The organism is Fundidesulfovibrio soli (genome assembly GCF_022808695.1).
GTDB classification, from domain to species: domain Bacteria; phylum Desulfobacterota; class Desulfovibrionia; order Desulfovibrionales; family Desulfovibrionaceae; genus Fundidesulfovibrio; species Fundidesulfovibrio soli.
Genome location: NZ_JAKZKW010000002.1, coordinates 54,197 through 166,703, shown reverse-complemented (window position 1 = coordinate 166,703; position 112,507 = coordinate 54,197). Strand labels below are relative to the sequence as shown.

The window sequence follows — 112,507 nt, the reverse complement described above, 5'->3', positions numbered from 1 at the left end:
CCGGCTGCGCTGGCTGGGCGGACGGCGCGGGGGCGTCCATGGGGACGGCCTTCTCCATGTTCAGGGAGACGCGCACTTCCTTAGGCGCCACAGATGCGGGCTTGGCCTCTGACGGCGCGGGCTGGGCCTGCTCGGCAGGAGCCTGGACCTGGATCGGAGCCTTGAACGCGGCCGGGACCTGCGGCTGCTGCGGCGCGGGCTGGTCGGGCTCGGCCGGGGCCTGCGCCTGGATCGGGGCCTTGATCGCATTTTGACTCTGGGGCGGGACCGGGGCGGCGGGAGCCGCCTCGGGCTGCGACGGCGCTACGGGCTGGATCAGGCTCTGGCGCACCACCCCGCCGGTTGCCGGCTTGGGCGCGGTCTGCGGAGCCTGCTCAGTCTGGTTCAGGACTGGCTGGCTCTGGACGGGCTGCGGCTTGACCGCATCCTGGATCCGCTGGATCTCCTGACTGGCGGGCGCGGCTTGAGAGGAGCCCCCTTCGGGCAGTATGACCCCACGCACTTGGTTGGAGGGCTGCTTCGGGGGCGCTGGCTGGGCCGCAGGCTCCGCCGGTTTGGCCGGCTCAAGGTTCTGCGGCTGCGGTTTGGGACTTTCTGACGCCTGGGCGGCCGGCTTGGGCTGCGCGGCTTCCTGCGAGCCCTCGGCGGGTTTCCAACGGGCTCCGGCCGGGTCCGGGAAGACCTGCAGCTGGATCGCCTTGTCGCCCTTGGGCGAACTCACGAACCCGAAGGCCTCGGTGTTGGTGAGCACCACCAGCACGTTGTCCGCCGCCTCTATAGAGGCCACCTGCCTGCCCCCGACGCTCCCCGCGCCGGCGCCCTTGAACGACGTCCCCGCCGGGAAGAGCAACTCCACGCGCTTGGGGCCCGTGCGCAGCACCATGGGCTGAGGGGCCTTCTTCGGAAAATTGACGGTGAGCACATCAGCGGAGGGGCCAACGGCGAGGGAATAGCTTTGCCCCCTGGCCTGGGCCGGAAGCATGGCGAGGATGCACACGCAGAGGAGCCAGGATGCCCTGGCGAGGGATTGCGCCGTCACGGCGCTCAACATAGCAAGAAACGTGCTATGTTTCACAGTGCGGGCCTTGTCAGTTCAGCATGTTCTTTTTCTTGAGCTTTTCGATGAGCGTCGTGCGCTTGATACCCAAAATCTCGGCAGCCTGGTTCTTCACGTTCCCGGCCTGGGCCAGGGCCTCCGCGAGCAGCCTGTCCTCGATCTCGTCCAGGAACTCCTTGAGCCCCAGGTTCTTGTCCGCCAGATCCTTGAGCACCGGCCAGACGAAGCCTTGCGGGCCGGGGGCCGGGACCGCCTCCTTGGCGGGAACGGCCTTGCCCACGGCGTCCCATATCTTGCGGGGCAGATCCTCCGGGAGGATCTGGTCGTGCTCGCAGAGGATGGAGAGCCGCTCCATGAAGTTCTCCAGTTCGCGCACGTTGCCGGGCCAGGGGTAGCGCAGGAACATGTCCTTTGTTTCAGAGGGGATGCCCAGGGTCTTGCGGCCCTTGTGCTCACAAAAGCGCTTCAGGAAGGCTTCAGCCAACAGCAGGATGTCGTCCCCGCGCTCGCGCAGGGGCGGCAGGTGCATGGGGATGACGTTGAGCCGGTAGAACAAATCCTCCCGGAAGCGCCCCGCAGCCACCTCGGCCTCGAGGTCGCGGTTGGTGGCGGCCACGATGCGCACGTCCACCTTCATGGTCTTGGTGGCGCCCACGCGCTCGAACTCCTTCTCCTGGAGCACGCGCAGAATCTTGACCTGCAGGGAGAGGTCCATCTCGCCTATCTCGTCGAGGAAGATGGTCCCGCCGTCGGCCAGCTCGAAGCGCCCGGCCCGATTGCGGATGGCGTGGGTGAAGGCCCCCTTCTCGTGCCCGAAGAGTTCGGATTCCAGCAGTTCCTTGGGGATGGCCCCGCAGTTGACGGGGACGAAGGGTTTGCCCGTGCGGCGGCTGTTGGCGTGCAGGGCGCGCACCAGCAGTTCCTTGCCGGTGCCGGACTCGCCGGTGACGAGCACGGTGGAGTCCGTGGGCGCGACCTTGGCGAGCATGGCGAACACGCCCCCAAGTACCTGGCTTTTGCCTATGATGCCGCAGGTATCCAAATCCATGACTCCCTCCGCGTCGAACCCGATGTCACAGCTCGAAGCTGTCAATCAAATGACGCAAAGTCAAGCCCGGATATGGAGGAAAAGCCGCGGATTGCGCGGTATTTCAGGCAATGAGCCGCAGGATGGCCCCGGTGGTCTGCTCGATGGATCGCCAGGCCTCCACCCGCGCGCGCAGCGCAAGCTCCATCCGCGCCGTGGCGGCCATGCCGCGCTCCACGGAGACGTCACCGGCGTGGGCGGCCGTGCGCCAGGCCTGGTCGATGAGCTTGTGGTCGTAGGCGGCCTCGGCGGGGATGATGCCGGTGGTTTCGCCGTAGGCGGTGGTGTCGGGCCGGGCCGATTCGACGAAGGCTCCCGTGCCGGGAGGGTCGAGGCTCAAGGGGATGTGGTTGGCGGCCGATGAGGGCGCTACGTTTCGCGCGGAGGTGTCCACCGCGTAGGTCAGGGCCCCGAGGGCCTGCATGTTCACGTCCACCCTGCCGATCATGGCCGTGCGCTCCTTCGATACAGGTGGGCCTTCATGGCCGCCATGTCAAGCTCAGCCGCGAGCCGCAAAGCGAATTGCTCAAAAAAATTGACAATTTACAACTCGATGTTAGGGTCGCCAAACACGGAAATCAGCTCGGAGGGCCGATGCGTATCGGTTACCGCCTACATGGCGTCACAGTGGACGTATACCCCCGCATACCCCCCTCCCGCTTCGCATCGGCCGCGCGCCAGACGCTCCGGGCCGCCCTGACCCTCCTGCTTCTGCTGGGCGTGCTGTCGGGCCAGGCGCGGGCTTTCATCCTCCCCGAAGCCAACGGCGTGGTCTTCGCCTTCCGCGACAACGGCGACGGCACCGTCACCGACCTCAACACCGGCCTCACCTGGCAGCAAACCGACGACGGCAATACGCGCGGCTGGGCGGCTGCCTGCACCTACTGCACGCAGCTGCGGCTGAACGGCCACGCGGACTGGCGCGCGCCCTCACCGCTGGAGATGGCCACCATCCGCAGCTATAGCGGCTCGCTCATCCCCATGCATTACTTCCCCACATCCAGGATCGGCGGCTATTGGACCAACGCCGCATCCTACGTGTCCGGGCGCGAGAACTTCTCCTATTACCTCAATACCTCCACCAACGCCATCGACGACGCGGTCTACAACGACGCCCCCTTCTACATCCGCTGCGTCCGAGGCCCGGCGCTCACCCCCCAGTTCTCGGGCTACGCCGACTCCGCCACGGGGCTCACCTGGAACTTTGTGGGTGTGGCGTATTCCTATAACAGCGCCGTCAACGCATGGATCAACTACTATGCGAGCCAGTGGCGCATGCCCACGCCGCATGAACTGTTGACGCTGCGCGCGCTGCACCTCTCCAGCTACCTGGGCGGCGGATATTGGGCGGGAGCCTTACGCAACGGCCAGCCCTGGTCCTACGTTCCCACCAAGGGGCACCTGCTGTACCAGAACTCCAACACCAGCATCTATACCGACAGCGTGTACGCCTACCTGGCCCTGGTGCAGGGCGGGCCGTCATGCGACTATGCGATCTCGAAGACCAGCCAGGACGCCGACGCGGCGAGCGGGGATTACAGCGTCTTCGTCATCAGCGGCGGGACCGGCACCTGCAACTGGTCCGCCTTCAGCGACAGCCCCTGGGCCAGGGTGGACGCAGGCGCGACGGGAACCGGCTCCGGCCAGGTGCTGGTCCACGTGGACGCCAACGCCTCGGCAAATCCGCGCACCGCCACGTTCAACATAGCCGGGGAGACCTATACGCTCACCCAGTCCGGCTATGTCCCGGCCACGCTCACCGTGGCCATCACCCCTGCAGCGGCCGCCACTGCCGGGGCGCGCTGGCGCATGGACGGCGGAGCCTGGCAAACGGGCGGGACGCAGTTCGCCAGCGTGGCCGACGGGCAGCACACCATCGAGTTCAACCAGGTGGGCGGCTGGACCACGCCCCAAAGCCAGACCTTCACGGCCTCCTCGGGCCTGGCGCTCCAGTTGACGGGCGACTACGCCGCACAATTGACGGTGAACATTGCGCCACAGGCAGCGGTGACGGCCGGAGCGCAGTGGAGGGTGGACGGGGGGAGCTGGCAGCTGCCCGGCGCGCACGTCTCAGGGCTGGGCGCGGGGCAGCACACGCTGGAATTCTCGGCCGTGCCCGGCTGGAAGGCGCCCGCGGCGCAGGCCTTCACCTTCCAGGCAGGCCAGCCGCAGACGCTTGCCGGAACATACAGAAAGAACGTCCCGAACCTGGGGCTGTTGCAGCTGCTGCTGAACAACTAGCGGGCCAGGGGAGGCGGGGATCAGGCGTTGTAGACCACCCCGCCCTGCTCCTTGTAGCGCTTGAGCACGGCCTCGGCCTCCTCGCAGAGCACGCCCTCAACCACCTCGATGCCCGCCCGGCGCAGATAGGCCCAGGATTCGGGGAACACCGGCCCTTCGTCGAAGCCGATGGCCCGGGCCGCGTCGCAGCAGGCCCCGCAGACCACCCGCTTCACGCCAGACCAGAGCACCGCCCCCAGACACATGGCGCAGGGTTCGCTGGAGGTGACCAGCTCGTGCCCGCCGTCCGCGCTCAGGTCGTAGCGGCCCAGGCGGGTCTGGGCGGCGCTCAGGGTCGTGATTTCGGCATGGAAGGAGCTCAGTCCCGACTGGAGCACCAGGTTCACCCCGCCGGAGACCAGCCTGCCGCTGGGCCGGTGGAACACCACCGCCCCGAAGGGTCCGCCGCCCCGGCTCATGTTCTCGCGGGCGAGGGCCACGGCGATGGCCATTTTTTCCTCATCGGTGGCGCAAACGGTTCCGGGGCGGGCCACGGCGTCCACCCAGTCCGGGAGGGTCACGCAAATGTTCATCGAATCTCTCCTGCTTGTTGCCTGCCGGAACGCGGCGGGCTAGAAAATCCCATGCGACGCACCCTACTTTCCGGAGTACAGGCCGGACACTTGGCCGGGTTCCTGGCCGCGCTCCTGGCGCCCCTTCTGGTCTTGGGTGCCTGCTCGCCGGAGCCGCCCCCGGCTTTCAAGGGCTATGAGAGCAAGGCCGAGGGGCTGCGCTTCCAGCCCGCGCCCGGCTGGAGCGTCTCCGAAAAGGAGATCGAGGGCTGCCGCTTCGCCGTGGAGGCCAGCTCGGGACAGAACGTGCGCTTCCAGATCTGCGTGAGCCCGCCCCGCCAGGAGATGCTCCTGACTCAGAACGCCTTCGTGGCCTGCGAGAACGTGAAGCAGTACATCCAGGAGGCCTTGAAGGGCCTAGGCCCCACGTGCGGCCCGGGCAAGGTGGGCAACAACCGCGCCTATGACACGCTCTACTACAGGCTGGTGGCCGACGGCGGGGGCAAGGTGCGCGTGCAGTTCGTGAACCAGCTCTTCGCGCCCTTGCCGGGCAGGCTGGTGCAGGTGCTGGCCTACACCCTGGGCGACGACGAAAAGGCCGCCCGCGAACTCTTCGAGGCCAACCGCGACGCGCTCTTCTTCATGATGGCCAGCGTCTGGCTGCGGTAGCAGCCTGTCCAACAATCCTCGCTGGCTGCGTTGCTTCAAAAAAGCCAAACCCTCACGTAGGGGAACTACGCATCGGGCTTGGCTTTCTCTTCTGCCTTGCCCGCGACTTTCTTGAACAGGCTGCAAGAATCGCCTGTATCGCCAGCCTGCTAGCCCTTGGTCCGTTCGATCCCGGCCACGGCGCAGTGGTTGTGGATGGACTCGAAGCTCTCCACGTCCACGCTGTACCAGGTCACCTGGGGGTGCTCCTCCAGGGCCTTGGCCACACCTCGCACCACGTCCTCCACGAAGCAGGGGTTGGCGAAGGCCGACTCGGTGACGTGCTTCTCGTCCTCGCGCTTGAGCAGCGAGTACACTGGGGATGACCCGGCCCCCTCGGCCATGGCGATGAGCTCCTCCAGCCACATGAAACCCTTGAAGCGGCAGCGGGCGCGCACCACGGTGCGCTGGCTGTGCGCGCCCTGGTCGCTGATTGCCAGGGAGCACGGGCACACGGTCATCACCGGCACCTCGACGCAGAGGGTCATGCTGAAGCGCTGGCCCACCAGATCGCCCTGCACGGTGCAGGCGTAATCCATGTTGGCCTGGGCCCCGCTCTTGGGCGAGGTCTGGCGCACGAAATAGGGGAAGCGAACGGCCACGTGGGCGTTCTGGGCTTCCAGGCGGGTGCGCACGTCGGCCACCAGCTCCTTGAAGCCGTGGTAGTCCAGTTCGGCCTTCCAGCTCTCAAGGGCCTCCACGAAGCGGGACATGTGCGTGCCCTTGAAGCTGGCGGGCAGGTCCACGGCCATGTCCACCTCGCCCACGGTGTGCTGGCTGCCCCGGGAGCGGTCCTTCACGGTGAGGGGCAGGCGCAGGGACTTGATGCCCACGCGGTCGATGGCGATGGAGACGTCTGCGGGGGATGATTGGATGTCTTTCATGATCTCTTTTCTTGCCGGACGTCGCTCCGGGCCGTGCCGGGACGTCCTATTTTTCGGTGCCGGGCCGGATGAAGCCCAGCTTCAGGGCTCCGTTCGGGCAGGCATCGGCGCATTCGCCGCAGAGCACACACTCGGCGTGGTCCGTGCGGCCACTGGCGGCCATATCCCGGACGGCCAGACTCATCAAGCACCGCGAAGAGCAGGTCCCGCACCCGTCGCAGCGCTCGGGCCTGGACACCAGGCGCAGCCTCCTCAGGCCCAGGGCGTCGCCGGCCTTGGCGCCGAGGATGAGGAAGGGCGCCATCCAGCAGGCCGCGTGGCAGAAGCCCCGCCTGCCCAGCGCCAGGGCCAGCCAGATGATGAGCGCCAGCACCGTGAAATACGGGATGAACATCATGGGCTGCCAGACGGATATCCCGGCGGGCATTCTGTACAGCGGCGCGAAGCGCAGCGCGAGCCCCGTCAGGCCGTAGCAGGTGAGGATGACCGCAACCCAGGGCACCCAGATGAACCACTTGATCTTGTCGGGGGTGTCGCTTTGCAGGGGGTTCGGGTTCACGCCCATGAGCGGCTCCTGGAGCCCGGCCCCCGGGCAGGCCCAGGCGCAGAATCCGCGCCCGAAAAAGAGCCCCGAAAGAAACAGCGCCCCGAAGGTGAGGGCGCTGGCCGTCACCACGCCAGAGATTGCTCCCTGGACGATGAGCACCGGGGAGAAATAGTTGAGCGTCACCGGGAAAAGCAGGAACGACGCGAACACAAGGGCGCGGCGCAGCCGCTGGCGGGGGGACATGCCGAGGCGCAGGTGCTTCATCGCTGACACCTTACGCCGTGGCCGGGCCGGAGCCGCAGGCGGGCGCTGCCTGCCATACGGGCCGGAATGCGGTTCGAGTATCCATGACTACGTACATGACAGGCCGTGCCCCGGCTACGCCAGCCCCTGCCCGGTGGTGGTCAGGGTGAGTTTGCCGTGCTTGACTCCCTTGGTGGAGATGAGCTTGTCGGAGAGCCTGCGGATGGCCTCGCCCCCGCCCTTGAGGATGAGCACCTCCAGGCAGTTGTGGTGGTCCAGGTGCACGTGCATGGTGGTCAGGATCACGTCGTGCTCGTCGTGCTGGATCTCCACCAGGCGCTGGGCCAGATCGGAGAAGTGATGGTCGTAGACGAGGCTCAGCACCCCCGCGATATCGCGGTCCCCTTCCTGCTGCTCCTTCTCCACCAGGACGCTGCGGATCAGGTCGCGGATGGCCTCGGAGCGGTTGGGGTAGCTGCGTTCCTCGCAGAGGGAGTCGAACTGCTCCAGCAGGTCGGAGTTGAGCGACACGCCGAAGCGGATGGTCTTGCCCATGATGCCTCCTCTAGTCCGGCAGGGTCATTTCCCAGAGGTTGACCGTGACGTGATAGCCTTCCACGGGCACAGGCTCCGTGAAGAGCTTGCGCACGTTGAAGCCGTCCCCGGCCAGCCGGTCCCACACGGGGGCGGAGACGCTGCGTTTGGGTTCGGCCAGCCAGATGCGGCCCCCGGGGGCCAGGTATTCCCTGAACAGCCTGGTCAGGGGGTGGTAGAAGCGGGTCTCGTAGACGATGTCCCCGCCCCACATGAAGTCGAAGCAGCGGGGCTTGAAGGCCGGGGCGCACCAGTCCATCTGGACCCACATGGGCTGCTCCACAGCGTTGAGCGCCGCGTTCTCGCGGCTGAAATACACCGCGGGCCACTGGTGGTCCATGCCCACGACATTGGCCCCGAGCCAGGTGCCCACGATGCCCGTGAGCCCCAGGCCGCAGCCCACGTCCAGGCACATGCGCCCGGAGATGGCCCGCTTGTTGCGCGAGAGCCAGCGGCACAGCAGCGTGCTGGCGGGCCAGAGCTCCGCCCAGTAGGGCATGCGCTCGTCCTCGCCGAACTCCTCGCGGCTCATGTTCTCCCAGATGGCCTCCAGGTCGCCGGTGCGGTTGAGCTGCCAGGCGCGGCCCAGCTCCTCCACCACGAGGCGCTGGCGCGGCCCCACGGTGTAGTCCGGCAGGGATTTCGAGGCCTGTTCCGAGGTTGTTTCGGTATGCATGAACGTCTCCTCCGAAGGGCAGCAGATACCCGCATACAGGGCCGCGCGCAAGTGCGCCGGAGCAAGGAAACCCTTGCCCCGTGGGACGCTGGCGGATACTATCCCCCCGCCTCGCGCCGAGGACGAAAACGCACGGACCGCACAGGCGCCACCCGCGCCCCGGCGGCCGATCCCCACAAGGAGCCACGCATGTTCCCAACCGACCTTCTGTACACCCCCTCCCATGAATGGGCCAAGATCGAGGGCGACACCGCCACCGTCGGCATCACCTCCTTCGCCCAGGAGCAGCTCGGAGACATCACCTTCGTGGACCTGCCCGCCGTCGGCGCCACCGTCACCCAGGGCAAGGAGTTCGGCTCCATCGAATCAGTGAAGGCCGCCAGCGAGCTGTACTCCCCGGTCAGCGGCGAGGTGGTGGAGGTCAACGCCGACCTGGACGGCGCTCCCGAGCTCGTCAACCAGGAGCCCTTCGCGGGCGGCTGGATGATCAAGGTGAAGCTCTCCGCCAAGCCCGAGGGCCTGCTGGACGCCGCCGCTTACGAAGAAACCGCCAAGTCCTGCCACTAGGCGAGGAGCCCACATGCCCTACGTTCCCCACACCCCGGAGGACACCCGGGCCATGCTGGGGGCAATCGGCGCGGGCTCCGTGGAGGAGCTGTTCGCCGAGATCCCCCTGGCCCTGCGTCCCAAGAGCTTCGACCTGCCAGGCGGCCTCTCCGAGATGGCCACCCGCCAGCGCATCGAAGACCTGGCCGCTCGCAACTCCAACGGCATGGTCAGCTTCCTCGGAGCCGGCTTCTACGACCACTACGTGCCCTCGGCCGTGGACGCGCTCATCAGCCGGGGCGAGTTCTACACGGCCTACACGCCCTACCAGCCCGAGGCCAGCCAGGGCACGCTGCAGGCCATCTTCGAATACCAGACCGCCGTGGCCCGGCTCATGGGCATGGAGTGCGCCAACGCCAGCGTCTACGACGGCGGCACCGCGCTCTATGAGGCCATGATGATGGCCGTGCGCCAGACCAAGCGGGTCAAGGTGATCGTCTCCGAGACGGTGAGCCCCATCTACCGCATCCTGTTGGACACCTACACCCGCAACCTGAAGCTCACGCTGGTCACGGTGCCCCACGCCAAGGGCGGCACGGACTTCGCCGCCATGCAGGCCGCGCTGGACGACGCCACCGCCTGCGTGGTGGTGCAGAACCCCAACTTCTTCGGCTGCGTGGAGGACGCCTCGGCCCTGTTCGCGGCGGCCAAGGCCAAGGGCGCGCTGGCCATCGTCAGCGCTTACCCGGTGCTGCAGAGCGTGCTCAAGACCCCCGCGGCCATGGGCGCGGACATCGCCGTGGCCGAGGGCCAGAGCCTGGGCCTGCCCCTCTTCTTCGGCGGGCCGTACCTGGGCGTGATGACCAGCACCAAGCCGCTGGTGCGCCAGATGCCCGGGCGCATCGTGGGCCGCACCCAGGACGGCCAGGGCCGCACCGGCTACGTGCTCACCCTGCAGGCCCGCGAGCAGCACATCCGCCGCCAGAAGGCCACCTCCAACATCTGCTCCAACCAGGCGCTGTGCGCGCTGCGCTCGCTGATCCACCTCTCCCTGCTGGGCGAGGAGGGCCTTGCCCGCACCGCCCGCGTGAGCATGGAGAACGCCCGCTACGCCGCAAAGAAGCTCACGGCCATCAAGGGCGTGGAGCTGCTCTCGGACAAGCCCTTCGGCAACGAGTTCGCCATCACCCTGCCCCGCTCCGCGCAGGACGTGTGCCTGACGCTCATCGAAAAGGGCTTCGTGCCGGGCTTCCCCCTGGGCCGCTACTACCAGGGCATGGACAACGCCCTGCTGGTCTGCTGCACCGAGAAGAACTCCCGCCGCGACATCGACATCCTGGCAGCCTGGATGGAGGACGCCATATGAGCACGCTGTTCAAGAAATCCTCCCCCGGCCGCGAGGGCGTCTGGCCCGAGGCTCCGTCCCAGGAACTAGGCGAGCTGCTGCCCGAAGGCCTGCTGCGCGAAAAGCCGGCCGGCATGCCCTCGCTCTCCGAGCTGGACGTGGTGCGCCACTTCAGCCTGCTCTCCCGCAAGAACTTCGGGGTGGACTCCAACTTCTACCCCCTGGGCTCCTGCACCATGAAGTACAACCCCAAGTTCTGCGAGGACATCGCCGGACTGCCGGGGTTCGCCCGCCTGCACCCCCTGCTGCCCCAACTGCCGCGCGGCGACGAGCTGACCCAGGGCGCGCTGGAGGTGATGTACGAGACGGAGCGCTGGCTCTGCGAGATCACCGGCATGGCGGAGTACACGCTGCACCCCATGGCGGGCGCGCACGGCGAGCTCACGGGCGTGCTGACCATCGCCGCCTACCACGCGGACAAGGGCAACAAGAAGACCAAGATCATCTGCCCCGACTCCGCCCACGGCACCAACCCCGCCTCGGCGGCCATCGCCGGGTACGAGGTGGTCTCCATCGCCTCCAAGGACGGCATCGTGGACCCCGACGCCCTGGCCGAGGTGCTCGACGATGAAGTGGCGGCCATGATGATGACCTGCCCCAACACCCTGGGCCTGTTCGAGAAGAACCTGCCCAGGATCGTTGAGATGCTGCGCTCCGTGGACGCGCTGCTCTACTATGACGGGGCCAACCTGAACGCCATCATGGGCAAGATGCGCGTGGGCGACGCGGGCTTCGACGTGGTGCACGTGAACCTGCACAAGACCTTCGGCACCCCCCACGGCGGCGGCGGCCCCGGCTCCGGCCCGGTGGGCGTGTGCGAGAAGCTCGTGCCCTACCTGCCCATCTCCCGCGTGGTGAAGGATCCGTCCGGGCGCTTCCACCTGCGCTACGACTACCCCAAGTCCATCGGCTACGTGGCGCCCTTCTACGGCAACTTCGGCGTGGTGCTCAAAGCCTACGCCTACATGCTGCGCCTGGGCCGCGAGGGCCTGATCAAGGTCAGCGAGAACGCCGTGCTGGCCGCCAACTACCTGCGCAAGCTGCTCGACGACGTGCTGGAGGTGCCCTACGACAGGGTCTGCATGCACGAGTTCGTGGCCTCGGCGGACAAGCAGTCCCAGAAGGGCGTGCGCGCCTTGGACATCGCCAAGGCGCTCCTGGACAAGGGCTACCACGCCCCCACGATCTACTTCCCGCTGATCGTCAAGGAATGCCTGATGTTCGAGCCCACGGAGACCGAATCCAAGGAGACCTTGGACCAGTTCGTGACCGACCTGCGGGAGATCCTGGCCCTGGCCGAGAGCGACCCGGCGGCGGTGCAGGCCGCGCCCGTGACCACCCCGGTTGGGAGGTTGGACGAGACGCGGGCCGCGAGGAACATGGAGATTACGGACGACATGTAAGTTCGGGCGACATCAAACAAAAACCGGCGGGCCTCATCGCCCGCCGGTTTTCAATATTGGGCCTGCCAGCCCCTCGAAAAGCCGCCGCGCCAGGATGAGTTCCGGGCGCGGCGGTTTCAGTTGATAAACTTCACCGCACACCCGAGGGCAAGCCAGCGGGGGAGCTTGACATCCCATTTTCATTTTTCATCTTGTCTATCAATGTATTGAGCACCTGCGCCTGGCGAGTAAGTTCATCCACGGCCCGGGCTGACTGCCTCATCGCCTCGGAGGTCTCGACAGAGATCCTGCTGACATCCTCGATGCTCCTGTTGATCTCCTCGCTGGCGGCGGATTGCTGTTCAGAAGCGGTGGCGATTGCGCGAACCTGATCGGAAGTGCTTTCCACGAAGTGAACAATGGACCGGAGCGATTCACCCGACCTGCCAGCCAACTGGGTAGCCTCGGTAATGGCCCCCACAGCCTGCTCGACGTGGGTGTAATTTTGTTTCGTCCCCTGTTGGATACCGCGTATTGCCTCGCCGACTTCCTTGGTTGCGGTCATTGTCTTTTCGGCAAGTTTACGCACCTCGTCCGCCACTACCGCAAAGCCTCGACCGGCATCGCCCGCACGGGCCGCCTCGATCGCCGCGTTCAGCGCCAAAAGGTTTGTCTGGTCGGCAATGTCGGAAATCACATTGAGTATGCTGCCGATGCCGTCAGCCTGCTTTCCCAGAATGCCCATGTCGTCGAGGGATTGCTTTGCATTGCCCAGTACTTGATTGATGAACATGACGAGTTGCTGAACGATCGCCGCGCCATCTTCGGCGTTCCGCTTGGCCTGGGATGCCGTATCCGCCGCCTGGGATGCATTCTTGGCAACCTCCAGGACTGTCGCGTTCATCTCTTCCATGGCGGTTGCGGTTTCTTCAGCGCGACGGCTCTGGATCTCGGCGCCTCGGCTGGCTCCCCCTACCTTGGAGAACAATTCCTGGCTCGTTCCTGACAATTCGACTGAGATATCCTCCACAACGCGCATCGCGTTCAGGATACTCTCCCCCTGGCGAGCGACCTGTTCCTCCTTGAAGTGAAGGTCCGTGTAGTCGAGGTACATGCACAGTCCACCGCTCAAGTTGCCGTCCAAATCATGCAGGGGGGAAAGTGCAATCTTGACGTGGCGATCATTCCCCTTGAAGTTCTTGAACGCGACGTCACGCACCTCGCCCTTGTCCTTTTCCATCACCTCAACAATTGCAGCCTTTCTGTTGCGGTCTGAATAAAAGAATTCCGAAAAGTACATGCCCGCATAATCCGCTGGCTTACCGTCGCGTTCCAACATTTGAAGCGCCATCTGGTTGCAGATGGTGAGGTGCCCTCTGGTGTCAACGAAGGCGTAAGGAATGAGCACCGCCTCGGTAAACCCATTCCAATTGCCAAGCGTCAATTTAAGCTGGGTAATGAGCGCTTTCAGGGCGTCTTCGAGGGGTTCAACCTCTTTCACCGGGCACTTCGGCAACTCACCCCGGAAATTACCGCCGACAACTTTCTGAATTGAAGCGCTTAACTCGCCCAGGATGCCGGACACGTTTTTGAAGGCTAAGAAACCGGCAGCAGTACCAACGGCAATGCTCAAAACCAGAACAACCAGGAAGGTCATTGTCCCGGTCATTCCGAACACGTGCTCGGCAAGGCTTAAGGCGCACAAGGACAAAACAGGCAGCAGGCCACCAAGAAGCACCGATCTGGCGCGGATAGACAAACCTGAGAACATAGCTTTACCTCAACTGCGTATCAAAACCATTTTAGCCGACGGGATGGCATCAAATTCCTCTACAGTGGTCACGTTGCCTGCCAAACTGAACGGTGCCGCAAACCGGAACTTCATCATAACATACCATAATGATGAGAATCCAGAGGGGATGCAGCACGTCATCAAGACGAGTTCATTTCAGTAAGATCTTGTAACAATCGCCCCTGGAATGCCTTGTCGACACAGCACAGCAAGCCACAACGTCACATCATGCGCCAAATGACATGCGGCTGCCATATAGCGCAGAGGCCATCCCCCTGCGATGTGACCAGAAGCACCCCTGCCGCCCGCCCAAGGCGTGTTGGCGCTTCACACACACTGAACCTTCTCCGTTTGTGATTTTTATGTCAAGGCTGCTGCGTATGGTTCCTGATAGTATCGCAACACAAAATTGCCCAAGGATATCCAGGAGCTCAGGGGTGGGTTCATGGAGCGGATGCCCTGCAGGCGTCGGATGGGCGGCGAATCGGAGGGTCGGAAGCGGTATTGGGTCAGGTTCTCCACAAGACCTTGGATCGCGGCACACCCGGGTTGTGGATGCAAGACACAGAAGCTGTGCTGTTCATCCAAAGAAGCTGTGCCCATGCTTCGGTGAAATAATCAGACCGTATTCAATGGCGATGTATAGGCGTACATGCTCAGACAAGACCGTTTCCTGCAGGATGGGCCACGGTTGTCATCAAGGTGTTGAAAATTGATCGCCGCGCCAGGATAATATCCGGGCGCGGCGGTTTTGTTTCTATGGCTCGCTCAGACTACTTCTTGAACAGCTTCAAATACTGCCCGTAGCCTTCCTTCTCCAAGTCCTCCACGGGGATGAACTTCAGCGCCGCCGAGTTCATGCAGTATCTCAACCCTGTGGGCTTGGGGCCGTCGTCGAACACATGCCCCAGGTGGGAATCCGCGTGCTTGGAGCGCACTTCCACCCGGGTGGTGAAGAGCCTCCGGTCCTCCCTGGTCACGATGTTCCCGGGCTCCAGCGGCTTGGTGAAGCTGGGCCAGCCCGTCCCGGAATCGTACTTGTCCAGCGAGGAGAACAGCGGCTCGCCCGAGACGATATCCACGTAGATGCCCGGCTTGTGGTTGTCGGCGTAGATGTTGTTGAAGGGCGGCTCCGTGCCCTCCTGCTGCGTGACCTTGAACTGCAGGGGCGTGAGCATCTTGCGCAGCTCGGCCTCGCTCGGCTTCACATAGGTGCCGTCCACGGCCTTTGGGCCTGCGGGGGCCTTGGCCTGTTCCTTCACGGGCGCGGCGGGCTGCACCACCGACTGGGTCGAAGGCCCGGCCTGCTTGTCGCCCCAGACCTTCTTCAGGAACTGGTCGCGCCCGGAGCCGTAGCGGTAGTAGTTGTACCGCAGCGGGTTGTTGGTGTGGTAATCCTGATGGTAGTCCTCCGCCGGGTAGAAGGCGGTGAACGGCTCGATGAGCGTGACGATGGGCTTGCCCTCGAACACGCCGGATGCGGCCAGCTTGTCGCGGGCGGCCTCGGCGATCTGGCGCTCCTCGTCGGTGCGGTAGTAAATGGCCGAGCGGTACTGCTTGCCCCTGTCCACGAACTGGCCGCCCGCATCGGTGGGGTCGATGTGGTGGAAGAGGTAGTCCACCAGGGCGGCGTAGTTCACCGCGCGCGGGTCGTAATAGACCTGGATGGCCTCCAGGTGCCCGGTGAGCCCGGCCGAGACCTGCTTGTACGTGGGGTCGGGCTCCTTGCCGCCGGAGTAGCCCGAGATGACCCGGATCACGCCAGGAACCATCTCGAAATCGGACTCCGTGCACCAGAAACAGCCGCCCGCGAAGGTGGCCACCGCCTCGCCGGGCTTGAGCGCCAGCTCCTCGGGTGTCACTGCCCCGGCGGTGTGATCCAAGGGCCAGATGCAGCCCACGGCCATCAATGCGAAAAACCATCCGAAAGTGCGGGAAGTGTGCTTCATTGTCGCCTCGCTTGCGTCAGCGGATTTCTCCCAGAGTGCCGGGGCTCTCGCCCCAGGGAGGCCGCGCCTCAAGGCGGCCTTCCAGACGACGCCAGGATTCCCATACGTATAGCATGAATTCCAATAGAGGAAAGCGGTTTCGCCGATGCGTAGGTCGGATGCCCTACGCGTGGAAAAAGCCATGCTGATCGGGCCGGTCGCGGCTTAGGGCTTGCCCCGTCCACCGCCATGCCGGCCACCGCGCCTGCCGCCTGGCTGGCCTGCCCCCGCCTTGCGGGGAGCCGCGGAGGAGCCTTTCCCCTTGCCCTCCGGCTGTCTGTCGCCGCCTCTGCCAGGCTCGGAGGATCGTGCGCCAGCATTCGCGACACGCACGGAGCGCTCACCGGAGCGTTCACCGGAGCGTCCGCCGGGCCGCCCCGCGCCCCTGCCGCCCGCTCTCCTGTCGACTGGCCGCGACTCGCCCTCCCGGCCCAGGATAGCGTGCTGGCGCAGACGCTCGGCGTCGCTGTCGGCAACGTGCAGGGGGTTGCCGTCCAGGTCCGTCCCGGCGAAGTACATGGCGGCCGCGGCCGTGCCGGGCAGCGGGATGAAGCACTGCACCTGGCTGGGCCGCCAGCCCCGGTCCGCGAACCAGTCGGCCATGTCGTGCATGTCCTGCTCGGTGCAGCCGGGGAAGGCGCTCATCAGGTAGGGCACCACGTATTGCTCCTTGCCCGCCTTGCCGGATTCGCGCCCGAAGAAATCCACGAACTCCTCGAACACGGAAAACGCGGGCTTGCGCATGAGCCGCAGCACCTTGGGGTTCATGTGCTCGGGGGCCACCTTGGCCTGCCCGCCGGTGAACTCGCGCACCATGCGCGACAGGGCGGGCTTGTCGGCCAGGCCCAGGTCCATGCGCCAGCCGCTGGCCACGCGCACGTGGCGCACCCCGGGCACGCGGGCGACCTGGCGCAAGAGGTCCACGAACGCGCCCTGGTCCACCTTGAAATGCTTGCAAATCTTCGGCGTCAGGCAGCTGGCGCGCTGGCAGGAGGCCATGTCGCCCTCGCAGCGCGCGCCCCACATGTTGGCGCTGGGGCCGCCCACGTCGCTGACGCTGCCGGTGAAGCCCTTCACGCCCGCCAGGCCCTTGGCCTCCTCCAGGGCGGATTTCGCGCTGCGGGAGCGTATCCTGCGGCCCTGGTGCAGGGCCAGGGTGCAAAAGGAGCATCCCCCCGCGCAGCCTCTGTGGATGTTCAGGCTGCCCCGGATCATCTCCTCGGCGGGGATGGGCTCCTTGTAGGAGGGATGCGCCGCCCGGCTGAAGGGCAGTGCGTAGAGCGCGTCCAGGGCCTCGCCCTCCAGGCCGGGGCCGGGCGGGTTCAGCACGGCCATGCGGTCGCCGCTGGGCTGGATGGCGATTTGCCTATCCTGATGCACATGCCGTTCGAGCAGCCGCGTGGCATTGAGCAGCAGCTTGGGGTCCGCCGCGATGGCCTCGTGGGATGGCAGCTCCAGCACGTCAGCGGCGTTCACCCCCTCGGGCAAGTCCCCTATCTTGCGTGCATACACAGCCCCTGGGATGCGCTCCCAGACGGACGCGACATCCCCGCCCTCCTCGTCCAGGCGGTCCAGCTCCTCGGCCACGGCCAGCAGGGAGTGCTCGGCCATGCCGTAGAGTACGGCGCTGGCCTTGGAATCGAAGAGGATGGAGCGGCGCAGGCCCTGGGACCAGAAATCGTAGTGGCTCGCCCGGCGCAGGGATGCCTCGACGCCGCCCAGGACAACGGGCAGGCCGGGGAAGGCCCGGCGCACCAGGTTTGTATAGACGATGGATGCGCGGTTGGGGCGGCTGCCCGCGCGCCCGCCGGGTGTGTAGGCGTCGTCGGAGCGCTTCTTGCGGAAGGCGGTGTAGTGGGCCAGCATGGAATCGAGGGCGCCGGCCGTGACGCCCGCGAACAGGCGCGGGCGGCCCATGGCCTCCACGTCGCCGTGCTCGCTCGCGGCCAGCTCCCAGCGCGGTTGGGCTACGATGCCGGTGCGGTAGCCGTTGGCCACGAGCCAGCGGCCGAGCAGCGGCGCGCCGAAAGAGGGGTGGTCCACGTAGGCGTCGCCGGTGACGAGCAGGATGTCAAGCTCGGCCCAGCCGAGAAGGTCCATCTCGGCCCGGGTCATGGGGAGGAAGGAGGGTTGCTCCAGGGGAGTGCGGGGCATTTGGGGAGTATGGCCATTGGGGCGGGGTTCGTCCAGTGGCCTTTTGATTAGCTTATTTTGTATAATAAAGCTTTATCAGCACACATCACTCTCCGTGTATTATCAAAGACGCTTGCCATACAGGCTGCATTGTTTTATTGATTAACAAATTTTTTTGAACACCGAGGGAAAACCGAAATGCCCTACGACCTTGAGAATCGCCTAGTAGTTGGTTTAGCCTCAAGTGCACTATTCGACCTCACTGAATCCGACAAAATATTCACGGAACAAGGGACACATGCCTACCGTGAACACCAACGGGCAAATGAAAACGAGCCCCTTAAACCGGGGACAGCTTTTCCATTTATCAAACGCCTACTTTCTATCAATGAAATTTCTCCAGACAACCCTCCCGTTGAAGTAGTATTACTATCAAGAAACGACCCAGACACTGGGCTTAGAGTTATGAACTCAATTCAGCACCACAACCTACAAATTACACGCGCTGCGTTCCTTCAAGGCAAGTTTCCATATCAATACATTCCGGCACTATCAATTAGCCTCTTTCTTTCTGCAAACGAAACTGACGTAAAAAACGCCATTACCGCAGGGCATCCAGCAGGACAGGTGTTAGACTCTAAGCACACCGACGAAACAGATGACAACGAGCTAAGAGTTGCATTTGACTTCGATGGAGTACTCGCAGATGATGAAGCAGAAAGTATATACCAAAACACTAACGACATAACAAAATTCCATGAACATGAATCCAACAAAGTTGGCATTCCACACAATCCTGGACCATTAAAAAAGTTCCTGGAGAAACTGTCTAAAATTCAGTCCGATGAAGAAGAAAAAGCCGCAGCAGACGACACATATAAACCTAAACTTCGAATTTCTATTGTAACTGCTCGAAACGCGCCATCACACGAACGAGTGATCAGCACAATGCGAAGCTGGGGTATCACGGTGAATGAAGCATTTTTTCTTGGAGGAATTGAAAAAAGCCGAGTACTTGAAGTTCTTAAGCCACATATTTTCTTTGACGACCAGAGAACCCATCTTGAACCAGCATCAAAGATACTCCCATCCGTACACATACCATTCGGCATTAAAAACATATGAACACATAATCAGGGTAAAGCAAAAAGGCGGCCCTAGGGCCGCCTTTTTGCTATTTGGGATTCCAAAGGGAGGAACTCCCTTTGGCCGCCGGAGGCATCTTCCCGCCTCCCGCCTTTCTCTTCTTACCAGGTCTTCTTCCGCTGCTCTTCCATGGCCACGGCCTGCTCTTCCCAGTCGCTGAATCCAGCGTGATACAGGGCGTCGCCCACGGTCTTCTCCCAGTCCCAGGCGGCGTAGATCACCTGCTTGTGGAAGGTGTTGCGGAACTTCTCCAGCTCGCCGCGGTAGAAGGCCTCCTTGGGGGTGTCCAGGTGGTCGCGCAGCTGGGTGGCCAGGCGGGTCAGCTCGCCCTCGTACCACTCGTTCAGGTCCTTGGCGGACTGGTTCTTCCTCAGGATGTGCTCGTACTTGTTGTCCACGAGCATCTCGTGCAGGCGCTCAAGGTGCTGCTCGCAGAGCCAGGCGCCCAGGCCGGAGACGGGGATGTTCTCCTCTTCCACGGCGGCCACGTCGAACTTGGTCTGGTAGTAGGTGTCGGGCACCACCGAGGCGGAGACGATGCCCGCGATGGAGACCAGGCCGCGCAGGATCAGGCTGTTGGACACGCCCTGCCCGCAGAAGCCCACCTTCTTGCCCATTTTCTGGCCGGTGAAGATGGTCACCAGGATGGCCCAGACCACGGCGGGGTCTTCCTCGTCGTAGATGTGCTGGAGGCTCGGGTTGTCGCGGTCCGTGGCGAGCACCATCTGGGTCATGTCGTTGGAGCCGATGGAGAAGCCGTCGAACTCCGCGATGAACTCCTTGGCCAGGATGGCGTTGGAGGGAATCTCGCTCATCATGTGGATCTTCAGGCCGTCGTCGCCGGAGCGCATCTTGTGCACCTTGGCCAGGTAGCGCTTCATGGAGCGGGCCTCCTCCAGGGTGCGCACGAAGGGCAGCATCATCTGGAGGTTCTTGCCGCCGAAGATGCCGCGCGCCAGCTTGAAGGACTCGATCTCCCAGTCGTGGATGTTGCGGGAGACGCCGCGGTAGCCCAGCATGGGGTTGTCTTCGAAGTGCTCGAAGAGCATGCCGCCCACGAGGTTGCGGTACTCGTTCGACTTGAAGTCGGTGGTGCGGTAGATGATGGGCTTGCCGTAGAAGGCCATGGCGAACAGGGCCAGGTTCTGGGCCAGGGTCTGGACGTAGAGCTCCTTGCCGGTGCGGTAGCCGCGCGAGCGCAGCTGCTTGGCGATGCGGTCCGGCAGGGTGCGCACTTCCTCCATGTCGCGCTGGATGCCCACCTGGCGGGCGATCTCGGCGCGCATTTCCTTGATCTTGGCCAGGGTCTCCTTGATGAGGGGCTCGTGGGCAACGGCCTGGGCGCGTTCGGCCACGTGGGCCTTCACCTCCATGCGGCGCTTCACGGCGTCGGCATGGTTGGAGGTGTCCTGCAGCTCGGTCCAGTAGCCCATGATCACGGCCACGTGGTCTTCCAGGCTGATGGAGGTCTTGAGCACGTCCAGGCGGCGGGTGGCGTTGCCCAGGTACTCGTCGAGCTTCTTGTCCAGCTCGCGCAGGCGGCGGTGGATGGCCAGCACCTCGTCGGTGCCCTTGGCGCCCTCGCGCTCGGTGAGGCTCTCAAGCTCCTTGGTGAGGCCGGTGATCAGGCCCACGTACTGGCGCAGCTTCAGGTCCATGGGGATGTAGCCCGCGGCCATCTGCTCCTTGATGACCTTGGTCAGGCGCTGCTCGTACTCCTGGAGCTGCCTCTCGACCAGCTGGCCCAGGGTGCCCTGGTCGTAGGCTTCGAGGGCCATGGGGTGCACGCCGATGTTGCCCAGCATGAACTCCGCGCGCAGGAGGCCCACCTCGAAGTCGCTCACCATGCGCAGGCGCGAGAGGAACAGGGCCTGGCCCACGTCGGCCAGGATCAGGCCGACCTTGGTCTTGGTGGGGGGCAGCTTGGAGAGGTCCATCTCGCCGCCCACGGCCACCAGAGGCAGGAGGCCCCGGTAGACCACGCCGCGCGAGCCGTCCACGGTGACTTCCTGGCCGTCCAGGGAGCGCAGCAGCTCGGCGCGCTGGATGCCGATGACCGCCGGGATGCCCAGCTCGCGGGAGGTGATGGCCGCGTGGGAGGTGTCGCCGCCCGCGTCGGCCATGATGGCCGAGGCCACGCGCATGCCGGGCACCATGTCGGGGTCGGTGCGCTCGGCGGCCAGCACGTCGCCCTTGTTGATCTTGTTGAGCTCCAGGGCCGAGCGCAGGAACTTGACCGTGCCCTGCCCCGCGCCGCGCGAGGCGCCGTTGCCCTCGAGGATGACCTCGGCCCGGGCCAGCGCCTTCTTGTCCACTTCCATGCGGCGCATGAAGATGGTGTCGGGGTGCTGCTCGAACTCCTCGTTCCAGCGGGTCTCGGGGCGGGCCTGCACGAACCAGAGCCGCTCGGACTGGTCGATGCAGAACTCGGTGTCCATGATCATGGCGTCGTAAGCCTGCGAGATGGCGCGCACGCCCTTGGCCACTTCCTCGGCCTGGGCCAGGGAGAGGGCCCAGCGGTAGGCCTCCAGCTCGTCCACGGGGACCAGCTTGGTGCCGCCGCGCTCGTCGTAGATGATCTTCTTGTCCTTGAAGCCCATGAAGCGCACGACGACCTCGCGGTTGTCCTCGCGCTGGAACACGTAGAGCTTGTCCGGGGTGACCATGCCGCCCACCACCGCCTCGCCCAGGCCGTAGGAGCAGTCAATGGAGACCAGGTCCTTGCGGTCGGTGCCGCGGCAGCCGGTGGCTGTGTCGGCGGAGAAGGCGGTGCCGGAGATCACCGGGTTGATCATGCGCATGACGCACACGGACAGCGAGGTGTTCTCGATGGCCCACTCCTGCTTGGCCTTCTCGGCGATGGTGTCGTCGCCGGTGCGCTCGGCCAGCTGGACGGCGTCCAGGATGGCTTCGCGGCGGTAGGTCATGGAGCGCAGGTTGTAGGCGGAGGCGCAGTCCCACTGGTAGGCTTCCACCACCTGGTCGTCGCCGACGATGTTCAGGTAGGTGTCCTGCAGGCCCGCGAAGGCCTTCTTGCGGGAGTCCTCGCCGGCGGCGGAGGAGCGCACGGCCACGGGCACGTCTTCCAGGCCGGCCTCGCGGCAGATCTCCTGGTAGCCGCTGCGCACGGCCTCGGCCACGTCCAGGGGCATGTCCACGGAGAGGATGGCCACCTGCACCAGCACGGAGCGCTTGCGCAGCTGGTCGATGCCCTCGGGGGAGGTGGCGAAGCCTTCGACCACGTTGTTCACGAAGGTGCGCAGCTTGATCAGCGTGGCCTTCTCGGCGGCCTGGGCGCGCACCTCCTGGGCGACGGTGCGGGTGAAGTGCTTGAGGAACTCGGGGTCCTTGTTGACCTCCTCGCTCGTCCAGTCGATGCGGTTATATTCATGGTCCACGGTGGCCCGGATCAGGGCCGCGTTGACTTTCGTCTCGTCGAGCAGCTTATGGAAAGCGATGGAGGATACCGCGCGGAATTGAGGAGCACGGATGCCGGATACCTGGCTGATGATGGCGGTGTTGTAGTTCTTGCCCCCCACCAGGAGTTCGGCCTCCTCTCCGATGGCCTCGATGTCGGCACCGGTGAGGATGAGCTTCTTCGCCAGTTCTTTTTTGTCTTTGGCGGGCGCTTTGCAAGCGGCTTTAGCCATTCGATTCCTCCTTAGGAATATCCACAAGGCATCTTGAGATTTATGTCTTAGGGCTCCGCCCTCATGGGGCGGAGCGCTATCAGATTCGGTGCCGGGCGGGCAAGTCAAACCCGCCTAATCGGCGATCTCCATGCCGTGACCGCACCAGGGACAATAGTGGTAGTCCTCCGCTGCCAGGGGGGCCTTGCAGCCGGGGCAGGCCTTGCTGACGGGCATGATCTCCACCAGCAGCTCGCCCTCCTTCACGGGGACCATCTTCTTGTCCTCGAAGTAGTCGGCGTTGCGCAGCACGCGCTTGACCACGCCCTCCACCTGGGAGAGCACCGACTTCTCCTGCTTCATCACGGAGATGTTGAACACTTCCTGGCCGGGCTTGAGGAAGTCGCCCGGGCTCACGTGCATGACCCAGAGGTCGCCGTTGCAGGGCGCGGCCACATGGTAGGGGTTGGCCGGGTCGGCCATCTCCACCGTAGCGGTGGATGCGCCGCCGATGGCCTCGGCCACCTTGACCTGGTGGGAGAGAATCTCGGAGTCCAGCACATAGCGCACCACGCTGAAGCCCTGGGGATCGGGCTGGCCGATATCGAGCAGGGTCAGGGTGTGGGGCTTGCCGCGCGAGTCCTCGAAGAACATCTCCTGCCCGGGCTCCAGGCCCTCGAACCAGACATCCAGGGGCAGGAGGTTGGGGTCGCCGTACTTGCCCTTGAACTCGATGGTCTTCAGGGCGTCGCCGGGGTGGTTCAGGTACATCACGAACTCTTCGCCCGAGGGGTCGCGCTGCAGGCGCTTGGCCAGGGACTCGAACTCGCCGGAGAGGTCCGCGTCCTTGAGGGAGGCCAGGGGGGATTCCGTGGTGCGCTGCTTGATGGCGTCGGCCCACTCGGCCCCGAAGGCGGACTCGTAGACCCAGTCGGCGGGCCAGCCCAGGGGCAGCTTGCCGTACTTGCCCAGCAGCAGCTGGCGGAAGGCGTCGTTGGAGTCGGAGTAGAGCATGAGCCGGTCGGCCAAGCAGGCCTGGGTCAGGCACTCGTCCGGGTGGGTCGAGGTGGCCTCCAGCACTTCCAGCATGTCGCGCACCGCGCGCTCGCCGCCGCGCTTGTAGGCGCCGGTGACCGCCAGGAACGCCGTGTTCCAGGTGATCTGGGAGCCGGGCGTCACGTCGTGGTAGCGCACGATCTTGCGGGTGCCCGCCAGGAACTTGAGCATGTAGGGCAGCAGGTGGATGTAGCCCTGCTTGAGCGCGCCCTCCTGCGAGGAGGAGGTTGCGCCGCCGGGCATGCCGTGCTCCACCACGTCGTAGTCGATGCCCTGGAAGAAGGGCGCGGTGTAGCGGTCGTAGTAGGGCATGATCTGCTTGAGCACGAAGCCGCAGGAGCGGATCATCTCCTTGTTGAGCTGGGTTTTGAGGCCAAGCTCGTCCTCGATGTAGGCCGCCTGGGAGAGCACCTCGCCCTGGCCGTACCAGCGCACGGCCGCGCCGATGGCGGTGTCCACGATGTGGGCTCCTGCCTTGGCCGCCGCGCCCACGGCCGGGACGAACAGGCCGTCGGTGTAGTGGCGGTGGTAGTCGATGACCAGGTCGGGGTACTTCTGGCGGATGGCGGTGATCAGCGCGGAGATGAAACGCGGCGGGCACACGCCGGCCATGTCCTTGAGGCAGAGGATGATGAGCTTGGTGGCCTTCTTCTTGGAGACGCCGGCCACCTTGGCGCACATGTCGAGGATGTCCTCAAGCACGCCCATGTAGTGCGGCACGTCGAAGCCCTTGGCCCAGGAGACCGAGAGGCAGGGCTGGAAGATGTTGGCCTTGGAGTTGAGCGCCACCTCGGCGAAGGGCAGCATGTTCTCCACATGGTTCAGGAAGTCGAAGCAGCGGATGATGTCGTAGTGCTCGCAGATCATCTCGCCGGTGAGGCGCATGAGGTTGCGCGGCTGCGGCTTGTACCCCAGCACGTTGGTGGAGCGGATGAGCAGCTGCTTGCACGTCTTGGGCGCGAAGCAGTTCCACTGCTCCGCCTCGGTGAAGGGGTAGGTCATGTTGGCCATCATGGCCACATGGAAGTGCGCGCCGCCGCCGTTCTCCAGGGAGAGGAAGCCGCAGTTGTCCAGGTAGGGGCCGACCAGCTTGTCCTCGGCGAGGCGGAAGCGGTTGCCGGAGTTGGACTGCGTGATGTCGCGGGTGGTGGTGTCCACGAAGTGGACGACGCCCGAATCGCGGATGTGGTCCAGCAGGGCCTGCCGGTCGCCGCGCGGATAGGGGCTCTGCCAGGCCTTCTGGTCCAGCACGGGCATGACGGGGGTGAAGCGGCCCACGCGCTTGTCCGCCCTGCCCCGGTATTCGCCCAACTGCACGTAGGAGTTGTAGCCCTTGGCCGAGATGTCGGCCACCAGGCGCGACAGGCGGAAGGCCTCGGGCTCCACGTCGCGGTATTCCAGCAGGTCGGGCGAGGTGGCCACGAAGTTGGTGTCGTAGTCGCCGGAGCGGAACTTGGCGTTGCGGATGACCTGCAGGTGGAAGGGGATGGTGGTCTTGAGCCCGCCCACGATGTACTCGCGAAGCGCCCGGTCCATGATGCCGAGCACCTTCTCCCAGCTGCGGCCGTAGGACACCAGCAGCGCGCCCGCCGAGTCGTACTGCGAGGGGAACTCGTATCCGGCGGAGATGCAGGAGTCCAGGCGGACGCCCGGGCCGCCGGGGGAGATGTAGCGGTTGATGAGCCCGGCGTTGGGCGTGAAGCCCTGGCGCGGGTCCTCGCAGTTGATGCGGACCTGCAGGGCGGTGTTGAAGGCCTTGGTGTTGTTGCGCGTGTAGCGCAGCTTGGCCCCGAAGGCCACGGCGATCTGCTCCTCCACGAGGTCGATGCCGTAGCGGCACTCGGTGATGCCGTGCTCCACCTGGAGGCGGGTGTTGACCTCGATGAGGTAGGGGGTGCCGTCGGGCTCCACCAGGAACTCCACCGTGGCCAGCGAGTAGTAGCCCACGCTCTTGATGAGCATCTCGGACCAATTCTTGAGCTTCTCGCGCAGCTCGGCGGTCATGCCCTTCCAGGGGGAGGGGGTGATCTCCACGAGCTTTTGGTGGTTGCGCTGCACGGTGCAGTCGCGCTCGTCGAGGGCCAGGACGTTGCCGTGCTTGTCCGCGATGACCTGGATCTCGATGTGGCGCACGCTGCGCAGGTACTTTTCGACGTAGAGCCGGGGGTTGCCGAAGCTGGCCTGGGCCAGGGCCGAGGCCTTGGAGAAGGCCTCCTCCAGCTGCTTGGGCTCGTGCACCACGTAGATGCCGCGCCCGCCGCCGCCGCCTTCGGCCTTGAGCATAATGGGGAAGGTGATCTGGCTGGCGATCTCGCGGGCCTCGGGCACGCTCACCGCCGCCGTGGAGCCGGGCACAACCGGGATGCCCAGCTTCTGGGCCAGGTTGCGCACCTCCACCTTGTTGCCCAGCAGGTTCATGGCCGTGGCCGTGGGGCCGATGAACACGATGCCCGCCTGGGCGCACTTCTCGGGGAAGGTGTGGTCTTCGGAGGCGAAGCCCCAGCCGGGATGGATGGCCGCGATGCGTTTGGCCTTGGCCTCGCGGATGATGAGGTCGAGGTCGAGGTAGGCACGGGGGTCTTCGCCGAGCAGGATGAGCTCGTGCGCGCCGGCCACCGCGGGGGAGGTCATGTCCACCTTGGTGGCGGTCAGCACCGGCACGGCCTGGAAGCGCTCGCGAATGGAGCGCAGCACGCGCCGCGCGGTGATGCCCCTGTTGGCTACGAGAATCTTTTTGCCCTGGATTTCCTGGAGAACGTCCTGAAAGGTCTTCACGCCCATTGTGAGATGTCCCTAACCTGGATGCTTGAGGGGGTGTTCGCGGACCCGCCAAATGCCGCCAGAAGTGAGAAGTCTTTCGCCCGCTCCGCCTGCGGGCATGACTCGGAGCGCTCCGTCATGGGCGAGCCCCGCCAACCGGGCCGTCCACGGAGTCTCATCCCCGTCCCGGATCGCGACCGTTTCGCCTAGCCAGCACAGAAGAGGCTCGATCATGGCGGCGACGTTACCGGGTGAACCTTGTTGAAGAGTGGTTTCGTAGCAAATTTTCACAAAATCCACAAGTTCCGCCCACAGCGTGAGCGGACCGGATTTCAGGCCGTGCGCCCGCAGGTATCCTGCGGGAACCGCGTGGGCCTCCCGCAGCATGTCCGGATGGGGCGCGCTGACAAGGTTGAGGCCGATGCCGGCCACGGTCACGCCCCTGCGCTCCTCCACCAGGATGCCGCCCACCTTCTGCTCGGCCACCAGCAGGTCGTTGGGCCATTTGATGTGCGCGTCCAGTTTTTTGTAACGCAGGAATCCCGCGATGCAGTAGCCCAGGATGAGCGGCAGCAGCGAATCGTACTCCTTGGGCACTGAAGGAAGCACCAGCGCCGAGTATACGTTGCCCGGCGGCGAAAGCCATTGCCGCCTCAGCTGGCCGCGCCCCGCCCACTGGGACACCGCCAGCACCGAATCCCAAGCTTCGAACATGGTGTTTTCGGCCAGGGGCCTGGCCACATCAAGGGCCGAGGAACACTTGCCGCACACCAGAATCCTTCCCTGCCGCCGCACCGGGGAGACCCACCATCTCTCCTGCGCGCAGGCGGAACACCACGTCACCGAAACCTCTTGCCAAGGAGCGAAGCGGCGCGCATCCTCCTCCCAGGCCGGGTGGCTCCCGGCCAGCGAGTCAGGACACAGCGGGTCAGCCAGCTCCTCCCGCCCCAAAGCCCAGAGGAGCGCCCCGGGCCCCGGCAGCGTAGGACCATCAATCTCCGCCACGGATCGGAAACCTCCATGCAGATACATCTGGTTGGCGGTGCGGTTCGGGACATGCTTCTGGGCAGGCCCGTCACCGACCGCGACTACCTCGTCATCCACGCCGACCACGAAACATTCCAGGGGCGGTATCCCACCGCTCGCCTGGTCGGCAAGTCCTTTCCCGTCTTTATCCTGGATGGAAGCGAATACGCCTGGCCCCGGGGCGGCTCGCTGGAGGGCGACCTGCTCCTGCGCGACCTGACCATCAACGCCGTGGCCCTGGCCGAGGACGGCGCCATCCACGCCCATCCACTGGCCCTGATGGACCTCCAGGCCCGCGTGCTGCGGCCCTGCTCCCCCGCCTCCATGCGCGACGACCCGGTGCGCGTGTTCCGCGCGGCCCGCTTCGCCGCCCAGTTCCCCGACTTCTCCCCCAGCCCCGAGTTGCTAGGCCAGATGCGCGAAACCGCCCGCCTTGGCCTGCTGGAGGGCCACGCCGCCGAGCGGGTGGGCCGCGAGGTCGCCAAGGCCATGGCCGCGCCCAAGCCCTCGCGCTTCGTGCGCCTGCTGGCCGCCACGGACTGCCTGCGCCCCTGGCTGGCCGAGCTGGAAGCCTGCCGGAACGTTCCGGCCGGGCCAGCCCAATACCATGATTCAGACGTATTGGACCACATTTGCAGCGTCATGGACTGCGCCGCCGGGGACCCTCTGCTGGTCTGGATGGCCCTGGCGCACGACCTGGGCAAGGCCCTGACACAGCCTGAGCGCCTGCCCAGGCACCACGGCCACGACGAGGCCGGGGTGGCCGCCGCCGACACCCTGGGGCGCAGGCTGCGCATGCCCATGGCCTTCATCGAGGCGGGCATGGCCGCCGCCGGGGAGCACATGCGCGCGCACCGCTACCGGGAGCTGCGCCCCGGCACCAAGGTGGACCTGCTCATGCGCCTGGAGGCGCGCAGGCTCACCTCGCGCTTGTTCAAGCTGGTCGCCTGCGACGGCGGGGAGGACATGCTGCCCCAGGTCCGCCGGGAGCTGCGCGCCGTGCGGGCCGTGCGCCTGCCGGAGGACAAGCAGGATCAGGGCGAGGCCTCCGGGGCGCTGCTGCACCAGTTGCGCTGCGAGGCCATCTCGCGCGTCGCCGGGTAGCCCGGCTCGGACGCCCTCAGCTATTGCTTAGGCGCTTCCGCCTGCTTGCCGGGGCGGGCGCCGCCCCACTCCGCCTTCTCCACCGCGTAGAACTCCCCGTGCCCCGGGAAGACCATGGCCCTGCGCCCGTTCTTGGCTACATTCGCCGCCACGCCGCGCATGAGCTCCTTGAGCATCCCCATCTCCCGCATGAACAGGGCGGAATCCGTGTTGGTGCTCGTCAGCAGGGACTTGTGCACCGAGAGGGCGTCGCGGTCCTTGGGGGAGAGGCTGCGCGGGTCCAGCAGGTAGTCCCCCGAGAACAGGTAGCCCCGCTGCTCCTCCAGAAAAAACACCTGCGCCGCCGCGTGCCCGCCCAGGCTCTCGAGCACGGTGAAGTCCAGGTCGGCCACGGCGATGCGCCCGATGACGCGGAAGCCCCCCATCTCCCCCTGCGCCGGGGCGAAGCCGGAGATGCGCTCCGGGGGCACCAGGTCGGTGAGCCTGCTCACCAGGCGGGTGAAGGGCCGGTTGATGCCGCAGAGGTCCCCGTGGCCCAGGGTGCGGTCCTCGCAGCGGAACACCTCGGCGCTGTCGGGGTGCATGAAGACCTCGGCCCCGAAGCGCTGCTGCAGCTTGCCCGCCCAGCCCGCGTGGTCGGCGTCGGGGTGTGTGGCCAGCACGGTGCGCACGCAGGAGGGGTCCAGCCCGTGGAGGGCGAGCCAGTCCATCACGTCGTCGAAGTAGATGCCGAAGTTGGTGTCCAGGAAGGTGGCGGCGTCCCCGTGCCTGAGCAGGTAGCTGTTGGCCCCCTCCGGGCAGGAGAGCATGTACATGCTCACCACAGGCGTGAGGCGCACAGGCCCGGTCAGGCGCAGGGTGAAGCGCTCATGGGTGGTGCCCACGGCCATGGCAGCCAGGCGCAGGATGTTGGCGTAGATCTGGGAGGCGGCCAGGGCCTCGCCCGATTCGCCCGACGCGCCACGGAACTCGTTCAGGGCCTGGCGCATGGCCCGCGAGGTGCTGAAAAGGTCCTCCAGGGCGCTCATGCGCTCCGGCGGCAGGGAGGAGCGCAGCTTGAACAGGAAGGCCTCCACTTCGGAAAGGCCCATGACCTCGTCCACGCTGCTGTCCGGCCCGCCCTGCCAGAGCACGTGATAGTGGTAGCCCGCCCCCGTCAACTCGCGCAGCAGCTTGGAGACCTCCTCCGCCCCGCTGGTGACCACCGAGATCTCGGCCATGCCGGGCTCGGCGTCGCCGTCGTAGCGCAGGTGGATGACGCTGGCGTGCATCACCTTGAAGCGCTCGGTCAGCGCGGCCAGTGCTCCGGGCCTGTCGTCCAGGGCCACCTTGAAGCTGAGCACCCCGGAGACGTCCGTGATGGCCAGGGGCGTCTCCTCCGGCTCGGGAGCTTGGCTCAGCATCCCCTTGGCGTTGAGGGCGTCCAGCACGGCCCCGATGCGCCGCGACTCCGGGCACTCCAGGGTCAGCTCCACCCGGCTCGGGTGTCGGCCGCGCTCGTAGAGCAGGCGGTGGATGTTCACGCCGTGGCCCGCCGCCAGCCGGGCCAGCTCGGCCAGGGCCCCGCTGCGGTCCGGCACGTCCGCCACGAACCCGGCCAGCCAGCGGGGGCCGTCCAGGCTCAGCACGAATTGACGGTCCTTGGATTCCACAGGCTCCATGCGCGCTCCTTGTTCATGCGGCCCGGGCCCCCGGCGGGTTGCATCCGGCCCGGCCCTGGGCTAGGGTTCTGGTATGGACGAGCAGAGACGACAAGGCAAGCCCGCAGCGGGCAGCAGGACCGAACTTTCCATCGCCATGCTGCCCCAGGACGCCAACCCCTACGGCTCCATCCACGGCGGAGTGATCCTCAAGCACATCGACGCGGCGGCGGCCATGGCCGCCATGCGCCACTGCCGCTGCAACGCGGTGACCGTCTCCATCGACCAGGTGAGCTTCCTGGCGCCCTCGCGCGTGGGCGAGCTGGTGACCTTCAAGGCCATCGTGAACCACGTGGGCACCACCTCCATGGAGGTGGGCGTGCGGGTGGAGTCTGAGAACATGTTCTCGGGCGACGTGCGCCACACCGCCTCGGCCTACCTGACCTTCGTTGCCCTGGACACCAACGGCAAGCCCACCCCGGCCCCGCTGCTCATCCTGGAGACCGACGACGAGCGCCGCCGCAGCGAGGAAGCCCAGAACCGCAGGCGCAGGCGCATCGGGGATTGCGCCTAGCCGGCCCGCTCCGGCCGGGGCGATCCTGGCCGCCGCCCCATTGCGGACGCCGCTGGGCGACGCCTTGTCGATAAGGCGCGCGGGTAGCGCTCGCTCCAGGCCCCGCCCCAATCCCGACCGTCACGCTCCGCCAGCGCTTGCCAAGCGCCCCGCTCCCGGCTATGGCCGCAGCCGTCCCCGCGTTCTCCAAGCGGGGCTCCCCAGAGGTTTCCCATGTCATTCAAACGCGTCAAGGCCGAGAAGGCCACCTATGCCCAGAAGGTCTGCGTGGGCCAGGCGGGCAAGCTCATGCGCCAGCTGGAGATGCTCACCCCGGGCTCGCGCGTGGGCGTGGCCGTCTCCGGCGGCGTGGACAGCTTCGTGATGCTCAACGTCCTGCGCCTGCGCCAGCGCATCGTGCCCTTCAAGTTCGACGTGCTGGCCCTGCACGTGAACCCCGGGTTCGACGTGGCCTCCCACGCCCCGCTCATCGAGTGGTGCGCCGAAAAGGGCGTGGCCCTGCACGCGGAAGTCACCGACCACGGCCCACGCGCCCACTCCCCCGAGAACCGCAAGGCCTCGGCCTGCTTCTACTGCGCCATGCTGCGCCGCACGCGGCTGTTCCAGCTCTGCGAGCAGTACGGGCTGACCCACCTGGCCATCGGCCACAACGCCGACGACCTGGCGACCACCTTCTTCATGAACGTGTTCCAGACCGGCAAGGTCCAGGGCCTCTCGGCCTCGGAACCCTTTTTCGGCGGCAGGCTCCAGATGATCCGCCCCCTGCTCACCGTGGAGAAGGACCACATCAAGCGCGCCGCCCGGCAATGGGGGCTGCCCATCTGGTCCAACCCGTGCCCGTCGGCCGGCAACACCCGCCGCTCCGACTTCGAGGGCTGGCTCAAGGAGATGTACGCCCGTGACAGGCGCTTCCGCGCCAACGCCTTCGGCGCGCTGACCCGCTGGCAGATTGACAGCGGCCTGCCGAAGCCATAACCGCGACCGCATCATGCCCCACTCTTCCGGCCTCGAACTCTTCAAGGACACAGCCAACCGCTACAGGCGGCTGAGCGTGCGCTGGCCCCTGGTGGCCGCGGCCGCGATCCTCTGTCTGCTGGTGCTGGCGGGCAACGCCTGGTGGCTCGCGGCCATGCTCTCCCGCCCGGCCCTGGAGGAGGAGCTGGAGGAGATCGCCAAGACCTCGGCCCAGCGCAAACAGGTGGCCCAGCGCATCATCGAGATATCCGGCGGCCTGGACGAAGGCACTGCCCGCCTGCGCGAGGGCGACGCGGCCCTGCGCAAGATGATCAGCCTGGACAAGGAGGCCCGGCAGGCCGCCGCGGGCGTGGACGCGGGCAACAGCGCCGCGGCCGACCCCAAGGCCCTGCTGGACCGCATGGAGCTCTCAGACAACTTCCTGCGCGCCCTTTCCAAGCGTGTGGAGCCGCGCAAGATCGACGCGGCGGCTCTTGGCAGGCTGCTCTCAGTGGGCCCGGCCCTTCCCGGCTCCGTGCCGGACGCCTGGCCGGTTCGCGGTGTTGTCTCCTCGGAATTCGGCGTGCGCCTCTCCCCCTTCGCCGGGCAGGAGGAATTCCACAAGGGCGTGGACATCATGGCCCCGGCCGGCACCCCGGTGCGCGCCCCGGCCCCTGGGCTGGTGAGTTTCGCCGGGGAGGACTCCGAGGGCAACATGACCGTGGTCCTGGACCACGGCGGTGGCTACGTCACCGCATTCTCCCACATGCAGCGCCTGGACGTCCGGGCCGGGGCGCGCGTGGAGCGAGGGGACTCCCTGGGCGGCGTCGGCCAGGACGGCCGCTCCACCGGGCCGCACCTGCACTACGAGGTGCGCTTCGCGGGCGTGCCCGTGAACCCGGCCGCCTACCTGGGCGGCGCGGCGCCCGCTCCCGGGAAATCGTAGCAGCCTGTTGAAAAACTCCCGCTGGCTGCGTTGCCCCGAAAAAGTCAAACCCTCACATATGCCTGATATGCTTCGGCCTTGACTTTTTCGTGCGCCTTGCCAGCAGGCTTTTTGAACAGGCTGCCAGAAGCGGCTAGTGCTACAGGCAGTTTGGCCCCATCGGGCCGCTTCCCTGAGTGGCCCACCATTTGCTAAGCTCCCCGCATGGAACTCTTCAACCTCCAGGCCGTCCAGTTCTTCAGCCTGTTCCTCACCATCATCCGGGTGAGCCTGGTGGTGTTTCTGCTGCCCTTCTTCGGGGCCGGGGCCATCCCCAACCCGGTCAAGGGCGCGCTGTGCATCGTGCTCAGCCTCGCCATCTGGCCCAGGCTCTCCTTCCCGGGCGAACTGCTGCCCCTGGACGCCCTGGGCCTGATCTTGATGATCGCGGGTGAGCTGGTGCTTGGCCTCGTTCTGGACATCATCGTCAACTTCCTGTTCTCGGCGGTGATGACGGGCGGGCATATGGTGGGCTTCTCCATGGGCTTCTCCATGATGAGCGTGCTCGACCCCATGACCGGCTCCTCGGACTCCGTCACCGCCCAGTTGCTCAACCAGTGCACCATCATGATGTTCCTGGCCATGAACGGGCATCTGTTCCTGCTCACCAGCCTGGCCCAGAGCTTCCAGCTGGTGCCGCCCGGGGCCTTGTTCATCACCCCCGCCCTGGCCGACTCCGTGCTCCGGTTCTCGTCGGAGCTGTTCGTGCTGGCCGTGAAGATCAGCGCGCCCGTGATCGCCGCGCTCTTTCTGGTGGACCTGGCCCTGGCGCTGGTCTCCCGCGCGGCGCCGCAGATGAACGTGATCCAGATCGGCTTCCCCGTGAAGATCAGCGTGGGTTTCCTGTTCATGACGCTTACAATGGCCGCTCTGGCGCACTACGTGGCCGACTTCATCGGGGAGCTTGGCCCCATGTACACGGCGGTGATGCACCGCATCCCCGGCAGGTAGCCCCATGGCGGAGAAAGACCCCAGCAGAACAGAACCGGCGACACAAAAACGCATAACCGACGCCCGCAAGAAGGGCTCCGTCGCCAAGAGCGCCGAGCTGCCCAAGCTGGCCGTGCTGCTCATGGGCGCGCTGGCCGTGCGCATGACCATAGGCACCTACGAATCGGAGATGACCGCCATCTTCCGCTGGTTCCTGAGCGACGGGATGCGCACCGAGATCACCATGAGCAGCGTCAACGCCATGCTGCTCGACGTCTGCATGCGCCTGGCCAAGATGCTTTTGCCCCTGCTGCTCATCATCGCGGCCACGGCCTACACGGTGATGCGCATCCAGGTGGGCAGCCTGTGGATCAACCACCTGGCCAACTTCAATTGGGGCAAGCTTTTCAACCCCATGAACGGCCTCAAAGCCCTGTTCGCCGACCCCAAGGCCCTGGTGCGCCTGGCCCGTCAGGTGGCCCAGGCCGCGGCCATCGCCATCGCCCCCTACATCGTGCTCAAGAAGGAGTTCGCCAGCTTCATCCCGCTGTTCTACAACAACGCCCACGGCCTGGCCGTCTACATCCTGCAAAGCTCCATGACCATGCTCTGGTACACCCTGGTGCCCATGGCCCTCATCGCCGCCTTCGACGTCTGGTACACCCGCTGGGACTACGCCGAGAGCATGAAGATGACCAAGGGCGAGGTGAAGGACGAGCACCGCAACGTGGAGGGCGACCCGCAGGTCAAGTCCAAGCAGCGGCAGAAGATGTTCGAGGTCATGGGCAAGCGCATGCTCAAGAACGTGCCCAAGGCCGACGTGGTCATCACCAACCCCACCCACATCGCGGTGGCCCTGCAGTACAACCCCCTCATCGCCCCGGCCCCCATCGTGGTGGCCAAGGGCGCCGACTACCTGGCCCAGAAGATCAAGGACATCGCCTACGACAACGGCGTGCCCGTGCGCGAGAACAAGCCTCTGGCACGGGCATTGTATAAGGATTCGGACGTAGGGGAGGTGATCCCCGAGGAACTCTTCCAGGCAGTGGCCGCAGTGCTCGCCACCCTGAACAAGTACCGCAACCGCATCCCCCGTTAGCTCTTAGGAAGGTGTCAAAAACATGGCCAAGACCGACATCCTGGACATAAACTACGCGCGGTTCTCCACCCAGGGCGACATCATGCTCGCGGGCGGCGTGGTGCTGATCCTCTTCGTGATGCTCGTGCCGGTGCCCACCCTGGTCATCGACCTGATGCTCACATTGTCGATCTCCATCAGCCTCGTGGTGCTGGTCACCTCCATGTTCATGACCTCGCCCCTTGAGTTCTCCATCTACCCCACGCTGCTCTTGGTCACCACGTTGATGCGCTTGTCGCTCAACGTGGCCTCCACGCGCCTGATCCTGCTGCACGGCGACGAAGGCACGGGCGCGGCGGGCCAAGTCATCCGGGCCTTCGGCGAGTTCGTGGTGGGCGGCAACTACGTCATCGGCGTGGTGGTGTTCCTGATCCTGTTCTCGCTCAACAAGACCGTCATCGTGGCGGGCACCACGCGTATCGCGGAGGTGGCCGCCCGCTTCACCCTGGACGCCATGCCCGGCAAGCAGATGGCCATCGAGGCGGACCTCAACGCGGGCATCATCACCGAGCAGCAGGCCAACAAGCGCCGCGAGATGATCCGCAAGGAGGCCGACTTCTACGGCGCCATGGACGGCGCGGGCAAGTTCGTTTCGGGTGACGTGAAGGCGACGATCCTCATCGCGGTCATCAACATTGTGGGCGGCATCCTCATCGGCATGCTCCAGAAGGGCATGGACTGGAAGACCGCGGCCTCCACCTACACCATCCTGACCATCGGCGACGGTCTGGTCTCCATCATCCCCTCGATCATCATCTCCACGTCCGCGGGCCTCATCGTCTCCCGCGCGGCCGCCGAGGCGCGCATGGGCGAGGAGTTCATCGCCCAGCTGACCTACCACCCCAAGGCTCTGCGCCTGGTCAGCGGCATCCTTCTGCTCTTCGGCCTGGTGCCGGGGATGCCCTTCATCCCCTTCACCGCGCTGGCCGGGCTCATGTTCCTGCTCGCCGGTGTGAGCCAGAAGCAGAAGAACATCCTTGCCGAAGGCCAGGCGGAGGACGAAAAGCCCAAGCCCCAGGAGCTTGAGACCCCAGAGGAGGTCCAGCAGCTGCTTCCCCTCGACGCCCTGGAGCTGGAAGTGGGCTACGGCCTGATCCCCCTGGTGGACGAGGACCAGAACGGCAACCTCCTGGCGCGCATCCGCTCCATCCGCCGCCAGTTCGCCCTGGACATGGGCGTCATCATCCCGTCGCTCCACCTGCGCGACAACCTGCAGCTCAAGCCGGGCCAGTACGCCGTGCTCATCAAGGGCAACGAGGTGGCCTCGGCCGAGATTCTCATCGACCACTACCTGGCCATGGACCCGGGCGACGTGAAGCACCGCATCCAGGGCGTGGACACCCGCGAGCCCGCCTTCAACCTGCCCGCGCTGTGGATTCCCGACGCCTCCAAGGAGGAGGCCATGCTGGCGGGCTACACCGTGGTGGACCCGGCCACCGTGATCTCCACGCACCTCACCGAGGTCTTCAAGCGCAACCTGCACGAGTTCCTGGGCCGCCAGGAGGTGCAGTCCCTGCTGGACAACCTGCACAAGCGCGCCCCCAAGGCCGTGGAGGAGCTGGTGCCCGGCGTGCTCAACCTGGGCGCGGTGCAGAAGGTGCTGCAGAACCTGGTGCGCGAGGGCGTCTCCGTGCGCGACATGCTGACCATCGTCGAAACTTTGGCGGACTACGGCCACGCCACCAAGGACCCCGACCAGCTCACCGAATACGTCCGCTCCCGCATGGGCCGCTCCATCGTGAAGCCCTTCCTCACCTCGGAGTCGGCGCTGCCCATCTTCACCCTGGCCCCAAACGTGGAGACCATCATCCGCGACTCCATCCGCCGCACGGACACCGGCACATACATGGCCATGGACCCGGGCTCGGCGCAGTCGCTCATCACCAACCTCAACCAGCACCTGGAGCGGGCCATGCTGAGCGAAGGCCAGCCCGTCCTGCTCGTGACGCCCACCTCCAGGCCCCACTTGGCCCAGCTTTTGAATAGGTTCATCCCGACGCTGCCGGTGATCTCACAGGCCGAAATACCGGCGGACATAAAGCTGCAATCCATCGCCATCATAGGACTGAGCCATGCGGGTTAAAACATTCAGGGGTACGAGCGCGGCGCTGGTAATGGCCCAGATCAAGAAGGAACTGGGCCCCGAGGCGGTCATCCTCTCCAACCAGACCCGTCGTGAGAACGGCATGTCCTACTGCGAGATCATGGCCGCCGTGGACCAGGACCTGGAGGTCCCCAAGCCGGCCAGCGAGGACGACCAGCTGCCCCAGGCCGCCCGCTCCCCGCGCGGAGGCTGGGAGAAGGAGTGGTGCGAGATCAAGGGCCACCTGAGCGCCCTGCTCAAGCCCCACCTGGACCTGGACGCCCTGCCCCCCAGGCTCAAGATGGCCATGCAGCACCTGGAGCGCGAAGAGGTGGAGGAGCCGGTGCTCACCGGGCTGTTCCTCAAGCTCAAGGGCGCGCAGAACCCCTCCCTGCTGGCGGAACTGGGCCGGGTCGCCACGGTGAAGCCCTACGGAGAGTTCAGGCAGAAATTCCAGCTCATGACCGGGCCTTCGGGCGCGGGCAAGACCAGCGCCCTGCTGCGCATGGCCCTGGCCGCCAAACAGGCGCACCCCAGCTGGCGCATCGGCATCGTCAACTGCGACGAGCGCACGGCGGGCGGAAAATCCCCGCTGAAGCGCTCAGCCGACCTTTCCGGCATCCAGTTCGCCGACGCCGCCGATCCCGAGGATTTCGACCGCATCCTCATCGCCTGCCGCAATTTCGACGCCATCTTCGTCGACCTGCCCGCCCTGCCCCAGGGCCAGACCCTGGAAACCTGGCTGCGCGCACGCAGCCTGACCGGCCGCGACGACGTGGCTGCCCACCTGGCCCTGCCGCCCCACTTCACCCCCGCGCACTACGCCCGGGTGTGGGAACAATATCGTTGCCAAGCATTGCAAAGCGTGGTCTGGACGAAACTGGACGAAGCCGGTACTTTCGGAAGCCTGATCAACGTGGGCCGCATGACGGAACTGCCCGCCTCGGCCTTCTGCTTCGGACCGGGCCTTACGGGAACCATGGCCGAAGCCGCCTCCCAGGCGATGTGGAAGATCGTCTTCTCCCACCAGATGCCCGGTGTTCAAGCTCCGGCGTCGCAAACCGTGGAACAGGCCGCGTAAACGGAATCCAGCCCATGCACTCGAAAAATCCGCCCCTTGTCTTCTCCGTCACCTCCGGCAAGGGGGGCGTCGGCAAAACCAACATTTCCGTGAACCTGGCCCTCTGCCTGGCCAAGCTGGACAAGCGCGTGGTCCTTCTCGACGCGGACCTGGGCCTGGCCAACGTGGACGTGGTGCTGGGCCTTGCCCCGGAGCTCAACCTGTTCCACCTGTTCCACCAGGGAGTCAGCCTCAAGAAGGTGCTCTACAAGACGCCCTACGGCTTTCACATCCTGCCCGCCTCGTCAGGCGTGGCGGAGATGCTCTCGCTCTCCACCGGGCAGAAGCTGGAACTGCTGGAGGCCATGGACTACCTCGAGGACAAGATCGACTACCTCATCGTGGACACGGGTGCGGGCATCAACGACAATGTTCTGTATTTCAACCTCGCCGCCCGGGAGCGCCTGCTGGTGCTCACCACGGAGCCGACCTCCCTCACGGACGCCTACGCCCTGATCAAGGTCATGCACATGAACCACGCCGTGAACCGCTTCCGCGTGGTGGTGAACATGGCGCAGAGCGAGAAGGCGGCCAAGCAGGTTTTCAGCAAGCTCTACGCGGCCTGCGACCACTTCCTCGATGGAATTTCTCTGGATTTTGTAGACTTTATACCGCATGATACCACGGTAAGGCAGGCGGTCATCCGCCAAACGCCATTTTGTCACATGGCTCCGGAAGCGCCTGCTAGCCTGAAGGTGGGGGCGATTGCCCGCAAAATTACAAGCTGGGACGTCGACGCGCAACTCGATGGAAACATCAAGTTCTTCTGGAAAAAGCTCCTCTTCCAAGAGCAGCCCGTGGCTTAGCTTCGAAGCCGGAGCCAAGTCTTGGCAGGACTTTGCCCAGGCGGACCGACAGGACATCGTCAGGCACTATTCCCCCAAGATCAAGCTTCTGGCGTTGCGGCTCAAGGCCAAGCTTCCCCCCAGCGTTGAACTGGGGGAACTGCTCAGCGCCGGAGCCCTCGGGCTCATGGAGGCCCTGGGGCGCTTCAAGCCCGAGATGGGCATCAAGTTCGAGACGTTCGCCGAGTCGCGCATCAAGGGCGCCATGCTCGACGAACTGCGCAAGCTCGACTGGTTCAGCCGGGGCCAGCGGCACCGGGTCCGCGTCATCGACGAGGCCATCCGTAAGTTGGAAGCGGTGTCCGACGCCACGCCCACCCCGGAACAGCTTTCCGGCGTCACGGGCCTCTCCGTCAAAGAGGTGACCCAGGCCATGGAGGCCATGCAGAGCCAGCTCTGCCTCAGCCTGGACGCCATCACCGAGAATTTGACCTCGTTCAAGCAACAGCAGATCGACAACGAGCCGTACAAATCTGCCGCGCTCAAAGAAATCGTTGACAAACTGGCGCTGCTTATTGATGAACTGACGCCACGGGAACAGCTTGTGCTCTCACTGTACTACGTGGAAGAACTCAACATGCGCGAGACCAGCGAGGTCATGGGCATCACTGAGGGCCGCGTTTCCCAGCTACATTCCCAGGCCCTTTCCAAGCTGCGCAGCAAGTTCCACGCGCAGTTCGGCATCGTGGAAGCGTAGCGGAAAGCGGCAGCCAGGCCCGGCGACACGTTTCGTAGCCTCCCCGCCGCCGGCGGGATACGCCAAAAGGAGACCATCATGGCCGTGAACAAAGACATGCGCGTACTCGTAGTGGACGATTTCTCCACCATGCGCCGCATCATCAAGAACATCCTGCGCCAGTTGGGCTTCACCAACATCATCGAAGCAGACGACGGCACGACCGCTTGGGAGATACTCAACAAGGACCGCATCGATTTCGTCATCTCGGACTGGAACATGCCCAAGATGCCCGGCATCGAACTGCTCCGCAAGGTGCGCGCCAGCGAGGAATTCGCCGCCATGCCCTTCCTGATGGTCACGGCCGAAGCCCAGCAGGAGAACATCATCGAGGCCGTGCAGGCCAAGGTCTCCAACTACATCGTCAAGCCGTTCACGGCCGAGACCCTCGGCCAGAAGATCGAAAAGATCTTCGACAAGTAATGACCGGCGGGGCCCTGCGCCCCGCCGATCCGCCCACCGCACGGATCACCCATGGCCGCGCCTCCGCCCCCAGACGACACCGCCCCCCCGGGCGGCTCCCGCGACGGAGTGCTTGACCCTGCCGCCCCCGACCAGGTCAAGGCCAGGCTCGACGACACGGAACTTTCCGCGGGTTCGCCCCGCGCCCAGCAGAAGGTCGAGCTGGACCTTGACGACGCCCCCTTCCTCGAGGACGAACCGGAGGAGGCCGCCCCCCTCCCCGAGATTCCCACCGCCCCCCCGCCCCAGGAGCTCGACGAGCCTCTGAAGCTGCCCTTCTGGAAGAAGAAGCTCGTGCTCATCGGCGGGGCGGCCTTGCTGCTTGTCACCGGGGCCGCGGTGTGGTGGTTCTTGCTGCGCACTCCGCCCGAGCCCCCGCCGCCTCCGCCGCCCCCTCCTGCGGAGGAACCCGCGCCGCCCGCGCCGCCTCCTCCGCCGCCTCAGCCGCCGGACGTCTTCGTGGAGCTCGCGCCCTTCGTGGTGGAAAAAGTGGACGCCAAGGGCGTGAGCAGGGTAGTCAACATCAAGCTCAAGCTCGTATACAAGCAGGACAGCCCCATTGTGCCCGAGCTGCAGCTCAAGGCTTTCCCCATCAGGGACGGCCTGTACTACAACCTGAAGAATAAGACTTTCAACAATCTGACCGACAAGGACGAGGTGGAAAAAATCCGGGAAGAACTGCGCGGGGTGGTGAACAACTACCTCAACTCCGGGCAGATCGACCAGGTGCTGTTCGACGAACTGCTGGTGAAATAATGGCGGACATCAACATCACGGCTCCCATCGCGCAGATGCCCAACCTCCAGGGTATGGCCGCCGCCCAGCTGGCCCACCCCGAGGTGCAGCAGGTGTTCGCCCAGCAGATGGCCCTGCAGATTCAGAAAGACCAGCAGCATCAGGTCCAGAAGGTCGAAAAGCAGGAAGCAGCCGTGATGGTGAAGGACGAGGACGCCTCCCGCCAGTCCGCCCAGCACCACCAGCAGCCCCGCCGCCAGCACCACCCCGCCGAAGGGGAGGACGCGCCTCCGTCCTCGTCGCCCTGGATCGGGCATCTGCTCGACAAGAAGGTGTGAACGTGTCTTTGCAGGAATGGATTCTTCTCGCCCTCACCGGCAGCGAACTCGTGCTGCTCATCCTGGTGGTGGGCTTCTTCGCCAGGCTCCGCCGTTCGGAGGATTCGCTCTCCGCGCTGCAGGCCAACCACGGCGAGCTGATGGGCAAGCTGGAGCGCAGCGCCAGGCTGGAGCAGGAGCTGCTTGAATCCTTCGAGGCGCGCCAGAAGGAGCTCATCCGCCTGGAGGACAAGCTCGACGCCCGCGCCCGCGAACTCTCCGGCCTGGTCAAGGTCGCGGAGGACATGACCCGCTCCCCGGACTTCCTGCGCCAGGTGGTGCTCTCCGGGCACAAGAAGGGCCAGACGCCCAAGGCCCTGGCCAAGGCCACGGGCCTGAGCCCGGACGAGGTGGCGCTGATCATCTCCCAGGCCAAATAGCGGGAGCCCCCGCGAGCGGAACCGACCATGCGCATCCAGGGCCAGGGAACATCCTTCGGGTCAGGCGGCAATCGCCAGGACTCCCAGCGATCCCGCCGTTTCCGCATGGCGCACCGGGCCGGGCAGAAGGTGCGCGGCACCGTTGTGGCCTGGCAGGAGCCGGGCCTGGCCTGGGTTGAGATCGACGGGCATCGCCTGTTGGCCACCATCAGCCAGGACGCGGCCCTGGGCCTGGAGCGGGCGTTCTTGATCGTGCGCCTGGAGCCCGACATCGTTCTGCGCGAACTCACCGGCGGCGCGAAAGGCCTGGACGTGCTGGTTTGAGCCGTGGAGTCGTTACGCGCGGCTCCATAATTTTTCTTGCCCTGTGCGGGGCCTTCAATCTACCACGAACAGACGGCCACATCCAAAATTCGTACACCCTTACCCTGTGAACACCATGCCATCAGATCTCTTCATCGTCGGGGGCGGACCCGCAGGCTACGACGCGGCCATGGCCGCCGCCAAACGCGGCATCAAGACCACGCTGGTCGAAAAGGAACATCTGGGCGGTTCCTGCCTGAACTGGGGTTGCATCCCGACCAAGTTCCTGCTGGGTGCGGTTGCATCCCTGGCCGAACTGGAAGGCCAGGTCAAAATGAAGACCGCCTCAGGGCAAATCCAGCTTGACCTGCCCGCCCTGGTGGACCGCAAGAAACGCCACCTGGAGGCCACGCGCAAAGCCATGGCCGCCGCCCTGGACAAGGCGGGCGTGCAACTGGTGCGCGGCGAGCTGAAGATGATCGGCGCGGTGAAGTCCGTGGTCACCGTGGGCGACGAGCCCCAGGTCTTCGAATACAAGCGCTGCATCCTGGCCACGGGCAGCCGCCCGGCCGCCCACCCCGGTCTCAAGGCCGATCATGACGCCATCCTCAACTCCGGCGACATCCTGAGCCTGCGCGAGGTGCCCAAGTCCCTGCTGGTGGTCGGCGCGGGCTTCATCGGGCTGGAGTTGGCCCAGTTCTTCTCCCGGGCCGGATCGGCCATCACCCTGGTCGAGGCCGCGCCCCGCATCGCCCCCTCCGAGGACGAAGAGGTCTCCAAGGCGCTGCACCAGTCCTTCAAGCGCATGGGCTGGGATATCCACACCGGCGTGCGCATCGCCGCCCTGGAGAACGCCGCAGGCCGCGCCCGCCTGGTGCTGGAGGACGGCCGCGAGTTCGGCGCGGACAAGTGCCTGCTGGCCGTGGGGCGCCTTCCCAACTCCCGCAACCTGATGCTGGAGATGCTCGGGGCCGAGGTCAAAGGCGCGGGCTGGGTGCACACCGATGAACACCTGATGGCCTCGCCCACGGTCTACTGCGTGGGCGACGTCAACGGCCGCACCCTGCTGGCGCACGCCGCCTCCAGCCAGGGCGAGTGGGCCGTGCGCCACTTCGCCGGCGAGCTTTCCGACCCGTACGAGCCCGGCCCCATCCCCGGCTGCATGTACGGCGCGCCCGAGACCATGCGCGTGGGAATCATGGAGGCCCAGGCCCGCGAGGAAGGCATGGATGTGAAGATCTCCCGTTCGCAGATGGTGGCCAACCCCATCGCCCAGGCCCACGGAGCCACGGGGGGGCTGGTCAAGTGCGTGTGGGGCGAGGGCAGGCTCGTGGGCGTGACGGCCGTGGGGCACGGCGTGGCCTCCCTGGCCACCCTGGGCACCGTGCTCGTCTCCCAGGGCTGGACCCACAAGCAGTGCGAGGAGTTCATCTTCCCGCACCCGACCCTGGACGAGGCCCTCAAGGCCGCCCTGCTCGGCCCCGCCGCCTAACGACCCAGGCGACTCGAAGCAATTCAGCCCGGCGCGTGCTTACCGCACGCGCCGGGCTTTCTTTTTTCGGAGAAGAGAAGAGCCTCCGGCGGCCAGAGAGGGCGCTGCCCTCTCTGGACTCTCCCGCCAAAGGAACTTCGTTCCTTTGGAATCCTGTATAGCTTCGCGTTGTCAGAGGTTGCCGCTGCTCATGCCCGGCAGCCTTCCTTTTTGGGAAAAAGCCGTCCAGGGATCTGCGGAGTCAAACCCGGACATATTGGCTGGAAACAATGCGAAGCTACATGGGAGTCCAGAGGGAGGAACTCCCTTTGGCGGGGTCCAGGGGCAGCGCCCCTGGCCGCCGGAGGCTCCTCCCCTTCCCTCCCCAGCTCTACCCCAGGCTGAACCTGTCCCAGCCCATGGTGCCCAGGTCCACGGCCACCATGCGCCCGTGCGGCCCGCCCAGCTGCGGGGGCCGTCCCAGGGCCAGGCGCACGGCTTCGGCCAGCACCAGCCCCACGGCAACGTTGATGGCCGGGGCCAGGCAGCCCAGATGATCCTCGGCGCAGAGTCCGCCCGTCTCACCGCCGGGGCAGAACAGGTCCGCCGGGCCGGGGCCGCCGGGCAGCACGGTGGCCGCCATGGCCGTCCATCCGGCCACGCTGGCCGTCACCATCGGGACGCCCGCCAGTGCCGCGCCGCGCAGGGCCGCAGGGCGGCTGGCCATGCCGCCCAGAGCGTCCAAGGCAATGTCGGCGTCCTGAAAAAATTCAACGAAACCGGCCTCGTCAACGAACAGCTGGCGCACGCTGAGCTCCACGGCGGGGTTCACGTCCTCCACGCGCTGGGCCGCTGCCCGCGCCTTGGGCAGGCCCAGGCTGGCCCCGGTGGCCAGCAGCTGCCGGTTGAGGTTGGAGGGTTCAAACACGTCGTGGTCGGCCGCACGCACGATGCCGAACCCCAGGCGGGCCAGCCCTTCCAGCAGGGGGCCGCCAAGGCCGCCAAGGCCCACCAGGGCCACGCGCGTGCGCAGCAGCGCGGCCTGGGCCGTGCAGTCCAATGTGTTGAAATTGCGGAGGTAGCGGACGGGGATGATCCCCCGTTCAAGGGCCAGGATCTCAGCCTCACGCAGGGTGAGGCCCAGCAGGTGGGCGGCGCTGCGCACGGCGCGGGGGCTAAGTGTGCGGATGGGCCTGCCGTCCGGTATGGAGGCGGATTCGGCCAGATCGTCGAGGGTCCGGCCCGGGTCGGCGTTCATCCCCCGGCCACGGCCGGGAACATGCCCACCCGGTCGCCGTCCTTGAGGGGTGTGTCCAGATCGACGCGCAGGCCGTTGACGAAGAGGATCTTCACGCCGTCGCGGGGGATGCCCAGCAGGTCGACGAGCTTCCCTGCGGTCATGCCGGGGGCGATATCCATCTGCCCGCCCGGCGGGGAATACGGGGCCAGGGTGGCGAAGCAGTTCACGGTTATGGGCATGGCGTTCATAAGGGCGGGCCTGGGCCCGCCCGGTTCGAAGTGAGGTTCCTGGGGCATCCTACACGCGGGACGCCCCAGGAGTAAAGGGATGGCTTAGAGATCCTTGACGGACTGCATTTCCTCGGTGGTGAAGTCCCAGTTGACGTTGTGGGGCGGCAGGGACTCGGCCATGAACTCGGGCAGCTGGTCGTGGGCGGCGGTGAAGCCAGCGGCGGCGTTGAAGGCGAACTCGTCCTTCAGGATGGTCTTGCCCAGGTTCAGGAAGTCATCAACGGTGAAGGGCTTGCCGTAGGCGGCCTGGATCATGTTGGCCATGCACTCCACGCCGTCGGGGGTGTCCAGCACGGGGAAGGCCACGAACAGGCAGAAGCCGCTGGCGTCGATGGCCGCCGTGGCGATCTGCAGGGCCTTGGAGAGCTCCACCTGGCCGTCCTTGGTCAGCGGGTTGACGCTGCCGCCGACGCCCAGGATGTTCTGGGCCACGGAGTAGCCGGCGGTGTGGTCGGCGCCCATGGGGGTGGTGGCGTAGGTGATGCCAACGCCCTTGACCGCGCGGGGATCGTAGGCGGGCATGGCCTGGTTCTTGACCACGGGCACGCGGTCGATGCCATAGGCCTGGGCCACGTAGTTGGCGCCGCCGCCCATGATGCGGCCCATGGCGTTCTTGGGATCGTAGACGCTCTTGAGCAGCTCGATGGCGCCCTTGCCGTCGCCCCAGGCCACAAGGCCGGCCTCCATGGCCATGGCCATGGCGTTGCCGGTCTCGATGGTGTCGAGGCCCAGGTCGTCGCAGAGGTGGTCGAGCATGGCGATGTCGTCGATGTCCTTCACCAGGATGTTGGAGCCGAAGGCCCACACGGTCTCGTATTCGAAGCCGCTGGTGAGGTACTTGCCCTGCTTGTCGTGGAAGGCCTGGGAGCACTGGATGATGCAGCCCGCGTGGCAGCCTTCCTTCACTTCGCCGCCGCGCGCCTTGATGAGCTCGGCGATCTTCTCGCCGCTGATCTCGCCCGCGTTGTCGAAGCGGCCGGAGCGGAAGTTCTTGGTGGGCAGGCCGCCCGCCTCGTTGAGGATGTTCACCAGCACGGCGGTGCCCAGGTTGGGCAGGGCTTCGGCGGTGACGGGGTGGCCCTTGATGATCTCGACCCAGCGCTTGGCCGCGGCCTTGAAGGCCTCCTTGTCGGCGATATTGGGGGAAGTGCCGGATTCGACGATCACCACGGCCTTGACGCCCTTGGAGCCCATCACGGCGCCCATGCCGCCGCGGCCGGCGGCGCGGGCCGGACGGCCGTTGGGGTCGGCCACCTGGATGGAGGCGTTCTGGCGGCAGGTGTCGCCTGCGGGCCCGACGCACAGCACGGAAGCCTTTTCGCCGTGCTTGGCCATCAGGCGCTTCACGGTTTCATAGGTGCCCAGGTAGCGCAGGTCGGACGCATCCTCGAAGGTCACGTCGTTCTTGCCGATGATGATGGTCACGGGGGCGGAGTCGGCAGCGGGCTTGCCCTCGAGCACGACGCCCATCAGGTCCAGCCGCGCCAGCCGCTGCGCGAAAGTGCCGCCGACGTTGGATTCCTTGATGCCGCCGGTCAGCGGGGATTTTGCGCCCACGGAGAGGCGGCCGGAGGAACCGGCCGGGCGGCCGGAGACCATGCCGGTGGCCAGCACGAGCTTGTTCTTGGCGCCCAGGGGGTGGCAGGTGGGAGGAACCTCGCGGCTGACCAGGCGCGAGCTGAGCGCGCGGCCGCCGAGACCTTCGTAATCGCCCATGGAATCGAAAGAATACGTCTGTTTGCTGGTGTCGATACGCAGAAGACGGGACATGCGGCTTCCCTCCGGTTTTATGGTGTGTCGCGTTGAGGAACCGTGACTGCTCCTGGTTCCGCAACGGGGAAGAAGGAACAGCTCATCTGGTGGCGCAGCTTTATAAAGATGAATTATTCTGTCAATTTATGCCACTTATGGCATAAGAGTCATAAGGACACAGGGACGACAAAAGGGTAAGTCCTACATTTTTGAAATGGGTCACATTGACTCGCGGAAGGTGGGGGACAGGCCTGCGAATCGAGGCCGCGTGTGGCAGGCAATAAGCTATTATCGTTGATGAAACTGCGGAAGCCCTCCACGGGGGAGGCGGCGCTCCCGCCCCGGCCGGGCACCCGGCCGGGGAGGGAAAAAAAACTGTTACAATCTGTTCACGCGGTGCTCAGGCCCCCATCCAGAGCAGGATGGCCAGGCACAATCCGGCGTAAACACCGGCCAGAACGTCGTCCAGCATCACTCCGAAGCCTCCGGGCAGCCAGTTTTCCGAGGCGCGCACCGGCCAGGGCTTGGCGATGTCGAAGATGCGGAACAGCACGAAGCCCAGCACCAGCTGACGCACGCTCAGGGCCGGGAAGCACAGGTAGGCCAGCCACTGCCCGAGCACCTCGTCAATGATGCAGATGCCGGGGTCCTTGCGGCAGGTGACGCGCTCGGCCACGTCGCAGGCCAGCCCTCCCCCCAGGAACACGAGCGCCAGGATGCACAGCCGGGCCGTGAATGACGCGTCCAGGAACAGCCAGGGCGCGGCGAGCATGGCCGCGAGGGAGCCGACGGTGCCGGAGGCGGGCATGCGGCCCAGCGGCCCGAGGGAGGCGAAGGCGACGGCGGTGCGGTCGGTGAAGCTCATGCGGTTCTCTCCTCGGGGCGGGTCAGCGCCAGTACCAGACCTGGATGAAGCTGAGCAGGAAGTCGATCAGGGTGAAGCCGTGCAGGTTCAGGATGTCGTAGATGCCCACGATCATCAGGGACATGGTGTAGTAGCACATGGCCAGCATGATGAAGAAGCTCAGGTAGAGCCACTGGGTGGCTGCCATGGCCTGCACGAAGGCGGCGATGCCCAGTGCGAACACGGGCAGAAAATCCACGAACGGGCGCATGCCGAAGGCGTAGCCGTAGGTCCAGTCATGCCAGGAGGCGATGACCCAGGCGTTGCACGCGAACAGGGCCAGACAGCAGGCGCTGAAAAATGCGTCGCGCTTGAGGCCGAGCAGGTGCCCGAGCAGGGCGAAGAGCAGCACCGGGCTGAACACGAACAGGCCCCGGTGCAGGCCCCAGAGCACTTCCGCCAGGTGGGGGCGCAGGAAATTGAAGGTCTCGTGGCTGTAGGCGTAGAACAGGAAGGAGCCGCAGGCCAGCTTCCAGTAGGCCATCTGCAGGATGACCGGGGCCGCGAACAGGATGGCGGACAGCGCCAGCCTGCCGGGACGCCGCAGCAGCTGGCCGAACTGGCCCCAGAGCATGGGCGCAAGCAGGATGGCCACCGTGACGTTGGTGGGCCTGGTCACGGCCACGAGCCCCAGGGTCAGGGCCATGGCGGGCAGCGCCTCAGCGCCCTTGAAGGTGAGCAGCCAGAGCAGCAGCGCCACCAGGAAGAACGAATAAACGTGGGACATGCTCACGAAATAGGCGGCATAGAACAGGAAGCCGGTGCCCAGCAGGCAGGCCAGGCAGGCGGCGAAGGCCGCCAGGGGGCCGTTGCGCCGCCGCAGCGCCGCGAAGAGCAAATTCATTCCCGCCCAGGCGTAGAGGGCTGCGGACCAGACGAGCATGTGCATGTAGGGGGCGCTCAGGCCGTCCAGGGGGCGTCCGCCCAGCCAAGCCAGCAGGGTCGCGGCCATGAAGCCGGGCAGCATCAGCAGGGCCGTGCCCAGGGGATACTTGGTGTAGTGGCCGTTTCCCGCGGGATTGGGCCTCAGCCCGAAATCCTCCAGCCGGGAGGGGTCCAGCTTGGCCGTGAAGGCCCGCATGGCCGGGTCGTGGTCCAGCAGCAGCGAGGGCAGGTAGGCGTAATAGCCTACGCCGTCGCCCTTGAGGGGGGGCCAGAAGCGGTCCTTGCCGTAGACGGAGAGCGCCACGCTGGCCAGAGCGGCGATCAGGCAGGCGTTGAAGGCCAGCGCCTGCACCAGGCCGAGGAGCCCTTCAGGGGGCGACAGGCGGGAGGCGGAAGACAGGTCGGCGCTCATGCGGCGTGGATCACTCCTGCCCGCAGGTCCGGCGCGGACAGATGGCCCCGGCCAGGGCCAGGGCGTGCACCGTTTCCGACAGAGGCAGGCCCACCACGTTCGAGTAGGACCCGGTGATGGACTCGATCATGAACCCTCCCAGCCCCTGGATAGCATAGCCTCCGGCCTTGTCCAGGGATTCCCCCGTGGCCGCGTAGGAGGCGATGGTCTGGGGGGTGAGCGGGCCGAAGCGCACCCGGGTGCTCACTGGCTCGGCCCAGACGGCCTCGCCGCCCGGCCCCAGCAGGCAGCAGGCCGTGACCACGGTATGTTCGCGCCCGGCCAGCAGGCCGATCATGCGCGCGGCGTCGGCCTCGTCCACTGGCTTGCCCAGGATGTGCTCCCCCACGGCCACCACGGTGTCCGCGCCCAGCACGAAGGCCCCGGGGCGAATCCGGGCCACGTCGCGGGCCTTGAGGCAGGCCAGGCGCAGGGCGTAGCCGCCGGGGGTCTCCCCCTCCTCAGGCGCGGGCTCCTCAACGGCGGAGACGACCACGTCGAAGGCAACGCCCGTGGAGGCCAGCAGCTCCCTGCGTCTGGGTGAGGCCGAGGCCAGGACGATATCCGCAGTATTCGCGAAGGCGCCGGTCATTGCTGCTGTCACTCCGGGGGGTTGGGTGTTGCGTATCCCGCCTCGCCTAGCCCACGTCGCCGGATGGGTCAATATCGCGTTGGCCCGGACGCCGCACCATTGGCGCGAATGAATAAAAAAGCGGCGGCCCGTACGGGCCGCCGCGTGGTCATCTTCGGCAGCAGGGGAGGGCCCGATGATGGGCGAAGGAGCGGATCAGGCCCGCTTCTTGGCCTCCCGCTGTTTGGCCTTCTCGAAGTTGATGCCAAGCATGTTCTTCTTTTTCTCGCGTGTCTGAAAAGTCAGCCTGGCCCCCAGATAGAAGCAGAGCAGGATGACCACACCCCAAAATACGTACATACTCACGTTGTTACCCTTCCCGGCCGCGGTGGCCGCCCCTTTCGGGTCCAGCCCCACAGCGCCCCCGGCCCACGCCGGAGAAGAAAAAAGGCGCGAGAACAGCCCGCGCCTGAACCGTCAAAGCCGTTTTGCTGGCAAGCTATTCCGAACAGACGCCGCTTCTTTTGGCGTTCTCCCACATCTCGCAGTCGCCCTTTTCGCAGGCCGTCTTGAGATCCGGGCACATTTTGGTCGGCTGGTTGAGTTTCAGATAAGCAGCCCCGCGCCCCTTGTATACCTCGGCGTCGGTGTAGCCCTGCTTGATCGCCCTGTCGTATTCGTCGATGGCCTTGGAAAAGGAGCCCATTTTGTAATAGGTGTGGCCGCGCATCATCATCGCCAGCGTGTCCTGTGAATTGATGGCGATGCACTTGTTGTAGTCGTCCAGGGCCTTGTCCAGCTTGTTGAGCATGAAGTTGGCATGCCCGCGCCCTGCATAGTAGCTGGCGTTCTTGGGGTCGAGCTTGATCGCGGAGTCGAACTTGTCCACCGCCTGGGCGTAGTTGTTCTGGCGGCCCAGCTCCATCCCTTTCTCGTAGGCGTCCTGAGCGGGGGACGAGACCTGCTGCTGTTGCTGCGCGGAAGAGGCGGCCGCAGGGGGCTTCCCCTCGGTGGTGCGCAAGGCCTCCTCGGCGTTGCGCACGGCCTCGGCGTTGGACTGCACCACCGCAGGATGCTTGTGCCGTTTGGCCTCTTTCTTGGACTTGCCGGACTTCGACTTGCCGGCGTCATGCCCCTTGGAGCTCTTGGCCCCTGAGGATTTGGCATCCTTCGGGGCGGCCTTGGCATCCTTGGAGGCGGGTTTGCCTCCGGCCTTGGCGTCCTTGGGGGCGGGCTTGCCGCTGGCCTTCGGGTCCTTCGAGGAGGTTTTGTCGCCCGGTTTGGCCTCGGATTTGGAGGTCTTGCCGCCGGGTTTCCCTGCGGCATTGCTCGGGTCGTTTTTAGCCGAGACTCCGGGGATGCCGCAGGCCAGGACCAAGATGATGATTATGCTTAATATGCTGTAGATTCGGCGCATTGGTACGTCCGCTGTCCAAGTCGGTTGCCGCGGCTCCGTGCCGCAGGCCGGACACTAGCGCCTTAGGCACACCTGGGCAAGCATCCCCGCGGAATCCAATCGTGAAGAATAATTCATGTAACCAGCTTTCAGCGCTGGCAGACGGGGCAGAACGTGGTGGATCGCCCGGCCACGCGGCCGCCCATGAGAGTGGCCCCGCAGACGGCGCAGGGCTGCCCGGCGCGTCCGTACACCTTGAAATCCCACTGGAATGCGCCTTCCACGCCGTGGGCGGTGCGGTAATCCCTGATGGTGCTGCCTCCTGCCGCGATAGCCCTGGAAAGGACGTCCTTGAGGGCGGCCAGCAGGGCCTTGCGCCTGGGGGCCTCCAGCAGGTCCGCGCGGGCCTGGGGCCTGATCCCCGCCAGGAACAGGGCCTCGTCAGCGTAGATGTTGCCGATGCCCGCCAGCACGCGCTGGTCCAGCAGGAGGGCCTTGATGTTGCCCCTGCGCTGGCCCAGGGCCGCGTCGAATCCCTCGTCCGCGAGGGTCAGGGGCTCGGGGCCCAGGGAGGCGTAGAAGTCCCACTTCTCGATGCCGCCAGGCCCGAACCCGTGGCAGGAGCCGAAGCGCCGCGTGTCGGAGAAATGCAGGCCGCGCCCGTCCGCCAGATGCAGGATCAGCCGCAGGTGCCGCTCGTGCGGCGCCCCCGGTTCGGGCACGTAGAGCCGCCCGGTCATGCGCAGATGGAAGGCGATGCGCCCTCCTCCCTCCATCTCGAGAAGGCACAGCTTGCCCCGCCGGGAGACCGCCTCGATGCGCCTGCCCGCCAACTCGCGCAGGAAGGCCTTGCCGTTGCCGGGAAAGGCCCGGCGGTCCAGCACGGTGAGCCCCTCAAGCACGGCGCCGCGCAGCAGGGGGTCGAGCCCCCTGGCGATGGTTTCGACCTCGGGAAGTTCGGGCATCAGGACCCCGGCGCGTCCACCCGGCCCTTGGGCTGGACTTGGGGCTGGTCCTGGGGCTGGTCCTGGGGCTGGACGAGGGGGATGTCGATCTCCACGCTGCCGCCGTCGCGCCCGATCTCAAGCACCAGGGTGCCGCCCTGCTCCAGGGCGCGCAAGGCCGCGGCGTGAAGGTCCTTGACGGTTCTCAGCTGCTCGCCCTGGGCCTTGACCAGCAGGTCGCCGGGGCGGACCCCGGCGGCGTCCGCCTTGGAGCCCTGGTCCACCGCCGTGACCGAGAGCCCTCCCTCGACGGTCTCCAGGGCCACGCCGATGCGCGGGCGCCGGGGCGGCTCGGGGCAGAAGGCGAAGAACCCGGCCTCGGCAGGGTCGGGCTGGCCGTTGCCGCGCCAGGGCATAATCAAGAGCCTCGCGCCCTTGGGATCGTAGGCCGCCAGCCTGGAGGCGATGCCCCAGCCGCGCTCCACGTGCCCGCCCCCGGCCAGAATGGCCACGGGCCTGTCCCAGATGCGGCGGGCCTGAACGGCCCTGTAAGCCATTGTGGTGTCCCAGAGGGCCTGCACGGTCAGGAAGCTCTTCCAGGCGGCCTTGGCCTCCTTGGGCTTGCCGAAGGGGTGGGAATCGAAAATCTCGCGCAGCTCGGCGCGCTGGGCGCCGGAGACCGGTATGATCTTCTCCGGGAGGCCCTGCCGCTCCTCCGCGCTCAGGCCCTTGAGTCCCAACTTGCCCGTCTTGCGGGCCACCTCGCGCGGGGCGTTCAGGGCGTAGAGCGGCAGGCCGAGATTCCTGGCCGCCTCGAACACGGGGCGGTAGGCCTCGAAGGGGTGCCCCCAGGTCTTGTCCCAGTCCAGGGCGGCGGGCAGGTCGTCCACTCCGAACTCGCCTGCGTTGAAGCGGTCCAGGACGCCCTGACGGTCCAGGCTGACCATCTCCAGGCCCACCACGGGCGGCGCTCCGGCCCGGCTCATGGCCTCGAGCACCCGGGCCTGGGCCAGGTGGTCGCAAGGATAGGGGTGGCTCTCGCCGACGAGCACGTACGCGGCCCCGGCGGCCTTCTCCGCCAGTTCCTCTGGGGTCAGGGGCGCGCCCTGCGCGTCGAGGAACTGGCCCGGCTCGAAGGCGGCCGGAGCGGCGGCGGCCTTTTCAGGCGAGAGGTCGCTGTAGCGCTTGCACCCCATGGGAGAAAAAAGCATGGCCGCCCAGAGGGCGGCCAGCGTAAGGTTTCGGGCTAATCCCACTTGCGCTTGTCCTCGATGGGCCGGATCTGCGCGGGCAGCGTGCCCGGCGCCAGCACCTTGAGTTCGGGGCGCAGCTTGATCTTCTCGCGGAACATGTGCAGCAGCTCGTCTTCGCGCTTGAAGTTGCTGGCCTCGATGAGCAGCGTCATCTCGTCGATGCCGCCGGGGTTGGTGACCTCGATCTGCCAGCGCTTGATCTCCTCGAAGCGGGAGATGACCTGCTCCACCTGGTGCGGGTACACGAACATGCCCTTGATGCGGGCGGTGGTGTCCACGCGGCCCACGATGTTGCCCAGGCGAGGCGAGGTGCGCCCGCAGGAGCACGGCGCGCGGTCGATGTAGGAGAGGTCGCCGGTGGCCAGGCGGATCAGGGGGTAGGTCTTGTTGAAGGCCGTGACCACGATCTCGCCCACTTCGCCGTCCTTCAGGGGGATGCCGGTGTCGGGGTGGCAGATCTCCACGAAGGCGCGGTTGGCGATGTGCAGTCCGTTCTTCTGGAAGCACTCGTAGCCGATGCAGCCCACGTCCGCCGTGCCGTAGCCCTGGCGCATGATCAGGTCGAACTTCTTCTCCAGGTTGGCGCGCATCTTCTCGGAGAACTTCTCGCCCGTGACGAAGGCCACTTCCAGGAAGAGGTCCTTGCGGAGGTTCATGCCCGACTCCTCGCCCTTCTGGGCCAGGTGCATCAGGTAGCTGGGCGTGCCGACGTAGCCGGTGACGCGCAGCTTCTGCATGATCTCCAGCTGGGTGGCGGAGTTGCCGGGGCCCGCGGGCATCACGGCGCAGCCGAGGTTGCGCAGCGGCTCCTCGAACATCAGGCCCGCGGGGGTCAGGTGGTAGTTGAAGGACACCTGGACCACGTCGCCGGAACGGAAACCCGTGGCGTAGAAGCCCTCGGTCCAACCCCAGTAATCGTCCTCGCGGTCTTCGGGGTCGAAGATGGGCCCGGGGGAGAGGAACACGCGGCGCAGGTCGCCCAGGTCCTTGGTGAGAAGCCCGCCCAGGCGCGGCCCCATGGACTGCAGGAAGATGAGTTCCTTCTTCTTGAGGATGGGGATGTGCTTGAGGTCGGAGAGCTGCTTGAACTTGCCCACCTGGAACTGGGCGCGGTCGAAGCGCTTCTTGACGTCTTCGGAGTAGCGGTATGCGTAGCTCAGCAGATCCTTGAGCTGGATCTGGTAATATTGGCGACGTTCGGATTCATCCAGCACCTCCCGGCGGGAGTAAATGCCTTCGGTCCGGTCCTTGCGGGTCATGGAGCGCTCCTTAATCTAGCAGCGGGATTGCCGCATTTCAGCATAAAAAGAAGGTTTTCCTAAGCCCTCCTGCAAAAAAAAGCAACTGCGCCCATGCGCGGGCGCAGGGGGGCTTCCGGCCCGGCGATAACCGGCCGCGCTGGCGGGACATCTCCCCTGAGAAAGCAGCATGGGGCGGCGACATGGCGGGAACGGGAATCAATCCGTTCAGGCCGGATATTCCCCAGGATCATGCTCCCCGTCGTCAAGGCTTCCGGCCGCGCCCGCCCCGAAGGGTCCCCCCGGGGCGGATATGCCGGGCCGGGCCGTAAAGCACCCGCGAGGCCTTCCCAGACTGGGCAACGGGCCCTGCGGCAACGCCCTTCCGGCCCGAAAATCAGATGGGCGGGGCGATGGTCACCAGCACGCGCATGTCCGTGATGGCGTGGATGCCGTGGGGCTCGCTGATGTCCGAGACCAGGATGTCGCCGGTCTTGGCCGGGATGGAATCGTCCTCGGAGAGGAACTCCCCCTCGCCCGAGAGCACCACGATGGAGAGCTGTCCCTCGATCTCATGGGAGTGGATGGGCATCGATTGCCCCGCCTTGAAGTTGAAATTGATGATCTTGAAGAATTCCGAATCGTGAATGAGCGCGCTGTGAAAGGTGAGGTCCGTGAACTTGGCGCCCTCGAAAATCGCAGTCTTCTTCATCATGGCGGATCTCCAGTGGTAAAAGTGGCACTATAGCCCGATCATAGTGCATGCAGGCCCCCCCGTCGAGGACGCAGGGCGGCCAGGCGATAAAAAAAGCCCCCGGGAACCGGGGGCTTCGTCACCAAGGGCTGCGCCCTACTCCACCTTCTCGAAGAATTCCTTCTCCGCAAGGCATTTGGGGCAAACCCACTCCTCGGGGAGATCCTCCCAGGGAGTGTCGGGCTTCACATTGTTCTCGAAATCGCCCTCTTCAGGGTCGTACACGTAGCCGCAAGGGCATTCCCACTTGTCCATCCGAACCTCCTGGCGCTCCGGCTACGGGCTAGCCGACGGTGTAGAAGGCCTTGGCCACGGCGTTGCACACAGGGCACTTGTCCGGGGCGTGGTCTTCGCAGGTGTAACCGCACACGGAGCAGATATAGTATTCGGTCTCCTTGAGCCCGGCGGGGTCGGCCAGAGCTTTCTCGTACAGGGCGGCGTGGATTTTCTCAACCTCGTTGGCGTAGCGGAAGGCGCGCTCGGCCTGCTTGTTGCCCTCGGCGATGGCCTGCTCGATCATCTGGGGGTACATGTTCTGGAACTCGAAGGTCTCGCCCTCGACTGCGGCCTTGAGGTTGTCGGCGGTGCTGCCAACGCCCTTGAGCACCTGCAGGTGGGTGTGGGCGTGAACGGTTTCGGCCTCGGCGGCGGCGCGGAACAGCTTGGCGACCTGATGCAAGCCCTCTTTCTCGGCCTGCTTGGCGAAGGCGAGATATTTGCGATTGGCCTGGGATTCGCCGGCAAAAGCTTCCTTGAGATTTTTCTCCGAATTAGACATATGGACTCCTAATCAGTAATGTTACGTTGTAAGAAAAATTCCTAATTAAAAACTAGGCAAAACTCTTAGACGGCCAACAAACCATACTAAATTAGTTCGTTATCCCGTCAGCCGAGCACTTCTCGCAGACACCGCGAATCACCACGCGCCTGTCGTCCACGCGGCCCAGGGCCTTCGAATTCTCGGGGAGTTCCAGACTGTCGAACTCGTCCCAGAGAAAGTCGTAGATGGACTTGCAACGCGAACAGACAAAGTGGTGGTGCGGGCTGGTATCCGCATCGAAACGGCCCTGATCGCCGGTGACGGGGACACGCATGATGAGCCCCACCTCGTCGAAGGTGGAGAGCGTCCTGTACACCGTATCCAGCGAGATGGTGGGCAACCGCTTGCGGACGCGCCCGAACACGGTCTCCGCGCTGGGGTGGTCCTTGGCGGCTACGAGCTCTCGCAGGATTTCCAGGCGCTGGTGCGTGAGCCGGAGCCCTTTTTCCTGAGAAATCCCCTTGAACCGTTCCAGTGCGGAGTCGAAATCCATAGGAACAGCCGGAGCCTGGAGCATATGTACCTCGCTATGGACATTTTCTAGTTTCAATACCCTACGGCTGATGTATGTCAAGAAATAATGAGAATTGTTCGTAACAAATACTACTTGGCAACTGGCTTGTTTGATTTCGATGCCCAGTTGCGTTAACCGTGCCTGACCGCAATTCAAGGAGCGAACATGAACGTCCTGCTGGTGGGTTCGGGCGGCCGCGAGCACGCCCTGGCCTGGAAACTCAGCCAAAGTCCCCTCGTATCCACGCTGTTCGTCGCGCCGGGCAACGGCGGCACCGCCCTGGTGGCGCGCAACGTGCCCATCAAGGATACCGACATAGACGCCCTGGTGGCCTTCGCCAAGGATAACGCCTGCGGCCTGGTGGTGGCCGGACCCGAAGCCCCCCTGGTGGCGGGCCTGGCCGACGCGCTGGCCGCCGCGGGCATCCCCTGCTTCGGCCCGGACGCCTACTCCGCGCAATTGGAAGGCTCCAAGGCCTTCGCCAAGAAGATCATGCGTCTCTCCGGCGTGCCCACGGCCGATTTTGAGGTCTTCACCGATTACGCCGCCGCCAAGGCCCACGTCTCCGCCCGCCCGCTGCCCATGGTGGTCAAGGCCGACGGCCTGGCCGCGGGCAAGGGCGTCGTGGTGGCCAAGACCCGCCAGGAGGCCCTGGACGCCATCGAGGACATGATGGCCGCCCGCAGCTTCGGCGCAGCCGGGGACACCGTGGTGGTCGAGGACTGCCTGGTGGGCGAGGAGGCATCCTTCCTGGCCTTCTGCGACGGCAAGACCGTGGTGCCGATGCCCTCCTGCCAGGACCACAAGGCCGTGGGCGAAGGCGACACCGGCCCCAACACCGGCGGCATGGGAGCCTACAGCCCCGCCCCGGTGCTGCCCGACACCGAGTGGGAGCGCATGGCCAAGCTGGTGATCGAGCCCATCGTGCGCACCCTGGCCGAACAGGGCCACCCCTTCAAGGGCGTGCTCTACGCCGGGCTGATGATGACGGAGAACGGCCCGGGCGTGCTCGAATACAACGTGCGCTTCGGCGACCCCGAATGCCAGCCCCTGCTCATGCGCCTGGAATCCGACATCGTGCCCGTCATGCTGGCCTGCGCCAAAGGAGAGCTCGACCCCGCCCTGGTGCGCTGGAGCCCCAAGACCGCGCTGTGCGTGGTCATGGCGGCCGGGGGCTACCCCGGCTCCTACGCCAAGGGCATGGAGATCACCGGCCTGGAGCAGGCCGACAAGGTTGAGGGCGCCAAGGTCTTCGTGGCCGGAGCCACCCTGGAGGGCGAAACCCTCAAGACCACCGGCGGCCGGGTGCTCGGCGTCAGCGCCCTGGGCGACACCCTGGCCCTGGCCCAGGCCCAGGCCTACAAGGCCGTGGCCGAGTTGCGCTTCGACAACGCATATTATCGCCGCGACATCGGCGACAAAGGAATCAGGAGGCTCGCGCAATGACTTCCGTCGCCATCTTCATAGGCTCCATCTCCGACAAGGACGTGCTCCAGCCCTGCTCCGACATCCTGAACGACCTGGGCATCCCGCACCTCTACACCGTCACCAGCGCGCACCGCACCCCGGAGCGCACCGAGAGCCTCGTGCGCGACCTGGAGGCCGACGGCTGCCAGGTGTTCATCTGCGCGGCTGGCATGGCCGCGCATCTGGCCGGAGCGGTGGCCGCGCGCACCATCAAGCCGGTGCTCGGCGTGCCCGTGAACGCCTCGCCCCTGGGCGGCATGGACGCCCTGCTCTCCACCGTGCAGATGCCCCCGGGCTTCCCCGTGGGAACCCTGGCCGTGGACAAGGCCGGAGCGCGCAACGCCGCCTGGATGGCCGCGCAGATCCTGGCCCTGAACGACCCCGAGATCGCGGAAAAGATCAGGAAGGCGCGCCAGGGCTTCGTGGAAGGCGTGGAGAAGGCCGCGAAGGAGATGGAAGGCAAGGGCTGAGCCCATCTCGAGCGAGTCTGCAACAGGTTGAACCACAAAGGCCGGCGCAAGCCGGCCTTTTTTTGTTCTCGGGCCCACCCAAGCCGCCCTTTTATCTCTGACAGTCCTTTTATATCAAATAGATACACGCCCTCCTGCAGCTGTATTTTAAATGACAGTTGACAGTGACAGCAATGCTGTTTAAAAAGACCCCCATGAACCACGATGAAAGGACTTTCGACATCGACGAATTGGCGAGCCTGGCGGGCCTGCCCCGGAGGACGGTGCGCTACTACATCCAGGAGGGCCTCGTTGACCGCCCTGAAGGATCCCGCAAGGGGGCAACCTACGGGAGCAGACACCTTGAGCAGCTCCTTGCCATTCGGCGCTGGAGGGATTCGGGCCTTTCCCTGGAGCGGATCAGGCAACTTCTTGCCGAGCGCGCCGCACCTTCTGAAGGAATTGAAAAGTCGCGGGGGCCGGGCACTGTAGAAGTCGTCACCAGGGTGATCGTGTCAGAGGGGGTGGAAATCCTGCTGGAGCCGCGGGCGTCGGGTCTCAGTCCCGAACAGGTGCGGATGTTTATTTCCGAAGTCGCAGCCGTCTACAATCGTATCTCATCAACAGGGGACAAATAATGCACTATCCAAGCATCTCCATCGCTGCTGAACACGATATTTCCGCTCCTTCCGTCGACGTCAAAGTCGAAGGCGAGATAAACGAGATCTTCACGGTCATCAGGGCAACGCAGACCTACACGAACAAGGAAACCGTAAACATTGAATCGGTTTATACCTTTCCTCTGCCCAGCACGGCCACACTGCTCGAAATGACCGCCGTGGTCGGCTCCCGCACGTATACAGGCGTCGTGGCGAAAAAGTCTGACGCCGAACAGGCCTATGAAAAAGCCATTGAAAGCGGCGATTCCGCGGTCATGCTGGAAAACCCGTCCCCTGGCGTATACACGGCCAATTTCGGGAACCTCATGCCGGGTGAGTCCGCAACCATTCACTTCACATATGTCCATATGAATGAGTGGACTCACGACGGCTTGCGGTTCTTCCTGCCCACAACCATCGCCCCGCGCTACGGCAGCCCCGCACAGGCTGGACTTCAGGATCACCAAATTCCGGGCTTTTCGATGACGCAGGAGAATCGGATGCGGATCTCCATCAGCGTGCTCGGAAGGCTCAGCGGAAGCGACATCATCAGCCCTTCCCACTCGTTCGACATCACTCGCGAACCGGAAAGAACCGTCATAACGGCACTGTACCACTCGTCAGGGCGCATCCTCATGGACCGCGACTTCGTCCTTTCCATCAGGCCTGCCGAGCCGATACGCTCGAGCGCTTTTATTGAATACGATGGCGATTCATATACGGCTTTGGCCTCAATCAAACCGGAGATCGCTCCTGACGCCGCCCCGCGCATAAAATGTGTCAGCATCGTCATCGACTGCTCCGGTTCGATGAGTGGCGACTCAATCAGCCAGGCAAAGGCGGCCCTGGATGAAATCCTTCGAACGATCCGGTCAACGGACTATTTCAACATCATCCTATTTGGCAGTTCATGCATCAAACTGTTCAACAGCCCTGCACTCGCCGACGCCGGCAACATCACAATCGCACGAAAGATGACCGCCAACATGGATGCCGACCTCGGAGGGACGGAAATCGGCGCAGCACTGCGGGCGGCGCTTGAATCCTCGGTCCCTGAAGGCATGCCTCACGATCTGCTGCTCATTACCGACGGGCAGGTCTGGGACGCGGATGACCTGATCCGGGAGACGGCGGCCCACGGGTGCAGAGCATTCACGGTGGGGGTCGGCAGCGCCGTTTCCGAGGTTTTCGTGCGCGACCTCGCCCTGTCCACCGGCGGCGCCTGCGAACTCGCCGCGCCAGGCGAGGATATCGCGGGAAAGATCGTTGCCCAATTCAGGCGGATATTTGCCTCAATGGCGGAGAAGGTGTCGATAACGTGGCCGTTCGAAACCATCGCCACGTACCCCCAAAAGTTCTCCACCGTTTTCGACGGGGACAGGCTGCTGGCCTTCGCTACCGGCAAGAACGCGCCCCGCGGCGGCGTCCGCTTCGAGACCGTTGCCGGTGGGGCGGCCGCCGTGACAGACATCGCCTGCGAGGAGTTCAAGCATGACGCGTCGCTCCCCAGGCCCGGCAGCGGGAGCGCCATATTGTCGCGACTGATGGCCTCGGCGATCATAAACGACCGCAACACGCCGCGAGAGCGCATCGAGCACTTGGCGATGAGCCACAACCTCATGAGCCCTGTGACGAACTACATCCTGACTGTTGAGCGCAAGGATGGGGAGAAGGCCGTGGACCTCCCGGAGCTTCGCAAGGTGCGACAGACCCTGGCGGCCGGGTGGCACGGGTTGGGGACTGTGCAGCAGGAGATGTGCTGCTGCGATGAAGCGCCCCCCTCCCCTCCAAGCTCGAGGCGGAGCAGGTCGGCCACGTCTTCCGGACCGTCCGGGGTGATGTTCTCGCGCAAGAGTCCATCGTCTTCCAGGGATCGCTACCGCACAATGACAAGGCCAAATGGCTTCATATTCGATGAAGATGAGTTCGAGGTCCCGGCATATATCCGGGCTGGCTCGGACATCACACCCTTCCGCTCGATGAGCGCGTTCATCATCAACTTCAACGGGCGGCACACCTCCCTTGCCCGCGGCCTCGAATGCCTGTCATTCGCGGACCTGGACGAACTCGGCCTGCCGCTTGAGATTCTGAACATGCTTACCGCCATGTCAAACGGGAACAATGAGGAGGAACTGGTGCTGGCCCTCCTTATTGTCCTGTCGGAAGACATCCACCGCGGTAAATTCAGCAGGCAGAGCAACCGCCTGATACAGAAGCGCTACAGGGAGCTGCCCCAAATCTATGCCTACAGAACCACGATTTGCGACTCCATGAACTCGATGGCAACCGACTAGGCAAGGGATTCTCCAGCGCGGTCCGCCGCCGGCGTTGACGACCCGCCCCACACCACATGACAAAGCCCCCGGACGCCACATGGCGCCCGGGGGCCTTTTCATATGCCAATGATTCGCCCGGCGCTAGGCCCGGGCGAACTTCCTGTACTTGATGCGGTGGGGCTGGTCGGCCTCCTTGCCCAGGCGGGCTTTGCGGTCCGCCTCGTACTCGGAGTAGTTGCCGTCGAACCAGACGGCCTTGCTGTCGCCCTCGAAGGCCAGGATGTGCGTGGCCACGCGGTCAAGGAACCACCTGTCGTGGCTGATGACCAGGGCGCAGCCCGCGAAGTTGACCAGGGCGTCCTCCAGGGCGCGCATGGTGTTCACGTCCAGGTCGTTGGTGGGCTCGTCAAGGAGGATGACGTTGGCGCCGCTCTTGAGCATGCGGGCCAGGAACACCCGGTTGCGCTCGCCGCCGGAGAGCAGGCTGACCTTCTTCTGCTGGTCGGGCCCGGTCATGCCGAAGCGGGCCACGTAGGCGCGGGAGTTCACCTCGCGCCTGCCCAGCATGATGGTGTCCTGGCCTTCGCTGATGGCGTCGAACACGGTCATGTCGTCCTTGAGGGCATCGCGGGACTGGTCCACGTGGGCCAGCACCACAGTCTCGCCGATGGAGAGCTCGCCGCAGTCGGGCTTGTCGACCCCGGTGATCATGCGGAACAGGGTGGACTTGCCCGCGCCGTTGGGGCCGATGATGCCCACGATGGCGCCCGCCGGGATGAGGAACTCAAGCCCGTCCACCAGCAGGTTGTCGCCGAAGGCCTTGCACACGCCCTTGGCCTCGATGACCTTGTTGCCCAGGCGCGGCCCGGCCGGGATGAAGATCTCCAGATCCTTGGCCACCTTGTCGGAGTCCTGCGCGGCCAGGGACTCGTAGGCGCTGATGCGGGCCTTGCTCTTGGCGTGGCGCCCCTTGGGGTTCATCCTGATCCAGTCGAGTTCGCGCTCCAGAGTCTTGCGGCGCTCGTCCTCGGCCTTCTCCTCGTTCTTCAGGCGCTCCTGCTTCTGCTCCAGCCAGGAGGAGTAGTTGCCCTTCCAGGGGATGCCCCGGCCCCGGTCCAGCTCAAGGATCCAGCCCGCCACGTTGTCCAGGAAGTAGCGGTCGTGGGTGACGGCGATGATGGTGCCGGGATAGGTGTGCAGGTGGTGCTCCAGCCAGGCCACGGTCTCGGCGTCCAGGTGGTTGGTGGGCTCGTCCAGCAGCAGGATGTCGGGCTTCTTGAGCAGCAGGCGGCACAGGGCCACGCGGCGCTTCTCGCCGCCGGAGATGACCTTCACCGGGGTGTCGGGCGGGGGGCAGCGCAGGGCGTCCATGGCCATGTCCAGGCGGGAGTCGATGTCCCAGGCGTCCAGGGCGTCGAGCTTCTCCTGCACCTGGCCCTGGCGCTCGATGAGCTTGTCCATGGCGTCGTCGTCCATAGGCTCGGCGAACTGGGCGTTGATCTCCTCGAATTCGCGGACCAGGGCCATGGTCTCGGCCACGCCCTCCTCCACGATCTCGCGCACGGTCTTGGTCTCGTCCAGCATGGGCTCCTGCTCCAGGTAGCCGATGGTGTAGCCGGGGGCCAGCACGGTCTCGCCCTGGAAGTCCTTGTCCACGCCCGCCAGGATCTTCAGGAGCGTGGACTTGCCCGAGCCGTTCATGCCCAGCACGCCGATCTTCGCGCCGTAGAAATAGGACAGGGAAATGTTCTGCAGAATGGGTTTCTTGTCGTGGAACTTGGAAACCTTGATCATCGAGTAGATGATCTTATTCGGTTCGTCAGCCATGTGAACTCCTGAATGTAGTAGCGTCCGCCGAACGTGTCGGCTTGAAATTCGTCTTCCGCGCCGGACTGGTCCGCCGCCCGAACCCTGGCCCCGCGCGCATCGGCTCGCACCGGCCGTGCGCCCAGGCCAGCGGAAACAACCTGTATAATATGGGATTCCAAAGGGCGAAGCCCTTTGGCCGCCGGAGGCTCCTCCAGCGGCGCACTCCGCGCCCCCCTGCACCTACGACATTAACTGAGCACTTTCGAGGTGTTACCAGGATGGCTGGCCGGAGGCGCATCGGGACGGCTACCCTATGGGCAGCGGGGAGGATTGTCAAATACGGTCGGACAACCCGTCGGCACTACAGCAGATGCCCGAAGGCCAGGCGTGCGGCGGCCAGGTCCAGGGAGGCATGCCCCACGCTCTTGTAGAGCACCGGGCCGGGCAGTTCCAGGCGCTCGGTGACGGCCTCCAGCGGGGTGACGTCCTTCCAGTCCACCCCGGCCAGGATCAGGTCTCCGGCCTCGGTGCGGGCTGCGTCCAGGTCGTCCACGAACAGGCGGCAGCGGCGCACCAATCCGCCGGGGACCTCCGCCCTGTCGGCATGGAACGAGCCCACGGCGGCGATGAAGACGTCCTCCCGGACGGCCTCCGGCACCACCGGGATGGGGCTGGTGGTGGCGGCCACGATCAGCGCCGCGCGGGAGGCGGCCTCGCCCGGGTCGGCCACGGCCTCGGCCGGGATGCCCAGTTCCACCAGCCTGTCCGCCATGGCCTCGGCCCTGCCCATCCTGAGGGAGCAGACATGCACCCGCTCCACGCCAGTCCCTTCCGCGCCGAGCCCTTCAGCGAAAGCCAGGGCGTGGGCCATGGCCTGAACGCCCGCGCCCAACACCAGCAGCTCCCCGCCGGGGCGCGGTGCCAGGCGCGTGGCCGCCAGCAGCGAAGCGGCGGCGGTGCGCCGCGCCGTGGCCTCGGGGCCGTCGAGCATGCCCAGGCGGCGGCCCGTCCTGGCGCACATGGCCACCACCTCGCCGTGCAGGAGCGGCAGGCCCTTGTCGGCGTTGCCCGGGTGCAGCGTGACCAACTTGGCCACGGCCATCCGGCCGTCGGAGGCGGGCATGGCCAGCAGCACACCCCCGCCGGGCAGGGGCATGTGCAGCCGTTCGGGCGCGGTCACCCGCCCGGCGGCCTTGGCGGCCAGGACCTCGGCCACGGACCGGGCCAGAGGCGTGAACGGCAGCAGCTCGGCGGTGCGCTCGGCCTCGACGGTCATCATGCGGCCTCCTCCTCGCCGCCCTTGCGGCGCTTGAGCCAGTTCTGGAGCTGGTCCAGGTAGGTGTAGAACACCGGGGTCAGGTAGAGCGTCACCACCTGGGAGATGGCCAGGCCGCCCGCCACGGAGAGGCCCAGGGGCTGGCGGGCCTGCCCGCCCGCGCCGTAGGCCATGGCGATGGGCATGATGCCCGCGATGGCGGCCACGGTGGTCATCATGATGGGCCGGAAGCGGGTGAGGCAGCCCTCGAACACGGCGTCGGTGGGGGTCTTGCCGTGCTTCTCGGCCTCGATGGCGAAGTCGATGACCATGATGGCGTTCTTCTTCACGATGCCGATGAGCATGATGATGCCCACGAAACCGTAGAGGTCCAGCTCGCGCCCGAAGATCATCAGCGCCACCAGCCCGCCCAGTGCCGCGGAGGGCAGGCCGGAGAGGATGGTGATGGGGTGAACGAAGCTCTCATAGAGGACGCCCAGGATGATGTAGATGACCACCACGGCCAGCAGAAGCAGGAAGGGCACGCTGGCGGCCGACTGCTTGAACGCCGTGGCCTGGCCCTCGAAGGTGCGGCTGATGTCCGCCGGGAGCTCCTTGTCCGCCAGCTCGGTGATGGCGTTCACCGCCTGGCCCAGGGAGAAGCCTTCGGCCGTGTTGAAGGAGATGGTCACCGAGGTCAGCTGGCCGGTGTGGTTCACGGTGATGGGGCCAACGCCCTCTTCCAGCGCCACCAGGTTGGCGAGCGGGACGAGCTTGTCCTTGTTCTTGTCCTTGTTGTTCTCGAGGTCTGGCTGCACGTAGAGCTTGGAGAGCAGGCCCGGATCGCGCTGGAACTCGGGGGCCACCTCGATGACAACGCGGTAGGTGTCCGTGGTGGCGTAGATGTTCGAGATCTGGCGCGCCCCGTAGGCCGACCACAGCGCCGTCTCGATAGCCTTGGCCGAGATGCCGAACCCGGCGGCCTTGTCGCGGTCGATGCGCAGGAGCACCTGGGGGCCGTCGATCTGCATGTCGGAGTTCACGTCGCGAAGCTCGGGCAGGGTGCGCATCCTCTCCTCGAACTGGCGGGCGGCCGCGTAGAGCTTGTCCACCTCCGGGGAGAGCAGCGTGAACTGGTAGAGCGCGCGCGTGGAGCGCCCGCCGATCTGGATGGCGGGCGGGTTGAACATGAACAGCCGCAGGTCCTTGATGGAGGCCAGCTTGGCGCGCAGGGTGTTCAGCACGCTGTTGATGTCCTCCTTGCGCTCGTGGGCGGGCTTGACCAGCGTGAAGAAGGCCGCGTTGTTCATGGAGGTGTTGGGGCCGCCCACGCCCACGATGCCCACCATCTTGCGCACGTTCTCGTCGGCGGAGACGATCTCGGCCACGCGCAGGATGCGCTCCTTCATGGAGTCGAAGGAGGCGCTCTGCTCGGCCATGGCGTAGCCGTAGATGAAGCCCGCGTCCGTGGTGGGGATGAAGCCCGTGGGCACCTTGGTGAACATCCAGCCCGTGAGCGCCAGGATGCCGAAGCTGGCCATGAGGGTGGCGAAGCGGTGGCGCAGGACGAAGCGCAGGGAGACCTCGTACCCGCGCTCCATGGCCGCGAAGAGCTTGCCCGAATGCCCCACCGTGCCCTGGCGCAGGAACTGGCTGCACAGCATGGGCGTGAAGGAGAGCGTGACGAAGCCCGAGACGATGATGGCGATGGTGATGGTCACCGCCAGTTCGTTGAGGATGCGCCCCAGGATGCCCGCCATGAACATGACCGGGATGAACACCACTGCCAGGGAGAGCGTCATGGACACGATGGTGAAGCCGATCTGGCGCGCGCCGTCCAGGGCCGCCTGCATGGGCGGCTTGCCCATCTCCATGTGGCGCACGATGTTCTCGAGCATGACGATGGCGTCGTCCACGATGAAGCCCACCGCCAGGGTGAGCGCCATGAGCGAGAGGTTGTCCAGCGAGAAGCCCATCTGCTTCATGATGGCGAACGTGCCGATGATGGCCGCCGGGATGGCCAGGCTTGCGATGACCGTGGCGCGCGCGTTCTTGAGGAACATGAAGACCACCACGACCACCAGGGCGATGGACAGGGCCATGGTGAACTTCACGTCCTGCACGGACTCGCGGATGGTGTCCGAGCGGTCGTACATGACCTCGAACTCGACGGACTGCGGCAGCGTGGCCTTGATGGCGGGCAGCAGGGCCTTGATGTCGTCCACCACGCGGATGGTGTTGGTGCCGGGCTGGCGGCGCACGGCGATGGTGAGCGAGGGCGTGGTGTTGTGGTAGGAGGCGTTCTTGTCGTTGATGGTGGAGTCCACCGCGGTGCCCACGTCGGACAGGCGTATGGGTTTCTCCCCCCTCCAGGCGATGATCTGGTTGATGTACTGCCGGGCGTTCATGAGCATGCCCTTGGCCTTGATGGTGAAGAGCTTCACCTGGCCGTAGAGCGAGCCCGTGGGCAGGTTCACGTTCTCCGCAACGAAAGCGTCCGCCACCTGGTTGATGGAGAGGTTGTAGGCGGCCAGCTTGTCGGGGTCCACCTGGATGCGCGGGGAGTAGGTCTGGTCGCCGTAGATGGCCACCTGGGCCACGCCGGAGATCATGGAGATGCGCTGGGACACGAAGGTCTTGGCGTAGTCCGTGAGCTTGTACAGCGGCAGCGTGGAGGAGCGCATGCCTATGTAGAGGATGGGCGTGTCCGCCGGGTTGACCTTCTGGTAGGTGGGCGGGTTGGGCAGGTTGGATGGCAGGTAGCCGCTGGCCGCCGAGATGGCGGTCTGCACGTCGGAGCCTGCGCCGTCAATGTTGCGGCTCAGCTCGAACTGCAAAATGATGGTGGTCTGCCCCAGGGTGTTCACCGAGTTCATGGACGTGATGCCCGCGATGGTGGCGAACTGCTTCTCAAGGGGTGTGGCCACGGAGGAGGCCATGGTTTCGGGGTCCGCGCCGGGCAGGCTGGCCACCACCTGGATGGTGGGGAAGTCGATGGCCGGCATCTCGGAGACGGGCAGCGCGTCGTAGGCGGTGAGGCCCAGGAACAGCAGGCCGAAGGTGATGAGCGCCGTGGCTATGGGGCGCTTGATGAAAATGTCGGTCATTGCGGGGCTCCGGCTCCCTGGACGGTCACGGCTCCGCCGGGGGCCACGCGGATGACCCCGTCAGAGATGATGGTCTCGCCCGGGGCGACGCCCGAGAGGATCACGACCTCCCTGCGCCCGACCATCCTGCCGGTTGTCACCTTGCGCAGCTCCGCCGTGGACTTCTCGGAGACCACGAACACGAAGGAGCCGTCCTGGCGGGTCATCACCGCGTCGGAGGGGATCACGGTGCGGTCCTTCTCCACGGTGAGCACGGCCTGCACGTTGACGAACTGGCCCGGCCAGAGCGTGAGCTCCTTGTTGTCGAACTGGGCCTGGAGCATGATCATGCCGGTCTGCACGTCCACGGCGTTGTCGATGGCCGTGAGCACGCCGCGCTCCTTGATGTCGTTCTCCTCCTTGGGCACGCGGGCCGTCACGGGGACGGCCTCCTTGCCGAACCAGGAGCGCACCAGGGGCAGGTCGGCCTCGTTGACGGAGAAGCGCACCAGCACGGGCTGCACCTGGTTGATGGTGGCGATGGCCGTGGTGTTGGCGTTGACGACGTTGCCGGGCTTCACGTTCTGGTAACCCGCGGCGCCCGACACCGGGGAGGTGATGCGGCAATAGGCCAGGTTGATGCGCGCGGTCTCCAGCGCCCCCTGGTCGGAGCGGACCTGCTGCCAGCTGGATTCGAACTCGGTGCGCTTCTGCTCGTAGTCGTCGCGGCTGACGACCTCCTTCTGCACCAGGTCCTTGTAGCGCAGGTGGTCGCGACCGGCCTGTTCCGCCCTGGTCCAGTCGCGCTTGAGCGCGCCCAGGGCTTCGGCCACCTTGGCCTCGAAGGGCTTGGGGTCGATGACCGCGAGCAGATCCCCCTCGCGGACGATGGCCCCTTCCTTGAATTCGACCGATTTGAGCAGGCCCGTGACCTGCGGCGTCACCGTGACGGTGCGCATCGCCACCACATGGCCGATTCCGTTGACAACCACGGGCGCGTCCTTGACCTGGGCCTTGACCACGCCCACGGGCACGGGTCTGGCCTGGGGCGGCTCGGCCTTCTTCTGGCAGGCGGAGCAGACGGCGACAAACAACAGCAGCAGCGCGGACAGTCTCATTTTCACCTGGAAATCCCCAGAGCAGCGATTTCAGCGCGAACTAACCGTTTTGCCACCGCACGTCCAGCAAACCTCAAAGGACACGAAGCGTTTCACCCAGAGAACTGAGCCCTTGTGCTCACGCGCGGGCCACGGTAAGGCAGCACCGAAGCGCGCCGCAGTTCAGGCGCATCACTCCAACCACATCGGCAGCTATGGGCAAGTTCATATCTTTTCTCTTGTTGATCATCCTCGCGGGCGCTGGCGTCGGCGCGTACTACTTCACCAGGGACATGGCCGCGCCGGTGGTGGAGCTCACCCCGGACAGGCCCGCAACGGGCAGCAAGCGGGAGTTCTCCGTCACCGCCAAGGACGACGGCTCCGGCGTCCGCACCCTGAAGGTCTCCGTTCTGCAAGGCCAGAAGGAGACCACCATCATCCAGAAGACCTACGAGCCCGCCCCCAAGTCCATCCAGGAGAAGTTCACCCTGGAGCAGGCCGGGCTGCGCGAAGGCCAGTTCGACATCGTGGTCGTGGTCTCGGACAAGTCCGTGTTCAACTTCGGCGCGGGCAACACCACGCGCATCAACAGGACCATGAACCTCGACAACCGCGCCCCGGTGATCAACGTGCTCTCCCAGGCGCACATCATCAAGCAGGGCGGCGCCTGCGGCGTGGTCTACCAGGTCAACAAGGACGTGGAGCGCTCCGGCGTCATGGTCGGCGACCTCTTCTTCCCCGGCTACAAGCTCGACTCCGGCAACTACGCCTGCATCTTCGTCTTCCCCTGGAACATGGACTTCGCCCGCTTCCAGCCCCGCCTCTTCGCGGAGGATTCGGCCGGAAACGAGCGCAGCATATCCTTCAGGGTCCAGGCCCGGGCCACCAAGTTCAAGCACGACAACTTGAACGTGGGCGACGAGTTCCTCCAAGCCAAGATGCCCCAGTTCGAGAACATCTACCCCGAAATCAAGGACCCGGTGGCCCTGTACGTGAAGGTCAACCGGGACGTCCGGCGTGAGAACGTGGCCAAGCTCTTCGAGTTCGCCGCCAAGACCTCGCCCAAAATGCTCTGGGAAGGCGCCTTCCTGCGCCTGCCCAACGCCGCGCCCAGGGCGGGCTTCGGCGACGGCCGCTCCTACTTCTACAAGAACCAGAAGATCGACGAGGAGACCCACCTCGGCGTGGACCTGGCCTCCCTGGAGAACGCCCAGGTGCCCGCCTCCAACAGCGGGCGGGTTGTCTTCACCGGATTCTTCGGCATCTACGGCAACGCCGTCGTGGTGGACCACGGCTGGGGCCTGCAGACCATCTACTCGCACCTGAGCCAGATACGCGTGAAGGAAGGCGACGAGGTGAGGAAAGGAGACATCCTCGGCAACACGGGCGCCACGGGCCTTGCCGCGGGGGACCATCTGCACTTCGGCATCATCCTGCACGGCATCGAGGTGCAGCCCATCGAATGGTGGGACCCCCACTGGATCAAAGACAACATAACAGGCAAGTTCCAATAGACCTTCCACTTTTCCGGCGCACGCGGCCGGCTTCTGATGAGCCGCCGCGTGCGTCCGCATGCAGACCCCACGCATTGAGACTGCATTCCGGGCAGCCGCATCCTTCCGCAAATGAGAACCCCTGCCCCTCAGGTGCGGCCGCACAGAGGCCACTTTACCGTTGACAGCCAAGACACCGGGAAGTAACTGAGCGGAGATAGAATATTCGTTACACTAGCATACGACCCCGTCCGGCATGGATCTCGCGCCGTGCACGGCGTCCTTAGCCATACAGGAGTCACTCATGACTTTGGGTTCACGCGCAGGTTCCACCCTCGCCCGGGCGTTGTTCGCCGTGGCGCTCACGCTGCTGGCGGCATCCGGCGCCCTGGCCCAGACTATGGCACAGACCCCGGAGCAGCCCCTGCCCGGAGGCCCGCCGATAGGCAAGCCGACCATGACCAAGCCGCTGCCCGGCTCCGAGCCTGTCCAGCCCGCCCCCCAGCAGGCCGAACCGGCGGCGCAGACGGCCATCCAGCCCATGCAGAAGACGCCGCCCATCCCCGGCGCCAAGGTGCCCACGCCCCTGAACGAGGCCACGCTCCCCAGCAACGAGACCATGGTCACGCTGAACTTCGACAGCGTGGATATCCGCTCCTTCATTAAGTATATCAGCCAGATATCCGGCAGGAACTTCGTCATAGACGACGCGGTGAAGGGCAACGTCTCCGTCGTGTCGCCCCAGGCCATCTCCGTGAAGGACGCCTACAAGGTCTTCGAGTCCGTGCTGGAGGTCAACGGCTACACCACGCTGCCGTCGGGCAAGTACACCAAGATCGTGCCCTCCAAGACCAGCCGCACCCGCAGCATGGAGACCGTGGAGAACGGCAGGGAGGTCAACGGCCAGGCCGACGACCGCATGGTCACACAGGTGATCGCCCTGCGCTACATCCGCTCTCCCGAGGTCCGCAAGGTGCTGACCCCCATGGTCTCCACCGACGGCCTCATCGCCGACTACCCCGAGACCAACACCCTGGTCGTCACGGATTTCAAGCCCAACATCAACCGCCTGATCTCCATCATCTCCCAGATCGACGTGCCCGGGGCCAAATCAGGCCTGTCGCTTGTGTCGCTCAAGTACGCCCAGGCCTCCAAGGTGGCCCAGAAGATCGACAAGCTCATGGCCCAGGAGCCCAAGAAGGAGGGTGGCGGCGCGCGCGTGGCCATCGTGCCCGACGAGCGCACCAACGCCCTGCTGGTGCTTGCCGAGCCGGACTACCTGGCCCAGGTGAAGTCCCTGGTGGCCAAGCTGGATGTGCCCAACGTCAAGAGCCAGGGCAACTTCCGGGTCTACCACCTGCAGCACGCCGACGCCGAGAACCTGAGCAAGGTGCTCACCGACCTCTTGAGCAAGGGCGGCTCCGCCGGCACGACCGAGGGCGGCAAGCCCGCCCCCATCGTCTCCGACACGGTGCGCTTCGTGGCCGACAAGTCCACCAACAGCCTGCTCATCACCGCCGATCAGGAGGACTTCCCCTTCATCAACGACGTGCTAGGCAAGCTCGACATCCCCCGCAAGCAGGTCTACGTGGAGGCCCTCATCATGGAGGTCTCCACCGACAAGGCCTTCAGCTTCGGCGTGGACGTCAACGTGGCCAACAGGCAGGCCGGGCTGGGCGACTCCAGCAAGGGCGGCCTGATTTTCGGCTCCTCCAACCCGTCAGGGTACCAGTCGGTCTACAACGCCTCGGGCTCGCTCATCCCGCCCGCGGGCCTGGCCCTTGGCGCGGTGGCCTTCCCGGTGAAGGTCGGCGAGGTGATCTACTCCAACCTGCAGGTGCTGGTAAACGCGGCCAAGACCGACAACAGCTTCAACATCATCTCCACGCCGCAGCTCATGACCCTCGACAACGAGGAGGCCACCATCACCGTGGCCGAGAACCGCCCGTTCCTCACCGCGCAGGACGTGGGCCAGAGCACCACCGACAAGACCTACCAGCGCTTCGACTACAAGGACGTGGGCACCACTCTGAAGGTGACCCCGCAGATCAACGAAGGCAACACCATCAAGCTCAAGATCAAGCAGGAGACCAGCCGCGTCGACGAGACCGTCACGCAGCAGACCGGCACCCTCCAGCCCACCACGCGCAAGCGCCTCACCGAGACCACCGTCCTGATTAAGGACGGCCAGACCATCGTTCTCTCGGGCCTCATCGGCAAGAGCCGCAGCGAGGGCCACAGCAAGGTGCCCGGCCTGGGCGACATCCCCATCCTGGGCAATCTGTTCAAGAAGCGCTCCGAGGACGACCTCAAGACCAACCTCTTCGTGTTCATCACCCCGCGCATCGCCAGCACCGTGGAGATCAACTCGGAAATCCTGCGGGACAAGCGCGCCAACATCGACAGCGTGATCCACCTCACCCAGTCGTCCATGCCGCCCATTCCCAAGGCCCCGGTGATGTTCGGCCCCATCGGGAAGGACCGCTAGTCCAAGGCCATGAGCGTTCTGGATCAGGCCCTGCGCAAGGCCCTCGCCGGCCTCAAGGACAAGCTCCGCATGGAGGAGCTGAAGGCATCCGTGCTCGGGCGTTTTCGGTCCCGCGACGCCGGGCCGGAGGCAACCTCGGAGGCCCCCGGCGACACCGCGCAGGAAGCCTTGCCCGAGGCTCCCCACGGCGCTCCTCCCCCGGCCTGGGCGGCCGAACTCTCCGGCAGGCTTGGCGTCACCTGGCCGGACCTTCGCATCCATCTGGCCGAATACTTCCGCACCGGCGGCCCCCTGGTGCCCCTTCTTGCCGGGGTGGCCAAGCGCGACGAGGCCGAGACCGCCAGGGCGCTGGCGGAAGTGCTCGGGCTTGAATTCCGCAGCGCCCCCGTCTTCGAGCCCCAGGACGTGGAGCGCCTGCGCCGCACCCCCCTGGCCTACCTCAAGAACCAGCTCGTGGCCCCGGCCGGCCCCGTGGAGAACCTGCTGCTCTACACCGCCGACCCGCTGCGCACCGAGCTCCACGGCGACATGGCCCGCATGTTCGGCGCACTGGCCGTGCATCCGGTGGTGGTGCCCGCCCAGGCCCTGATCGACGCGCTCAACAACGTGTTCGGCCAGGCCGAGGAAGACGCCCTGCCCATGATGGACGACTCCAGCCTGGACGACTTCTCGGCCCCGCCGCCGGAGAGCCTCTCCACCGCCGACCTCCTGGACGAAACCAGCAACTCCCCCGTGATCAAGCTGGTGAACCTGCTGCTCACCCAGGCCGTGAAGGATCTCTGCAGCGACATCCACCTGGAGCCCTACTCGAACAGCTTCAAGATACGCTTCCGCCTGGACGGCGTGCTCTACGACTTCAAGGTCCTGGACAAGCGCTGGCACGCGCCCGTGGTCTCCCACGTGAAGATCCGCTCCAAACTCGACATCGCCGAAAAGCGCCTGCCCCAGGACGGCAGCTTCGACGTGCGCCTGGGCAACCGCAACGTGGACATCCGCGTCTCGGTGTTCCCCACCAAGTTCGGTGAACGCGTGGTCATGCGCCTGCTGGAGAAGAACTCCCGAGTGCTCTCGCTTGAGGAGTTGGGGCTTTCATCCAGGCATTTCGGCATCTTCAAGGAGCTGGTCAAGCTGCCGCACGGCATCATCCTGGTCTCCGGCCCAACCGGCAGCGGCAAGTCCACCACTCTGTACGCGGCCATGAACGAGATCCGGTCCTCCGACAAGAACATCCTGACCATCGAGGACCCCGTCGAATACCAATTGGACGGCGTGGGCCAGATGCAGGTGAACACCAAGATCGACCTGACCTTCGCCAGCGGGCTGCGCTCCATCCTGCGCCAGGACCCCGACGTCATCCTGGTGGGCGAAATCCGCGACCGGGAGACGGCCCAGATCGCCTGTCAGGCCGCCCTCACGGGCCACCTGGTGTTCTCCACCCTGCACACCAACGACGCGGCGGGCTCCGTGACCCGGCTCATCGATTTCGGCATCGAGTCCTTCCTGGTGTGCTCCACCATGCGCGCGGTCATGGCCCAGCGCCTGGTGCGCAAGCTCTGCCCCCACTGCCGGGAGGCCTTCATCCCCACGCCGGAGCAGCTTCTGCGCCTGGGAAGCTCCGGCGATTCCCTCCAGGGGCGCGAGATATTCCGCCACACGGGCTGCAAGAACTGCATGAACACCGGGTTCAGGGGCCGGACATCCATCCACGAACTGCTGGTGATGAACGAGGAACTGGCCGAAACCGTGATGCACACCTCCGAGGCGGGAAAGATCCGCCAGGTGGCCATCAACCACGGCATGCTCACCCTGCGCCAGGACGGCATCGAGAAGGTCCTGGCCGGAGTCACGACCATCGAGGAAGTCGTCAAGGCAACTGTCGTATAACTCCTGATCAGACCAAACGAAGGAAGGGACGGATGATTCTGCTCCGGGCGTTCCTGGCCGTGTTCTCCGCCGCCGTGATGTCTTGCGGTATAACCTCCAACACCCAGGCCGCCTGGAAAGCCGTCTCCCCCCCGGGGTACTCGGGCTCCACCTTCACCGGCATCTGGCAGCCCCAGCCGGGCCTGCGCTTTATTTCCTCCAGCAACGGCGTGATCATCCAGAACAACGGGACCAAGTGGACCGCGCTCCAGTCTCCCACGAATCAGAACCTCACGGGCGTCTGGGGCCAGGTCTACCAGAACAACGGCACCTCCGCCGCCAAGGTGAACCTCTACGCCGTGGGCAGCCAGGGGGCCATGCTGCACTACAACGCCTCGGGCTGGCAGTGGCAGAACAACGCCACCGTCCTCAAGCTCAACTCCGTCTGGGGCCCAGCCAACCAGTCTCCGCCCGGTCCCGCCGTGGTGGCTGCCGGGCAGGACGGCATCTTCGTCAACAACCTGATGGGGCAGAACAACTGGCATCAGGTTTTCGACATCAATGGGGTCAACTTCCAAGGTCTCAGCGGCAACTCCCCACAGAACGTGCTGGCCGGCTCCGGCGGCGGCATCCTCTGGTCCGGCAGCGGCAATCAACTGGGCTCCTGGGTTCCGTTCTTCACCAATGGCAATCAGGATATCACCGCCATCTGGAACGATGACACGGGGGCGTACTACGCAGTGGGCAGCAGCGGCTTGGTGCTGCACGGCAACGGCTCCACCTGGCAGAACATGAGCACGCCCACCAACAGGACCCTGCGCGCCGTCTGGGGCACCAGCGCCAGCAACGTCTACGCCGTGGGCGACCAGGGCACCATCCTGCGCTTCAACGGCACCGCCTGGAATCTGGAGACCAGCAACACCACGCAGGACCTGCTGGCCGTGTGCGGCAGCTCCGCCAGCGACGTGACCGTGGTGGGCGCCAGCGGCACCGTGCTCAACAACGGCAACGCCCTGAACCACGCCACCCTCAGCGCCGCCCTGGCCATTCTGCTGGGTCAATAGGCTTCTCTTGGACCGCTCCGCCGGAAGGCGCGCCCTTCCGGCGGCGGCGGCCATCCTCCTGGGCCTGGCGGCCCGCTTCTCCGAGCTTCCTTCCTGGGACGAGCCCTGGCTCACGATGGGCGGCCTGCCCCTGCTGCCCAGCTTCGACGCCTACGGCTGGCTGGCCGGGGCCGCCTGCGTGGGCCGCCTTGCCGGGGAGCCGCTCTCCGTTCTCTTGGCCGCCCTCCACCGGCTGACCAGCCTGCCCCTGGAAACCCTGGGCTTCTGGCTGCCCGCCCTGCTGGCCCCCCTGGCTGCCTGGCCCGTGGCCCGGCTCTGCCGCCTGGCAGGGGCACAGGAAGCCTCACTGGCGGCCGGTGCGGCAACGGTGCTGGCCCCGGCCTATCTGTACCGCACCCGTCTGGGCTTCTGCGACACGGACATGCTCGTGCTTCCCCTGCTCTGCGCCTGCGCATGGGCCTTGGGAACCTGGGCACTGCGCTTGGGGCAAGAGCGGGCCGACGGCCCGGACCAGCACAGACGCGCCCCCGGTTGCCTGCCACCGGCCGTGGCCGCCGGATTCCTGCTCTGGCTCGTCTGCACGGTGTACCCCAGCGGCAGGCCCGTGGCGTCGGCCATGGCCGGAGCCGCTCTGGCGGCCGCCGCACTGGCGGGGCGGTGCGCGTTCAGGAGCGCCCTGCCCGGTGCGATCCTCTTCGCCCTGACCTTGGGCGCGGGGTTCTGGGGCTTCACGACCGCCGCGGCGGCATGCACCGCATGGGCGGCCATCCCGGAGCGAATGCGCCCGCACGGCAGACTCCGCGCAGTCCTGCTGGTCCTGGCCGGATGCGCCTTGGCGGCGGTCCTGGTTTATGCGGTCCCGGCCATGTGGGAGAAGGCCCGGGCCATGCTCGTCTTTTTCGCCAAGCTGCCCGCGCCGACCACCATGCCCGGGCAGACGCCCCTGCCCGGAGCCTCCCCCAGCCTGCTGGAGGCCCAGAGCCCCGACTTGCCGGAGACCCTGCGCCAGGCGGGGTTCCACTGGATTTTGGCCGCGCTGGCTGCCCCGGGTTATCTGTGGGCCCTGCTCCGCGCGCCCGTCCTGCTGCCCACGCTGCCCCTTGCGCTGCTGGCGGCCTCCTCGCCCTGGCTGGGCATCCGCTTCGCCATGTACGGCGGCCCCGTGCTGGGCCTTGGGCTTGCGATGGGCGGCGCGCTGCTGGCCAGGGCAACCCGGCTGGGCTTCTGGGCGGAAAGGGGCGTACAGGCGGCGGTGCTCGCCGTGCTGGTCATCCTGGCGGCCAAGGACGCGGCAACCCTCACCCCCCTGCCCGTGCTGAGCCCCCGGCACGCCCAGGCGCTAGCGCACCTGCGGGGCCTGGCCCGCCCAGGCGCCCAGGTCTGGACCTGGTGGGACTACGGCTACGCGGCGCAGCACCTCGCGGGGCTGCGCACCTTCGCCGATCCGGGCAACAACGGCGGCGAAGTGCTCTTCCTGCAATCCGTGGCCCTGGCCGCCGCAAACGACGCCAGGAGCGCCCAGGCCATGCTGCTGGCGGCCCGCACGCAGGCGGCGGGCACATCCCCCGCGCCATGCCCACGCTGGTGCGCTCCATTCGGTTTGGCCTGCGTCCCGGCGAATCCCGAACATTTCTTCCCCCTGGCCGGGAAGGACCTCCCCGCGTCCCGCACCGTGCTGGAATCCCTGGACGCTCCCCTTCCGCCCGGCCTCCTCGGAGCAGGCAAACCGGAGCAGTACCTCGTGGTCTCCTGGGAGGCCCTGCGAACCGCGCGCTGGCCCCTGGCCTTCGCCTCCTGGGACCCGCAGGCCCCGCAGCCCGAGCCCGGTCCGTTCCCCTTCGTGGCCTTGAAGCCCAAGAGCATCGACCTGGACAACGGCGTGCTCGAACTCGAGGAGGGCGTCTTTCCCCTGAATGGCATTCTCATCCGCAACGCATCGGGCAAGGGCGCGTCGCGCGCCTGGAGCCGGCCCGGGGCGGCGTTCGCCGCGCTGAACCTGGGCAACCAGGAGCTGATCGTCATGGACCAGCGGGCCAGGGAGAGCGCGGCCGCACGCCTGCTGCTGGACGAACCGCCCGGCCCGGATTCGCCCTTCGAACTGGTGGAGGACGGCGCGCCCTGGGTGCGCGTCTACAGGCTGCGCGGACAGCTCGGCGAAACCATTGACATTCCTCCCGAGCCGACGGAACATGCGCCCTGATCCAGCAACCCTCATCCGCATCCTGCCACGGTAACAGCCATGCAGCACAGATTCCTGAGCCGGATCGAGTTCGTCGGCGGCCTCAACGTCGAAGGCTTCGCCGTGGACCAGGACGCGCCCGAGCGCGTGCTCACGGTCCTGGCCGTGGAGAACGGCGACGTGCTGGCCTCGACCCGGGCGGACACCCCCCGACCGGACCTCAAGGCCCAGGGCATCGGCTCCGGGCACGGCGGCTTCCTGCTGCGCCTGCCCCTGCGCCTGGCCGACGGGCGGGAGCACAGGGTGCGCATCTGCCTGGAGGACGGCCGGGACCTGAACGGCAGCCCGGCCCTGGTCGCGCTCCCGGCAAGGGGGCTCCGGGCCGTGCTGCGGGACACCGCGGAAGAGCTTGCCCGGATCGCGCCTGAACAGGCCCAACGCCTGCTGCACGCGGCGGACATGGTGGGCAGGCTGGAGGAGCGCGCGCCGCAGTCCCTGGATTTCTCCGACTGGCCGGACTACCGCGCCCTGATGCTGCCCGGAATGATCGAGGGCCTGCGCGCCGGGATTGGGGGCAACCCCGCCCCGGCGGTGGCCGCGATCCGCCCGGGCAACGATCCCCGGCTGGCCCTGGAATCCCTGCGCTCCCAGACCTTCGCGCCGGGCGCGGTCGTCCAGTTGGGCGGCGACGCGCCCCTCTCACCCGGCGTCCTGCATGTCCAGGACAGCCCCGCGGGCTTGTCGCAGGCTCTTGAACAGCTGGGCGCTGGACCTGACACCCCCGTGCTGCTGGCGGAACCGGACGTCTCCTTGGACCCCCGCGCCCTGGAGGCCTTCTCCCTGGCCCTGCGCGAGCATCCCCTGGCCTACAGCGACCACGAGGCCCCGCCCGCACCGGGCCAGACGCCCATGCCCAGGCTCAAGCCCGCCTGGGATTACGACCTCTTCCTTTCCTCCGGCTACACCGGCGGCGTTCTGGGAGTGTGCGCCGGGTTCTTGAGCGGATTGCCCGACGGTACCGAATGGGCTGACCTGCCGCTGCTCCTGCTGGAGCGCCTTGGGGGTAGGGTTCCCATCCACCTGCCGCTGCCGCTCTGGGGCCGGGCAGCCCCCGACCCCGCTCCAGCCCTCCAGGCGGTGCGCCGCCATCTGGCCAGGACCGCGCCGGCGGCACAGGCCTATGAAGGCCCCGGAGGGACCGTCCGCGTGGAGTGGCCCCTGCCACCCGGCACCGGCCTGACCTGCGTGCTGCCCACCAAGGACCAGCCCGCCCTGCTGCGCCAGTGCCTGAACAGCCTGCGCGGCCTGGCCGGCTCGGCGATCCCCTTGGACGTGGTGGTTGTGGATAACGGCAGCGCCCTGTCTGAAACTCAGGCTTTGCTGGCCGAACTGGAGGCCACGCCGGGAGTCCACGTGGTGCGCGCGCCGGGGCCGTTCAACTATTCCAGGCTGGTCAACGCCGGTGCGGCCCACGGCGCGGGCTCCATCCTTGCTCTTCTGAACGACGACCTGCTCTTCCCGGCCGATCCCTCAGGCGGCTGGCTGCGCCACGTGCTGGGGCACTTCTCCCGGCCGGACGTGGGCGTGGTGGGCGTGAAGCTGCTCTATCCCGACGGGCTGGTGCAGCACGCGGGCATGACCCTGGGGCCGGACGCCACGGCGGTGCACGCCTTCCGCCACTGCTCCGGCGCGGAGCCGGGCTACATGGGCCTGGCGGCGGCCGCCCGGCAGTGCTCCGCCGTCACCGGGGCCTGCCTGTTCACGCCCCGGGCGCTCTTCAACCGCCTGGGCGGGCTGGACGAGCACGAACTGGCCGTGACCTTCAACGACGTGGACTACTGCCTGCGCGCCAGGCAGGCCGGGCTGCGCACCGTGTGCACGCCCCACGCCTGGGCCTGGCACCTGGAGTCCGCAAGCCGGGGCGCGGACGACTCCCCGCGCAAGCTGGCCCGCGCCTCTCGGGAGCTGGCCCTCTTCGCCGAGCGCTGGGGCCGCTACCTTGAGGATGACCCGCACTACCACCCCCTGCTGAGCCGCCGGGGCCTGCCCTACCTGGGCCTGCGCTTCCCGCTGCCTGCCGCCAGCCATCTGGGCCGCCCTCGCTGAGCACAAATAAAGGCCGCGCCCTGTAGGGACGCGGCCTTCGTGCGTTTGTTGCTCAATCAGCTTAAAATCCCATGTCCTCGTTGACCAGCACCACCACGGTGCGCTCCTTGGGGGCGGACTTCACGGTGATCGTCCAGGTGTTGCAGATGCGCTCGGGGGAGAGGCAGTCCTCGCAGCGGTGCGTGGAGACGCAGGGCGTCTTCTTGCTCAGGCGCGCCGCGTTCACCGGGGCCGCAAGGGAGCGGATGTGCTCCATGGCCGAGAATTCGTCGGGGCAAAGCTTGTTGCGCCCGGCCACCACGATGACCTTTTTGGGGCCGAAGGTCAGCGAGGCCACGCGGTTGCCCGTGCCGTCCAGGTTCACCAGCGCGCCCTGCTCGGTCACGGCGTTGGTGCTGGTGATGAACAGGTCGGCCAGCAGGGCCTGCCTGCGCAGCTCCACCATCTCGGCCGGGGGCAGGGAATAATTGTAGGTGTCGAAGATCTTGAGGCCGGGTACGGCCTTTACCGCTTCATAAATGCCGTTCTCAGCCAGGGTCATGGAGCCCCCGAAGGAGACGGAGCCGGGCTTGCACTCGGGCAGCAGCGTGCCCAGAATGAGCTCCTTGGCATCCTGCGCGGTTTCCACCACGTGGGCGGCGAAATTGTTCTTGCGCAGCGCCTTGGCGGTTTCCTCCAGACGGCACTGATGGAATTCCTTCAGTTTTGGATGCATGGTGAGTCCTTGTTGACAGAAGATGTTATGGGTTTTACCACTCCAGGGCCTGTAGCCCCGCGCGGGAAGGAAGTCCAGCCCGGGCGCGGACCGCTTGACGAAGCCGCGTTTTCCGGCTATGAAGCCAAGTTCCTTTTTTCAATACGATATGGAGAAGACTCATGAGCAAGAGAACCTACCAGCCGTCCAACACCCGGCGCAAGAGGACCCACGGTTTCCTGGTGCGCTCCCGCACGAAGAACGGGCAGGCCATCATCCGCCGCCGCAGGGCCAAGGGCCGCAAACGCCTGGGCGTCTAGAATTTCCGAAGGCCTTTCACCTCGTCAAGCGCCAGCAATTCCTGGACTGTTACGAGCGAGGCCGACGCTACCACACCAAGGGTTTCATCCTTTTCGTGCTCGAACGGCCAGCCCGCGCCGACCATTGGCGGCTTGGGCTGGCCGTGAGCAAGAAAACCGGCCATGCGGTGCTGCGGAACCGGGTGAAAAGGCTCCTGCGGGAATTCTTTCGACTCCACGGCCCTGAAATTCCGGACGGAATCGACATCGTGGCTGTTCCGAAAAAACATCTGGACGCATCCGGCCTGACGCTTGAGCTCCTCACCAGGGACCTCATGCCGACAATCGCCAAAATCCAGGCCAATCAGGAACGCCAGCCACGGCCGGGACCGGCCTGAGGCCACAGGGGCCGCCTCAAGGGGCCTTCGGGCTCTATTGTCCAGGCTGCGAGGCCTGGTTCGGGATACTATGCAAAGGCTTATTTTGGCTCTTATAGCCATGTACCGGTATTGCCTTTCCCCCATGATTCCCGGGCATTGCCGGTTCACACCCTCCTGTTCCGAATACGCGCGCGAAGCCGTCGTCACGCACGGCGCGTTGCGCGGCTCCCTGCTGGCCGCCTGGCGGCTCCTGCGGTGTCAGCCTTTGTGCAGCCCCGGCTACGATCCCGTCCCCCACAACCTGAGCTGGCACGCGTTCACCGCGCGGCGCCGCGAGCGGCTTGCCGCGAAATAGGATGTTCACGTCATGGAAAACAACAAGCGCGTCCTGATCGCCATCGTCCTGTGCCTGGGCGTCCTGATCGCCTGGCAGTATTTCTTCCCGCAGTACAGCATGGTCCAGAAGGCCCCCCAGCAGGAGGCCGCGCAGAAGAAGACCGACGCCGCCCCGGCGGGCAAGCCAGCCGGCAAGCCCGACGCCACCCTGGCCGCCGCCGAACCCATGACCGGCGCGCCCATCGTGGTCAGCACCCCCCTGTACAAGGCCACCCTGCTCAGCTCCGGCGGCGTGCTCCAGCACTTCACGCTCAACAACTTCAAGCTGACCCTGGCCAAGAACTCCCCCAACATGGACCTCACCGAGGAGGCCGCCGCCAAGGCCCCCCTGGGCCTCATCGTGGACGGCCAGGCCACCTGGCGCACCGTTGCCTGGGCCACCGACGCCAAGGACACCGCCCTGGCCAAGGGACAGTCCGCCACGCTGGTGTTCACCGGCACCCAGAACGGCGTGGCCATCAAGCGCGAACTGACCTTCCACTCCGACACCTACATCATCGACGAGGCCGTCACCCTGACCTCGCAGAACGCCCAGACCGCCAGGCTGACCTTCACCCTGGCCGGCGGCAGCCTCACCGGCGGCGAAGCCAACTACAACCCCACCCGCGCCGCCTACCTGGACAAGAGCCTGGAAGAGATCACCAGCCTGGACAAGATCAAGGACGGCAAGGTGGTCGAGAGCGGCGGCAAATGGGCCGCCGTGGAGAGCAACTATTTCATCTCCGCCGTTATCCCCAAGGGCGCCGCCGTGCTCAAGCTGCAGTACGTTGACGGCATCACCCGCCTGGCCGCCGAGAAGGACAACATCGCCCTGAACCCGGGCCAGCCCGTCAAGGTGGACAACAGCTACTTCCTGGGCCCCAAGGAGCGCGCCACCCTGGAGGCCGCCCCCGGCGACCTGAAGATCGCCCTGGACTACGGCATGTTCCACATCCTGGCCGAGGCCTGCCTCTGGCTGCTGGACCTGCTGCACAACTACGTGGGCAACTACGGCGTGGCCATCATCCTGCTGACGGTCATCATCAAGCTGCTGTTCTGGCCGCTCTCCCAGAAGAGCTACCAGTCCATGGAGAAGATGCGCAAACTCCAGCCCATGATGGCCGCCATCCGCGAGAAGTACCCCGACGACCGCAACAAGATGAACGAAGAGCTGATGCAGCTCTACAAGACCTACAAGGTCAACCCGGCGGGCGGCTGCCTGCCCATCGTGGTGCAGATCCCGGTGTTCTTCGGCCTGTACCAGGCGCTGCTCAACTCCATCGAGCTGCGCCACGCCCCCTTCATCGCCAACGTGCCCTTCACGGACATCACTTGGCTGGCCGACCTCTCCGCCAAGGACCCCTTCTACGTCACGCCGCTGATCATGGGCGCCACCATGTTCCTGCAGCAGAAGATGTCGCCGCCTCCCGGCGACCCCACCCAGGCCAAGGTGATGATGTTCATGCCCGTGATCTTCACGTTCATGTTCCTCAACTTCCCCTCCGGTCTGGTGGTCTACTGGCTGGTGAACAACGTGCTCTCCATCACCCAGCAGTGGCTGCTCATGAAGGGAAGCACCGCGCCTGCTCCCAAGAAGGCTTAAGGAGCTTCCATGAGCGACTTCAACACGTTCACCGGCAAAACCGTGGACGACGCCATCAGCGAGGCGTGCAGGTTCTTCGCCACGGAACGCGACAGGCTCGAGATTGAGATCATCACCGGAGGCTCCACCGGCATCTTCGGGCTGGTGGGCAAGAAGAAGGCCCAGATCAAGGCCCGCCGCCGCCATGACCCGGCCCTGAAGGCCGCCATGTGCGAATGCGAGGAGGCCCCCGCAGTACAGCCGGCACGCACGGAGGCCCCCAAGCCGGCGCCCGCCGCCGCGCCTGCGTCCGAAACTGCCGCCGCCCCCGCCCAGGCATCCGGCGAAGAGGCCGCCGAAGCCGCGCCCGCCCCGCAGAAGGGCCGCGAGCCCAGGGGCCGAGGCGGCCGTGGCCAGCAGCGCAAGCCCCGCGAGGCCGCGCCCGCCCGGCAGGCCACGGAGGCATCCGGCGAGGAAGGCGCGGGAGATGAGGCCGCCGCCCAGCCCCGCGAAGGGGGAGATGGCCGCCGTTCACGCTCCCGCAGGCCCCGGCGCGACCGCTCCCGCGGGGAGCAGACCGCCCGCCAGCGCGACGAGGCCCGCCCGGAAGGGTTTGAGGCCTCCAGCCGCGACCTCTCCGACGCGTCCCTGGACGACGACCTGCCCGAAGGCGTGGACCAGACCCCGGCCACCCAGGAACTCAAGGACCTGGCCTCCGAGATCATGCTGCGCCTGCTGACCCCCATCCTGGAGCAGGAGCCCGCCCTGGAGATCGAAGGCACCGCCAGCCGCTTGAGCGTCATCATCCAGGATGAAGAGCACTCCGGCCTGCTCATCGGTCGCGAGGGCCAGACCCTTGCCGCCCTGCAGTACCTGGCCAACCGCATCATGGCCCGCCGCTGGGAGTCCCCGGTGCGCGTGCAGATCAACACCGGCGAGTACCGCGAGAAGCAGGACGACAACCTGCGCAAGATGGCCCTGTACCTGGCGGACAAGGCCAAGAACCTGGGCCGCCCGCAGAGCACCAAGCCGCTGAGCTCCTACCACCGCCGCGTGGTGCATCTGACCCTGCAGGCCGACGAGACCATCCAGACGCGCAGCAAGGGCGACGGGCCCATGAAGCGCGTGATCATCGTGCCCAGGCGCCCCAAGGCCGAGAGCCAGCCGCAGCAGTAGACCGGACGGCAAGCACAGTTCGACAAGGCCGGGGGTTCTCCTCCGGCCTTTTCTTTTCACGCCAAACCAAGGAGGCGCTGATTATGGCCTGGGCAATCCTTTTCCTGGCCGCCCTGTTCGAGATCGGCTGGGCCGCAGGGCTCAAGACCACGGACGGTTTCAGCAGGCCCCTGCCCACCGTGATTGTCGCGGTCAGCATGGTGGCCAGCATCGTGCTGCTGGGCCTGGCCACCAGGCAGCTGCCCATCGGCACGGCCTATGCCGTGTGGACGGGCATCGGGGCGTTGGGAGTGGCCCTCGCGGGCATCCTGTTCTTCGGGGAATCCGCCAGCGCGGGAAGGCTCGCCTGCATGGCCATGATAGCCGCCGGGGTCGTGGGACTGCGGCTGTTCTCGGGGGAGTGACGCGGCGGCTGGAACGGTTCCTGCTGGCATGAGCGGGGCGGCAGATTCTGCCGCGCCCAGAACGCCACCGGGAGGAACCCATGGCCGCCATCAACCAGATCGCCGGCACGACTGCAACCAACCCCTACGCCGCCATCCAGGCCAATTCGCGTTCGGCGTCCACGGCCAGGAGCCAGAGCTCCAACGGAGCAAGCGGCGCGGACACCGTGGACATCTCCGATGCGGCCAAGGAACTCTCCGACATCCTGGCCAAGCAGAACGGCCAGGCCACGGACGCCTCCTCCGGCACCGGCGGGGACAGCGCCGAGGCCATCAAGAAGAAGATCGAGGAACTCCAGAAGAAGATCGAAAAGGTTGAGCAGAGCACCATCCCGGACGATGCCAAGCAGGCCGTGGTGGAGGGGTTGCAGGCCCAGATGGCCCAGCTCCAGCAGCAGCTCTCCAAGATGTCCGCCGGGTCGTCGGGCACCACCGGGCTGAAGGCGAGCGCCTGAATGGACTGAGATCGACGCGAAGCCAAAAGGGATCCCAAAGGGAGGAACCCCCTTTGGCCGCCGGAGGCTTTCTTGGGTCAACCGGCCCCGCCGTGGGAAAATGATGCCTCCGGCGGGCAAAGAGGGCGCTGCCCTCTCTGCACTCTCCCGCCAAAGGAACTTCGTTCCTTTGGAATCCTTTCCCGCTTCGCTCCCTGAGCGGGGAACCTCCCGAAAATCGAAAAGGGATCCCAGGGCGGTCGCCCTGGGATCCCTTTTGAGTGTTCTCACATCGGGATGTTGTGCCGGGAGCCCCCCTTACTTGGAGGGAGGCAGCGTGATGACCACTCCCTTGGCCTGCTTCTCGATCTTGGGCTCCGCGCCCCCTGCCGCCTGCTTGTCGCGGTAATCGAACACGATACGCAGCCTGTCCGGGTGCATGCCCAGGCGCACCTTCTCCACGAAATCAGCCTCCGAAGCCAATGAGGGCTTCACTCCGCCCTGCCAGTGGCCCACCACGTCCACCACCACGCGGGTGGGGCTGTTGTAGCGCGCGGTGAGAACCTTCTCCACAGGCGCGTCCGTGACCACCGTGAGCACCAGGGCGCCCGATACGGCCTTGGCCGTGACCTCCAGCACCTTGCCCGTGGCCTGCGCCCCGGCGTCCCCCGCCTCGCCCTTGGCCGGAGCCGGAGCTGAGGCCTGCTTGGATTCGGCGGACGCCTTGGCGGGGGCATCCTTCTTTTCGGCCGCTGCCGCTTTCTCGGGCTTCTGAGCCTTCTCGGGCATGGCTGGCTTCTCGGGCTTCTGGGCCTTCGCGGGCTTGGCGGGTTCAGGCGCTGCGGCGGGCTGCACGGCCGGAGCCGGAGCGGACGTTGCGGCTTCGGGTGCGGGGACCGGGGCTGGAGCGGGGGCCGGGGCGGGGTTGACGCCGCCGGCCTGCCGCACGGTCCACAACCCCGCCGGGAGCCCGGGCAGGTCCTCGGCCTGGGAGGATTCCGGCGCGGCCTGGGCGGGTTCGCCCTGCTGGGCTTCCATGGGCACTGAGCGGCCCAACTTGGCCACGCGCGCCGCCTCTGAATCGGTGGTGACCTTGTGCGGGTCCCCGGACGCGGCATAGGGGTCGGGCACGTTCTCGGCCTTGGGGGCCTGCTTGGCGGGCTCGGGCTGCGGCTGCGCGGGTGAGGGTGGCGGCGTCTCGGGGGCCTTGGCCTGTTGAGCCGGTTTGGGTTCAGGGGCCTCCTGCCTGTTCATGTAGGCGATGCCCGCACCCAATGCCACCGCGACCCCGATGACGATGGCGACGACCACTTTCGCTGCGTTGTTCACGGCCATTCCCGCAAGCCTCCTTTGCTTAACTCATCCGCGCGGCTCCCGCTTGAAGCCGCGAAGGAATATCCCCCTACACGATTCCGCACCGCCCAGGCAACCGCGCAGGGCGCGGCCGGTTCACCCCGAGGACCTGTTCTCGGACATGAGGCCGCGCAGGGCGGCAAGGTTGCGCACGTCCTCGGCCAGGTCTTTCTCCTTGTGCGTCTCCAGGATCATGGGCAGCCAGGCCAATTGCGGATGGTTGACGATGGATGAGAAACCCTCCAGCCCTATGGCCCCCTGGCCTATGTGCTCGTGCCTGTCCAGGTGCGAGCCAAGACCGCCCTTGGAGTCGTTCGCATGAAGCAGGAGCAGGCGCGAGGGGTCCAGGTGCGACAGGGCGGCGTCCAGCCCCTTGGAGGTGCGTACGTCGTAGCCGGCGGCGAAGCCGTGACAGGTATCGAAACAGAACCCGATGCGGCCTTGATGGCGGGTGAGTCCGGCGATGGCCGCCAGCTCCGCGAGGTCGCCGCCCAGGGCGCTGCCCTGCCCGGCGGTGTTCTCCAGCAGGATCAGGGGGCCGCCCTCCGCGCCGCTCTCGAAGGCTTGGTCCAGTGAGGCGGCCGCTCGGGCCAGAGCCTCCTCCAGCCCTGCGCTCCCGCGCGCTCCGGGGTGCAGCACCACCCAGGGCACGCCGAGCCTGCGGCAGCGCTCCAACTCGGCGGCCAGGGCCGCCACGGAGCGCCCGCGCAACGCATCGTCCGCCGAGGCCACGTTGATCAGGTAGGAGGCATGGCTGGCCACGGGGTAGCTCCCCCAGCGCTCCCAGGCCGCAACGAACAGGGCCGCCTCCTCGTCCGTGACGGGGGCCGCGTCCCACTGGCGTTGGTTGCGGGTGAAAATCTGCAGGGCGGTGCCCCCCACGCTGGCGATGCGCTCGAAGGCCGTATGCAGCCCTCCGGCGACCGATTCATGCGCCCCGATGCGCCTGACGAGCCCTTTTGCACTCATTTTTTGATCCTGGAAGTTGTCTATTGAGTCGATCGCCTAGGAATGCTATTAATTTTCTCCGGGGTTGAACAACCCGCCCCGGTTCAAGCAGCACCCATGACACGCACAGCATACGTTACGCTTTGGTATCCCAAACCCTCTGAAACATTCGTCGTCGGGGAGGTTGCGGCATTACGCAACCTCGGAATGCCCGTGACGGTCTATACGCTCTACGGACGCCTGTCCAAGCACATCGGCGCGGATATGGAAGCCCGATGCGCCCCGGTGGTCCGGCTTGGCTCGCGCAGCACCGGCCGGGGCCTGGCGGCCATGGCCTGGTGGCGCTCCAATCACAAGGAACTTTTCAGGAGCACTGCCAAGATGGTGCTCGGCCGCTTCTGGCGCGACCTGGAGCAGACAGGCGAGAACTCCTGGGCCTTCCTGACCGGGTGCCTGCTGGCGAGGATGTTCCAGAAGGACGGCGTGAACCACATCCACGCCGGATGGGCCAACGGCCCGGCCACCGCCGCCTGGACCGCCTCCATGCTCACGGGCATCCCCTTCAGCTTCACCGGCCGCGCGGGCGACATCTACCCGCCCGACGGCGCCCTGGAGGAAAAGATCGCCGCCGCCGATTTCGTGCGCACCGACGCGGGCTTCAACGTGGAGTACCTGCGCCAGTTCACCAAGGACCGCAAGGACCGCATCCACCTGGTGCGCAACATGCTCTCCTGGGACATCCCCGCCCCCGGGGAGGTGCCCATGCGCGAGCCCTACCGCCTGCTGGCCATCGGCCGCTTCGTGAAGACCAAGGGGCTGGACGTGCTCCTGGACGCCTGCGCCATCCTGCGTGAAATGGGCGCGGATTTCCGCCTGACCCTGGCCGGCTCCGGCAGGATCGAAGGCGCGCTGCGCAAGCAGGCAGAAAAGCTCGGCCTGGCGGACAGGGTGGACTTCCCCGGCTTCGTGCTGCACTCCAAAGTTCCCGAACTCATTGCCGCGCACGACATCTTCGTGATGCCCAGCAAGGTGAGCCCCAACGGGGACCGCGACGGGCTGCCCACCGTCATCATGGAGGCGCTCATCAGCCGCGTGCCCGTGGTGGCCACGGACGTGGGCGGCATCAGGGAAGTGGTGGAGACCGGCGTCACCGGAATGCTCGTGCAGCAGCGCAACCCCGCCGCCCTGGCCGACGCCATCATGGCGCTGGCCTCCGACAGGGAGAAGGCTCTGGAGATGGCCGAGCGAGGCAAACAGCGCGTGGCGGAGTTCTACGACACGGCCCGCAACGCCAGGCAGTTCTACACGCTCATCGCCGGGCGCGAACCAGACCCTCGATAACCGCCGCGTGGCGCCTGGCCACGCTCTGGAGCGAATGCTCCGCCAGGGCGGTCCTCCTGCCCTCCCCCCCCATACGCTCACGCAGTTCCGCATCGGCCAGCAGGGTCGAAAGCGCCCCGGCCAGTGCTTCGCTGTCCCCCTTCGGAACAACGAATCCCGTGCGGCCGTGGCGGATCACCTCGCCCACGCCGCCCACGTCCGTGCCCACGGCGGGCAGGCCCATGCTCATGCCTTCAAGGAGCACGTTGGGCATGCCCTCGTTGGCGGAACTCAGCGCCACGACGGAAGCCGCGCCGTAATGGGGCCTGGGGTCGCTCACTCCGGGCAGCAGCTCCATGCCCGCGGCCGCCGGGCTGGCCGCGATTCGCGCGGCGAGCTTCTCCCGCAGTTCCCCGTCGCCCACAAGCCGCAGACGCGCCTGGGGGAGACCCGGGTGCAGGATCTCGAAGGCCCTGATCAGGGTCTCGTGGTCCTTCACTGGGGCCAGGCGGGCCAGACAGAGGATCATCGGCGGCTCCTGCCGCAGCTGGGGCGCGGGCAGGAAGAAGTCCGTGTCCACGCCGGTGGGGATCACGTCCACCCGCTCCGGGGGCAGCCTGTAGTGCCCCGTGAGGGCCGCCTCGAGCGCCCGGGCGTTGCAGATGTGGTGGTGGGCCAGGTTCTTGAGCAGGCCCTCGTGCTGGCGCCAGAGATCGTCCCCGCCCCGGCAGTTGGCCACCACGGCCGGAACCCGCGCCAGGCGGCCCAGCACGCGGCCCCAGATGTTGGGCACCACGGTGAGCGCCATGAGCGCGTCGGGCCTGAAGCGCGTGAGCCCGCGCCAGAGGCTCCACAGCCCGGCCGGGCCCACCGCGCCGCCGCCGGCCAGCATCCGCACCGTGAGCCCGTATTCCCGGGCCTTGGGCAGGAAGGCCTCGCCGCCCATGAGCGTCCATATCTCGGTATGGAAATGCTCCGGGTCCAGGCGCTTGGCCAGCTCAAGGGCGTGTCGCTGGGTGCCGCCGAGGTGGAGATCCTGCAGGAGGAGAACTGTCTTGACCGGTCGCATGCCCGCCCGCCCCGGCAAGGGGATGTTTTGCCAGCACCGCCGAAATGGGGTACCCGTTCCCGGCGGTGCTTAGCGTAATCCGCATCGGGCCGCCACGAAAACATCCCATGAAGACCCAGCACTCCATCCTGAAGAAATTCCTGCACCTGGCTTGCGCCCAGTGGGTGCGCGACGGCCTGCACACCTTGCTCATCGTGCTGCTGGCCCGGGCCAGCGCCAGCACCTACGGCGAGTTCGTGCTGGCCTTCTCCCTGGCGCAGTTCATCCTGTTCCTTGGCGAGTTCGGCCTGAACCAGCCCATGGTGGTGGCCCTCTCCCGCCGATGGGGCGACAAGGGCCACGTGCTGGCCCAGTACGGGCTTATCAAGGCGGCGCTGCTTGGCGCGGGAATGCTCGGCGTGCTCGGGTTCTGCCTGCTCCAGGGCTACACGGGCGGTCTGCTCTGGATGTCGCTGGGCATCTGCGCCGGGTGCGGCCTGGAACCCCTTGCGGGCTCCTTTTTCGTGGCCTTGCGCGTGCAGGGAAGGCAGGACCTGGAGGCCTACGTGCGCTCGGTCTCGGCCGCCGCGGGCTACGGCTACGCCCTGGCGGCCGTGTGGCTGGGCTGGCCCGCCTGGAGCTTCGGGCTGTTCAAGGTGGTGGAGAACCTGCTGAACCTGGCCGGGAGCGCCTGCCTGGCCCTGCGCTGGGAGGAGGTTTCGGGCCTTGGGCTGGGGCGGCGCGGCATGGCCCGTGCCTGGCGCACCGCCGTGGGCGGGCTGGTGTTCGTGGGCATGGCCCTGGCGGCCATCGGCTACAACAAGGCCAACGTCTTTTTCCTGCAACGCCACGGCGGCGCGGAGCTGGTCGGGGCCTACGGCGTGGCCTGGGAGCTGGTGGACGGGGCCTCCAACCTGGTGGCCTCCCTGCTGCTCTCCGGGGTGATCTACCCGCTGCTGGTCAAGCTCTGGCGCTCCGACAAGGAGGGCTTCGCGCGGCTGGCCAGCGGCTCGGCCCGCACCCTCACCGCCGTGAGCCTGCCCGTAATGGCCTTCCTGGCCATGGAGTCCGACAGGCTCATCCCGCTGATCTTCGGCGAGAGCTACCGCCAGTACGCCTGGGTGGCTCCGCTGCTGACCCCTTCCATCATGATCGCCTTCCTGCACAACCTGGCCGCCTACATGATGCTGGCCTTCGGGCGGGAACGCCTGCTGCTGGCCATCTACACCGGGGGGCTGCTCGCCGGGCTGGGGCTGTGCTGGCTGATGGTGCCGGGTTCCCCGCTCATGGGCGCGGCAGTGGCCATCGTGGCGACCAAGGCCGCCGTGGGCGTGTGCACCGTGGGCTACTGCCAGCGCAGGACGGGCTTCATGAGCCTGCGATCCGCCGCGCTGGCGGCCGGTTGCGCCTGCCTGGCGGCCGGCCTCTGGCTGGCCCTTTCCGGCCGCGCCCCGCGCGAGCTGGCCGAGGCCTGCGCCCTGGCTCCGCTGGCCTGGCTGCTCTGGCGCTGGCGGCCGCGCAAAACGGCCTGACGCGGCTTCCTTTCGCGTCTCCCGGGCTTTTCAGACGCCCGCCTTCCTGATAGTGACAGCCGTGTCACGGAACGGTGGCGATGGTATTACGCCCCACGACACGAGGTATCCCCCATGGAAAACCGCTCCTACTTCGCGCGCCTGCTCGCAGTGGCGTTGTCGGCCCTGCTGCTGGCGGCTGTGGTCATCTACTACCAGGGCAGCCATCGGGCCGGGGAGACCCTCGTCCACGAATTCGAGGAGCGCGAGGCCAACACCGCCGAGGTGATCGCCTGGCTCCTGGCCGAGAAGGCCCCCTATGCCGGGGAGGCCGCCCTGCGGGCGCGCATCCACGAACTGGGGACCCACCTCAAGGTGCGCATTACCTACATTGCCGCGGGCAAGGTGCTGGCCGACTCCGACGTGCCCGACCAGGACCTCGGCAAGCTCGAAGACCACTCCGACCGCCCCGAGATCATCGCGGCGCTGGCCTCCGGCTCGGGCAAGTCCACCCGCTTCAGCTCCACCTTGCAGACCCAGATGCTCTACGTGGCCCGCAAGATCGGCGGCCTGCCGGGCGTGCCCGACGGCGTGCTGCGGATCGCCTCGCCCTACTCCGCAGTGCAGACCGAGCTGGCCCAGTCCAGCCAGCGTTTTCTGGCCGTGGTGGGCGTGATGGCCCTGTGCGCCGCGGCCCTGGCCTTCTTCCTGATCCGCCGCACCCAGGGAGCGCTGCGGGCTTTCAGCGAGGTGGTCAGCCAGATGGACGCGCCCGAAGCCTCGGACAAGATCCGCGTCTGCCCCGGCTCCGAGTTCAAGCCCCTGATGGACTCTATCAACACCCTGGCCAAGCGCAACCGCAAGCACCTGCGCCACCTGCTGGACACCCGCAGCCAGTTCGAGGCCGTGCTGGCCAAGATGAACGACGGGGTGGCCATCCTGGACGAGCAGGGCTCCATCCTGGCCCACAACGACGCCCTGGCCGTCCTGCTCGGGTCGCGCAGCGGGGACTGCTCCGGCAAGCATATGCTGGAGGCGGGGCTGGGGCTCGATCTTTTCGAGACCGTGAGCGAAGCCCTGCGCGCGCCCGATCCCCAGCCCATCCGCTTCCAGGCACGGCTTGCCGACGGCCCCGACGTGGACGTGGACGTGGCTCCCTACGCCACCCAGAAGGGCAAGCGCCGCATGGTCCTGGTGCTGCACGACGTGACGCCCATCAAGAACGCGGAGCGCATCCTGCGCGAATTCGTGATCAAGGCCTCGCATGAGCTGCGCACGCCGCTGACCAGCATCCAGGGCTTCGCCGCCACCCTGGTGGAGTCCCCCCCGCAGGACCAGGAGCAGATGGACAAGATGCTCGGCACCATCCTCAAGCGCAGCCAGGAGATGAGCGGCATCGTCACCGACCTTTTGCACACCGCCAGCCCCCAGGCCGAAAAGGCCCAGGGCTGAGGGAACAATACACAACCCGCCGCAAGGAGCCCGCATGGGATTCAGCCTTTTCCCGAAAGAGGTCAAATTTTTCGACCTCTTCAAAGAACAGAACCGCAAGGTGAAAAAAGCGGTCATCATCCTCGACGAGCTCTTCAACACCTTTGAAGACGTTGAGGACCGCTGCACCCTCATCAATATCATCGAGGCGGAAGCCAACACCATCTCGCGCAACATCGCTGCCGAGCTCTCCTCCACGTTCATCACCCCCCTGGACCGCGAGGACATACACCAGATCAACATCACCCAGGAGGCCCTGATAAATCATATCAAGGCCACGGCCACCCGCATCGGCCTCTTCGACTGCGGCGAGATACTCTATCCGTCGCGCCGCCTGGTGCGCTCGCTGCGCGTGATGATCGAGGAAGCGGGGGAGGTGCTGGACAAGCTCTCCAAGAACAAGCACGCCAAGGAGCACATCGAGAAGATCAAGGCCCACAAGTACGAGTGCGAGATGCTCCTGCTGGTCGGCCTGGGCGAGCTCTTCGACCAGAAAAAGGACGAGCCGCAGAGCATGCTGCACGTCATCAAGTGGAACCACGTATACGGCCGCATCGAGCAGGCCGTGGAGCGGGCCGAGCGACTCAGCGACGTGCTCGAAGGGGTGCTGCTCAAAAATGCTTGAGGTCCCACTGCTGCTCGTGGCCATCGTAGTCATCGCCCTGGTCTTCGACTTCACCAACGGGGCGCACGACTCGGCCAACGCCATAGCCACCATCGTCTCCACCAAGGTCCTCTCGCCCAGGACCGCGGTGATGATGGCCGCCGCCCTCAACCTCTTCGGCGCGTTCCTGGGCACCGAGGTGGCCCATACCGTGGGCAGCGGCATCGTCGGGCCGGACATGGTCTCGGGGTGCCGCATCCTGGTGCTGGCGGCCCTGCTCGGGGCCATCTTCTGGAACGTGCTCACCTGGTACCTGGGGCTGCCGTCGTCGTCCTCCCACGCGCTCATCGGCGGGCTCATTGGCGCGGCCATCGCCTACAAGGGCTGGGCCGCCCCCAGCTACGCCTCCATCGCCAAGAAGGTGCTGCTGCCCTTGTTCCTCTCGCCCATGGCGGGCTTCCTGGGCGGCTACCTGCTCATGGTGCTCATCACCTGGATGTGCGTGAAGGCCCACCCGCACACCGTCAATACGGCCTTCAAGAAGCTGCAGATCCTCTCCTCGGCTTTCATGGCCACCAGCCACGGCCTCAACGACGCCCAAAAGACCATGGGCATCATCACCCTGGCCCTGGTGATTTTCGGCCAGCTGCCCGAGGTGACCATCCCCTTCTGGGTCAAGGTTGTCTGCTCCGTGGCCATGGGCCTGGGCACGGCCATGGGCGGCTGGAAGATCGTCAAGACCATGGGGCACAAGATCTTCAAGCTGGAGCCGGTGCACGGCTTCGCCGCCGAGACCGCGGCCTCGATGGTCATCATGGGGGCCTCCGGCTTCGGTGCGCCCATCAGCACCACGCACACCATCTCCACCTCGGTCATCGGCGTGGGGGCCTCCAAGCGCTTCTCCGCGGTGCGCTGGGGCGTGGCGGGCAACCTTGTGGTCGCCTGGGTGCTGACCATCCCCGCCGCCGCCTTCGTGGCCGCGCTCTGCTTTTGGGCCCTGGAGGCCTTGGGCATCAGCTGAACCAATTCCATGCACGCCCGAAGGGCCGCTCCCAGCCGGGGGCGGCCCTTTGTTTTTCCATGGCGCCGCACGGCGCTAAGCGAAAAGGGAGTGCAGAGTGCCGAAGACCCTTTAGGCGTTCTACTGCTCCTCGCGCAAGCAGAGGCCTCCGGCGGCCAAAGGGAGTTCCTCCCTTTGGAATCCCCTCTGGCTTCGCTGATCTTGCCGCACATTCGTCTGGCGCGGGTGGGCAAAGCGGGGCTATACAGGTACATTCCTTCAAAAGGAGCACGGCCATGCCGAACACCCCCGACATCCGGGACCGAGCCATGGGCGCTATCATGGGCGCCTTCGTGGGCGACGCCCTTGGCCTGGGCCCGCACTGGTACTACGACCTGGACCAACTGCGCCGCGACTACGGCGACTGGATCGACGGCTACACCGACCCCAGGCCCGGGCGCTACCACGAGGGCCTCAAGGCGGGCCAGAGTTCGCAGGCGGGCTTCATCCTGGCGCTGACGCTGCGCTCCCTGGTGGAGCGCGGCGGGTACGACCAGGAGGACTTCTGCCGCCGCCTGGACGAGGAGCTCTTCCCGCACCTGGACGGCACCCCGGCCAGCGGCCCCGGCGGCTACACCAGCCAGTCCATACGCGAGGCCTGGAGGCGGCGCACGGTCCAGGGCAGGCCTTGGGGCGAGCCCGGCGGCCCGGCCGACACCACCGAGGCCATTGAGCGCTGCCTGGCCATCGCCGTGCGCTACGCCCTGCATCCGGGCCAGCTGGCCACGGCCGTGGCGCGCAACGCGGCCCTGACCCAGGGCGACGACCTGGTGCTCTCCATGACCGTGGCCTTCTGCTCCGTGCTGGGACAGCTGGTGCAAGGGCATCCATTGGACGCCCGCATCTCCGGCAGGCTCATGGAGCTTGTGCACCGGGGCGAGCTGCCCTTCCACGCGGTCACGCGCGACGATCTCCAGCCGCCGCGCCCCGGCGACCCGGACCCGCCCCGCGCCGGAAGGTTCGCCTCCCCGGACGCGCTGCTCTCGCCCGCGTACATGGCAGCAGCAGCCGCCGACCCCGGCGTCAGCATAGAACCGGCCTGGAAGGTATCCCTGGTCTACGGGATGCCCTGCGCCATCTACCACCAGCTCCCGGCGGCGTATTACCTGGCGGCCCGCTTCAAGCACGACTTCGAGTCCGCCGTGCTCCACGCGGTCAACGGCGGGGGGCAGAACCAGGCCAGGGCCATCCTGACAGGAGCCCTGGCCGGGGCGCAGACGGGCCTGCGGGGCATTCCGCGTCGCTTCCTGGAAGGGCTGGAGGATGCGCCCGCGTTGCAAGGCCTGGCGGGCGCTCTCGCCGACGCGGCCGTGACAGGCTGATCGCGCTTCATCCGCCTGTTGACGGCCCGGCGCGAAAAGGTGCAAGGATGGAGTAATTCTCCAGATCGAGGAGGCTCCATGAGACTTGCGTACCGAAAGATCATACCGATGGCCCTGCTGGCGCTCTGCGCCTTCATGGCGGCACCGCACCGGGCCGCGGCCCAGAACACCGGGCAGGACCCCGGCGGGCGCATCGTGCGCACCGAAAGCGGCGAACGCTACTACCTGGACGAAAAGGGCACCCTGCACCGCATCGTGCGCGAGGCGCGCGACCCCGGCGGTGTGGAGGGCATCTTCTACTACATCGAGGACGACGACCGCCCCGTGGTGGAGCGCGGGGGCACAGGCCTGTATTACCTGGACTCCTCCGGCCGGTTCCACCCCGTGGAGAGCGCCCCTCCGCCCAGCCCCCAGCCCTACACCGTCATCCCCGGCAGCGAAGCGAGGGCTCCCAGGGCGCTCCCCTGTTCCGCGCAGGTGGAGAGCTGCATGGCCGGATGCCGGGGCATCTCCCCGAGGCAGGCGGCGGACAGGCCCAACTGCGTGGCCATCTGCGAAGAGATCCGCCGCAACTGCAGAGACCGCTGAGCCCGCCGGGAAAACCCTGAGTGAAAATGACCCCCAGAGAAGCAATCCAGAACATAAGGAGCCGAGATGCGAGACACGACCAGACACATCCTCCCGAATGCCCTGCGCGCGCTGAGCGTCGCCGTCATCCTGGCGGCCCTCTGCCTGCTGGGCACGGACTCCCAGGCATACAAGCCCGCCCCCGCCCCAGGGGCTGAAGGGACGCAGCAGCGGCCCACCCGCGTCTACAGGGACGACAACGGCCAGCTCTACTATGTGGACGACCAGGGCGCGCTGCACACCATCCAGCGGCGCGGCGTGATAACGGAGCAGAACGGAGACAGCAACGTGTTCTACCTCAAGGGAGACGAGAGGCCCTACTCCCTGGACAACTCCGGGCGGCTCTTCTACCGCGACAACGACGGGACCATGCACTTCATCGACGAATCAGGCCCTGGCAAGCCCATCGACCCCTTGCCGCTGCTGAGGGACTCCAAGGTCTACCCCGCGCTGCAGAGCGGCAAAAGCCCCTCCTACTGCGCAAGCGAGCTTCGGAAATGCAAGGAGCGCTGCTCCGGGCTCTCCTCCTCCAAGCGGAAGGCCTGCATGGAGGACTGCGCCTCGGACAACGACCAGTGCCTGAGAATGTACTAGCGTAACGGCGCTGCCCGTCCCTCGCGGGACGGGCGCGCATTGACGGACGGCGGCGCTGCAGGCCGCCGTCCGATGGGAGACAATCCATGCCCACGTTCAAGGCGAAGGACGGCACGAGGATATACTACAACGACTGGGGCACCGGGCAGCCCGTGGTGTTCAGCCACGGCTGGCCGCTCTCCTCCGAAGCCTTCGAGGACCAGATGTTCTTCCTGGCCTCCAGGGGCTTCCGCTGCGTCGCCCACGACCGCAGGGGCCACGGCCGCTCGGACCAGCCCTGGCACGGTAACGACCTGGACACCTACGCCGACGACCTGCACCGCCTGGTCAAGGAACTGGACCTCAAGGACGCCGTCCACGTGGGCCACTCCACCGGAGGCGGCGAAGTGGTGCGCTACATCGGCAGGCACGGCTCCAAGCGCGTGGCCAAGGCCGTGCTCATCGGGGCCATCCCGCCGCTGATGCTCAAGACCGAGGCCAACCCGGGGGGCCTGCCCATGGAAGTCTTCGACGGGATCAGGGCGGGCGTGCAGGCCGACCGCTCCGGGTTCTTCAATGATCTGCCAGTGCCTTTCTACGGCTACAACCGCCCGGGGGCCAAGACCTCCGAGGGCGTTCGCTACGCCTTCTGGCGGCAGGGCATGGCGGCCGGGTTCCCGGCCTGCTACTTCTGCGTCAAGGCCTTCTCCGAGACGGACCTCACCGAGGATCTCAAGAAGGTGGACGTGCCCACCCTGTTCCTGCACGGCGACGACGACCAGATCGTGCCCATCGGTGCTTCGGCCATGCTGGCGCACAAGCTCGTGCCCGGCTCGATCCTCAAGGTCTACCCCGGCGCGCCCCACGGCATGTGCACGACCCACAAGGACCAGGTCAACGCGGACCTGCTCTGGTTCATACAGGAGGGGGAGGTGTAGCCCTGGCCCACCCCGGACAAATAAAGAGAGCCCGCCATGAGCGGGCTCTCTCGTCTGCGATGCTATGGGCGGAGCGGGCCTAGAAAGGCACGTCGTCCATGCCCGAGGCCTCCGAGGGGAAGGCGGGGCCGTGGTCGTCCTCGCGGGGTTGCTGCTGGGGGCGTCCGCCGCCCTGCTGCCTGGGGGGCTGTCCGCCGCCCTTGCGCTCGTTCCAGCCGCCCTCGCCGCCGGGAGCCGCCTCCACGCCACCGCCCTTGGAGTCCATGAACTGCACGGTGTGCCCGGGGCCGGAGACCACGATCTCGGTCATGTAGCGCTTCTGCCCCTGCTGGTCGTCCCAGCTGCGGGTGCGCAGGCTGCCCTCGATGAACACCAGGCGGCCCTTGCTCAGGTAGTTGGCGCAGGTCTCGGCGACCTTGCCGTACACCTTGACGCGGTGCCACTCGGTGCGCTCTTCCTTCTGGCCCTCGCGGTTCTTGAAGGACTCGTCCGTGGCCAGGGAGAACTCCGCCGCGGGCTGGCCCGAGGGCAGATAGGTGAGCTTCGGGTCCTGCCCGAGCCTGCCGATGAGAATGACCTTGTTGACGCTGCCGGCCATGCGGCACCTCCAGGTGATTGCTTGAGTGTCGTGCCGCCGGCGCCCGGGGGCGCGGCGGTCTTTATATTTTTCGCCTACAGCGTTCCGGCCCTGTCTTCCAGGGCGTCCAGGGCGTCCTCGATCTTCTGGGTGAGGGCCTGGGCCTCGTGGACGTTCCAGGTGCCCAGGGCGTCCTGCAGGCTGCGCACGAGGCCGCTCACGGCCTCAAGGCCGGGGGTGAGCCCCTTGCGGATGGCCGGGGAGAGCTCCCCCGCCGCCATGCGCGCGTGCAGGGTGTCCACCAGTTCGAGCACGCCCTGCCTGGCCGGGGCGTAGTCGTTGCCGGGGGGGTAGGCCATGTCCCACAAGGTGGGCCAGGCCCGCTCCACGGCGGCGATGTCCAGGGTCGAAACGCTCACGCGCACCTGCAGCAGCTTGCTCATCACCCGTCCTCCTCAAGAGAGGTGTCATAGCGGTAAGTACGCCACATGCAACGCCGACCGGCCGTGGAAAAAAGCCTCCGGCGGCCAAAGGGTCTTCGACCCTCTGGACTCCCACCCGGCTTCGCGTCCGGCCCGGGAGCCCTTGAGCCGCACCGAGCACCATCCGTAGCGCTATTCGCGCTCCTCCCAGTCCGACTGCACCCGGTTCACAACGTCGCGGATCATGTCCATCTGGTTCTCCGGGCAGACGCTGACCAGGGGCTGGCCCGCGTCCACGTTCTGGTCGTAGGAGAAGTACACGGCGTAGAGTATGCCCTCGGGCCCGTTATAGGCCAGAGGCTTTTCGCGCTTCATGCGCGAAACGATGAAGAGGTCCATGCCGTCCTTGACCTTGATGGACTGGCAGCCCGAAACCTTGACCTTCTTGTCCACCTCGGGGGCGAAGAGGTACTTGGCCCGCTCCGGCGCGGGGAACAGGAAGAGCACCTTCTTCAGGATGGCCTGGGTGACCTCCTCCTTGGTGAAGAAGTGGCGCAGCACCATGAGCGGGGTTCCGGCCTCCACGAAGGTGCCGTCCAGCTGGGTGTTCACGCTCTGCACCTCGCCCTTGCGGGTGCAGGTGATGGGCCTGGGGTTGCGCTCGCGCTCCAGGGTGGCCAACAGGGTGCCGGGCTTCTCTCTCCAGGTGCCGGAGGGGGCGTAGACCTTGGTCCCCTCACCCGCCACCTTGAACTGCACCTTGCCCGCGTGGGGGGCCAGGATGGCGACTTCCTCGTACGGCGAGGCCTTGATTTCCTCGAGGATGGCTTTCACGTCCTGCACGGATGACCCCCTAGCGGTAGTACAGGTTGCGGCCGCCGATGGTCTGGAAGGCCTGCACCAGGTTGTTTCTGATCTCGCGGCGGTCCCAGATGCCCTGGATGTGGCCGCGCGCCAAGGCGTTGTAGGCCTTGTGGTAGTCGGGCGCGATGTCGATGCCGGTGGTCTCCTTGATGACGCCGGGGCCGGCGAAGCCGATGTTGGCCGAGCGCACCGAGAACTGGTAGGGCGAACAGCCCAGGAAGCTGGCCACCGGGCCCGCGTAGGAGTTGGTGTCGTAGAGCACTGTGTAGAGCCCGCCCGCCTCGATGTAGCGGCGCACGGCCATGGTGGCCCTGGGCATCTGGATGACGCCGTTGGTGCCCTCCTGGATGCGGATGCCCGCCGTGCCGTGCACGTAGGCCAGGAAGGGGTAGTGCTTCTTGCGGGCGCGCGACAGGGCCCGGATGAACTTCTCGCCCTCGGCCGCGCCCACGGTGCCGCCGCGGAAAGGGGCCACCAGCACGCCGATGACGATCTTGATGCCGTCGATGGAGGCCTCGTAGGTCAGGCAGGAACTCTTGATCTTGTTCTTGCTCTTGGCTTCCTCGATCTTCTGGTCGAAGCCGGGGTAGTCCAGCGGGTTGCCCGCCTCGACATCCTGGCCGAACTCGACGGTGGAGTCCTTGTCCAGCACGTTGTGCAGGAACCACTGGTACTCCATGGGGAAGTGGTGGCCGCAGTACTGGCACACGCCCGCGAAGTCGCCGAAGAGGTCCGGGGCCCAGAGGTCCAGGCAGCCGTGGGTGGAGGAGTTGGGACAGGTGACGGCCTTGTCCTCCCGGGCCTTGGGGCTCACGTAGCCCTCGTCCCAGTCGGCGGTGAGGCAGATGCCCTCCTCGGCGCAGGAGAGCTCGGTGAGCTTCTGGATGGTCTGGGTGTCCACCTTGCGCGCGGAGCCGCTCTTGAAGGGCCGCAGCACCTTTTCGAGCACCACGCCCGCCTCGGCCCTGGTCTCCTCGACCAGGGTCTTGAGCTTCTCGCCGTAGGTGCGCAGGAACTCGTAGCGCAGGTAGGAGTAGGTGGACCAGGAGACCTGCTGCAGGCTGTCGGCAAGGCGGCGCGAGGCCGGGGTCTTGTCGCGCATGGCGTCCTTGGCCATGTTGCGGAACTTGCTGTAGCGCTTCCAGACCAGGCGGTCCGCCGCGCCCTCGTCCAGCACCCAGCGCACGAACATGGACTCGGGGTCGGCCACGGTGTCCTGCTTGCGGCGCTTGAGCGCCATGCCGCGGATCAGGCCCAGGCCCTTGACGCCCAGGAAGGCCTCGTCCGTGGCCATGATCATCTCCTGGCGCAGGCGCTTGAAGAAATCGTAATGGTAGGGGCGCGCGCCCAGGGGCGGCTCGTGCACCACGCGGTCGATGTAGCCCATGCGCAGGTTGTCGGCCGCGGTGATCTTCAGGCGCTCGGCGCACTCCTCGATCATGCTCACCGGGGCGCGCTGACCCTGGCGGATGCCGGACTCGATGGCCGCCGCGCCTTCGGGAGAAATGACGGAGTAGTAGCCGTGGGAGAGCATCAGCCTGGTGTCCGCCAGGGCGATGGCCTCGGCGCCGCCGGAGCCGCCCTCGGAGAAGCAGGCGATCACGGGCACGCGCAGGGCCGACATCTCGTAGAGGTTGCGGGCGATCTGCTGGGCCGCGCCGGGGTAGTCCTCCACGGGGAAGGCGCCGGGGGTGAACACGTAGGTGTGGATGGGGATGTTCTCCGTCTCCGCGACCTTCATGTACTGCAGGGCCTTGGCGTTGCCCCAGGGCTTCACGGAGCCGCCGTTGCGGAACTCCTGCCCGTGGCCCTTCTCCTGCCCGATGACCATCACGGGCTGGTTGTGCACCTTGTCGCCGATGCGGCGGGTGACGTAGGCCCTGGCGATGACCATGGAGGGGTCGATGGAGTATTCGTCCTGCCCGCCGATCTCGGTGTAGTTGTCGTAGACGAACTCGAGAATGTCCTTGAGGGTGATGCGCTGCGGATGCCGCACGATGCGCACCTTGTCCATGGGGACCAGCTCGGCGTCGAGCTTCTTCTCCACGAAATCGAAGAGGTCCTGGAGCTGGGCGAGCAGCTTGACCTTCTGGGGCATGGCCTCGGCCTGCTCCCTGGCGCGGAACTCGGCGAGCTTCTCGGCGAGCAGTCCCACGTCCCCGGGCTGGCGGGAGCCGAAGATGTCCTGGATGTACTGGAGCCTGTCGGCCAGCTCCTGAGTGCTTTTTTCGATATCCATAGGGTTGGTTGGCTTCGTGTGTTGGCGTTGTTTAGAACACCAGGATGTCCGACGTCTTCTCCCGCAGGAAGGCGATGTTGGACTTCATGGGGTTGCCTTCCTGGTCCTGGCCTTCGAGCACCAGCCGGTCCAGGAACTCGACACCGCGGGACTTGGCCTCGGCCAGGTCCTTGCCCCAGATGATGGCCAGGGCGAGGTTGGGGTCGAACTCGGTGGGGATCACGTAGGGCTTGTCCTGCGGGATCTGGGAATGCATGGAGAGCCAGGGGGCCTGGGGCGGGTTGAAACGGTCGATGCGTCCGACCCAGGGGGTGAAGCGGTTGGCGGGGTCCTCGGCGATGATGCGGTACTCGATGCCGATGCCCTCGAAGGTGATGTCCTGCTGGGTGAAGCCCATGGGGTCGCCCAGGCCCATGCGGATCTGCTCCTTGATGATGTCCACCCCGGGCTGGCCCTTGAGGCGCGAGATGGCGGCGGAAACGCCGTTCTCCACCTGGATGCGGGTGTTGACCTCCATCAGGAAGGGCTGGCCCGCCGGGGTGACGATCCACTCCCAGGTGCCCACGTTGTCGTAACCGACCTCCTTGGCGATGGCCAGGGAGTGGTTTGTGATGTCGTCCAGCACCTTGCCGGCGTCGAAGCTGTATTTGATCTGGTCCGGCGCGAAGCCGGGGGCGATCTCAACGCGCTTCTGGCGTCCGGTGGACTGGATGGTGCAGTTGCGGGTGCCGAAGTGGGCTATGGAGCCGTGGCGGTCGGCCGCGATCTGCACTTCGAGGTGGTTGAAGTCCAGGATGCGCTGCTCGATGAGCACGCCCTCGTCGTGGAACTGGCGCTTGGAGTAGTTGCGGATGCGCCGGTACACGGTCTTGAAGTGGTCCAGGTTGTGGACCTCCTCGATGCCCATGCCGCCGCCGCCCGCAGAGGCCTTGACCAGCACGCGGGCCAGGTCGATGCCCTGCTCGGCCTGGAAGCGGAACAGGGAGTCCGCGATCTCCTCGGCCTCGAGCTCGTCGTAGACGGGCCTGTCGGACCCGGGCACCGTGGGCACTCCCAGGGAGCGCGCCAGCCGCTTGGTGTTGATCTTGTCGCCCAGGGTGCGGATCACGCGCCAGCTGGGTCCGATCCAGATCATGGGGCGGGTGCGCTCGCACACCCGGCGGGCGAAGCGGTAGTCCTCAGCGAAATAGCCGTAGCCCGGATGCACGGCGGTGGCCCCGGCGTGGTCGGCCACGGCCATGATCTCGTTGGCGTCGTGGTAGGAGCTGATGCGGAAGGCCTGGCCGCCAAGCTCCCTGGCCAATGAGAGGTGGCCCGAGGCTTCGTCCTCGGCGGTGTAGACGCAAACAAAATCCAGGCCCAGCTTGCAGCAGGCCTGGATGATGCGCATGGCGATCTCGCCCCGGTTCGCAACCAGTACTTTATGTCGCGTGCTCGTCGTCAATGTGGCACCCACGGTTTTTGCTTTGAGTGATTTGATACTTCTGGACCTCAAGCACCAGCTTGTCCAGCTTCTGCTCCTGGATCAAGGTGAGGTCCGTGAATGTGAGCCCGGCCAGCTCGCCATTGCGCCTGGCCACCCGGGCCGCAAGGCCGGAAATCAGTTTGCGCCCCTTGCACACGAGGTCAAGCTCACGCTCGTCGCCGGGCTGGAGCAGGCTCCGCGGGTCCGCCAGGGAGATTCCGCCCGCGCTGACGTCCCCCACGTGGTACGGCTCGGGCATCCCGGCCGCCAGCGCGACGAGGCCGGGCATACTGGCCCTGAAGGCCTTGCGGTGCTCGTTGGCGTCGCCCTCGTAGCTGAATTCCAGTTCGTTCATCCCTCAACCTGCACTTCCAGGACGAAATCCAGGCGTCTGTTGCGAGCCCGGTTGGCGTCGCTCGTATTGGGGAAAAGAGGTTCTAAATCAGCTAACCCGGTGGATGTCAACCGTGTCGGGGGCACCCCCTGGGAGAGCAGGAAGCGCAAGGCAGTCACGGCCTCGAGGGAGGACACCTCCCAGTTGTTTCGGAACCTGGACTGGGGCGGCGGGGGCACGTCGTCGGTAAAGCCCTTGATATGCACGCGCTGGTCCGGGTGGCGGGCCAGGAAATCCTTGATGGCCGTCACGCGCTGGCGGCCCAGGTCCGTGAGCTGGCCCGGGTCCCCGGGGGCGAACATGCCGTCGGTGGGCACCGAGATGATTGCGCGGGCGCCATCGAGGTTGGTGCGCATGGAGGTTTCGCCGCGCCCCTTGAGGAAGGCCGTGAGGTCCTCGTAGACTTGGCGTTCCCGCTTGATGAGCTGCTCGCGGAGGTTCACCTGCTCCAGGGCCTTCTCCGTGATGGCGTCGCTCGGTTTGGAGAGGGGCCGCATGGACGTGGTGCCGCCCTTGAGCTGTTTGCGCACGCTCTCGAGGGTCTCGGTCACGCCCTCCGGCTTGAGCGAGGCCAGGGAGAACAGAAAGATGAAGAAGGCCATGAGCAGCATGGAGAGGTCGGCCAGGGTGATGACCCAGACCTGCGGCAGCGAGGTGTCCTCCTGCTCATCATCGAAGAGTCCGTTCTCATCCGCCATAGGTCCTCTCCTTGGGAGGAACGAAGGAGGAGAGCTTGTCCCGCACGAGCACGGGGTTGTTGTTCTGGAGGATGCAGCGCGCGCCCTCGAAGATGATCTCCAGGTTGAGCAGCTCCTGCTGGGTGCGCGCCCTGAGCTTTCCGGCCACGGGCAGGAACACCAGGTTGGCCAGCAGGGCGCCGTAGAAGGTGGTGAGCAGGGCCACGGCCATGGCCGGGCCGAGGGTCTTGGGGTTCTCCAGGCGCGCCAGCATCTGCACCAGGCCGATGAGCGTGCCGATGAGACCGAATGCCGGGGAGAATGTGCCCAGGGACCTGAAGACCGTCTCGCCGATCTGATGGCGGCGCCTGAGGGAGTGGATCTCGATGCGCAGCGTGTCCTGGATGAGCTGCGGCCCGGCGTTGTCCGCGATGAGCTTGCAGGCCTTTTTGAGGACCATGTTGTCCGTGCGGATCTTCTCCAGGGCCAGGAGGCCCTCCCGGCGGGAGATGTCCGCGATGCGCACCATGACGTTCACCACCTCCTGGGCGGTGACCTTGCGCGAGGCGAATATCTTGAAGCCTGCCTTGAAGGCCTGTACTACTTCCTCAAGAGGATGGCTGACGCAGATGGCGGCCAGCGTGCCACCCACCACGATCATCACGGCGGGTGGGTCCATGAACTGGAGCAGGGAGCCGCCCATAAAGATGGCCCCGAGCACCAACCCCATGCCGGTGGTCAACCCGAGCAGGGTCGCTATGTCCATCGCTACAACTCTCCTCGTCAAACTACCCGGAGAAGGCGCGCCCAATGCAGGACAGAATTTCAGTGGAGAAGGCAGTGAAGCACCTTGCCGGAGCGCTGCCCCCGGGCTTCAGGCCCGAGGCCGCCGTCATCCTCGGCACGGGCCTGGGCGACGTGGCGGAAGGCCTTACCCCCGTGCTCTCGGCGGACTACCGCGAGATACCCGGCTTTCCCGAATCAACGGTGCCGGGCCACGCCGGACGCCTGCTGGCGGGCGCGCTCAGGGGCAGGCCCGTGCTGGTGTGGCAGGGGCGCTTTCATTTGTATGAAGGGTACACACCGGGCCAGGTCTGCATGGGGGTGCGCGTCTCCGCCCTGCTGGGCGTGCGCACGCTGATCATCACCAACGCGGCCGGGGCGCTCGACCCCAAGTACAACGCAGGAGGATTACTGGCCATTGTGGACCATGTCAATCTGACGGGGCGCAGCCCGCTCACCGGTCCCAACGAGGACTCCTGGGGGCCCAGATTCCCGGACATGAGCCGGGTCTACAGCCCCCGCCTGCTGCGGATCGCCCAGGACCGCGCCATGAACCTGGGGCTGCGCCTGGAGCTCGGGGTCTACGCGGGCGTGGCCGGGCCGCAGCTTGAGACCCCGGCCGAAACCCGCTTCCTGCGGGCCATCGGCGCGGACGCGGTGGGCATGTCCACGGTGATGGAAGCCATCGCGGCGAGGCACATGGGCCTGGAGGTGCTTGGCCTCTCCTGCCTGGTGAACAAGAACCTGCCCGACTGCATGGCCGAGGTGAGCATCGAGGAGGTGCTGGCCGTGGCGCAGAGTTCAGGTAAGGACCTGAGCCTCCTTCTAGCCGACATTGTGGAGAAGCTCGATGGGTAGGCTCACTTGCACCGCCGCGCTGCTGGCGTTCGTGGCCGTGCTGACGTTGTGCCCCCCCGGCTGGGCCGCCAGGGGCGCGTTCACCGGCGGCAGGGAGCTGGAGGCGGAAATCCGCAAGAACATGACCCGCCACGGCGTCAAGGGTCTCACCATCGCCCTGGTGGACGACCAGCACGCCCTCTGGGCGCAGGCCTTCGGCCTGGCCGACGAGGCCAGGGGCGTCCCGGCGACGCTGGACACCATCTTCCGGGTGGGCTCCATCTCCAAAGCGGTCAGCTCCGTTCACGTGATGCAACTGGCCGAATCAGGGCTGGTGGACATCGACGCCGACATCAAGACCTACGTCCCCGAATTCTCCATCCGCAGCCGCTTCGGGCCGGACACGCTTATCACCCCGCGGATGCTCATGTCCCACCATTCGGGCCTGCCCACGGACGTGGTGGCGGGCATGTGGTCCGACCATCCGCAGTCCCTGGCGGCCTACATCCCCACACTCGCGCAGGAGAGCATGGCCGCCCCCCCGGGCAAGCTCTGGCGCTACTCCAACGTGGGATTCAGCCTGCTTGGGCGCATGGTGGAGAAGGTGCAGGCCCAGAGCTTCGACCAGTCCGTGCGCTGGAGCCTGCTGGAGCCCCTGGGCATGACCAGCTCCAGCTATGTAATGACCCCGGAGCTGGCCCCGCGCTACTCGCAAGGCTACTCCGGCGGCAAGGAGACGCCCCGCCCCGCCCTGCGGGACCTGCCCGCCGGGTCGCTCTACTCCACCGCGACGGACATGGCCGCCTTCATCCAGGCCATGCTGGCCGGAGGGGGCGACGTCCTCTCCCACCGGTATTTCCGCCAGATGGTCACGCCCCAGTTTCCCGGCCTGCCCCTGGATTTCGAGTTCCAGATGGGGCTTGGCTTCATGCTATCCGGGCTGAACCTCTCCGACGGAAGCCGGCTGATCTGGCACGCGGGCACGGCCCTGCCCTTCCAGGCCTTCATGGCCATGGAGCCCAACCGCAAGCTCGGGGTGGTGGTGCTGGCCAACTCGCAGGAGGCCGCGCATTTCATCTCCGACATGGCGTTGAAGGCCCTGGAGCTGGCCGTGGCCTCGCGCCCGGGCCCCGCCGCCCGCCCCGTGCCCGGGAGCCGCGTGTTCAGGCCCGAGGCCTTCCGGCCGGAGAAGCTCACCCCGGAGGAGCTGGCCACCTATGCAGGCGACTATGCCGGAGAGGGCGGCCTGCTGAGCACCATCCGGCTGGTGGACGGCGTGCTCAAGGCCAGCGTGGAAGGACGGGACGTGGAGCTCACCCCGGCCAGGGGCGGCCTGTTGCGGCTTCAGCCGGAAAAGAGCCTGCTGCCCCAGCTGCCCAAGGCCGGGCAAGAGGAGTATCTGGAGCACGTGCACCCCGACGGGCAGGACGTGCTGGTGCTCAGGGGCAGGGCCAGGCCCGTGCCTCTGGTGAAGCTCGAGAACAAGTCCATCCCCGAGGCCTGGACGGCCCGGCAGGGTGTCTACGCCGCCTCGGGCGAATGCGCCGGGCTGTGCTACAAGGCATTGGCCCTGACCGTGCGCGACGGCCAGCTCATGGCGGTGATCGGCGTGTCGCTTCCCGGGGAAGATGCGCCGTCAATCCCGGCCGTATCCCCGCTCGTCGTGCTGGGGGACGACCAGGCAGTGGTGGCGGGCCTGGGCATCGGCTCGGGCGCGACGCTCCGGGCCGTTGAGGACGGGCTGTACTACTCCGGCTACCACTTCAAACGCATGCCCTGAGCCTCCCGGGAAGGCGGGGCTGCGGAGGCGGGCGCTCCGCCCTAGTCTCTCAGGCCGATGACTCCCCGCCTGCCCAGCTCGCGCAGGAACCCCGCCACGGCCAGCTCGGCCTCGCGCCCGGGCAGGCTGTAATGCTCCGCCAGACGCGCGGCCATATCCCGCACGGAGTTGCGGCCGTCGATCAGCTCCCAGCAGAAGGTGCCCAGCTCGTCCAGCTCCAGCTTGCGCTCCAGAGGCTTGCCGTCCCACATGCCCAGCCGCCGGGCCATGCCCGCGAACCACGGCTTGTAGGCGCTCAGATAGATCAGCCGCGCGAACCCCTGCTCCGTGCGCTCCTCGCGCACCAGGCGGTTGCGCGCGGGGCGCATGTCCAGGTTGCGCCGCCTCTCTTCCGCACCTTCCGGGGCGGGGGCTGGCTCAACCGGCTTAGCGGGGCGGCGTTTGAACCACATAGCGTGCGCAGACCTCCTTGAAGAATTGCGGGGAAAGCTCCCCCGTGTGCACGGCCAGCACGGCCAGGATCCTGGACTCGTCCCCGAGCCAGACCGCCGCCCGCAGCAGGCGCAGGGCGGGCAGCCAGCGCGCGGCCAGGCGTCGGGCCGCGCCCGCCTGGACCTCCGCCGGGGGATGGAGCGCCGCCGCGAAGTCCGGCCCTTGGAGCCGCCCCGGGACGAATACCCTTGCCTTGCCCCGCCTGTCCGGGAACACCTTCCCGGCCCAGGCCTCCAGGCTGGTGCCGCGCAGGATGGCCTGCGCCGGGGCGAAGCGGTGGTATTCCAGGCTGCTGCGCCCGGCCCGGAAGAGAAACCTGAAATGGCCCAGCTGGACGCTGCATTCCGCCAGGGTGAAGCCCGGCGGGGCCTGCGCCGAAACGTCGTAGAGGCGCAGCAGGCCGGGGTCCGACGCGCGCAGGGTGCGGGCGCAGCCCAGCCAGGGCTCAGCGCTTTCGGCAGGATGTGCATGAGGCACGGCCAGCACGGCCAGGTCCGCGCCCCCAGCTCCTTGGAGTCCGGGGAGCACACACAACACGGCCTCGCCCCCGTCCGGCCCGAGGCAGGCCAGCACGGCCCCACCCGGGGCCAGAACTTCACCGAGCTTTGCCGCCATCGGCCCAGGAGCGTCGTCCGGTGCGAAGCGGTATTTGCGCTTGAGCCTGCCCAGCACACCGGCCGGTGCCGACCCGGGCTTCACGCGCTGCCAGCGCAAGGTCAGTCGCGGGCCGTCCGCGTCGTCCAGGCGCAGGTACCCCTTGCCCAGGGCGGCTGGCTCCCACCCGGCGGGGGCCTCTAGGCCCAGCCCGTCCCAGAAGATGGGGTGCGCCCCGCTCACAGCAGGACCACGTTGGTCACGTCCGGGGGGCAATCCACACGGATGGGGAGCCCGGCGAAGCCCAGCCCGGCGGAGAGCACGATCCTGCGGCCGTCCACCTCGCTCAGGCCCGGGCCGAGACGCCTGTCCGCCTGGTTGACCAGCGGCCCCATGAGGGGCAGGCGGATCTGGCCCCCGTGGGTGTGCCCCACGAGGCTCAGCCAGGGCAGCCTGGCGGTGGGCAGCTCCATGACGCTCTGCGGGTTGTGGGCCAGCAGCAGGGTGGAGTCCGGGTCCGCCCCGTCCAGGCAGGCCATGCGCCTGTCGCGCTCCCAGTAGTCGCGCGCGCCGCAGAGCTGGAAGCGCCCCCAGGGGCCGGACAGCTCCACGCGGCTGTCACGCAGGGGGATGACTCCGTTGCGCCGGTGGAAGGCGCAGACGGCCTCGGGGTCGATGTAGCAGTCATGGTTGCCGAGCACCGCGAACACCGGGGCGACGGCTGCCAGGGCCTTGAAGAAGGGCGACGTCTGGGCGGCCGTTTCCAGGTGGTATTCCACCAGGTCGCCCCCGAAGAGGATCACGTCCGGCCCGAAGCCGCGCACCAGGGCCAGGGCCTGCTCCAGGTTTGAGTCAGGCAGGAAGAACCCGGCGTGCAGGTCGGTGATCAGGCTCAGGCGCAGCGGTTTGCCCGGCGTTGCCTTGGGGCTTCGCGTCAGCTCGATGCGCCGTTCGATCACCCCTGGAGAGGACTCGCCCTCCCCCCCGCGCAGCACGGGGACCACGGCCAGCGACCCAGCCGCGGCCACGGTGCCCCAGGCCAGGAAGCGACGCCTGGAGCCGTCGTGCGCCGCGCCGCCGGCGGGGCGGCCCCCGCGCATCACGGCCAGGGCCAGGAGCACGTCCAGCACGGCCAGCGCCGCAAGCAGGCTGAGATAGAAAAACAGACGACTGATAACGTCCTGGACCCCGAGCGCCACTGCGACGAGAGCAGCCAACGGCAAGCCGCAGTACAGCCGGACGAAAAGGCGATGCCGGTCGCGCCCCAGCCTGCCCCGGCAGCGCCACATGAGCACCGGGCCCGCCAGGACGATCGCCGGAACGAGGGGGAAGGCCAGCAGCAGCAGCGGATGCGCGCCGTGGAATCCGAGAATGGTCATGGTGTCCTCAAAAATGATCCCCCGCTGATAGACGGACTTGCCCCTGCCTGTCCATCACGTTACCATGCGCCCAAAATAACAAATTACCGTCCTTCTTCTGGCGGCGAGATGAAAACACTCGATTTTAAACGCCTGCGCCTCTCCATCATCGTGTTCACGGTGGGTTTTTCACTGTTGCCGCTGCTGGTGCTGGGCATCGGGATCAAGCAACGCTTCTCCAGCGCCTACCAGGACGCCCTGCGAGGCAACCTGCGCACCCTGGTGGAGAGCAAGCGCAACGCAATCGACCTCTTCCTCAACGAGCGGTTGAGCCAGGTGACGACCCTGGCCAGCGCCCTCAGCTTTGAGGAATCCTCCGATCAGCCCGCGCTGGAGCGCATCTTCGCGCTCATGCAGAGCTCCACGCGCTACTACATCGACATCGGCGTCATCGGCATGGACGGCTACCACATGGCCTACGCCGGGCCCTACAACCTGGAGGGCCTGAACTACAAGAACGAGGAGTGGTTCGCCAAGGTCACGTCCAAGGGCGTCTACATCTCGGACGTGTTCCTTGGTTTCCGCAAGGTGCCCCACATCATCATCGCGGTGCTGCGCCGGGAGGGCAACCGATCCTGGATCGTGCGGGCCACCATCGACTCCGACATCTTCGAATCCTTCGTGAAGCGCGTGCAGATGGGCCGCAAGGGCGACGCCTTCCTGCTCAACGACAAGCAGGTGCTCCAAACCAACCCCCGCTTCGGCGGCCACGCCATGGAGGACATGGAGCTGCCCTTCCGCGTGGAGGGCCGCTTCCAGGGCGTGCGCGTGCAGGAGCTCACGGTGAGCCACCGCTCCTATCTGTATGGCTGGACGTGGCTCGAAAACAAGGACTGGATGCTGGTCATCCGCGAAGACCCCGAGGACGAACTGCGTCCCCTGTTCGAAGCCGAATACCTCGTCTGGCTGCTGCTGGCCGGGGGCGTGGCCGTGATCATCGCCGGCACCGTCATCGTCACAAATTCCATGGTGCGCAGGCTGGAGAAGGCCGAGCGCGAGAAGGCCGAGCTGGACGCCAACCTCACCCAGTCCGGCAAGATGGCCGCCCTGGGCAAGATGGCGGCGGGCGTGGCCCACGAGATCAACAACCCCCTGGCCATCATCCGCGAGCAGGCCGGCTGGATCAAGGACCTGCTTGAAGAGGACGAGGTCAAGGCCGTGCCCCAATTCAAGGAAATCTACGACTCCGTGCACCGCATCGAGCACCACGTGGAGCGCGCCAAGACCGTGACCCACCGCATGCTCGGGTTCGCGCGCAGGATGGAGCCATCCCTGCACGAGGTGGATTTCAACAAGCTCCTGGGCGAGACAGTGCAGTTCCTCAAGACCGAAGCCCTGCTGCGCAACATCGACGTGCGCCTGACCCTCGGGGAGAACCTGCCCCCCACCAAGTCGGACCCGACGCAACTGCAGCAGGTGTTCCTGAATCTCATCGACAACGCCATCGACGCCATCGGCAAGAACGGGCAGATCACCCTGACCACCCGCTACCACGCCGACAAGAACGAACTCGCGGCCGTATTCACCGACACGGGCTGCGGCATTTCACCGGAAACGCTGGACAAGATCTTCGACCCCTTCTTCACGACCAAGAAGCCCGGCGAAGGCACCGGGCTCGGCCTGGCCATAGCCTTCGGGATCATCGAAAAGCTGGGCGGGCGCATCACCGTGACGAGCACGCTGGGGAAGGGGACCACCTTCACTGTCTACGTCCCGGCGGTCTGACGAAGGAGGCGGCATGGATCAGGCGCGGATACTGGTGGTCGATGACGAGCGGGACTACAACGAGACCATCGTCAAGCGGCTGCGGCGCAGGGGCTTCGAGGCGGAGACGGCCCTCTCCGGCCCGGAGGCCCTGGAGCTGCTGTCAGCCAAGAGCTTCGACGTGGCCCTGCTGGACATCATGATGCCCGGCATGGACGGGATCGAGGTGCTGCGCGAGCTCAAGAAGCGCACCCCCGAGGTGGAGGTCATCCTGCTCACAGGGCACGCCTCCGTGGAGTCGGGCGTACTGGGGATGTCCATCGGGGCAAACTCCTACCTGCTCAAGCCCGTGGACTTCGACGAGCTGCTGGCCGCCATCGGCCAGGCCTACGAACGAAAGCGCTTGAGCGGAAGCGGGTCCTAGCCTTCAGCCCGGCGGACTCCTCCCCCATCCCCGGCGCGAGCGGAATACACATGCCGAACACGGGAATC

The 112,507-nt window shown here is 66.2% G+C and carries 100 protein-coding genes and 1 pseudogene (1 of these 101 only partly in view); 52 read left to right on the top strand and 49 right to left on the bottom strand.

Translation table 11 applies throughout. The features are described 5' to 3' along the window. The 3 genes from MLE18_RS18075 to MLE18_RS04555 form a co-directional block, all read right to left on the bottom strand. On the bottom strand, positions 1–1,039 hold the start of the coding sequence (locus MLE18_RS18075) for a tetratricopeptide repeat protein (RefSeq protein ID WP_243367737.1). It extends 2,120 nt beyond the left edge of the window; the window shows 1,039 of its 3,159 coding nt (coding positions 1–1,039); it begins with the start codon at positions 1,037–1,039; the stop codon falls past the left edge of the window. A 49-nt stretch (positions 1,040–1,088) separates the two neighbouring features. Continuing rightward, on the bottom strand, positions 1,089–2,105 hold the full coding sequence (locus tag MLE18_RS04560) for a sigma-54 interaction domain-containing protein (RefSeq protein WP_243367735.1): 1,017 nt from the start codon (positions 2,103–2,105) through the stop codon (positions 1,089–1,091). A 103-nt stretch (positions 2,106–2,208) separates the two neighbouring features. Further along, positions 2,209–2,592 carry a hypothetical protein gene (locus tag MLE18_RS04555; protein WP_243367733.1) on the bottom strand — a complete coding sequence of 128 codons (384 nt, stop codon included), beginning with the start codon at positions 2,590–2,592 and terminating at the stop codon, positions 2,209–2,211. Between the two features lie 146 nt (positions 2,593–2,738). Between MLE18_RS04555 and MLE18_RS04550 the strand changes: the two genes are divergently transcribed. Then, the gene (locus MLE18_RS04550; RefSeq protein WP_243367731.1) at positions 2,739–4,385 is read left to right on the top strand and encodes an Lcl domain-containing protein; all 1,647 of its coding nucleotides are present in this window, start codon (positions 2,739–2,741) and stop codon (positions 4,383–4,385) included. Between the two features lie 20 nt (positions 4,386–4,405). Here MLE18_RS04550 and MLE18_RS04545 read toward each other — a convergent pair whose 3' ends face one another. Continuing rightward, positions 4,406–4,957: a nucleoside deaminase gene (locus tag MLE18_RS04545; protein ID WP_243367729.1), complete on the bottom strand. Its 552-nt coding sequence runs from the start codon at positions 4,955–4,957 to the stop codon at positions 4,406–4,408. Between the two features lie 51 nt (positions 4,958–5,008). Here MLE18_RS04545 and MLE18_RS04540 point away from each other — a divergent pair, with 51 nt between their 5' ends. Further along, the gene (locus MLE18_RS04540; RefSeq protein WP_243367727.1) at positions 5,009–5,605 is read left to right on the top strand and encodes a hypothetical protein; all 597 of its coding nucleotides are present in this window, start codon (positions 5,009–5,011) and stop codon (positions 5,603–5,605) included. A gap of 149 nt (positions 5,606–5,754) precedes the next feature. Here MLE18_RS04540 and folE2 read toward each other — a convergent pair whose 3' ends face one another. From folE2 to MLE18_RS04520, 4 genes are all read right to left on the bottom strand, one after another. Beyond that, positions 5,755–6,528 (bottom strand): GTP cyclohydrolase FolE2, encoded by a 774-nt coding sequence (gene folE2, locus MLE18_RS04535; protein WP_243367725.1) that lies wholly within the window; start codon positions 6,526–6,528, stop codon positions 5,755–5,757. Between the two features lie 46 nt (positions 6,529–6,574). Next, positions 6,575–7,339 carry a 4Fe-4S binding protein gene (locus MLE18_RS04530; protein ID WP_243367723.1) on the bottom strand — a complete coding sequence of 255 codons (765 nt, stop codon included), beginning with the start codon at positions 7,337–7,339 and terminating at the stop codon, positions 6,575–6,577. Between the two features lie 114 nt (positions 7,340–7,453). Continuing rightward, complete coding sequence (gene nikR, locus MLE18_RS04525; protein ID WP_243367721.1) at positions 7,454–7,873, bottom strand: nickel-responsive transcriptional regulator NikR; 420 nt, start codon at positions 7,871–7,873, stop codon at positions 7,454–7,456. A 10-nt stretch (positions 7,874–7,883) separates the two neighbouring features. After that, positions 7,884–8,588, bottom strand: a complete 705-nt coding sequence (locus tag MLE18_RS04520; RefSeq protein WP_243367719.1) for a class I SAM-dependent methyltransferase — start codon at positions 8,586–8,588, stop codon at positions 7,884–7,886. Positions 8,589–8,777: 189 nt separating this feature from the next. Between MLE18_RS04520 and gcvH the strand changes: the two genes are divergently transcribed. The 3 genes from gcvH to gcvPB are packed head-to-tail and all read left to right on the top strand — an operon-like array spanning position 8,778 to position 11,942. Beyond that, entirely contained in the window at positions 8,778–9,155 is a 378-nt protein-coding gene (gene gcvH, locus MLE18_RS04515; protein ID WP_243367717.1) for a glycine cleavage system protein GcvH, read from the top strand. Positions 9,156–9,168: 13 nt separating this feature from the next. Next, entirely contained in the window at positions 9,169–10,500 is a 1,332-nt protein-coding gene (gene gcvPA, locus MLE18_RS04510; protein ID WP_243367715.1) for an aminomethyl-transferring glycine dehydrogenase subunit GcvPA, read from the top strand. Continuing rightward, entirely contained in the window at positions 10,497–11,942 is a 1,446-nt protein-coding gene (gene gcvPB / locus MLE18_RS04505; RefSeq protein WP_243367713.1) for an aminomethyl-transferring glycine dehydrogenase subunit GcvPB, read from the top strand. Before gcvPA ends, gcvPB begins: the two co-directional genes overlap by 4 nt. Before the next feature lie 130 nt (positions 11,943–12,072). Here the strand turns inward: gcvPB and MLE18_RS04500 are convergent, their stop codons facing one another. The 3 genes from MLE18_RS04500 to MLE18_RS04490 all read right to left on the bottom strand — a co-directional run bounded on the left by MLE18_RS04500 (position 12,073) and on the right by MLE18_RS04490 (position 17,855). Further along, positions 12,073–13,692, bottom strand: coding sequence for a methyl-accepting chemotaxis protein (locus MLE18_RS04500; protein WP_243367711.1), 1,620 nt, complete (start codon positions 13,690–13,692; stop codon positions 12,073–12,075). Positions 13,693–14,486: 794 nt separating this feature from the next. Next, complete coding sequence (msrB, locus tag MLE18_RS04495) at positions 14,487–15,662, bottom strand: peptide-methionine (R)-S-oxide reductase MsrB (RefSeq protein ID WP_419714884.1); 1,176 nt, start codon at positions 15,660–15,662, stop codon at positions 14,487–14,489. 204 nt (positions 15,663–15,866) lie between these two features. Continuing rightward, positions 15,867–17,855 carry a YgiQ family radical SAM protein gene (locus MLE18_RS04490; RefSeq protein ID WP_243367709.1) on the bottom strand — a complete coding sequence of 663 codons (1,989 nt, stop codon included), beginning with the start codon at positions 17,853–17,855 and terminating at the stop codon, positions 15,867–15,869. Positions 17,856–18,032: 177 nt separating this feature from the next. On the opposite strand from MLE18_RS04490, the gene MLE18_RS04485 reads away from it, so the two are divergent. Continuing rightward, a complete protein-coding gene (locus tag MLE18_RS04485) occupies positions 18,033–18,959 on the top strand; it encodes a 5'-nucleotidase (RefSeq protein ID WP_243367707.1) in 927 nt (308 codons plus the stop codon). 122 nt (positions 18,960–19,081) lie between these two features. Here the strand turns inward: MLE18_RS04485 and MLE18_RS04480 are convergent, their stop codons facing one another. The 3 genes from MLE18_RS04480 to MLE18_RS04470 form a co-directional block, all read right to left on the bottom strand. Further along, a complete protein-coding gene (locus MLE18_RS04480; protein WP_243367705.1) occupies positions 19,082–22,630 on the bottom strand; it encodes a PEP/pyruvate-binding domain-containing protein in 3,549 nt (1,182 codons plus the stop codon). A 114-nt stretch (positions 22,631–22,744) separates the two neighbouring features. Then, on the bottom strand, positions 22,745–26,446 hold the full coding sequence (locus MLE18_RS04475) for a pyruvate carboxylase (protein ID WP_243367703.1): 3,702 nt from the start codon (positions 26,444–26,446) through the stop codon (positions 22,745–22,747). Positions 26,447–26,458: 12 nt separating this feature from the next. Beyond that, positions 26,459–27,457: a biotin--[acetyl-CoA-carboxylase] ligase gene (locus MLE18_RS04470; protein WP_272881489.1), complete on the bottom strand. Its 999-nt coding sequence runs from the start codon at positions 27,455–27,457 to the stop codon at positions 26,459–26,461. Here MLE18_RS04470 and MLE18_RS04465 point away from each other — a divergent pair. Next, on the top strand, positions 27,446–28,555 hold the full coding sequence (locus tag MLE18_RS04465) for a tRNA nucleotidyltransferase/poly(A) polymerase-related protein (protein ID WP_243367698.1): 1,110 nt from the start codon (positions 27,446–27,448) through the stop codon (positions 28,553–28,555). The genes MLE18_RS04470 and MLE18_RS04465 overlap by 12 nt on opposite strands. A 20-nt stretch (positions 28,556–28,575) precedes the next feature. Here MLE18_RS04465 and MLE18_RS04460 read toward each other — a convergent pair whose 3' ends face one another. Beyond that, complete coding sequence (locus MLE18_RS04460; RefSeq protein WP_243367696.1) at positions 28,576–30,216, bottom strand: MBL fold metallo-hydrolase; 1,641 nt, start codon at positions 30,214–30,216, stop codon at positions 28,576–28,578. Between the two features lie 73 nt (positions 30,217–30,289). On the opposite strand from MLE18_RS04460, the gene MLE18_RS04455 reads away from it, so the two are divergent. From MLE18_RS04455 to MLE18_RS04385, 15 genes are all read left to right on the top strand, one after another. Then, a complete protein-coding gene (locus MLE18_RS04455) occupies positions 30,290–30,769 on the top strand; it encodes an acyl-CoA thioesterase (RefSeq protein ID WP_243367694.1) in 480 nt (159 codons plus the stop codon). Positions 30,770–30,982: 213 nt separating this feature from the next. Next, positions 30,983–31,744, top strand: a complete 762-nt coding sequence (locus MLE18_RS04450; protein ID WP_243367692.1) for a tRNA lysidine(34) synthetase — start codon at positions 30,983–30,985, stop codon at positions 31,742–31,744. Positions 31,745–31,757: 13 nt separating this feature from the next. Further along, complete coding sequence (locus tag MLE18_RS04445) at positions 31,758–32,669, top strand: M23 family metallopeptidase (protein ID WP_243367691.1); 912 nt, start codon at positions 31,758–31,760, stop codon at positions 32,667–32,669. A 204-nt stretch (positions 32,670–32,873) separates the two neighbouring features. Next, the gene (gene fliR, locus MLE18_RS04440) at positions 32,874–33,659 is read left to right on the top strand and encodes a flagellar biosynthetic protein FliR (RefSeq protein WP_243367689.1); all 786 of its coding nucleotides are present in this window, start codon (positions 32,874–32,876) and stop codon (positions 33,657–33,659) included. A gap of 4 nt (positions 33,660–33,663) precedes the next feature. Further along, a complete protein-coding gene (gene flhB, locus MLE18_RS04435; protein ID WP_243367685.1) occupies positions 33,664–34,737 on the top strand; it encodes a flagellar type III secretion system protein FlhB in 1,074 nt (357 codons plus the stop codon). 22 nt (positions 34,738–34,759) lie between these two features. Beyond that, on the top strand, positions 34,760–36,859 hold the full coding sequence (gene flhA / locus MLE18_RS04430; RefSeq protein WP_243367683.1) for a flagellar biosynthesis protein FlhA: 2,100 nt from the start codon (positions 34,760–34,762) through the stop codon (positions 36,857–36,859). A gap of 31 nt (positions 36,860–36,890) precedes the next feature. Then, positions 36,891–37,940 (top strand): flagellar biosynthesis protein FlhF, encoded by a 1,050-nt coding sequence (locus tag MLE18_RS04425; RefSeq protein WP_243367680.1) that lies wholly within the window; start codon positions 36,891–36,893, stop codon positions 37,938–37,940. Positions 37,941–37,954: 14 nt separating this feature from the next. Then, a complete protein-coding gene (locus MLE18_RS04420) occupies positions 37,955–38,785 on the top strand; it encodes a MinD/ParA family protein (RefSeq protein ID WP_243367678.1) in 831 nt (276 codons plus the stop codon). Then, positions 38,727–39,521 carry a FliA/WhiG family RNA polymerase sigma factor gene (locus tag MLE18_RS04415; RefSeq protein WP_243367676.1) on the top strand — a complete coding sequence of 265 codons (795 nt, stop codon included), beginning with the start codon at positions 38,727–38,729 and terminating at the stop codon, positions 39,519–39,521. Before MLE18_RS04420 ends, MLE18_RS04415 begins: the two co-directional genes overlap by 59 nt. A gap of 78 nt (positions 39,522–39,599) precedes the next feature. Further along, complete coding sequence (locus MLE18_RS04410; protein WP_243312228.1) at positions 39,600–39,983, top strand: chemotaxis response regulator CheY; 384 nt, start codon at positions 39,600–39,602, stop codon at positions 39,981–39,983. A gap of 51 nt (positions 39,984–40,034) precedes the next feature. Continuing rightward, positions 40,035–40,778: a flagellar basal body-associated FliL family protein gene (locus MLE18_RS04405; protein ID WP_243367674.1), complete on the top strand. Its 744-nt coding sequence runs from the start codon at positions 40,035–40,037 to the stop codon at positions 40,776–40,778. Beyond that, positions 40,778–41,095, top strand: coding sequence for a hypothetical protein (locus tag MLE18_RS04400; RefSeq protein ID WP_243367672.1), 318 nt, complete (start codon positions 40,778–40,780; stop codon positions 41,093–41,095). The genes MLE18_RS04405 and MLE18_RS04400 overlap by 1 nt, the downstream gene beginning before the upstream one ends. A gap of 2 nt (positions 41,096–41,097) precedes the next feature. Next, entirely contained in the window at positions 41,098–41,514 is a 417-nt protein-coding gene (locus MLE18_RS04395) for a hypothetical protein (protein WP_243367670.1), read from the top strand. Between the two features lie 27 nt (positions 41,515–41,541). Then, on the top strand, positions 41,542–41,838 hold the full coding sequence (locus MLE18_RS04390; protein ID WP_243367668.1) for a hypothetical protein: 297 nt from the start codon (positions 41,542–41,544) through the stop codon (positions 41,836–41,838). A 115-nt stretch (positions 41,839–41,953) separates the two neighbouring features. Beyond that, positions 41,954–43,309: a dihydrolipoyl dehydrogenase family protein gene (locus tag MLE18_RS04385; RefSeq protein ID WP_243367666.1), complete on the top strand. Its 1,356-nt coding sequence runs from the start codon at positions 41,954–41,956 to the stop codon at positions 43,307–43,309. A 370-nt stretch (positions 43,310–43,679) separates the two neighbouring features. Here the strand turns inward: MLE18_RS04385 and MLE18_RS04380 are convergent, their stop codons facing one another. The 15 genes from MLE18_RS04380 to MLE18_RS04310 form a co-directional block, all read right to left on the bottom strand. Beyond that, complete coding sequence (locus MLE18_RS04380; protein WP_243367664.1) at positions 43,680–44,546, bottom strand: ThiF family adenylyltransferase; 867 nt, start codon at positions 44,544–44,546, stop codon at positions 43,680–43,682. Beyond that, positions 44,543–44,776: a MoaD/ThiS family protein gene (locus MLE18_RS04375; RefSeq protein WP_336605560.1), complete on the bottom strand. Its 234-nt coding sequence runs from the start codon at positions 44,774–44,776 to the stop codon at positions 44,543–44,545. The genes MLE18_RS04380 and MLE18_RS04375 overlap by 4 nt, the downstream gene beginning before the upstream one ends. Positions 44,777–44,860: 84 nt before the next feature. Further along, positions 44,861–46,588 (bottom strand): aldehyde ferredoxin oxidoreductase family protein, encoded by a 1,728-nt coding sequence (locus tag MLE18_RS04370; RefSeq protein ID WP_243367662.1) that lies wholly within the window; start codon positions 46,586–46,588, stop codon positions 44,861–44,863. 382 nt (positions 46,589–46,970) lie between these two features. Beyond that, positions 46,971–47,435: a phosphatidylglycerophosphatase A family protein gene (locus MLE18_RS04365; RefSeq protein WP_243367661.1), complete on the bottom strand. Its 465-nt coding sequence runs from the start codon at positions 47,433–47,435 to the stop codon at positions 46,971–46,973. A gap of 22 nt (positions 47,436–47,457) precedes the next feature. After that, a complete protein-coding gene (locus MLE18_RS04360) occupies positions 47,458–48,771 on the bottom strand; it encodes a hypothetical protein (protein ID WP_243367658.1) in 1,314 nt (437 codons plus the stop codon). 10 nt (positions 48,772–48,781) lie between these two features. Then, the gene (locus MLE18_RS04355; RefSeq protein ID WP_243367656.1) at positions 48,782–49,402 is read right to left on the bottom strand and encodes a Maf family protein; all 621 of its coding nucleotides are present in this window, start codon (positions 49,400–49,402) and stop codon (positions 48,782–48,784) included. A gap of 195 nt (positions 49,403–49,597) precedes the next feature. Then, on the bottom strand, positions 49,598–49,747 hold the full coding sequence (locus MLE18_RS04350) for a hypothetical protein (RefSeq protein ID WP_243367654.1): 150 nt from the start codon (positions 49,745–49,747) through the stop codon (positions 49,598–49,600). 133 nt (positions 49,748–49,880) lie between these two features. Then, a complete protein-coding gene (locus MLE18_RS04345; RefSeq protein ID WP_243367652.1) occupies positions 49,881–50,798 on the bottom strand; it encodes a tetratricopeptide repeat protein in 918 nt (305 codons plus the stop codon). Positions 50,799–50,926: 128 nt separating this feature from the next. Continuing rightward, positions 50,927–51,742: a bifunctional DNA-formamidopyrimidine glycosylase/DNA-(apurinic or apyrimidinic site) lyase gene (gene mutM, locus MLE18_RS04340; RefSeq protein ID WP_243367650.1), complete on the bottom strand. Its 816-nt coding sequence runs from the start codon at positions 51,740–51,742 to the stop codon at positions 50,927–50,929. After that, positions 51,742–52,977 carry a ChaN family lipoprotein gene (locus MLE18_RS04335; protein ID WP_243367648.1) on the bottom strand — a complete coding sequence of 412 codons (1,236 nt, stop codon included), beginning with the start codon at positions 52,975–52,977 and terminating at the stop codon, positions 51,742–51,744. Before MLE18_RS04335 ends, mutM begins: the two co-directional genes overlap by 1 nt. Further along, positions 52,968–54,233, bottom strand: coding sequence for a phenylacetate--CoA ligase family protein (locus tag MLE18_RS04330; RefSeq protein ID WP_243367646.1), 1,266 nt, complete (start codon positions 54,231–54,233; stop codon positions 52,968–52,970). The genes MLE18_RS04335 and MLE18_RS04330 overlap by 10 nt, the downstream gene beginning before the upstream one ends. Positions 54,234–54,609: 376 nt before the next feature. Then, the gene (locus tag MLE18_RS04325) at positions 54,610–54,924 is read right to left on the bottom strand and encodes a cupin domain-containing protein (RefSeq protein ID WP_243368002.1); all 315 of its coding nucleotides are present in this window, start codon (positions 54,922–54,924) and stop codon (positions 54,610–54,612) included. A 138-nt stretch (positions 54,925–55,062) separates the two neighbouring features. After that, positions 55,063–55,221, bottom strand: a complete 159-nt coding sequence (locus MLE18_RS04320; RefSeq protein ID WP_243367644.1) for a rubredoxin — start codon at positions 55,219–55,221, stop codon at positions 55,063–55,065. Positions 55,222–55,249: 28 nt separating this feature from the next. After that, the gene (locus tag MLE18_RS04315) at positions 55,250–55,744 is read right to left on the bottom strand and encodes a rubrerythrin family protein (RefSeq protein ID WP_243367642.1); all 495 of its coding nucleotides are present in this window, start codon (positions 55,742–55,744) and stop codon (positions 55,250–55,252) included. Between the two features lie 91 nt (positions 55,745–55,835). Next, positions 55,836–56,279, bottom strand: a complete 444-nt coding sequence (locus MLE18_RS04310; RefSeq protein ID WP_243367640.1) for a Fur family transcriptional regulator — start codon at positions 56,277–56,279, stop codon at positions 55,836–55,838. Between the two features lie 186 nt (positions 56,280–56,465). On the opposite strand from MLE18_RS04310, the gene purD reads away from it, so the two are divergent. From purD to MLE18_RS04290, 4 genes are all read left to right on the top strand, one after another. Further along, complete coding sequence (gene purD / locus MLE18_RS04305; RefSeq protein ID WP_243367638.1) at positions 56,466–57,746, top strand: phosphoribosylamine--glycine ligase; 1,281 nt, start codon at positions 56,466–56,468, stop codon at positions 57,744–57,746. Beyond that, positions 57,743–58,237: a 5-(carboxyamino)imidazole ribonucleotide mutase gene (gene purE, locus MLE18_RS04300; protein WP_243367636.1), complete on the top strand. Its 495-nt coding sequence runs from the start codon at positions 57,743–57,745 to the stop codon at positions 58,235–58,237. The genes purD and purE overlap by 4 nt, the downstream gene beginning before the upstream one ends. A gap of 194 nt (positions 58,238–58,431) precedes the next feature. Then, positions 58,432–58,854 (top strand): MerR family transcriptional regulator, encoded by a 423-nt coding sequence (locus MLE18_RS04295; protein ID WP_243367634.1) that lies wholly within the window; start codon positions 58,432–58,434, stop codon positions 58,852–58,854. Next, complete coding sequence (locus MLE18_RS04290; protein WP_243367632.1) at positions 58,854–61,169, top strand: VIT domain-containing protein; 2,316 nt, start codon at positions 58,854–58,856, stop codon at positions 61,167–61,169. Before MLE18_RS04295 ends, MLE18_RS04290 begins: the two co-directional genes overlap by 1 nt. A 123-nt stretch (positions 61,170–61,292) precedes the next feature. Here MLE18_RS04290 and ettA read toward each other — a convergent pair whose 3' ends face one another. The 4 genes from ettA to MLE18_RS04270 form a co-directional block, all read right to left on the bottom strand. Further along, positions 61,293–62,978 carry an energy-dependent translational throttle protein EttA gene (gene ettA, locus MLE18_RS04285; RefSeq protein WP_243367630.1) on the bottom strand — a complete coding sequence of 562 codons (1,686 nt, stop codon included), beginning with the start codon at positions 62,976–62,978 and terminating at the stop codon, positions 61,293–61,295. 343 nt (positions 62,979–63,321) lie between these two features. Then, positions 63,322–64,239: a delta(1)-pyrroline-2-carboxylate reductase family protein gene (locus MLE18_RS04280; protein ID WP_243367628.1), complete on the bottom strand. Its 918-nt coding sequence runs from the start codon at positions 64,237–64,239 to the stop codon at positions 63,322–63,324. Then, on the bottom strand, positions 64,236–67,322 hold the full coding sequence (locus MLE18_RS04275) for an efflux RND transporter permease subunit (protein WP_243367626.1): 3,087 nt from the start codon (positions 67,320–67,322) through the stop codon (positions 64,236–64,238). Before MLE18_RS04275 ends, MLE18_RS04280 begins: the two co-directional genes overlap by 4 nt. After that, positions 67,319–68,419: an efflux RND transporter periplasmic adaptor subunit gene (locus tag MLE18_RS04270; protein ID WP_243368000.1), complete on the bottom strand. Its 1,101-nt coding sequence runs from the start codon at positions 68,417–68,419 to the stop codon at positions 67,319–67,321. Before MLE18_RS04270 ends, MLE18_RS04275 begins: the two co-directional genes overlap by 4 nt. Positions 68,420–68,613: 194 nt before the next feature. Here MLE18_RS04270 and MLE18_RS04265 point away from each other — a divergent pair, with 194 nt between their 5' ends. The 6 genes from MLE18_RS04265 (at position 68,614) to MLE18_RS04240 (ending at position 79,591) form a co-directional block, all read left to right on the top strand. After that, entirely contained in the window at positions 68,614–69,912 is a 1,299-nt protein-coding gene (locus tag MLE18_RS04265) for a M23 family metallopeptidase (protein WP_243367624.1), read from the top strand. A 283-nt stretch (positions 69,913–70,195) separates the two neighbouring features. Next, entirely contained in the window at positions 70,196–72,379 is a 2,184-nt protein-coding gene (gene gspD / locus MLE18_RS04260; protein ID WP_243367622.1) for a type II secretion system secretin GspD, read from the top strand. A 9-nt stretch (positions 72,380–72,388) separates the two neighbouring features. Beyond that, positions 72,389–74,263 carry a GspE/PulE family protein gene (locus tag MLE18_RS04255; RefSeq protein WP_243367620.1) on the top strand — a complete coding sequence of 625 codons (1,875 nt, stop codon included), beginning with the start codon at positions 72,389–72,391 and terminating at the stop codon, positions 74,261–74,263. A 32-nt stretch (positions 74,264–74,295) separates the two neighbouring features. Further along, the gene (locus MLE18_RS04250; protein WP_243367618.1) at positions 74,296–75,306 is read left to right on the top strand and encodes a WD40/YVTN/BNR-like repeat-containing protein; all 1,011 of its coding nucleotides are present in this window, start codon (positions 74,296–74,298) and stop codon (positions 75,304–75,306) included. 7 nt (positions 75,307–75,313) lie between these two features. Next, positions 75,314–77,506, top strand: coding sequence for an STT3 domain-containing protein (locus tag MLE18_RS04245; protein WP_243367616.1), 2,193 nt, complete (start codon positions 75,314–75,316; stop codon positions 77,504–77,506). Positions 77,507–77,545: 39 nt separating this feature from the next. After that, the gene (locus MLE18_RS04240) at positions 77,546–79,591 is read left to right on the top strand and encodes a glycosyltransferase family 2 protein (protein WP_243367614.1); all 2,046 of its coding nucleotides are present in this window, start codon (positions 77,546–77,548) and stop codon (positions 79,589–79,591) included. Between the two features lie 61 nt (positions 79,592–79,652). On the opposite strand, the gene MLE18_RS04235 is transcribed toward MLE18_RS04240, so the two are convergent. Beyond that, positions 79,653–80,306, bottom strand: coding sequence for a lactate utilization protein (locus MLE18_RS04235; protein WP_243367611.1), 654 nt, complete (start codon positions 80,304–80,306; stop codon positions 79,653–79,655). A gap of 161 nt (positions 80,307–80,467) precedes the next feature. Between MLE18_RS04235 and rpmH the strand changes: the two genes are divergently transcribed. The 7 genes and pseudogenes from rpmH to MLE18_RS04200 all read left to right on the top strand — a co-directional run bounded on the left by rpmH (position 80,468) and on the right by MLE18_RS04200 (position 84,995). Next, positions 80,468–80,605, top strand: coding sequence for a 50S ribosomal protein L34 (rpmH, locus tag MLE18_RS04230; protein ID WP_243312195.1), 138 nt, complete (start codon positions 80,468–80,470; stop codon positions 80,603–80,605). Positions 80,606–80,619: 14 nt separating this feature from the next. After that, positions 80,620–80,982, top strand: a pseudogene (gene rnpA / locus MLE18_RS04225) (ribonuclease P protein component); the annotation flags it as partial. A 70-nt stretch (positions 80,983–81,052) separates the two neighbouring features. Further along, entirely contained in the window at positions 81,053–81,319 is a 267-nt protein-coding gene (gene yidD / locus MLE18_RS04220) for a membrane protein insertion efficiency factor YidD (RefSeq protein WP_243367608.1), read from the top strand. A gap of 12 nt (positions 81,320–81,331) precedes the next feature. Further along, the gene (gene yidC / locus MLE18_RS04215; RefSeq protein WP_243367606.1) at positions 81,332–82,942 is read left to right on the top strand and encodes a membrane protein insertase YidC; all 1,611 of its coding nucleotides are present in this window, start codon (positions 81,332–81,334) and stop codon (positions 82,940–82,942) included. 9 nt (positions 82,943–82,951) lie between these two features. Beyond that, on the top strand, positions 82,952–84,097 hold the full coding sequence (gene jag / locus MLE18_RS04210) for an RNA-binding cell elongation regulator Jag/EloR (RefSeq protein WP_243367604.1): 1,146 nt from the start codon (positions 82,952–82,954) through the stop codon (positions 84,095–84,097). 83 nt (positions 84,098–84,180) lie between these two features. Beyond that, positions 84,181–84,501, top strand: coding sequence for a DMT family transporter (locus MLE18_RS04205; protein WP_243367602.1), 321 nt, complete (start codon positions 84,181–84,183; stop codon positions 84,499–84,501). 80 nt (positions 84,502–84,581) lie between these two features. Then, the gene (locus MLE18_RS04200) at positions 84,582–84,995 is read left to right on the top strand and encodes a hypothetical protein (protein WP_243367600.1); all 414 of its coding nucleotides are present in this window, start codon (positions 84,582–84,584) and stop codon (positions 84,993–84,995) included. A gap of 297 nt (positions 84,996–85,292) precedes the next feature. On the opposite strand, the gene MLE18_RS04195 is transcribed toward MLE18_RS04200, so the two are convergent. Both MLE18_RS04195 and MLE18_RS04190 read right to left on the bottom strand, forming a co-directional pair. Then, positions 85,293–86,309 carry an AMIN domain-containing protein gene (locus MLE18_RS04195; RefSeq protein WP_243367598.1) on the bottom strand — a complete coding sequence of 339 codons (1,017 nt, stop codon included), beginning with the start codon at positions 86,307–86,309 and terminating at the stop codon, positions 85,293–85,295. Between the two features lie 114 nt (positions 86,310–86,423). Then, complete coding sequence (locus MLE18_RS04190; RefSeq protein ID WP_243367596.1) at positions 86,424–87,296, bottom strand: deoxyribonuclease IV; 873 nt, start codon at positions 87,294–87,296, stop codon at positions 86,424–86,426. Between the two features lie 186 nt (positions 87,297–87,482). Between MLE18_RS04190 and MLE18_RS18070 the strand changes: the two genes are divergently transcribed. Beyond that, positions 87,483–88,616, top strand: coding sequence for a glycosyltransferase (locus MLE18_RS18070; RefSeq protein ID WP_419714883.1), 1,134 nt, complete (start codon positions 87,483–87,485; stop codon positions 88,614–88,616). Here MLE18_RS18070 and MLE18_RS04180 read toward each other — a convergent pair. Continuing rightward, on the bottom strand, positions 88,585–89,664 hold the full coding sequence (locus tag MLE18_RS04180; RefSeq protein ID WP_243367592.1) for a glycosyltransferase: 1,080 nt from the start codon (positions 89,662–89,664) through the stop codon (positions 88,585–88,587). The two genes, MLE18_RS18070 and MLE18_RS04180, sit on opposite strands and share 32 nt — an antisense overlap. Before the next feature lie 107 nt (positions 89,665–89,771). On the opposite strand from MLE18_RS04180, the gene MLE18_RS04175 reads away from it, so the two are divergent. The 8 genes from MLE18_RS04175 (at position 89,772) to MLE18_RS04140 (ending at position 97,769) form a co-directional block, all read left to right on the top strand. Next, on the top strand, positions 89,772–91,175 hold the full coding sequence (locus tag MLE18_RS04175; RefSeq protein WP_243367590.1) for a lipopolysaccharide biosynthesis protein: 1,404 nt from the start codon (positions 89,772–89,774) through the stop codon (positions 91,173–91,175). A gap of 114 nt (positions 91,176–91,289) precedes the next feature. After that, the gene (locus tag MLE18_RS04170) at positions 91,290–92,606 is read left to right on the top strand and encodes a histidine kinase dimerization/phospho-acceptor domain-containing protein (protein ID WP_243367588.1); all 1,317 of its coding nucleotides are present in this window, start codon (positions 91,290–91,292) and stop codon (positions 92,604–92,606) included. Positions 92,607–92,640: 34 nt separating this feature from the next. Further along, a complete protein-coding gene (locus MLE18_RS04165; protein ID WP_243367587.1) occupies positions 92,641–93,270 on the top strand; it encodes a DUF47 domain-containing protein in 630 nt (209 codons plus the stop codon). Beyond that, positions 93,263–94,270, top strand: coding sequence for an inorganic phosphate transporter (locus MLE18_RS04160; RefSeq protein WP_243367585.1), 1,008 nt, complete (start codon positions 93,263–93,265; stop codon positions 94,268–94,270). The genes MLE18_RS04165 and MLE18_RS04160 overlap by 8 nt, the downstream gene beginning before the upstream one ends. Before the next feature lie 275 nt (positions 94,271–94,545). Next, positions 94,546–95,631: an ADP-ribosylglycohydrolase family protein gene (locus MLE18_RS04155; protein ID WP_243367583.1), complete on the top strand. Its 1,086-nt coding sequence runs from the start codon at positions 94,546–94,548 to the stop codon at positions 95,629–95,631. Positions 95,632–95,709: 78 nt separating this feature from the next. Beyond that, entirely contained in the window at positions 95,710–96,219 is a 510-nt protein-coding gene (locus MLE18_RS04150; RefSeq protein WP_243367581.1) for a hypothetical protein, read from the top strand. 66 nt (positions 96,220–96,285) lie between these two features. Next, positions 96,286–96,852, top strand: coding sequence for a hypothetical protein (locus MLE18_RS04145; protein ID WP_243367579.1), 567 nt, complete (start codon positions 96,286–96,288; stop codon positions 96,850–96,852). A gap of 86 nt (positions 96,853–96,938) precedes the next feature. Further along, a complete protein-coding gene (locus tag MLE18_RS04140; protein ID WP_243367577.1) occupies positions 96,939–97,769 on the top strand; it encodes an alpha/beta fold hydrolase in 831 nt (276 codons plus the stop codon). A gap of 79 nt (positions 97,770–97,848) precedes the next feature. Here the strand turns inward: MLE18_RS04140 and MLE18_RS04135 are convergent, their stop codons facing one another. The 8 genes from MLE18_RS04135 to MLE18_RS04100 form a co-directional block, all read right to left on the bottom strand. After that, entirely contained in the window at positions 97,849–98,367 is a 519-nt protein-coding gene (locus MLE18_RS04135) for a single-stranded DNA-binding protein (RefSeq protein WP_243367575.1), read from the bottom strand. A 74-nt stretch (positions 98,368–98,441) separates the two neighbouring features. Further along, the gene (locus tag MLE18_RS04130; protein ID WP_243367573.1) at positions 98,442–98,789 is read right to left on the bottom strand and encodes a hypothetical protein; all 348 of its coding nucleotides are present in this window, start codon (positions 98,787–98,789) and stop codon (positions 98,442–98,444) included. Between the two features lie 171 nt (positions 98,790–98,960). Continuing rightward, the gene (locus MLE18_RS04125) at positions 98,961–99,611 is read right to left on the bottom strand and encodes a biotin attachment protein (protein WP_243367571.1); all 651 of its coding nucleotides are present in this window, start codon (positions 99,609–99,611) and stop codon (positions 98,961–98,963) included. Positions 99,612–99,621: 10 nt separating this feature from the next. Continuing rightward, positions 99,622–101,871, bottom strand: a complete 2,250-nt coding sequence (locus tag MLE18_RS04120; protein WP_243367569.1) for a carboxyl transferase domain-containing protein — start codon at positions 101,869–101,871, stop codon at positions 99,622–99,624. Positions 101,872–101,902: 31 nt separating this feature from the next. Continuing rightward, entirely contained in the window at positions 101,903–103,261 is a 1,359-nt protein-coding gene (locus MLE18_RS04115; RefSeq protein WP_243367567.1) for an ATP-binding protein, read from the bottom strand. A 31-nt stretch (positions 103,262–103,292) separates the two neighbouring features. Beyond that, positions 103,293–103,691: a PilZ domain-containing protein gene (locus tag MLE18_RS04110; RefSeq protein WP_243367565.1), complete on the bottom strand. Its 399-nt coding sequence runs from the start codon at positions 103,689–103,691 to the stop codon at positions 103,293–103,295. Beyond that, positions 103,688–104,428: an OmpA/MotB family protein gene (locus MLE18_RS04105; RefSeq protein ID WP_243367563.1), complete on the bottom strand. Its 741-nt coding sequence runs from the start codon at positions 104,426–104,428 to the stop codon at positions 103,688–103,690. The genes MLE18_RS04110 and MLE18_RS04105 overlap by 4 nt, the downstream gene beginning before the upstream one ends. After that, positions 104,418–105,173 (bottom strand): motility protein A, encoded by a 756-nt coding sequence (locus MLE18_RS04100; protein WP_243367561.1) that lies wholly within the window; start codon positions 105,171–105,173, stop codon positions 104,418–104,420. Before MLE18_RS04100 ends, MLE18_RS04105 begins: the two co-directional genes overlap by 11 nt. 44 nt (positions 105,174–105,217) lie before the next feature. On the opposite strand from MLE18_RS04100, the gene MLE18_RS04095 reads away from it, so the two are divergent. After that, entirely contained in the window at positions 105,218–106,048 is an 831-nt protein-coding gene (locus MLE18_RS04095; RefSeq protein WP_243367557.1) for a purine-nucleoside phosphorylase, read from the top strand. Continuing rightward, the gene (locus tag MLE18_RS04090; RefSeq protein WP_243367555.1) at positions 106,041–107,807 is read left to right on the top strand and encodes a serine hydrolase domain-containing protein; all 1,767 of its coding nucleotides are present in this window, start codon (positions 106,041–106,043) and stop codon (positions 107,805–107,807) included. Before MLE18_RS04095 ends, MLE18_RS04090 begins: the two co-directional genes overlap by 8 nt. A gap of 41 nt (positions 107,808–107,848) precedes the next feature. Here MLE18_RS04090 and MLE18_RS04085 read toward each other — a convergent pair whose 3' ends face one another. From MLE18_RS04085 to MLE18_RS04075, 3 genes are read right to left on the bottom strand one after another with little or no spacing between them, the layout of a single operon-like run. Then, positions 107,849–108,259 carry a PqqD family protein gene (locus tag MLE18_RS04085; protein WP_243367553.1) on the bottom strand — a complete coding sequence of 137 codons (411 nt, stop codon included), beginning with the start codon at positions 108,257–108,259 and terminating at the stop codon, positions 107,849–107,851. Next, positions 108,234–109,136 (bottom strand): hypothetical protein, encoded by a 903-nt coding sequence (locus MLE18_RS04080; protein WP_243367551.1) that lies wholly within the window; start codon positions 109,134–109,136, stop codon positions 108,234–108,236. Before MLE18_RS04080 ends, MLE18_RS04085 begins: the two co-directional genes overlap by 26 nt. After that, positions 109,133–110,272: a metallophosphoesterase gene (locus tag MLE18_RS04075; RefSeq protein ID WP_243367549.1), complete on the bottom strand. Its 1,140-nt coding sequence runs from the start codon at positions 110,270–110,272 to the stop codon at positions 109,133–109,135. Before MLE18_RS04075 ends, MLE18_RS04080 begins: the two co-directional genes overlap by 4 nt. Before the next feature lie 108 nt (positions 110,273–110,380). Here MLE18_RS04075 and MLE18_RS04070 point away from each other — a divergent pair, with 108 nt between their 5' ends. Together MLE18_RS04070 and MLE18_RS04065 are read left to right on the top strand one after the other, a co-directional pair. Next, positions 110,381–112,036 (top strand): ATP-binding protein, encoded by a 1,656-nt coding sequence (locus MLE18_RS04070; RefSeq protein WP_243367547.1) that lies wholly within the window; start codon positions 110,381–110,383, stop codon positions 112,034–112,036. Positions 112,037–112,049: 13 nt separating this feature from the next. Further along, the gene (locus MLE18_RS04065) at positions 112,050–112,439 is read left to right on the top strand and encodes a response regulator (protein WP_243367545.1); all 390 of its coding nucleotides are present in this window, start codon (positions 112,050–112,052) and stop codon (positions 112,437–112,439) included. The last annotated feature ends 68 nt before the right edge of the window (positions 112,440–112,507 follow it).

What these genes read in the sequence shown, in the direction of transcription:
- MLE18_RS04560 (WP_243367735.1), bottom strand. Translation starts at nt 2,105, where the DNA reads ATGGATTTGGATACCTGCGGCATCATAGGCAAAAGCCAGGTACTTGGG.
- MLE18_RS04555 (WP_243367733.1), bottom strand. Translation starts at nt 2,592, where the DNA reads ATGATCGGCAGGGTGGACGTGAACATGCAGGCCCTCGGGGCCCTGACC.
- MLE18_RS04550 (WP_243367731.1), top strand. Translation starts at nt 2,739, where the DNA reads ATGCGTATCGGTTACCGCCTACATGGCGTCACAGTGGACGTATACCCC.
- MLE18_RS04545 (WP_243367729.1), bottom strand. Translation starts at nt 4,957, where the DNA reads ATGAACATTTGCGTGACCCTCCCGGACTGGGTGGACGCCGTGGCCCGC.
- MLE18_RS04540 (WP_243367727.1), top strand. Translation starts at nt 5,009, where the DNA reads ATGCGACGCACCCTACTTTCCGGAGTACAGGCCGGACACTTGGCCGGG.
- folE2 (WP_243367725.1), bottom strand. Translation starts at nt 6,528, where the DNA reads ATGAAAGACATCCAATCATCCCCCGCAGACGTCTCCATCGCCATCGAC.
- MLE18_RS04530 (WP_243367723.1), bottom strand. Translation starts at nt 7,339, where the DNA reads ATGAAGCACCTGCGCCTCGGCATGTCCCCCCGCCAGCGGCTGCGCCGC.
- nikR (WP_243367721.1), bottom strand. Translation starts at nt 7,873, where the DNA reads ATGGGCAAGACCATCCGCTTCGGCGTGTCGCTCAACTCCGACCTGCTG.
- MLE18_RS04520 (WP_243367719.1), bottom strand. Translation starts at nt 8,588, where the DNA reads ATGCATACCGAAACAACCTCGGAACAGGCCTCGAAATCCCTGCCGGAC.
- gcvH (WP_243367717.1), top strand. Translation starts at nt 8,778, where the DNA reads ATGTTCCCAACCGACCTTCTGTACACCCCCTCCCATGAATGGGCCAAG.
- gcvPA (WP_243367715.1), top strand. Translation starts at nt 9,169, where the DNA reads ATGCCCTACGTTCCCCACACCCCGGAGGACACCCGGGCCATGCTGGGG.
- gcvPB (WP_243367713.1), top strand. Translation starts at nt 10,497, where the DNA reads ATGAGCACGCTGTTCAAGAAATCCTCCCCCGGCCGCGAGGGCGTCTGG.
- MLE18_RS04500 (WP_243367711.1), bottom strand. Translation starts at nt 13,692, where the DNA reads ATGTTCTCAGGTTTGTCTATCCGCGCCAGATCGGTGCTTCTTGGTGGC.
- msrB (WP_419714884.1), bottom strand. Translation starts at nt 15,662, where the DNA reads ATGAAGCACACTTCCCGCACTTTCGGATGGTTTTTCGCATTGATGGCC.
- MLE18_RS04490 (WP_243367709.1), bottom strand. Translation starts at nt 17,855, where the DNA reads ATGCCCCGCACTCCCCTGGAGCAACCCTCCTTCCTCCCCATGACCCGG.
- MLE18_RS04485 (WP_243367707.1), top strand. Translation starts at nt 18,033, where the DNA reads ATGCCCTACGACCTTGAGAATCGCCTAGTAGTTGGTTTAGCCTCAAGT.
- MLE18_RS04480 (WP_243367705.1), bottom strand. Translation starts at nt 22,630, where the DNA reads ATGGCTAAAGCCGCTTGCAAAGCGCCCGCCAAAGACAAAAAAGAACTG.
- MLE18_RS04475 (WP_243367703.1), bottom strand. Translation starts at nt 26,446, where the DNA reads ATGGGCGTGAAGACCTTTCAGGACGTTCTCCAGGAAATCCAGGGCAAA.
- MLE18_RS04465 (WP_243367698.1), top strand. Translation starts at nt 27,446, where the DNA reads ATGCAGATACATCTGGTTGGCGGTGCGGTTCGGGACATGCTTCTGGGC.
- MLE18_RS04470 (WP_272881489.1), bottom strand. Translation starts at nt 27,457, where the DNA reads ATGTATCTGCATGGAGGTTTCCGATCCGTGGCGGAGATTGATGGTCCT.
- MLE18_RS04460 (WP_243367696.1), bottom strand. Translation starts at nt 30,216, where the DNA reads ATGGAGCCTGTGGAATCCAAGGACCGTCAATTCGTGCTGAGCCTGGAC.
- MLE18_RS04455 (WP_243367694.1), top strand. Translation starts at nt 30,290, where the DNA reads ATGGACGAGCAGAGACGACAAGGCAAGCCCGCAGCGGGCAGCAGGACC.
- MLE18_RS04450 (WP_243367692.1), top strand. Translation starts at nt 30,983, where the DNA reads ATGTCATTCAAACGCGTCAAGGCCGAGAAGGCCACCTATGCCCAGAAG.
- MLE18_RS04445 (WP_243367691.1), top strand. Translation starts at nt 31,758, where the DNA reads ATGCCCCACTCTTCCGGCCTCGAACTCTTCAAGGACACAGCCAACCGC.
- fliR (WP_243367689.1), top strand. Translation starts at nt 32,874, where the DNA reads ATGGAACTCTTCAACCTCCAGGCCGTCCAGTTCTTCAGCCTGTTCCTC.
- flhB (WP_243367685.1), top strand. Translation starts at nt 33,664, where the DNA reads ATGGCGGAGAAAGACCCCAGCAGAACAGAACCGGCGACACAAAAACGC.
- flhA (WP_243367683.1), top strand. Translation starts at nt 34,760, where the DNA reads ATGGCCAAGACCGACATCCTGGACATAAACTACGCGCGGTTCTCCACC.
- MLE18_RS04425 (WP_243367680.1), top strand. Translation starts at nt 36,891, where the DNA reads ATGGCCCAGATCAAGAAGGAACTGGGCCCCGAGGCGGTCATCCTCTCC.
- MLE18_RS04420 (WP_243367678.1), top strand. Translation starts at nt 37,955, where the DNA reads ATGCACTCGAAAAATCCGCCCCTTGTCTTCTCCGTCACCTCCGGCAAG.
- MLE18_RS04415 (WP_243367676.1), top strand. Translation starts at nt 38,727, where the DNA reads ATGGAAACATCAAGTTCTTCTGGAAAAAGCTCCTCTTCCAAGAGCAGC.
- MLE18_RS04410 (WP_243312228.1), top strand. Translation starts at nt 39,600, where the DNA reads ATGGCCGTGAACAAAGACATGCGCGTACTCGTAGTGGACGATTTCTCC.
- MLE18_RS04405 (WP_243367674.1), top strand. Translation starts at nt 40,035, where the DNA reads ATGGCCGCGCCTCCGCCCCCAGACGACACCGCCCCCCCGGGCGGCTCC.
- MLE18_RS04400 (WP_243367672.1), top strand. Translation starts at nt 40,778, where the DNA reads ATGGCGGACATCAACATCACGGCTCCCATCGCGCAGATGCCCAACCTC.
- MLE18_RS04390 (WP_243367668.1), top strand. Translation starts at nt 41,542, where the DNA reads ATGCGCATCCAGGGCCAGGGAACATCCTTCGGGTCAGGCGGCAATCGC.
- MLE18_RS04385 (WP_243367666.1), top strand. Translation starts at nt 41,954, where the DNA reads ATGCCATCAGATCTCTTCATCGTCGGGGGCGGACCCGCAGGCTACGAC.
- MLE18_RS04380 (WP_243367664.1), bottom strand. Translation starts at nt 44,546, where the DNA reads ATGAACGCCGACCCGGGCCGGACCCTCGACGATCTGGCCGAATCCGCC.
- MLE18_RS04375 (WP_336605560.1), bottom strand. Translation starts at nt 44,776, where the DNA reads ATGAACGCCATGCCCATAACCGTGAACTGCTTCGCCACCCTGGCCCCG.
- MLE18_RS04370 (WP_243367662.1), bottom strand. Translation starts at nt 46,588, where the DNA reads ATGTCCCGTCTTCTGCGTATCGACACCAGCAAACAGACGTATTCTTTC.
- MLE18_RS04365 (WP_243367661.1), bottom strand. Translation starts at nt 47,435, where the DNA reads ATGAGCTTCACCGACCGCACCGCCGTCGCCTTCGCCTCCCTCGGGCCG.
- MLE18_RS04360 (WP_243367658.1), bottom strand. Translation starts at nt 48,771, where the DNA reads ATGAGCGCCGACCTGTCTTCCGCCTCCCGCCTGTCGCCCCCTGAAGGG.
- MLE18_RS04355 (WP_243367656.1), bottom strand. Translation starts at nt 49,402, where the DNA reads ATGACCGGCGCCTTCGCGAATACTGCGGATATCGTCCTGGCCTCGGCC.
- MLE18_RS04345 (WP_243367652.1), bottom strand. Translation starts at nt 50,798, where the DNA reads ATGCGCCGAATCTACAGCATATTAAGCATAATCATCATCTTGGTCCTG.
- mutM (WP_243367650.1), bottom strand. Translation starts at nt 51,742, where the DNA reads ATGCCCGAACTTCCCGAGGTCGAAACCATCGCCAGGGGGCTCGACCCC.
- MLE18_RS04330 (WP_243367646.1), bottom strand. Translation starts at nt 54,233, where the DNA reads ATGACCCGCAAGGACCGGACCGAAGGCATTTACTCCCGCCGGGAGGTG.
- MLE18_RS04325 (WP_243368002.1), bottom strand. Translation starts at nt 54,924, where the DNA reads ATGAAGAAGACTGCGATTTTCGAGGGCGCCAAGTTCACGGACCTCACC.
- MLE18_RS04320 (WP_243367644.1), bottom strand. Translation starts at nt 55,221, where the DNA reads ATGGACAAGTGGGAATGCCCTTGCGGCTACGTGTACGACCCTGAAGAG.
- MLE18_RS04315 (WP_243367642.1), bottom strand. Translation starts at nt 55,744, where the DNA reads ATGTCTAATTCGGAGAAAAATCTCAAGGAAGCTTTTGCCGGCGAATCC.
- MLE18_RS04310 (WP_243367640.1), bottom strand. Translation starts at nt 56,279, where the DNA reads ATGGATTTCGACTCCGCACTGGAACGGTTCAAGGGGATTTCTCAGGAA.
- purD (WP_243367638.1), top strand. Translation starts at nt 56,466, where the DNA reads ATGAACGTCCTGCTGGTGGGTTCGGGCGGCCGCGAGCACGCCCTGGCC.
- purE (WP_243367636.1), top strand. Translation starts at nt 57,743, where the DNA reads ATGACTTCCGTCGCCATCTTCATAGGCTCCATCTCCGACAAGGACGTG.
- MLE18_RS04295 (WP_243367634.1), top strand. Translation starts at nt 58,432, where the DNA reads ATGAACCACGATGAAAGGACTTTCGACATCGACGAATTGGCGAGCCTG.
- MLE18_RS04290 (WP_243367632.1), top strand. Translation starts at nt 58,854, where the DNA reads ATGCACTATCCAAGCATCTCCATCGCTGCTGAACACGATATTTCCGCT.
- ettA (WP_243367630.1), bottom strand. Translation starts at nt 62,978, where the DNA reads ATGGCTGACGAACCGAATAAGATCATCTACTCGATGATCAAGGTTTCC.
- MLE18_RS04280 (WP_243367628.1), bottom strand. Translation starts at nt 64,239, where the DNA reads ATGATGACCGTCGAGGCCGAGCGCACCGCCGAGCTGCTGCCGTTCACG.
- MLE18_RS04275 (WP_243367626.1), bottom strand. Translation starts at nt 67,322, where the DNA reads ATGACCGACATTTTCATCAAGCGCCCCATAGCCACGGCGCTCATCACC.
- MLE18_RS04270 (WP_243368000.1), bottom strand. Translation starts at nt 68,419, where the DNA reads ATGAGACTGTCCGCGCTGCTGCTGTTGTTTGTCGCCGTCTGCTCCGCC.
- MLE18_RS04265 (WP_243367624.1), top strand. Translation starts at nt 68,614, where the DNA reads ATGGGCAAGTTCATATCTTTTCTCTTGTTGATCATCCTCGCGGGCGCT.
- gspD (WP_243367622.1), top strand. Translation starts at nt 70,196, where the DNA reads ATGACTTTGGGTTCACGCGCAGGTTCCACCCTCGCCCGGGCGTTGTTC.
- MLE18_RS04255 (WP_243367620.1), top strand. Translation starts at nt 72,389, where the DNA reads ATGAGCGTTCTGGATCAGGCCCTGCGCAAGGCCCTCGCCGGCCTCAAG.
- MLE18_RS04250 (WP_243367618.1), top strand. Translation starts at nt 74,296, where the DNA reads ATGATTCTGCTCCGGGCGTTCCTGGCCGTGTTCTCCGCCGCCGTGATG.
- MLE18_RS04240 (WP_243367614.1), top strand. Translation starts at nt 77,546, where the DNA reads ATGCAGCACAGATTCCTGAGCCGGATCGAGTTCGTCGGCGGCCTCAAC.
- MLE18_RS04235 (WP_243367611.1), bottom strand. Translation starts at nt 80,306, where the DNA reads ATGCATCCAAAACTGAAGGAATTCCATCAGTGCCGTCTGGAGGAAACC.
- rpmH (WP_243312195.1), top strand. Translation starts at nt 80,468, where the DNA reads ATGAGCAAGAGAACCTACCAGCCGTCCAACACCCGGCGCAAGAGGACC.
- yidD (WP_243367608.1), top strand. Translation starts at nt 81,053, where the DNA reads ATGCAAAGGCTTATTTTGGCTCTTATAGCCATGTACCGGTATTGCCTT.
- yidC (WP_243367606.1), top strand. Translation starts at nt 81,332, where the DNA reads ATGGAAAACAACAAGCGCGTCCTGATCGCCATCGTCCTGTGCCTGGGC.
- jag (WP_243367604.1), top strand. Translation starts at nt 82,952, where the DNA reads ATGAGCGACTTCAACACGTTCACCGGCAAAACCGTGGACGACGCCATC.
- MLE18_RS04205 (WP_243367602.1), top strand. Translation starts at nt 84,181, where the DNA reads ATGGCCTGGGCAATCCTTTTCCTGGCCGCCCTGTTCGAGATCGGCTGG.
- MLE18_RS04200 (WP_243367600.1), top strand. Translation starts at nt 84,582, where the DNA reads ATGGCCGCCATCAACCAGATCGCCGGCACGACTGCAACCAACCCCTAC.
- MLE18_RS04195 (WP_243367598.1), bottom strand. Translation starts at nt 86,309, where the DNA reads ATGGCCGTGAACAACGCAGCGAAAGTGGTCGTCGCCATCGTCATCGGG.
- MLE18_RS04190 (WP_243367596.1), bottom strand. Translation starts at nt 87,296, where the DNA reads ATGAGTGCAAAAGGGCTCGTCAGGCGCATCGGGGCGCATGAATCGGTC.
- MLE18_RS18070 (WP_419714883.1), top strand. Translation starts at nt 87,483, where the DNA reads ATGCCCGTGACGGTCTATACGCTCTACGGACGCCTGTCCAAGCACATC.
- MLE18_RS04180 (WP_243367592.1), bottom strand. Translation starts at nt 89,664, where the DNA reads ATGCGACCGGTCAAGACAGTTCTCCTCCTGCAGGATCTCCACCTCGGC.
- MLE18_RS04175 (WP_243367590.1), top strand. Translation starts at nt 89,772, where the DNA reads ATGAAGACCCAGCACTCCATCCTGAAGAAATTCCTGCACCTGGCTTGC.
- MLE18_RS04170 (WP_243367588.1), top strand. Translation starts at nt 91,290, where the DNA reads ATGGAAAACCGCTCCTACTTCGCGCGCCTGCTCGCAGTGGCGTTGTCG.
- MLE18_RS04165 (WP_243367587.1), top strand. Translation starts at nt 92,641, where the DNA reads ATGGGATTCAGCCTTTTCCCGAAAGAGGTCAAATTTTTCGACCTCTTC.
- MLE18_RS04160 (WP_243367585.1), top strand. Translation starts at nt 93,263, where the DNA reads ATGCTTGAGGTCCCACTGCTGCTCGTGGCCATCGTAGTCATCGCCCTG.
- MLE18_RS04155 (WP_243367583.1), top strand. Translation starts at nt 94,546, where the DNA reads ATGCCGAACACCCCCGACATCCGGGACCGAGCCATGGGCGCTATCATG.
- MLE18_RS04150 (WP_243367581.1), top strand. Translation starts at nt 95,710, where the DNA reads ATGAGACTTGCGTACCGAAAGATCATACCGATGGCCCTGCTGGCGCTC.
- MLE18_RS04145 (WP_243367579.1), top strand. Translation starts at nt 96,286, where the DNA reads ATGCGAGACACGACCAGACACATCCTCCCGAATGCCCTGCGCGCGCTG.
- MLE18_RS04140 (WP_243367577.1), top strand. Translation starts at nt 96,939, where the DNA reads ATGCCCACGTTCAAGGCGAAGGACGGCACGAGGATATACTACAACGAC.
- MLE18_RS04135 (WP_243367575.1), bottom strand. Translation starts at nt 98,367, where the DNA reads ATGGCCGGCAGCGTCAACAAGGTCATTCTCATCGGCAGGCTCGGGCAG.
- MLE18_RS04130 (WP_243367573.1), bottom strand. Translation starts at nt 98,789, where the DNA reads ATGAGCAAGCTGCTGCAGGTGCGCGTGAGCGTTTCGACCCTGGACATC.
- MLE18_RS04120 (WP_243367569.1), bottom strand. Translation starts at nt 101,871, where the DNA reads ATGGATATCGAAAAAAGCACTCAGGAGCTGGCCGACAGGCTCCAGTAC.
- MLE18_RS04115 (WP_243367567.1), bottom strand. Translation starts at nt 103,261, where the DNA reads ATGCGCATCATCCAGGCCTGCTGCAAGCTGGGCCTGGATTTTGTTTGC.
- MLE18_RS04110 (WP_243367565.1), bottom strand. Translation starts at nt 103,691, where the DNA reads ATGAACGAACTGGAATTCAGCTACGAGGGCGACGCCAACGAGCACCGC.
- MLE18_RS04105 (WP_243367563.1), bottom strand. Translation starts at nt 104,428, where the DNA reads ATGGCGGATGAGAACGGACTCTTCGATGATGAGCAGGAGGACACCTCG.
- MLE18_RS04100 (WP_243367561.1), bottom strand. Translation starts at nt 105,173, where the DNA reads ATGGACATAGCGACCCTGCTCGGGTTGACCACCGGCATGGGGTTGGTG.
- MLE18_RS04095 (WP_243367557.1), top strand. Translation starts at nt 105,218, where the DNA reads ATGCAGGACAGAATTTCAGTGGAGAAGGCAGTGAAGCACCTTGCCGGA.
- MLE18_RS04090 (WP_243367555.1), top strand. Translation starts at nt 106,041, where the DNA reads ATGGGTAGGCTCACTTGCACCGCCGCGCTGCTGGCGTTCGTGGCCGTG.
- MLE18_RS04085 (WP_243367553.1), bottom strand. Translation starts at nt 108,259, where the DNA reads ATGTGGTTCAAACGCCGCCCCGCTAAGCCGGTTGAGCCAGCCCCCGCC.
- MLE18_RS04075 (WP_243367549.1), bottom strand. Translation starts at nt 110,272, where the DNA reads ATGACCATTCTCGGATTCCACGGCGCGCATCCGCTGCTGCTGCTGGCC.
- MLE18_RS04070 (WP_243367547.1), top strand. Translation starts at nt 110,381, where the DNA reads ATGAAAACACTCGATTTTAAACGCCTGCGCCTCTCCATCATCGTGTTC.
- MLE18_RS04065 (WP_243367545.1), top strand. Translation starts at nt 112,050, where the DNA reads ATGGATCAGGCGCGGATACTGGTGGTCGATGACGAGCGGGACTACAAC.